This is a genomic window from Pseudomonas sp. HS-18, assembly GCF_020401845.1.
GTDB classification, from domain to species: Bacteria; Pseudomonadota; Gammaproteobacteria; order Pseudomonadales; family Pseudomonadaceae; genus Pseudomonas; species Pseudomonas nitroreducens.
Genome location: NZ_CP084413.1, coordinates 4,414,093 through 4,527,680, shown reverse-complemented (window position 1 = coordinate 4,527,680; position 113,588 = coordinate 4,414,093). Strand labels below are relative to the sequence as shown.

The 113,588-nt window shown below is 64.7% G+C and carries 99 protein-coding genes and 8 tRNA genes (2 of these 107 only partly in view); 72 read left to right on the top strand and 35 right to left on the bottom strand.

The features are described 5' to 3' along the window. Both arcD and LDJ84_RS21000 read right to left on the bottom strand, forming a co-directional pair. Positions 1 to 260, bottom strand: partial view of an arginine-ornithine antiporter gene (gene arcD / locus LDJ84_RS21005; protein ID WP_226045371.1) — the 5' end (the start) only. 1,171 nt of this gene lie to the left of the window's left edge; only the first 260 of its 1,431 coding nucleotides appear in the window; the start codon lies at positions 258 to 260; its stop codon lies beyond the left edge, outside the window. Between the two features lie 189 nt (positions 261 to 449). Then, positions 450 to 1,004 carry a hypothetical protein gene (locus LDJ84_RS21000; RefSeq protein ID WP_054907316.1) on the bottom strand — a complete coding sequence of 185 codons (555 nt, stop codon included), beginning with the start codon at positions 1,002 to 1,004 and terminating at the stop codon, positions 450 to 452. A gap of 219 nt (positions 1,005 to 1,223) precedes the next feature. Between LDJ84_RS21000 and def the strand changes: the two genes are divergently transcribed. Beyond that, positions 1,224 to 1,763, top strand: coding sequence for a peptide deformylase (gene def / locus LDJ84_RS20995; protein ID WP_084357597.1), 540 nt, complete (start codon positions 1,224 to 1,226; stop codon positions 1,761 to 1,763). A 109-nt stretch (positions 1,764 to 1,872) separates the two neighbouring features. Here the strand turns inward: def and LDJ84_RS20990 are convergent, their stop codons facing one another. Continuing rightward, the gene (locus LDJ84_RS20990; protein ID WP_024765963.1) at positions 1,873 to 2,730 is read right to left on the bottom strand and encodes a MurR/RpiR family transcriptional regulator; all 858 of its coding nucleotides are present in this window, start codon (positions 2,728 to 2,730) and stop codon (positions 1,873 to 1,875) included. A gap of 186 nt (positions 2,731 to 2,916) precedes the next feature. Here LDJ84_RS20990 and zwf point away from each other — a divergent pair, with 186 nt between their 5' ends. The 3 genes from zwf to LDJ84_RS20975 are packed head-to-tail and all read left to right on the top strand — an operon-like array spanning position 2,917 to position 5,754. Further along, a complete protein-coding gene (zwf, locus tag LDJ84_RS20985) occupies positions 2,917 to 4,386 on the top strand; it encodes a glucose-6-phosphate dehydrogenase (protein WP_024765964.1) in 1,470 nt (489 codons plus the stop codon). Then, entirely contained in the window at positions 4,373 to 5,089 is a 717-nt protein-coding gene (pgl, locus tag LDJ84_RS20980) for a 6-phosphogluconolactonase (RefSeq protein WP_196912114.1), read from the top strand. Before zwf ends, pgl begins: the two co-directional genes overlap by 14 nt. Before the next feature lie 17 nt (positions 5,090 to 5,106). After that, the gene (locus tag LDJ84_RS20975) at positions 5,107 to 5,754 is read left to right on the top strand and encodes a bifunctional 4-hydroxy-2-oxoglutarate aldolase/2-dehydro-3-deoxy-phosphogluconate aldolase (protein ID WP_084357430.1); all 648 of its coding nucleotides are present in this window, start codon (positions 5,107 to 5,109) and stop codon (positions 5,752 to 5,754) included. Between the two features lie 213 nt (positions 5,755 to 5,967). Here the strand turns inward: LDJ84_RS20975 and LDJ84_RS20970 are convergent, their stop codons facing one another. From LDJ84_RS20970 to LDJ84_RS20955, 4 genes are all read right to left on the bottom strand, one after another. After that, a complete protein-coding gene (locus tag LDJ84_RS20970) occupies positions 5,968 to 7,800 on the bottom strand; it encodes an ABC transporter ATP-binding protein (protein WP_084357429.1) in 1,833 nt (610 codons plus the stop codon). A gap of 75 nt (positions 7,801 to 7,875) precedes the next feature. Next, on the bottom strand, positions 7,876 to 8,436 hold the full coding sequence (locus LDJ84_RS20965; RefSeq protein ID WP_024765968.1) for a peptidylprolyl isomerase: 561 nt from the start codon (positions 8,434 to 8,436) through the stop codon (positions 7,876 to 7,878). Positions 8,437 to 8,464: 28 nt separating this feature from the next. Further along, positions 8,465 to 9,256: an alpha/beta fold hydrolase gene (locus tag LDJ84_RS20960; RefSeq protein ID WP_024765969.1), complete on the bottom strand. Its 792-nt coding sequence runs from the start codon at positions 9,254 to 9,256 to the stop codon at positions 8,465 to 8,467. A 31-nt stretch (positions 9,257 to 9,287) separates the two neighbouring features. Next, positions 9,288 to 10,214 (bottom strand): LysR family transcriptional regulator, encoded by a 927-nt coding sequence (locus LDJ84_RS20955; protein WP_024765970.1) that lies wholly within the window; start codon positions 10,212 to 10,214, stop codon positions 9,288 to 9,290. 55 nt (positions 10,215 to 10,269) lie between these two features. On the opposite strand from LDJ84_RS20955, the gene LDJ84_RS20950 reads away from it, so the two are divergent. From LDJ84_RS20950 to LDJ84_RS20910, 9 genes are all read left to right on the top strand, one after another. Further along, positions 10,270 to 10,584 carry a hypothetical protein gene (locus LDJ84_RS20950; RefSeq protein ID WP_024765971.1) on the top strand — a complete coding sequence of 105 codons (315 nt, stop codon included), beginning with the start codon at positions 10,270 to 10,272 and terminating at the stop codon, positions 10,582 to 10,584. Positions 10,585 to 10,731: 147 nt separating this feature from the next. Then, positions 10,732 to 11,331: an FMN-dependent NADH-azoreductase gene (locus LDJ84_RS20945; protein WP_037013416.1), complete on the top strand. Its 600-nt coding sequence runs from the start codon at positions 10,732 to 10,734 to the stop codon at positions 11,329 to 11,331. A gap of 197 nt (positions 11,332 to 11,528) precedes the next feature. Further along, complete coding sequence (ihfB, locus tag LDJ84_RS20940) at positions 11,529 to 11,813, top strand: integration host factor subunit beta (protein ID WP_003091441.1); 285 nt, start codon at positions 11,529 to 11,531, stop codon at positions 11,811 to 11,813. Positions 11,814 to 11,846: 33 nt separating this feature from the next. After that, complete coding sequence (locus tag LDJ84_RS20935; protein ID WP_024765972.1) at positions 11,847 to 12,152, top strand: lipopolysaccharide assembly protein LapA domain-containing protein; 306 nt, start codon at positions 11,847 to 11,849, stop codon at positions 12,150 to 12,152. 118 nt (positions 12,153 to 12,270) lie between these two features. Next, positions 12,271 to 13,296, top strand: a complete 1,026-nt coding sequence (locus LDJ84_RS20930; protein ID WP_226045370.1) for a tetratricopeptide repeat protein — start codon at positions 12,271 to 12,273, stop codon at positions 13,294 to 13,296. 55 nt (positions 13,297 to 13,351) lie between these two features. Next, positions 13,352 to 14,314: a UDP-glucose 4-epimerase family protein gene (locus tag LDJ84_RS20925; RefSeq protein WP_226045369.1), complete on the top strand. Its 963-nt coding sequence runs from the start codon at positions 13,352 to 13,354 to the stop codon at positions 14,312 to 14,314. Further along, on the top strand, positions 14,311 to 15,336 hold the full coding sequence (locus LDJ84_RS20920) for an MraY family glycosyltransferase (RefSeq protein WP_065086059.1): 1,026 nt from the start codon (positions 14,311 to 14,313) through the stop codon (positions 15,334 to 15,336). The genes LDJ84_RS20925 and LDJ84_RS20920 overlap by 4 nt, the downstream gene beginning before the upstream one ends. Positions 15,337 to 15,406: 70 nt before the next feature. Further along, the gene (locus LDJ84_RS20915) at positions 15,407 to 17,395 is read left to right on the top strand and encodes a polysaccharide biosynthesis protein (protein ID WP_170858335.1); all 1,989 of its coding nucleotides are present in this window, start codon (positions 15,407 to 15,409) and stop codon (positions 17,393 to 17,395) included. Positions 17,396 to 17,591: 196 nt separating this feature from the next. Beyond that, a complete protein-coding gene (locus tag LDJ84_RS20910; protein WP_024765976.1) occupies positions 17,592 to 17,939 on the top strand; it encodes a ComEA family DNA-binding protein in 348 nt (115 codons plus the stop codon). Positions 17,940 to 18,188: 249 nt separating this feature from the next. Here the strand turns inward: LDJ84_RS20910 and LDJ84_RS20905 are convergent. Both LDJ84_RS20905 and LDJ84_RS20900 read right to left on the bottom strand, forming a co-directional pair. Continuing rightward, a tRNA-Asn gene (locus LDJ84_RS20905) sits at positions 18,189 to 18,264 on the bottom strand. Positions 18,265 to 18,333: 69 nt separating this feature from the next. Beyond that, complete coding sequence (locus LDJ84_RS20900) at positions 18,334 to 19,530, bottom strand: amino acid aminotransferase (protein WP_024767348.1); 1,197 nt, start codon at positions 19,528 to 19,530, stop codon at positions 18,334 to 18,336. 184 nt (positions 19,531 to 19,714) lie between these two features. Between LDJ84_RS20900 and uvrB the strand changes: the two genes are divergently transcribed. Next, positions 19,715 to 21,730: an excinuclease ABC subunit UvrB gene (gene uvrB / locus LDJ84_RS20895; RefSeq protein WP_084357425.1), complete on the top strand. Its 2,016-nt coding sequence runs from the start codon at positions 19,715 to 19,717 to the stop codon at positions 21,728 to 21,730. Between the two features lie 112 nt (positions 21,731 to 21,842). Here uvrB and LDJ84_RS20890 read toward each other — a convergent pair whose 3' ends face one another. Together LDJ84_RS20890 and LDJ84_RS20885 are read right to left on the bottom strand one after the other, a co-directional pair. After that, complete coding sequence (locus LDJ84_RS20890; RefSeq protein ID WP_089285740.1) at positions 21,843 to 23,342, bottom strand: MDR family MFS transporter; 1,500 nt, start codon at positions 23,340 to 23,342, stop codon at positions 21,843 to 21,845. Positions 23,343 to 23,391: 49 nt separating this feature from the next. Next, positions 23,392 to 24,426: an HlyD family secretion protein gene (locus LDJ84_RS20885; protein ID WP_024767346.1), complete on the bottom strand. Its 1,035-nt coding sequence runs from the start codon at positions 24,424 to 24,426 to the stop codon at positions 23,392 to 23,394. 108 nt (positions 24,427 to 24,534) lie between these two features. Here LDJ84_RS20885 and LDJ84_RS20880 point away from each other — a divergent pair, with 108 nt between their 5' ends. The 11 genes from LDJ84_RS20880 to LDJ84_RS20830 all read left to right on the top strand — a co-directional run bounded on the left by LDJ84_RS20880 (position 24,535) and on the right by LDJ84_RS20830 (position 31,622). Next, positions 24,535 to 25,455 (top strand): LysR family transcriptional regulator, encoded by a 921-nt coding sequence (locus tag LDJ84_RS20880; protein ID WP_024767345.1) that lies wholly within the window; start codon positions 24,535 to 24,537, stop codon positions 25,453 to 25,455. A 61-nt stretch (positions 25,456 to 25,516) separates the two neighbouring features. Further along, positions 25,517 to 27,001, top strand: coding sequence for a glutamate--tRNA ligase (gltX, locus tag LDJ84_RS20875; RefSeq protein ID WP_024767344.1), 1,485 nt, complete (start codon positions 25,517 to 25,519; stop codon positions 26,999 to 27,001). A 281-nt stretch (positions 27,002 to 27,282) separates the two neighbouring features. Next, positions 27,283 to 27,358, top strand: a tRNA-Ala gene (locus LDJ84_RS20870). A gap of 67 nt (positions 27,359 to 27,425) precedes the next feature. Then, positions 27,426 to 27,501 (top strand) — tRNA-Glu (locus LDJ84_RS20865). Between the two features lie 44 nt (positions 27,502 to 27,545). Next, positions 27,546 to 27,621: transfer RNA gene (locus LDJ84_RS20860), tRNA-Ala, on the top strand. A 58-nt stretch (positions 27,622 to 27,679) separates the two neighbouring features. After that, positions 27,680 to 27,755: transfer RNA gene (locus LDJ84_RS20855), tRNA-Glu, on the top strand. Positions 27,756 to 27,921: 166 nt separating this feature from the next. Further along, entirely contained in the window at positions 27,922 to 28,461 is a 540-nt protein-coding gene (locus LDJ84_RS20850) for a TetR/AcrR family transcriptional regulator (protein ID WP_024766899.1), read from the top strand. 14 nt (positions 28,462 to 28,475) lie between these two features. Further along, on the top strand, positions 28,476 to 29,315 hold the full coding sequence (locus LDJ84_RS20845; protein ID WP_084357424.1) for an alpha/beta fold hydrolase: 840 nt from the start codon (positions 28,476 to 28,478) through the stop codon (positions 29,313 to 29,315). 168 nt (positions 29,316 to 29,483) lie between these two features. Next, entirely contained in the window at positions 29,484 to 30,134 is a 651-nt protein-coding gene (locus LDJ84_RS20840) for a bifunctional 4-hydroxy-2-oxoglutarate aldolase/2-dehydro-3-deoxy-phosphogluconate aldolase (RefSeq protein ID WP_084357423.1), read from the top strand. Beyond that, complete coding sequence (locus LDJ84_RS20835; RefSeq protein WP_024766902.1) at positions 30,131 to 30,586, top strand: acyl-CoA thioesterase; 456 nt, start codon at positions 30,131 to 30,133, stop codon at positions 30,584 to 30,586. Before LDJ84_RS20840 ends, LDJ84_RS20835 begins: the two co-directional genes overlap by 4 nt. Before the next feature lie 76 nt (positions 30,587 to 30,662). Continuing rightward, a complete protein-coding gene (locus tag LDJ84_RS20830) occupies positions 30,663 to 31,622 on the top strand; it encodes a tRNA dihydrouridine synthase (RefSeq protein ID WP_084357422.1) in 960 nt (319 codons plus the stop codon). A gap of 39 nt (positions 31,623 to 31,661) precedes the next feature. On the opposite strand, the gene LDJ84_RS20825 is transcribed toward LDJ84_RS20830, so the two are convergent. Further along, a complete protein-coding gene (locus LDJ84_RS20825; RefSeq protein ID WP_084357421.1) occupies positions 31,662 to 32,408 on the bottom strand; it encodes an SDR family oxidoreductase in 747 nt (248 codons plus the stop codon). A gap of 147 nt (positions 32,409 to 32,555) precedes the next feature. Between LDJ84_RS20825 and LDJ84_RS20820 the strand changes: the two genes are divergently transcribed. Next, positions 32,556 to 33,002, top strand: a complete 447-nt coding sequence (locus LDJ84_RS20820) for an Hsp20 family protein (RefSeq protein WP_024766905.1) — start codon at positions 32,556 to 32,558, stop codon at positions 33,000 to 33,002. A gap of 84 nt (positions 33,003 to 33,086) precedes the next feature. Here the strand turns inward: LDJ84_RS20820 and LDJ84_RS20815 are convergent, their stop codons facing one another. Genes LDJ84_RS20815 through LDJ84_RS20805 form a run of 3 tightly spaced genes read right to left on the bottom strand, consistent with a single transcriptional unit; the run spans position 33,087 to position 35,715 of the window. Further along, positions 33,087 to 34,148 (bottom strand): membrane protein, encoded by a 1,062-nt coding sequence (locus LDJ84_RS20815; RefSeq protein WP_024766906.1) that lies wholly within the window; start codon positions 34,146 to 34,148, stop codon positions 33,087 to 33,089. Between the two features lie 59 nt (positions 34,149 to 34,207). After that, the gene (locus LDJ84_RS20810) at positions 34,208 to 34,582 is read right to left on the bottom strand and encodes a RidA family protein (protein WP_024766907.1); all 375 of its coding nucleotides are present in this window, start codon (positions 34,580 to 34,582) and stop codon (positions 34,208 to 34,210) included. 20 nt (positions 34,583 to 34,602) lie between these two features. Next, entirely contained in the window at positions 34,603 to 35,715 is a 1,113-nt protein-coding gene (locus LDJ84_RS20805; protein ID WP_084357420.1) for an NAD(P)/FAD-dependent oxidoreductase, read from the bottom strand. A gap of 111 nt (positions 35,716 to 35,826) precedes the next feature. On the opposite strand from LDJ84_RS20805, the gene LDJ84_RS20800 reads away from it, so the two are divergent. Further along, positions 35,827 to 36,450, top strand: a complete 624-nt coding sequence (locus LDJ84_RS20800; protein ID WP_037014620.1) for a helix-turn-helix domain-containing protein — start codon at positions 35,827 to 35,829, stop codon at positions 36,448 to 36,450. Between the two features lie 6 nt (positions 36,451 to 36,456). Here LDJ84_RS20800 and LDJ84_RS20795 read toward each other — a convergent pair whose 3' ends face one another. Together LDJ84_RS20795 and LDJ84_RS20790 are read right to left on the bottom strand one after the other, a co-directional pair. Beyond that, positions 36,457 to 39,330: an EAL domain-containing protein gene (locus LDJ84_RS20795; protein ID WP_226045368.1), complete on the bottom strand. Its 2,874-nt coding sequence runs from the start codon at positions 39,328 to 39,330 to the stop codon at positions 36,457 to 36,459. 112 nt (positions 39,331 to 39,442) lie between these two features. Beyond that, positions 39,443 to 40,336 carry a LysR family transcriptional regulator gene (locus tag LDJ84_RS20790; protein WP_024766911.1) on the bottom strand — a complete coding sequence of 298 codons (894 nt, stop codon included), beginning with the start codon at positions 40,334 to 40,336 and terminating at the stop codon, positions 39,443 to 39,445. Between the two features lie 166 nt (positions 40,337 to 40,502). Here LDJ84_RS20790 and leuC point away from each other — a divergent pair, with 166 nt between their 5' ends. The 20 genes from leuC (at position 40,503) to LDJ84_RS20690 (ending at position 60,755) form a co-directional block, all read left to right on the top strand. Then, positions 40,503 to 41,930 carry a 3-isopropylmalate dehydratase large subunit gene (leuC, locus tag LDJ84_RS20785; RefSeq protein ID WP_024766912.1) on the top strand — a complete coding sequence of 476 codons (1,428 nt, stop codon included), beginning with the start codon at positions 40,503 to 40,505 and terminating at the stop codon, positions 41,928 to 41,930. Positions 41,931 to 41,941: 11 nt separating this feature from the next. Next, entirely contained in the window at positions 41,942 to 42,586 is a 645-nt protein-coding gene (gene leuD, locus LDJ84_RS20780; protein WP_024766913.1) for a 3-isopropylmalate dehydratase small subunit, read from the top strand. Between the two features lie 35 nt (positions 42,587 to 42,621). Continuing rightward, positions 42,622 to 43,386 (top strand): class I SAM-dependent methyltransferase, encoded by a 765-nt coding sequence (locus LDJ84_RS20775; RefSeq protein ID WP_226045367.1) that lies wholly within the window; start codon positions 42,622 to 42,624, stop codon positions 43,384 to 43,386. A gap of 87 nt (positions 43,387 to 43,473) precedes the next feature. Continuing rightward, a complete protein-coding gene (gene leuB / locus LDJ84_RS20770; RefSeq protein ID WP_024766915.1) occupies positions 43,474 to 44,556 on the top strand; it encodes a 3-isopropylmalate dehydrogenase in 1,083 nt (360 codons plus the stop codon). An 80-nt stretch (positions 44,557 to 44,636) separates the two neighbouring features. Next, positions 44,637 to 45,749, top strand: a complete 1,113-nt coding sequence (asd, locus tag LDJ84_RS20765) for an aspartate-semialdehyde dehydrogenase (RefSeq protein WP_084357418.1) — start codon at positions 44,637 to 44,639, stop codon at positions 45,747 to 45,749. A gap of 275 nt (positions 45,750 to 46,024) precedes the next feature. After that, complete coding sequence (locus LDJ84_RS20760; RefSeq protein WP_226045366.1) at positions 46,025 to 47,170, top strand: FimV family protein; 1,146 nt, start codon at positions 46,025 to 46,027, stop codon at positions 47,168 to 47,170. A gap of 94 nt (positions 47,171 to 47,264) precedes the next feature. Further along, on the top strand, positions 47,265 to 48,275 hold the full coding sequence (locus LDJ84_RS20755) for an aspartate-semialdehyde dehydrogenase (RefSeq protein WP_084357417.1): 1,011 nt from the start codon (positions 47,265 to 47,267) through the stop codon (positions 48,273 to 48,275). 167 nt (positions 48,276 to 48,442) lie between these two features. Further along, entirely contained in the window at positions 48,443 to 51,328 is a 2,886-nt protein-coding gene (locus LDJ84_RS20750) for a FimV/HubP family polar landmark protein (protein WP_226045365.1), read from the top strand. Between the two features lie 19 nt (positions 51,329 to 51,347). Then, positions 51,348 to 52,205, top strand: a complete 858-nt coding sequence (gene truA / locus LDJ84_RS20745) for a tRNA pseudouridine(38-40) synthase TruA (RefSeq protein WP_065084953.1) — start codon at positions 51,348 to 51,350, stop codon at positions 52,203 to 52,205. A gap of 57 nt (positions 52,206 to 52,262) precedes the next feature. Beyond that, positions 52,263 to 52,886: a phosphoribosylanthranilate isomerase gene (locus tag LDJ84_RS20740; protein ID WP_065084952.1), complete on the top strand. Its 624-nt coding sequence runs from the start codon at positions 52,263 to 52,265 to the stop codon at positions 52,884 to 52,886. 238 nt (positions 52,887 to 53,124) lie between these two features. After that, positions 53,125 to 54,000, top strand: a complete 876-nt coding sequence (gene accD / locus LDJ84_RS20735; protein ID WP_038803623.1) for an acetyl-CoA carboxylase, carboxyltransferase subunit beta — start codon at positions 53,125 to 53,127, stop codon at positions 53,998 to 54,000. After that, positions 53,997 to 55,277, top strand: coding sequence for a bifunctional tetrahydrofolate synthase/dihydrofolate synthase (folC, locus tag LDJ84_RS20730; protein WP_084357415.1), 1,281 nt, complete (start codon positions 53,997 to 53,999; stop codon positions 55,275 to 55,277). Before accD ends, folC begins: the two co-directional genes overlap by 4 nt. A gap of 24 nt (positions 55,278 to 55,301) precedes the next feature. Further along, positions 55,302 to 55,970, top strand: a complete 669-nt coding sequence (locus LDJ84_RS20725) for an SPOR domain-containing protein (RefSeq protein ID WP_024767273.1) — start codon at positions 55,302 to 55,304, stop codon at positions 55,968 to 55,970. Between the two features lie 104 nt (positions 55,971 to 56,074). After that, positions 56,075 to 56,617 (top strand): CvpA family protein, encoded by a 543-nt coding sequence (locus LDJ84_RS20720; RefSeq protein ID WP_024767274.1) that lies wholly within the window; start codon positions 56,075 to 56,077, stop codon positions 56,615 to 56,617. Between the two features lie 106 nt (positions 56,618 to 56,723). Next, the gene (purF, locus tag LDJ84_RS20715) at positions 56,724 to 58,229 is read left to right on the top strand and encodes an amidophosphoribosyltransferase (protein WP_037015408.1); all 1,506 of its coding nucleotides are present in this window, start codon (positions 56,724 to 56,726) and stop codon (positions 58,227 to 58,229) included. Positions 58,230 to 58,240: 11 nt separating this feature from the next. Continuing rightward, positions 58,241 to 59,452, top strand: a complete 1,212-nt coding sequence (locus tag LDJ84_RS20710; RefSeq protein ID WP_084357414.1) for an O-succinylhomoserine sulfhydrylase — start codon at positions 58,241 to 58,243, stop codon at positions 59,450 to 59,452. Between the two features lie 2 nt (positions 59,453 to 59,454). Beyond that, positions 59,455 to 60,216: an SDR family oxidoreductase gene (locus LDJ84_RS20705; protein ID WP_084357413.1), complete on the top strand. Its 762-nt coding sequence runs from the start codon at positions 59,455 to 59,457 to the stop codon at positions 60,214 to 60,216. A 198-nt stretch (positions 60,217 to 60,414) separates the two neighbouring features. Then, positions 60,415 to 60,490: transfer RNA gene (locus tag LDJ84_RS20700), tRNA-Val, on the top strand. 15 nt (positions 60,491 to 60,505) lie between these two features. Continuing rightward, positions 60,506 to 60,582, top strand: a tRNA-Asp gene (locus LDJ84_RS20695). Positions 60,583 to 60,678: 96 nt separating this feature from the next. Further along, positions 60,679 to 60,755, top strand: a tRNA-Asp gene (locus LDJ84_RS20690). A gap of 252 nt (positions 60,756 to 61,007) precedes the next feature. On the opposite strand, the gene LDJ84_RS20685 is transcribed toward LDJ84_RS20690, so the two are convergent. Further along, positions 61,008 to 62,045, bottom strand: coding sequence for an AraC family transcriptional regulator (locus LDJ84_RS20685; RefSeq protein ID WP_164488278.1), 1,038 nt, complete (start codon positions 62,043 to 62,045; stop codon positions 61,008 to 61,010). Then, complete coding sequence (locus LDJ84_RS20680; RefSeq protein ID WP_226045364.1) at positions 62,042 to 63,160, bottom strand: carbon-nitrogen hydrolase family protein; 1,119 nt, start codon at positions 63,158 to 63,160, stop codon at positions 62,042 to 62,044. The genes LDJ84_RS20685 and LDJ84_RS20680 overlap by 4 nt, the downstream gene beginning before the upstream one ends. A gap of 210 nt (positions 63,161 to 63,370) precedes the next feature. Between LDJ84_RS20680 and LDJ84_RS20675 the strand changes: the two genes are divergently transcribed. The 3 genes from LDJ84_RS20675 to LDJ84_RS20665 all read left to right on the top strand — a co-directional run bounded on the left by LDJ84_RS20675 (position 63,371) and on the right by LDJ84_RS20665 (position 68,106). Continuing rightward, positions 63,371 to 65,404, top strand: coding sequence for an NADPH-dependent 2,4-dienoyl-CoA reductase (locus LDJ84_RS20675; protein WP_226045363.1), 2,034 nt, complete (start codon positions 63,371 to 63,373; stop codon positions 65,402 to 65,404). Positions 65,405 to 65,690: 286 nt separating this feature from the next. Then, positions 65,691 to 67,151: a chromosome partitioning protein ParA gene (locus LDJ84_RS20670; protein ID WP_226045362.1), complete on the top strand. Its 1,461-nt coding sequence runs from the start codon at positions 65,691 to 65,693 to the stop codon at positions 67,149 to 67,151. A gap of 10 nt (positions 67,152 to 67,161) precedes the next feature. Beyond that, on the top strand, positions 67,162 to 68,106 hold the full coding sequence (locus tag LDJ84_RS20665) for a 1-aminocyclopropane-1-carboxylate deaminase/D-cysteine desulfhydrase (protein WP_226045361.1): 945 nt from the start codon (positions 67,162 to 67,164) through the stop codon (positions 68,104 to 68,106). On the opposite strand, the gene LDJ84_RS20660 is transcribed toward LDJ84_RS20665, so the two are convergent. Continuing rightward, positions 68,094 to 69,032, bottom strand: a complete 939-nt coding sequence (locus LDJ84_RS20660; RefSeq protein WP_226045360.1) for a DUF1853 family protein — start codon at positions 69,030 to 69,032, stop codon at positions 68,094 to 68,096. The genes LDJ84_RS20665 and LDJ84_RS20660 overlap by 13 nt on opposite strands. A gap of 102 nt (positions 69,033 to 69,134) precedes the next feature. On the opposite strand from LDJ84_RS20660, the gene LDJ84_RS20655 reads away from it, so the two are divergent. The 10 genes from LDJ84_RS20655 to LDJ84_RS20610 all read left to right on the top strand — a co-directional run bounded on the left by LDJ84_RS20655 (position 69,135) and on the right by LDJ84_RS20610 (position 83,570). Further along, positions 69,135 to 70,022, top strand: coding sequence for an NAD(+) kinase (locus tag LDJ84_RS20655; RefSeq protein ID WP_017519352.1), 888 nt, complete (start codon positions 69,135 to 69,137; stop codon positions 70,020 to 70,022). Continuing rightward, positions 70,022 to 71,002, top strand: a complete 981-nt coding sequence (locus LDJ84_RS20650) for a metallophosphoesterase (RefSeq protein WP_054909183.1) — start codon at positions 70,022 to 70,024, stop codon at positions 71,000 to 71,002. Before LDJ84_RS20655 ends, LDJ84_RS20650 begins: the two co-directional genes overlap by 1 nt. A 14-nt stretch (positions 71,003 to 71,016) precedes the next feature. Beyond that, entirely contained in the window at positions 71,017 to 71,871 is an 855-nt protein-coding gene (locus LDJ84_RS20645; protein WP_413247466.1) for a rhomboid family intramembrane serine protease, read from the top strand. 165 nt (positions 71,872 to 72,036) lie between these two features. After that, the gene (locus tag LDJ84_RS20640; protein ID WP_024765109.1) at positions 72,037 to 72,297 is read left to right on the top strand and encodes a YeaC family protein; all 261 of its coding nucleotides are present in this window, start codon (positions 72,037 to 72,039) and stop codon (positions 72,295 to 72,297) included. Continuing rightward, the gene (locus tag LDJ84_RS20635) at positions 72,297 to 73,124 is read left to right on the top strand and encodes a DUF2797 domain-containing protein (RefSeq protein ID WP_024765108.1); all 828 of its coding nucleotides are present in this window, start codon (positions 72,297 to 72,299) and stop codon (positions 73,122 to 73,124) included. Before LDJ84_RS20640 ends, LDJ84_RS20635 begins: the two co-directional genes overlap by 1 nt. Positions 73,125 to 73,272: 148 nt before the next feature. After that, on the top strand, positions 73,273 to 75,945 hold the full coding sequence (pepN, locus tag LDJ84_RS20630) for an aminopeptidase N (protein ID WP_226045358.1): 2,673 nt from the start codon (positions 73,273 to 73,275) through the stop codon (positions 75,943 to 75,945). A 484-nt stretch (positions 75,946 to 76,429) separates the two neighbouring features. Beyond that, complete coding sequence (locus tag LDJ84_RS20625; protein ID WP_138525881.1) at positions 76,430 to 78,397, top strand: DUF1302 domain-containing protein; 1,968 nt, start codon at positions 76,430 to 76,432, stop codon at positions 78,395 to 78,397. A 56-nt stretch (positions 78,398 to 78,453) separates the two neighbouring features. After that, positions 78,454 to 79,821 carry a DUF1329 domain-containing protein gene (locus tag LDJ84_RS20620; RefSeq protein ID WP_024765105.1) on the top strand — a complete coding sequence of 456 codons (1,368 nt, stop codon included), beginning with the start codon at positions 78,454 to 78,456 and terminating at the stop codon, positions 79,819 to 79,821. Positions 79,822 to 80,091: 270 nt separating this feature from the next. Next, positions 80,092 to 81,174 (top strand): WD40/YVTN/BNR-like repeat-containing protein, encoded by a 1,083-nt coding sequence (locus tag LDJ84_RS20615; RefSeq protein ID WP_037012043.1) that lies wholly within the window; start codon positions 80,092 to 80,094, stop codon positions 81,172 to 81,174. A 14-nt stretch (positions 81,175 to 81,188) separates the two neighbouring features. After that, positions 81,189 to 83,570, top strand: a complete 2,382-nt coding sequence (locus tag LDJ84_RS20610; protein WP_038803711.1) for an efflux RND transporter permease subunit — start codon at positions 81,189 to 81,191, stop codon at positions 83,568 to 83,570. A 69-nt stretch (positions 83,571 to 83,639) separates the two neighbouring features. On the opposite strand, the gene LDJ84_RS20605 is transcribed toward LDJ84_RS20610, so the two are convergent. Beyond that, positions 83,640 to 84,446: a cyclase family protein gene (locus LDJ84_RS20605; protein WP_169889669.1), complete on the bottom strand. Its 807-nt coding sequence runs from the start codon at positions 84,444 to 84,446 to the stop codon at positions 83,640 to 83,642. Between the two features lie 112 nt (positions 84,447 to 84,558). Between LDJ84_RS20605 and LDJ84_RS20600 the strand changes: the two genes are divergently transcribed. Next, a complete protein-coding gene (locus LDJ84_RS20600; RefSeq protein ID WP_084357408.1) occupies positions 84,559 to 84,975 on the top strand; it encodes a carboxymuconolactone decarboxylase family protein in 417 nt (138 codons plus the stop codon). A gap of 91 nt (positions 84,976 to 85,066) precedes the next feature. Here LDJ84_RS20600 and LDJ84_RS20595 read toward each other — a convergent pair whose 3' ends face one another. The 8 genes from LDJ84_RS20595 to LDJ84_RS20560 all read right to left on the bottom strand — a co-directional run bounded on the left by LDJ84_RS20595 (position 85,067) and on the right by LDJ84_RS20560 (position 93,965). Further along, on the bottom strand, positions 85,067 to 86,167 hold the full coding sequence (locus LDJ84_RS20595) for a chlorophyllase/cutinase-like alpha/beta fold protein (RefSeq protein WP_084357407.1): 1,101 nt from the start codon (positions 86,165 to 86,167) through the stop codon (positions 85,067 to 85,069). Positions 86,168 to 86,204: 37 nt separating this feature from the next. Further along, positions 86,205 to 87,851, bottom strand: coding sequence for a BatD family protein (locus LDJ84_RS20590; protein WP_084357406.1), 1,647 nt, complete (start codon positions 87,849 to 87,851; stop codon positions 86,205 to 86,207). Next, positions 87,848 to 89,608, bottom strand: coding sequence for a vWA domain-containing protein (locus tag LDJ84_RS20585; protein ID WP_226045357.1), 1,761 nt, complete (start codon positions 89,606 to 89,608; stop codon positions 87,848 to 87,850). The genes LDJ84_RS20590 and LDJ84_RS20585 overlap by 4 nt, the downstream gene beginning before the upstream one ends. Next, entirely contained in the window at positions 89,605 to 90,639 is a 1,035-nt protein-coding gene (locus tag LDJ84_RS20580; protein ID WP_226045356.1) for a vWA domain-containing protein, read from the bottom strand. Before LDJ84_RS20580 ends, LDJ84_RS20585 begins: the two co-directional genes overlap by 4 nt. Further along, positions 90,632 to 91,129, bottom strand: a complete 498-nt coding sequence (locus tag LDJ84_RS20575; protein ID WP_024765097.1) for a DUF4381 domain-containing protein — start codon at positions 91,127 to 91,129, stop codon at positions 90,632 to 90,634. The genes LDJ84_RS20580 and LDJ84_RS20575 overlap by 8 nt, the downstream gene beginning before the upstream one ends. Further along, entirely contained in the window at positions 91,126 to 92,070 is a 945-nt protein-coding gene (locus tag LDJ84_RS20570) for a DUF58 domain-containing protein (protein ID WP_226045355.1), read from the bottom strand. The genes LDJ84_RS20575 and LDJ84_RS20570 overlap by 4 nt, the downstream gene beginning before the upstream one ends. 1 nt (position 92,071) lies before the next feature. Continuing rightward, a complete protein-coding gene (locus LDJ84_RS20565) occupies positions 92,072 to 93,031 on the bottom strand; it encodes an AAA family ATPase (protein ID WP_038803712.1) in 960 nt (319 codons plus the stop codon). A gap of 61 nt (positions 93,032 to 93,092) precedes the next feature. After that, positions 93,093 to 93,965 carry a DUF1353 domain-containing protein gene (locus LDJ84_RS20560; RefSeq protein ID WP_226045354.1) on the bottom strand — a complete coding sequence of 291 codons (873 nt, stop codon included), beginning with the start codon at positions 93,963 to 93,965 and terminating at the stop codon, positions 93,093 to 93,095. A 304-nt stretch (positions 93,966 to 94,269) separates the two neighbouring features. Here LDJ84_RS20560 and LDJ84_RS20555 point away from each other — a divergent pair, with 304 nt between their 5' ends. After that, positions 94,270 to 99,132, top strand: a complete 4,863-nt coding sequence (locus tag LDJ84_RS20555; RefSeq protein WP_226045353.1) for an NAD-glutamate dehydrogenase — start codon at positions 94,270 to 94,272, stop codon at positions 99,130 to 99,132. Positions 99,133 to 99,602: 470 nt separating this feature from the next. Here LDJ84_RS20555 and LDJ84_RS20550 read toward each other — a convergent pair whose 3' ends face one another. Further along, a complete protein-coding gene (locus LDJ84_RS20550; protein ID WP_037012057.1) occupies positions 99,603 to 99,818 on the bottom strand; it encodes a hypothetical protein in 216 nt (71 codons plus the stop codon). Between the two features lie 199 nt (positions 99,819 to 100,017). Between LDJ84_RS20550 and LDJ84_RS20545 the strand changes: the two genes are divergently transcribed. After that, a complete protein-coding gene (locus tag LDJ84_RS20545) occupies positions 100,018 to 100,548 on the top strand; it encodes a hypothetical protein (RefSeq protein WP_065084934.1) in 531 nt (176 codons plus the stop codon). Here LDJ84_RS20545 and LDJ84_RS20540 read toward each other — a convergent pair. Beyond that, positions 100,539 to 100,751 carry a hypothetical protein gene (locus LDJ84_RS20540; protein ID WP_024765092.1) on the bottom strand — a complete coding sequence of 71 codons (213 nt, stop codon included), beginning with the start codon at positions 100,749 to 100,751 and terminating at the stop codon, positions 100,539 to 100,541. The two genes, LDJ84_RS20545 and LDJ84_RS20540, sit on opposite strands and share 10 nt — an antisense overlap. Positions 100,752 to 100,872: 121 nt before the next feature. Here LDJ84_RS20540 and LDJ84_RS20535 point away from each other — a divergent pair, with 121 nt between their 5' ends. After that, positions 100,873 to 101,286: a helix-turn-helix domain-containing protein gene (locus LDJ84_RS20535; RefSeq protein WP_226045352.1), complete on the top strand. Its 414-nt coding sequence runs from the start codon at positions 100,873 to 100,875 to the stop codon at positions 101,284 to 101,286. Between the two features lie 9 nt (positions 101,287 to 101,295). On the opposite strand, the gene LDJ84_RS20530 is transcribed toward LDJ84_RS20535, so the two are convergent. Continuing rightward, a complete protein-coding gene (locus tag LDJ84_RS20530; RefSeq protein WP_226045351.1) occupies positions 101,296 to 102,177 on the bottom strand; it encodes a DUF6685 family protein in 882 nt (293 codons plus the stop codon). A 149-nt stretch (positions 102,178 to 102,326) separates the two neighbouring features. Between LDJ84_RS20530 and LDJ84_RS20525 the strand changes: the two genes are divergently transcribed. Further along, on the top strand, positions 102,327 to 102,548 hold the full coding sequence (locus LDJ84_RS20525; RefSeq protein ID WP_226045350.1) for a DUF2835 domain-containing protein: 222 nt from the start codon (positions 102,327 to 102,329) through the stop codon (positions 102,546 to 102,548). A 53-nt stretch (positions 102,549 to 102,601) separates the two neighbouring features. Next, the gene (locus tag LDJ84_RS20520; protein ID WP_226045349.1) at positions 102,602 to 103,627 is read left to right on the top strand and encodes a quinone-dependent dihydroorotate dehydrogenase; all 1,026 of its coding nucleotides are present in this window, start codon (positions 102,602 to 102,604) and stop codon (positions 103,625 to 103,627) included. A gap of 103 nt (positions 103,628 to 103,730) precedes the next feature. On the opposite strand, the gene rmf is transcribed toward LDJ84_RS20520, so the two are convergent. After that, positions 103,731 to 103,949, bottom strand: a complete 219-nt coding sequence (gene rmf / locus LDJ84_RS20515) for a ribosome modulation factor (RefSeq protein ID WP_081519407.1) — start codon at positions 103,947 to 103,949, stop codon at positions 103,731 to 103,733. A 473-nt stretch (positions 103,950 to 104,422) separates the two neighbouring features. On the opposite strand from rmf, the gene rlmKL reads away from it, so the two are divergent. The 3 genes from rlmKL (at position 104,423) to LDJ84_RS20500 (ending at position 109,119) form a co-directional block, all read left to right on the top strand. Next, on the top strand, positions 104,423 to 106,606 hold the full coding sequence (rlmKL, locus tag LDJ84_RS20510) for a bifunctional 23S rRNA (guanine(2069)-N(7))-methyltransferase RlmK/23S rRNA (guanine(2445)-N(2))-methyltransferase RlmL (RefSeq protein WP_226045348.1): 2,184 nt from the start codon (positions 104,423 to 104,425) through the stop codon (positions 106,604 to 106,606). A 101-nt stretch (positions 106,607 to 106,707) separates the two neighbouring features. Beyond that, entirely contained in the window at positions 106,708 to 106,893 is a 186-nt protein-coding gene (locus tag LDJ84_RS20505) for a hypothetical protein (protein WP_226045347.1), read from the top strand. 3 nt (positions 106,894 to 106,896) lie between these two features. Beyond that, complete coding sequence (locus LDJ84_RS20500) at positions 106,897 to 109,119, top strand: diguanylate cyclase (RefSeq protein WP_318784725.1); 2,223 nt, start codon at positions 106,897 to 106,899, stop codon at positions 109,117 to 109,119. Positions 109,120 to 109,158: 39 nt separating this feature from the next. On the opposite strand, the gene dacB is transcribed toward LDJ84_RS20500, so the two are convergent. Then, a complete protein-coding gene (gene dacB / locus LDJ84_RS20495) occupies positions 109,159 to 110,595 on the bottom strand; it encodes a D-alanyl-D-alanine carboxypeptidase/D-alanyl-D-alanine-endopeptidase (RefSeq protein WP_024765085.1) in 1,437 nt (478 codons plus the stop codon). 254 nt (positions 110,596 to 110,849) lie between these two features. On the opposite strand from dacB, the gene LDJ84_RS20490 reads away from it, so the two are divergent. Beyond that, a complete protein-coding gene (locus tag LDJ84_RS20490) occupies positions 110,850 to 111,197 on the top strand; it encodes a YggL family protein (RefSeq protein ID WP_024765084.1) in 348 nt (115 codons plus the stop codon). Here LDJ84_RS20490 and LDJ84_RS20485 read toward each other — a convergent pair. Further along, a complete protein-coding gene (locus LDJ84_RS20485) occupies positions 111,178 to 111,594 on the bottom strand; it encodes a response regulator (protein WP_024765083.1) in 417 nt (138 codons plus the stop codon). The two genes, LDJ84_RS20490 and LDJ84_RS20485, sit on opposite strands and share 20 nt — an antisense overlap. An 829-nt stretch (positions 111,595 to 112,423) precedes the next feature. Here LDJ84_RS20485 and LDJ84_RS20480 point away from each other — a divergent pair. Beyond that, positions 112,424 to 113,050: a response regulator transcription factor gene (locus LDJ84_RS20480; protein WP_024765082.1), complete on the top strand. Its 627-nt coding sequence runs from the start codon at positions 112,424 to 112,426 to the stop codon at positions 113,048 to 113,050. 92 nt (positions 113,051 to 113,142) lie between these two features. After that, a protein-coding gene (locus tag LDJ84_RS20475; RefSeq protein ID WP_226045346.1) for a transporter substrate-binding domain-containing protein crosses the window boundary here: on the top strand, positions 113,143 to 113,588 show its beginning. 3,115 nt of this gene lie beyond the right edge of the window; only the first 446 of its 3,561 coding nucleotides appear in the window; its start codon is at positions 113,143 to 113,145; its stop codon lies beyond the right edge, outside the window.

The window sequence follows — 113,588 nt, the reverse complement described above, 5'->3', positions numbered from 1 at the left end:
ATGTAGTCGCCAAAGCCGGCCTTGGCGTAGGCGTAGACGCCGGCATCGAGTTCCGGCTTGCGGTTGGACAGGCTCTGGAAGACGAAGGCGAGCATCAGCATGCCGATACCGCTGATGGCCCAGCCGATGAGAACAGCGCCGGGGCTGGCGCTTTTCGCGACGTTCTGCGGCAGCGAGAAGATGCCGCCACCGATCATGGAGCCGACCACCAGGGCGGTGAGTGCAGCCAGGCCGAGTTTCTGGTTGGGCGATGTGGGCATTTCCCAGCCTCCTGAATGTGAATGGATTCGCATATTTTCGAATCCGCTCGGAGGCACTCGGCTGATGTATATCAATAGCAGGCTAACGGTTTCTGAACCGACCCTGAACGAGTTCTGTTGCGGTTCAACAGCGCGCAGGGCTAAGGCCGCGGGTCACCAGAGCCGCGGAGAAGAGGCTGGCGCTTGCCGCTACATCATGTGGCGGAAGCGATTCCAGGCCTGCTCGACGGAGAGCCACCAGGCCGGCATGGCGCTGCCGAAGCCGGCGATCTCCAGGCGCGGGTGGTGGCGCACCACCATGTCCAGCACCGGTTCCTGCTCGGGCTTCACGTCGACGAAGAACACGTGGCGGCCTTGCTGCAGGTTGCCTTGGAAGCGGCGCACGTCGCCACTGGGGCGTTGCAGGCCGAAGAAGCTGCTTTCCCACAGGCTGAAGCCCAGCAGCACCGCGGCGAGAAAGACCACGGGGATCCAGCCTGCCGCCGTCTGCGTCCAGCCACTCAGGTAGCCGACCACCAGTACCAGCACGGCCAGTGCGGCACCGATCACCAGGCCGATCTTGCCCCAGTGCACCACGTCTTTCTTCATCACCGACGGCACTTCATGCAGGCGGTGCTCTTCCAGTTCCGCGTCGCTGTCGCTGAGCACATGCATCTGCTCGATGCCGATGCCGCTTTCGGAAAGCTCCTGCTCGACCTGTTCCAGGTCGTCCAGGTTGTCGCTGATGTAGTAATGCCTGTTCATGACGAACCTCGCGCCCCTCGGAAATAAAAGATCCCCCCAGGGTTTCGTCCGTGATCTGCCGCGTTTCCCGGCAAATCTCCGGCGTTCGAAGAATGTCGTCATGCACCAGTCTAACACCGGGGGGCGTGGCTCGCGGGGCGCTGCCGGGCGGTCGCGGGCTTGCCATGCGGCGTGGGAGGGCAGAGGATGCCGGTCTCACTCCCTGGCGACGAGGCCAAGATGATCCGCGAGATTCTCAGGATGGGCGACGAGCGCCTGCTGCGCATCGCCCCGCCAGTGCCCGAGTCGATGATCGGTAGCGCCGAGCTGCAGCAACTGATCGACGACATGTTCGAGACCATGCATCACGTTGGTGGAGTTGGCCTGGCCGCGCCGCAGATCGGCGTGGACCTGCAGCTGGTGATCTTCGGTTTCGAGCGCAGCGAGCGCTACCCGGATGCACCGGCAGTGCCGCCGACCATCCTGCTCAATCCGCTGATCACGCCTGTCGGCGACGAGTTGGAGGAGGGGTGGGAAGGCTGCCTGTCGGTGCCGGGCCTGCGTGGCGCAGTGGACCGTTACCGGAGCATCCGCTACCAGGGCGTCGATCCCCAGGGCCAGCCCATCGACCGCACGGTGGAAGGCTTCCATGCGCGGGTGGTGCAGCACGAGTGCGACCACCTGATCGGCCGGCTGTATCCGTCGCGCATCACCGATTTCAGCAAGTTCGGCTTTACCGAGGTGCTGTTCCCGGGGCTCGATCCGAGCGCGGATGACTGACACCAGCTCGAGCTGTTCTCCGTAGCAGCGAACTTGCTGCTACAGCAGGTGATGGTTCTGCGCGCGTTTGCAGGAGCGGGCTTTTCCAGAGCCGAGGGCGGCGCCGCCCTCAACTTTCCTCGTCGAGCTGGTAACGGGTCGGCACCAGGCTCTCCTTGATCTTGCGCAGGTGCGGCTGGAAATCCACGCCACGGCGCAGGGTCACGCCGGTGGCGAGCACGTCGAGCACGGTGAGCTGGATGATCCTTGAGGTCATCGGCATATAGATGTCGGTGTCCTCGGGCAGCGGGATGTCCAGGCTCAAGGTGCTGGCGCGGGCCAGCGGCGAGTCCGCGGCGGTCAGGCCGAGCACCGAGGCGCCGTTCTGTCGCGCCAGGTGGGCCACGTCCACCAGCTCGCGGGTGCGCCCGGTGTAGGAAATCACCACGAACAGGTCGCCGGTGTGTGCTACCGAGGCGATCATCCGCTGCATCAGCACATCGCTCTGCGCTGACACCGCCAGGTTGAAGCGAAAGAACTTGTGCTGCGCGTCGAGGGCCACCGAGCTGGACGCGCCAAGGCCGAAGAAGTGGATCTGCCGGGCCTGGATCAACAGGTCCACGGCGCGGTCGATCACCTTCGGGTCGAGCAGTTTGTGGGCGCTGTCCAGCGAGGCGATGGTGCTGCTGAAGATCTTGCGCGTGTAGGCCTCGGGGCCGTCGTCGGCCGCCACGGCCTGGGTCACGAAGGCTGCGCCGCTGGCCAGGCTCTGCGCCAGTTGGATCTTCAGCTCCGGATAGCCGCTCATGCCGAAGGAGCGGCAGAAGCGATTCACCGTCGGCTCGCTGACACTCGATGCCTGGGCCAGCGCGGCGATGCTGAAGCGCGTGGCCTGCTGCGGGTCGTGCAGGATCACCTGGGCGACCTTGCGCTCGGCCTTGTTCAGCTCTTCCAGACGGCTCTGGATCTGCTCCAGCAGGTTTTTCATCCGTGCTCCTTGGGCAATCGACGGTTGACCGGGTAGGTGCGGCCAGCGGCGCTATCCTAACGTCAGGCTGGCAAGCGACCAACAACGGCGCGAAACGGCAGAAATATGTTGTTTAATTACTACATATTTGTCTTAATGCCGGCGTAGAAGGCTAACTATCGTTCAAAATTTGGTTGGTAACAACAAATGCCTGAAGTCCGCGTTCTGCCCTGCACCCTTGCGCTGTTCGGCGCCCTGGGGGATCTCGCCCTGCGCAAACTGCTGCCGGCGCTCTACCAGCTCGACCGCGAAGACCTGCTGCACCGCGATACCCGCATTCTTGCCCTGGCCCGCGATGACGGCGCCACGGAAGCGCCATTGGCAACCATCGAACGCCGTCTGCGCCAGTATGTCCCGGCGAAAGAGTGGGATGAGCAGGTCTGGGCCCGCTTCCAGGCGCGCCTGCATCACCTGAGCATGGACTTCCTCGACGCCGGCTCCTACCAGGCGTTGGCCGAGCTGGTGGGCGACGAGAAGACCCTGGTCGCCTACTTCGCCACCGCCGCCTCGGTGTTCGGCGGCATCTGCGAGAACCTTGCCGCTGCCGGCCTCGCCGAACGCACCCGGGTGGTGCTGGAGAAGCCCATCGGCCACGACCTGGAATCGTCCCGCGCGGTGAATGACGCCGTGGCACGTTTCTTCCCGGAAAACCGCATCTACCGGATCGATCACTACCTGGGCAAGGAGACGGTGCAGAACCTCATCGCGCTGCGCTTCGCCAACAGCCTGTTCGAGACCCAGTGGAACCAGAACCACATCTCCCACGTGGAGATCACCGTGGCCGAGAAGGTCGGCATCGAGGGCCGCTGGGGCTACTTCGACAAGGCTGGCCAGCTGCGCGACATGGTGCAGAACCACCTGCTGCAACTGCTCTGCCTGATCGCCATGGACCCGCCGGCCAACCTCACCGCCGACAGCATTCGCGACGAGAAGGTGAAGGTGCTGCGCGCGCTGGAGCCCATCGCTCCCGAGCAACTGGCGACCCGCGTGGTGCGCGGCCAGTACACCGCCGGCTACATCGACGGCAAGCCCGTGCCGGGCTATCTCGCCGAGGAAAATGCCAACCCCAACAGCGACGCCGAGACCTTCGTCGCCCTGCGGGTGGATATCCGCAACTGGCGCTGGTCCGGCGTGCCGTTCTACCTGCGTACCGGCAAGCGCATGCCGCAGAAGCACTCGCAGATCGTCATCCACTTCAAGGAACCGCCGCACTACATTTTCGCCCCGGAGCAGCGCTCGTTGATCAGCAACCGGCTGATCATCCGCCTGCAACCGGACGAGGGCATTTCCCTGCAGGTGATGACCAAGGACCAAGGCCTGGGCAAGGGCATGCAACTGCGTACCGGCCCGCTGCAACTGAATTTCTCCGAAACCTTCCAGACCGCCCGTACGCCGGATGCCTATGAGCGACTGTTGCTGGAAGTCACCCAGGGCAACCAGAACCTGTTTGTCCGCAAGGACGAGATCGAGGCCGCCTGGACATGGTGCGATGGCCTGATCGACGGCTGGGGCCGCCTGGGCGAGGAGCCCAAGCCTTACCCGGCCGGAAGCTGGGGACCGCAGGCGTCGGTTGCCCTGATCGCTCGCGACGGGAGGGACTGGTATGGCGATCTTTGAACCGACACTGAAAGAAGGCATGGCCTGGAAGACCTGGAACAACGCCGCCGAGCAGGCCCGCGGCCTCGCCGAAGCGGTAGCCGACGCGCTGCGCGAGGCGCTGATCGAGCGCGGCCGCGCATTGCTGGTGGTGTCCGGCGGGCGCAGTCCGGTGGCTTTCCTCGAGGCCCTGAGCGGCGCGGTACTGGACTGGTCGAAAGTCGCCGTCAGCCTCGCCGACGAGCGCTGGGTGCCCGAGTCGCACCCTGACAGCAATGCAGGCCTGCTGCGCCGCCATCTGCTCAAGGGCGAGGCGGGCAAGGCGCAGTTCATCGGCCTGTATCAGCCGGTGAGCAGCCTTGAGGAGGCGGCCGACAAGACCGATCGCTTCCTCCACGAGCTGACGCTGCCCATCGATGTGCTGGTGCTGGGCATGGGCGACGATGGCCACACGGCTTCGCTGTTCCCTGGCAGCACCAACCTGGTCGAGGCGCTCGACCCGGCCGGCACACGCCGATGCCTGCCGATGTGGGCGCCGACCGTGCCGCACCAGCGCCTGACCCTCACCCGAGCCGTATTGCAGGGCGCGCGGGTGCAGATCCTGGCCATCCAGGGCGAGTCCAAGCTGGCCACGCTGAGTCAGGCGCTCAGCGATAACGACGACCAGCGCATGCCGGTCAATGCGTTCCTGCGTTCACCTCTTTCGATCCACTGGTGCCCCTGAAGCACGGAGTTACCGCTATGCCTGAACAACACATCCAGCAGATCGATGCCCTGGTGCAGCGTGCGCGCATCCTGCCGGTGATCACCATCGACCGCGAGGCAGACATCCTGCCCATGGCGGATGCTCTGGCAGCCGGCGGCATCACCGTTCTGGAAGTGACCTTGCGGACGGCGCTGGGTCTCACCGCGATCCGCCAGTTGAGCGAGCAACGCCCGGAGCTGATCGTCGGCGCCGGCACCGTGCTCGACCCGGAAACTTTCGCCCAGGCGGAAGAGGCGGGGGCGAAGTTCATCGTCACGCCCGGCTGCACCGAGGAGTTGCTGCAGTACGCGGGGACTCGCCCTGTGCCGTTGCTGCCGGGCGTTGCCACCGCGTCGGAAATCATGGCCGCTTATCGCCATGGCCTGCGCCGCTTCAAGCTGTTCCCGGCGAAGGTCGCCGGCGGCGTGGAAGCGCTCAAGGCTTTCGGCGGTCCGTTCCCGGACATCCGTTTCTGCCCTACCGGCGGCGTCGGCCCGGACAACCTGAATGACTATTACCGCCTGGCCAACGTGATGTGCGTGGGCGGCAGCTGGATGCTGCCCAAGGCCGCCGTCGACGGCGGCGACTGGTCGACGGTCGAACGCCTGAGTCGTGAGGCGCTGGCGCTACTGGACACACACTGAGCTGTCCTGGATTTGGACGTGCCCGGCCTTGTGCCGGGCTTTTTTATGGGGGCTTCTGCGGCTGAGCAGAGTTGCCGTGCGGGTTCGCGAGCAAGCTCGCTCCTACAGAAAAACGCGCCCGGTGCAGGACTGCTCCCAGCAGGAGCGAGCTTGCTCGCGAACAAACCCCGACGCGGGGCTGTTCGCGAAAGGGTCGCGCGTGACCCTCGGGCTTCAATCCACCCCGACGAACCCGCCCGTCTGGTGCCGCCACAGCCGCGCGTAGAGCCCGCCATGGGCAAGCAACTCGGCATGGCTGCCGCTCTCGACCACGCGGCCGTGCTCCAGCACTACCAGCCGGTCCATGCGCGCGATGGTGGAAAGCCGGTGGGCGATGGCGATTACCGTCTTGCCCTGCATGAGGGTTTCCAGGCTTTCCTGGATCGCCGCTTCCACCTCGGAGTCCAGCGCCGAGGTGGCCTCGTCGAGGATCAGGATCGGCGCGTCCTTGAGTAGCACGCGGGTGATCGCGATGCGCTGGCGTTGGCCGCCGGAGAGCTTCACGCCGCGCTCGCCGACGTGGGCGTCAAGGCCGAAGCGACCCTCGGCGTCGCTCAGTTGCGGAATGAACTCCGAGGCGCGCGCTTTCTGGATGGCGTCCTGCAAATCCGCCTCGCTGGCGTCCGGGCGACCATAGAGCAGGTTGTCGCGGATCGAACGGTGCAGCAGCGAAGTGTCCTGGGTGACCATGCCGATCTGCGCGCGCAGGCTTTCCTGGGTCACGTGGGCGATGTCCTGGCCGTCGATCAGGATGCGCCCGCCCTCGAGGTCGTACAGGCGCAGCAGCAGGTTCACCAGGGTGGATTTGCCGGCGCCGGACGGCCCGACCAGGCCGATCTTCTCGCCGGGGCGTACGGTCAGGTCCAGCCCACTGATCAGGCCGCCGCCCTTGCCGTAGCTGAAGTCCACCTGGTCGAAGCGTACTTCGCCATGGCTCACCACCAACGGCTTGGCGCCGGGCTGGTCGTTCACCTGGCGGGGCAGGGCGATGGTCTGCATGCCGTCCTGCACCTGGCCGACGTTCTCGAAGATGCCGCCGACCACCCACATGATCCAGCCGGACATGTTGTTGATGCGGATGACCAGGCCGGTGGCCAGGGCGATTGCGCCGACCGAGATCAACGACTGGGTCCACAGCCACAGGGCCAGGCCGGTGGTACCGGCGATCAACAGGCCGTTGAAGACGGTGATGGTGACGTCCATCGAGGTCACCACGCGTCCGGCCTGCTGGGCCTTGCGGGTCTGGTCGTCGATGGCTTCGCGGGCGTAGTCCTCTTCCTGGCGCGTGTGGGCGAACAGCTTGAGGGTGGTGATGTTGGTGTAGCCGTCGACGATCCGGCCCATCAGCTTGGAGCGCGAGTCCGAGGCGACCACCGAGCGATGCTTCACCTGGGGAATGAAGTAGCCCAGCGCGCCGACGTAGCCGACGACCCACAGCAGCAGCGGGATCATCAGGCGCCAATCGGCCTCGGCAAACAGCACCAGGGCGCTGACGGTGTAGATCACCACGTGCCAGATGGCATCCACCACCTGCACGGCAGAATCGCGCAGGGAGTTGCCGGTCTGCATGATGCGCTGGGCGATGCGCCCGGCGAAGTCGTTCTGGAAGAAGCCCAGGCTCTGCTTGAGCACGTAGCGATGGTTCTGCCAGCGGATCAGGTTGGTCATGCTGGGGTTGATGCTCTGGTGCACCAGCATGTCGTGCAGGCCGTTGAACACCGGGCGCAGGATGAGCGCGACGACGGCCATCCAGATCAGCTCGCGGCCGTGCAGGGTGAAGAAGTCCGCGGGCACGGTGCCTTGCGCGAGGTCGACGATGCGCCCCAGGTAGCTGAATAGCGCGACTTCGATCAGGGCGACGATCAGGCCGACGAAGAGCAGGGCGAGGAAGACCGGCCAGACCTGGCGCAGGTAATAGACGTAGAAGCGGATGACATCGGACGGCGGCATGCGCTCGGGGACGTCGCGGAAGGGATCGATCAGACGCTCGAAACGACGGTAAAGCATGATAGCTCTCGGGTTGTCGGCGGGGCCGTCCTGGCCCCGCCTTGAATGGCCTCCGTCAGCCGTGATTGCGCAGAATCACAGACGCTTGGCGGAGAGGATGACCACCGGGGTGGTCGGTACGTCCTGGAACATGCCGCGGTTGCCGGTCTTGACCCCGGCGATCTGGTCGACCACGCCCATGCCGCGTACGACCTTGCCAAATACGGCGTAGCCGAAGTCGCGGGCGCCGTGGTTGAGGAAGTCGTTGCCGGTCAGGTTGATGAAGAACTGGCTGGTGGCGGAGTTCACGTCGCTGGTGCGTGCCATGGCCAGGGTGCCGCGTTCGTTGAGCAGGCCGTTGTCGGCCTCGTTCTTGATCGGCGCCTGGGTGTCCTTCTCCTTCATGGCCTCGGTGAAACCGCCGCCCTGGATCATGAAGTTGGGGATGACGCGGTGAAAGATGGTTCCGTTGTAGAAGCCGCTGTCGACGTAGGACAGGTAGTTCTTCACAGAAATCGGCGCCTTGTCGGCGTACAGCTCGATTTCGATTTCGCCCGAAGTGGTGGACAACAGCACATGCGGGTTCTTGCTGTCGGCGGCGAACACCGAGCCGGCCAGGACCAGGGAGCAGGCAGCGAGCAGGAAGCGTTTGAACAGGGTCATTTGGTGGATGTTTCCTGAGGTTCTAGGGATGGTCGACCTGATCGATGAAGTCGAGCAGGGTGGTGTTGAAGCGTTCGGGCTGGTCCAGCGGCGTCGCGTGGCGCGAATCCTCGATTACTACCAGGCGTGCGTTGGGCATCTGCCCGACATAGGCCTGCTTGAGCGAAACCGGGGTGTAGTCGCGGTCGGCGCTGATCACCAGGGTTGGACAGGTTATGCGCGCCAGGCGTTCCTGCACACCCCAGCCGATGATGGCATGCAGGCTGGACAGATAGGCGCGCTTGTCGTTCTGCGGCCAGCGCTGCTGGATCTTGCGGCGCAGGTCGCCCTGTTCTGGCTTGGGGAAGAGCATCTTGCCCAGTGCCTTGCCCACGGTATCCAGGCCCAGCACATGGGCGAGGAACAGCCGGCGCGCCACTTCCAGGTACTCGCGAGGGCTGCGTGGCTTTACCTCCGGCGCGCTGTTGACGATGGTCAGGCTGTTCAGCCGCTCCGGCCAGCGGGTGGCCAGTTCGAAGCCGATCATGCCACCCATGCTGATGCCCACCAGGTGCACGCGGCCCAGGCGCAAGTGGTCGAGCAGGGCGATCACATCCTCGGCGAAGGCGCCGATGCTGTAGCGCTGGCGCGGCTTGTCCGACTGGCCATGGCCGCGTACATCGAGGGCGATCACCCGGTGGCGCTTTTCCAGTTCCGGCACCTGAAACTCCCAGTCGCGGGTGCTGGAGCCGAGCCCGTGCACCAGCAGGACCGGCGTGCCGAAACCACTTTCCTCATAGTGCAGGCGGTGGCCGGCGTGGTCGAAGAACGGCATGACGGGCTCCTTTTTCGTGCGGCCTATATGCTCAGACCGGGCTTTCGGGGGCGGCGAAATGGGCGTCGAGTGGCACATTGGCAAAGGTGGTCAGCAGTTCCACGAGGATCTGCGTGGCCGGGCCCAGGGGCTTTTCCTTGTTCGGGTAAAGATAGAACCGGCTCTCGCGCACGCCGCCCTGTTTCATCGGCAGTGGCTTGACCTGGCCGTCGCGCAGCTCGCGCTCGATCATGTGCCGCGGCAGCCAGGCGAAGCCCAGGCCGTTGCTGACAAAGGTGGCGGCGGTGGCCAGGCTGCCCACCGTCCAGCGCTGCTCGGCGCCGAGCCAGCCGACGTCGCGCGGCTGCAGGCGACCGGAATCGCGGATCACCACCTGCATCTGGGTTTCCAGGTCCTGGTGGGTGACTTCGCGTTGCAGTCGGTGCAGCGGGTGATCGGGATGGGCAACGGCGACGAAGTCGACGATGGAGAGGTCGGCGCCCAGGTGGCCGGGGATGTTCAGGCCGCTGATGGCGAGGTCGGCGTGCCCTTGCACCAGCGCTTCTTCCACGCCGGACAACACTTCCTCGCGCAACAGCACGCGGCAGCCGCGGCTCTGCGGCATAAAGGCGGAGAGGGCGCGCACCAGGCGCACGGTGGGGTAGGCGGCGTCGACCACCAGGCGTACTTCCGGCTCCCAGCCCTGCTCCATGTGATGGGCAAGCTCTTCCAGCTGGCCGGCGGATTTCACCAGCTGCCGGGAGCGACGCAGCAGCACTTCACCGGCCTCGGTGAGCACCGCCTTGCGCCCGTCGATGCGCAACAACGGTACGCCGAGTTGCTCCTGCATGCGCGCCACGGTATAGCTGATCGACGACTGTGAGCGATGCAGGGCTTCCGCCGCCTGGGCGAAGCCGCCGTGATCGACCACGGCCTGTAGGGTTCTCCACTGATCCAGGGTAACGCGGGGCGCTTTCATCCTCGCTTCCTCTTGTCTAATCTGGCGGTCCGCAGAAGACCAACAAGAGACCGCCATGAAAAAATTCTGTTGTGCCGTTCTGGCACTGTTGCCGCTGACCGCCCTGGCCTATCCCATTGAAGTGGAGAAATCCCTCAAGGGCACCCAGGTGGACTATGACACCCAGGACATAGGCGACCAGATGGGTGCCATCATCCTGCGCAACAATGGTCAGGAACAGGCGACCTGCACCGCAGTCTTCGTCAATGGCCCGGAAACTCCGCATGTCCGCAAGGCTTCCATCGCGCCGGGCAAGGAAGCGAACCTGACTTCCAGCTTCAGTCGCGCAGTGATCAAGCTGCGCATCAAGCTCACCTGCGTGCCGGGTTGAGTACTCTGCCGGACAAGACTAGAAGCAGTTTTGCGAGAAATCAATTTATTCGATAATTAGAAGCGATTATTTGCGCTTTTTTATCGATTTATTCATCTCTAGGATGGCCTCCATCGACACATTCAATGACCGATGGAGGTCCAGTCCATGTCCCGCGTTCTCGTCATCGAAAGCAGTGCCCGCCAGGAAGGTTCCGTTTCCCGCCAGTTGACCCGCGATTTCATCGCGCAGTGGCAGGCGGCGCACCCGGCGGACGAGATCCAGGTTCGCGACCTGGCCATCGAGCAGGTGCCGCACCTGGATGCCAACCTGCTGGGTGGCTGGATGAAGCCGGCCCAGGAGCACAGCGAGATCGAGCGCATCGCGCTGGAGCGCTCCAACCAGCTGACGGCCGAACTGCAAGCCGCCGATGTGCTGGTGCTGGCCGCGCCGATGTACAACTTCGCGATCCCCAGCACGCTGAAGTCCTGGCTCGACCATGTGCTGCGCGCCGGCGTCACCTTCAAATACACCGAGACCGGCCCGCAGGGCCTGCTCACCGGCAAGCGCGCCTTCGTTCTGACCAGCCGTGGCGGCGTGTACGCCGGCGGCGCGCTGGATCACCAGGAACCCTACCTGCGCCAGGCGCTGGGCTTCGTCGGCATCCATGACGTGACCTTCATCCACGCCGAAGGCCTGAACATGGGCGGTGAATTCGCCGAGAAAGGCCTGGCCAAGGCCAAGGCGCAGCTCGCCGCCATCGCCTGATCCGCTTCCCCCTTGCGCATCCTACCGCTCCTGGACGCGACCGTGGCCGATTCCCTGCCTGGGAGTCGGCCATTTTTTATTCGCCGGCTACTTGACCGGCAGAAAACACATCCTTTCCGTTCGGGCTGTTCAAAGCATGATCAGCATGCTAAAAGAACCTAGAGCTGATCTAGCCGCTTGAAAAAGAAGGGAAAACCATGACCAAGTCGGAGTTGATCGAGAGAATCGTCACCCATCAGGGGCAGCTTTCCGCAAAGGATGTGGAGCTGGCGATCAAGACCATGCTTGAGCAAATGTCCCAGGCTCTGGCGACGGGGGATCGCATCGAAATCCGGGGGTTCGGCAGCTTCTCTCTGCACTACCGCGCACCGCGCGTGGGGCGTAATCCGAAAACCGGCGAGTCCGTGCGCCTGGACGGCAAGTTCGTCCCGCACTTCAAGCCCGGCAAGGAGCTGCGCGACCGCGTCAACGAACCCGAGTGACCCCGGGGTATCCGTCTTCAAGAAGGAGTGTCCATGCTTCGGGCAAAACGTTTCCTGCTGATTCTGGCGTTGGTCGTCCTGGCCGCCATCGTTGTGGTTTTCGTCCTGGAGAACCTGCAGTCCGCACAGCTGACCTTCCTCGGCTGGCAATCGCCGCAGTGGCCGCTGGTGGTCTTCATTTCCCTTGCCTTCATCGTCGGTGGCGTGATCGGCCTGCTGCTGAGCATTCCCTTCCGAGCAAAGGCGCATGCCCGCATGAGCGGCCTGCGCTCCGAAGTCACTCGTTTCCGCAAGGAGAATGACGCGCTGCGTGAAAAGTCGCTGACGGACCATGCCTAGCGTCATCGCCACGCTGTTCTTCTTCTGCGCCCTGGCCATCGGCTGGTGGATGGGGCGTCGTTCTCTTTCCCGACCCCGGGAAGCCTCCGAAACCCACCTTCGGAGCCGTGTCCACAGCATGCACAATCTGCTGGAGCGACACTCCGACGATGCGCTGGAAAGCTTGTCCCAAGGCTTGGTCGTCAGCCCGGAGACTCTCGAAAGCCACCTGCACGTCGGCAACCTGTTTCGCCGTCGCGGCGATATCGAGAAAGCCATCCACATTCACCAGGAACTGCTGGGCCGCGCCGGCGAAGATGGTTCGCTGGTGGCACAGGTGCGCCTGGAACTGGCGCGCGATTACATCGCTGGCGGCCTGTTGGGTAGCGCCGAGGAACTGCTGGACGAGCTGACGCAGCAACGCGATGAACCCATCTCCCTGGAAGCGCTGGATGAACAACGGCTGATCTGCGAACGCGAGAAGAACTGGTCGCGCGCCATCGAGTTGGCCTCGCGCCTGGTCGCAAGTCGCCCCGAACTGAGCGCGGCGTTGGCCAACTACTACTGCGAACTCGCCCAGGAGAAGGGCAGGACCGGCGATCGCAGTGCCATGCAGGAGCTGCTGCGTGAGGCTCGCCGTGTGGACAAGCGCTGCGTGCGCGCTCTGCTGATGCGGCTGGACTGCGAGTTGTGGCGCAAGGATCAGGTCGCTGCCGTGGCTACCGTCGGCGAGTTGGCGAGCGATGCCAAGGCCTTCCTGGGCGAGATCGTGCCGCTGTTGCGTCGCCATGATGGCCTTGCCCGGCCCGAGTTGCTGGCGTGCCTGCGGGGTTTGGCCACTGGCGAGGAAGTGCCGCCGGCAATCCTCGCCCTACTGGCGCAAAACGAGCTGCCAGCGGGAGCGTCCGGTTGGCGCGAGAGCCTGCTGGAGCGGGTGGAGCGTCATCCTTCCTGGCAAGGAGTCGGCGAGTACCTTGAAGTAGTCGGAAACGATGGCGAAAAAGACTCGGCAGCCGGAAAAATCGCTCCAATAATCATCGGTTTGTATAAGACAATGCCGCGCTATCGATGCGGCAAGTGTGGTTTCGCCGGCCGCGAACTGCACTGGCAATGTCCCAGCTGTCACGCTTGGAATGCGCTGCGACCGGTCATCTCGCCGCTCTGACGCGTTCGCTCAAACATGGAAGGCGCCGCTGGCGTCAGGTTCTGCAGGTGCTGGATTGAAGGTTCTACTCACGGGCGCGAGCGGTTTTGTCGGCCGAGGCGTGCTGGCTCGCTTGTGCCAGGAAGATGATGTGCAGATTCGCGTCGCCCAGCGTGGCGCCATTGTGCAGTTTCCGGAAGGTGTCGAGGTGGCGCTCATCGACGGGTTGAGCGTGGCGCAATCCTGGACGCCGGCCCTGCAAGGGATCGATGCCGTGATTCATTGCGCTGCCCGGGTTCACGTCATGGACGAGCGGGCTGCCGATCCACTCGCCGAGTTTCGCGCGGTGAATGTCGAGGCGACCCGGCATCTGGCGCAGCAGGCTGCGGCGGCGGGCGTGAGGCGTTTTGTCTTTGTCAGTTCGATCAAGGTCAATGGCGAGGAAACCACGCCTGGTCGGCCGTTCACGGCCGATGCCGAGCCGCAGCCGCAGGACCCTTACGGTCAATCCAAGCTCGAGGCCGAGCGAGCCTTGTTCGAGATTGCCCGGCAGACGGGACTGGAGGTCGTGGTGGTGCGCCCGCCACTGGTCTATGGTCCCGGGGTCAAGGCCAACTTCGCCAGTCTGATGCGCGCCTTGCAGCGCCGTCTGCCGCTGCCCTTCGGCTCCATCGACAATCGCCGTAGCCTGGTGGCCCGGGATAATCTGGTCGACCTGTTGGTGCTGTGCGCGCGCCACCCCGCAGCGGCGGGGCAGGTGTTCCTGGTCAGTGATGGAGAAGACCTGTCCACGGCCCAGTTGTGTCGCGGCCTGAGCAGGGCCATGGGCTTGCAGCCTCGACTTCTGCCGGTTCCCGCGGGGTTGTTGCGCCTGCTGGGGCTGCTGGCCGGGCGAGGCCAACAGATCCAGCGCCTGCTGGGATGCCTGCAGGTGGATATTTCCGCAACCCGCAGCCGGCTGGGTTGGGCTCCCCCCGTGAGCGTCGAACAGGCCCTGCTGGAAACAGTGCAGGGATACGGTCAGGAGCAGAGAAGATGAGTGCGGCATTGCTGCTTCTGGCAGTGTTCATTGCGTCCTGGGCCATGACGGCGGGTGTTCGTCGCTACGCGCTGGCGCGCAGCATCATGGATATTCCGAACGCCCGCAGTTCGCACCGGATTCCCACGCCGCGCGGTGGTGGTGTTGCGATTGTACTGGGTTTTCTCGGCGGCTTGCCCTTGGCGGCCGTGCTCGGGATGGTCGGCGGAGCCAGCCTGGTGGCCCTGCTGCCGGCCGGCGCTCTGGTTGCGGCCATTGGCTTCCTCGACGATCACCGCCATATTCCGGCACGCTGGCGGCTTCTGGGGCATTTTGTCGCGGCGCTCTGGCTGCTCTGCTGGCTGGGTGGCGTGCCCGTGTTGCCGTTGCCCTGGGGCGCGCTGGACCTGGGCCTGGCAGGTGACCTCCTGGGGCTGGTGTTCCTGGTTTGGCTGCTCAACCTGTACAACTTCATGGACGGCATCGACGGTATTGCCGGCCTGGAGGCCATCAGCGTCTGTTTGGGTGGAGCCCTCTGCGGCTGGGCGTTCGGGGCGGTGGAGCAGGTCTGGCTGCCGTTGCTGCTGGGCCTGGCGGCGACGGGCTTCCTGGTCTGGAATTTCCCTCCCGCGCGAATTTTCATGGGCGATGCGGGCAGTGGTTTCCTCGGGTTGATCCTCGGCGGTCTGGCGCTGCAGGCCTCCTCGGTGGCCCCGCCGCTGATCTGGAGCTGGTTGATTCTCCTGGGCGTTTTCATCGTCGACGCGACGTTCACCCTGATTCATCGGCTGATGCGCGGCGAACGCGTCTACGAAGCGCATCGCAGCCATGCCTACCAACGCGCTTCGCGACGCTACGGCAGTCATCTGCGGGTATCGCTGGCGGTAAGTGCGATCAACGTGTTCTGGCTCCTGCCGCTGGCGCTGCTGGTCGCGCTGGGGCATGTTTCAGGTTTGCTGGCGCTGATTGTCGCCTATGCTCCATTGGTGCTTGTCGTAGCTCATCTGGGTGCAGGTCGTCCGGATGAACAGGATGTGAGCTGAACTCCGCCGGATTGGGTGGTCAATGTAGCGGGTGGAAAACTTCCTCTGCTCGGGATAAGGACAAGCGCTGATGCTTCGAGAACGCCTGCTGAGGCTTCCGAGACGAAACAAACGGTTACTGCAGGTCACCACCGATATTTGCCTGGTGTGGTTTGCGCTGTGGCTGGCGTTCATCGTGCGACTGGGTACGGACGATCTGGAGTACCCGTTCCGCGTGCACGGCTGGTTGTTCTTTGCTGCCCCGGCGGTGGCGATTCCGCTGTTCATCCGTTTCGGCATGTACCGCGCGGTCATGCGCTACCTCGGCAACGACGCGCTGATCGCGATCTGGAAGGCGGTGACCATCTCGGCGCTGCTGTTGTCGCTGGTGGTTTACTGGAACCGCTCGGTAATCGAGGCGGTTCCGCGTTCGCTGGTCCTGAACTACTGGTGGCTGAGCCTGCTGATGATCGGCGGACTACGCCTGGCTATGCGCCAGTATTTCATGGGGGACTGGTACAGCACCGTGCAGGCGGTCCCGTTCCTCAAACAACAGGACGGCTTGCCGAAGGTTGCCGTCTATGGCGCGGGCTCTGCCGGCAACCAATTAGTTGCCGCCTTGCGTCTCGGTCGCGCGATGCGTCCGGTCGCTTTCATCGATGACGATGACGAGATAGCCAACCGTATCATTGCTGGCCTGCGCGTCTACAAGCCCAAGCATATTCAGCAGATGATCGACGAAACCGGCGTGCAGGAAGTGCTGTTGGCGATTCCCTCTGCGACGCGCGCCCGCCGCCGCGAAATTCTCGGCTTGCTCGAGCCCTACCCGGTCCACGTGCGAAGCGTGCCTGGATTCATCGAGCTGGCGAACGGCCGGGTGCGGGTAGACGACATCCAGGAAGTGGATATCGCCGACCTGCTCGGGCGTGACCCGGTCGAGCCGCGCAAGGAGCTGTTCGAACACTGTCTTCGCGGCGAAGTGGTGATGGTCACTGGCGCAGGCGGCTCCATCGGCTCCGAACTTTGCCGACAGATCCTGGGCTCGTCGCCTACCGTGCTGGTGCTGTTCGAACACAGCGAATACAACCTCTACCGGGTGCACCAGGAGCTGGAGAACCGCGTCAAGCGCGAGTCCCTCGCGGTGCAGCTGGTGCCGATCCTCGGCTCCGTGCGCAGTGCTGAGCGCCTGCTCGATGTCATGCGCACCTGGAAGGTCGCGACGGTCTATCACGCCGCGGCCTACAAGCATGTGCCCATCGTCGAGCACAATATCTCCGAAGGCGTCCTGAACAATGTGATGGGCACCTTGCATACCGCCCAGGTGGCGGTGCAGGCCGGCGTCGAGCACTTCGTGCTGATTTCCACCGACAAGGCAGTGCGCCCGACCAATGTGATGGGCAGCACCAAGCGCCTGGCGGAGATGATTCTGCAGGCATTGAGCCAGGAGTCCGCGCCGGTGCTGTTCGGCGACAAGTCCGGCGTGCACCAGGTCAACAAGACCCGGTTCACCATGGTTCGCTTCGGCAATGTGCTGGGCTCCTCCGGTTCGGTCATTCCGCTGTTCCGCGAGCAGATCAAGCGCGGTGGTCCGGTTACCGTGACCCATCCGGGCATCACCCGCTACTTCATGACCATCCCGGAAGCGGCCCAGTTGGTGATCCAGGCGGGCTCCATGGGGCGCGGCGGCGACGTTTTCGTGCTGGACATGGGGCAGCCAGTGAAGATTCTCGAGCTGGCCGAGCGGATGATCCACCTGTCCGGCCTGAGCGTCCGCTCCGAGCGCAATCCCCAGGGCGACATTTCCATCGAGTTCAGCGGCCTGCGGCCTGGCGAAAAGCTCTACGAGGAGTTGCTGATCGGCGACAACGTCTGCGCCACCGAGCATCCCATGATCATGAAGGCCAACGAGGAGCTGATGCACTGGGAGGGCTTCAAGCTCGTCCTGGCTGATCTGCTCAAGGCGGTAGAGCAGGGCAATTACGCACGTGTGCGGCAACTACTGCGGGAAACCGTCAGCGGCTATTGCCCCGAGGGCGAGATCGTCGACCTGATCCATCAGCAGCGGCGAATGGAGCCCTGAGTCGGTGGGCTACCTAGCAGGCAGCGCCGCTGCTGCGTCTGCGAGTCATGTCAGTCCTTTCTTGGTGAACTGTCGGCGGCGCCGGAATCTGCCGCCGACTCTCTAAACCGGCGTTTTCACCGGTGTTCCTGGCGATATGTTTTCCAGGCAGCGCAATCGTGCCTGCCTCGAAACCTGTTGCATCAAGGAACGATCCATGAAGAAGAGTCTGCTTTCCGTTACAAGTCTGATTCTGTTGGCGGGCCTCTCGTTCGGTGGAGCCGCTCTGGCAGCCACCAATGGGGCTCCGGCCGTAAAACCCTCAGCCGAAACCACAGTTTCGGCCGAGAAGGCGCCTATTGCCCAGGTGGCGGCCGTGAATATCAACACTGCATCGGCTGAAGAGTTGCAGCATTCCCTGAAAGGCATCGGCAAGGTGAAAGCACAGGCCATCGTTGACTACCGCACAACCAACGGTCCGTTCACCACGGTCGATCAATTGCTGGAAGTAAAGGGCATCGGCAAGGGTACGCTGGACAAGAATCGCGACAAGATTTCGCTCTGAGCTTTGCCAGTTGGAATGAAAAGGCCGGTCGTCGACCGGCTTTTTCATTGAAGACTTTTTCGAGTCCAAAGAAAAAGCCACGACATGTGCCGAGGGCTGCGAATTTGGGCTCCGCGACCTGGACTCGACGGCGTCAGCCGAACGCGCCTCAGCGCGGCTCCGAAGGGGGCACCACCTGGGACTCAGTGCCTGGAGAGAGTCCGGAGGCCCAATAAAAAAGCCCCCGGCATGTGCCGAGGGCTTCGAATTTGGCTCCGCGACCTGGACTCGAACCAGGGACCCAATGATTAACAGTCATTTGCTCTACCGACTGAGCTATCGCGGAACAACGGTGCGTATCTTACTGATTAAGAAGGGGAAGTCAACAATCAGGCGATGACTTCCCCTTAATTTTTTACAGCACCTGGACGATGGCGCGGGTGACGGTGTCCAGGTTGCCGTTGTTCAGCGCGGCCACGCAGATGCGGCCGGTGCCGACGGCGTAGATGCCGAATTCGTTCTTCAGGCGTTCAACCTGCTCGGCGGTCAGGCCGGAGTAGGAGAACATGCCGCGCTGCTGGGCAACGAAGCCGAAGTCGCGCTTGGCGCCCTGGGCTGCCAGTTGGGCGACCATGGCTTCGCGCATGGCACGAATGCGGGTGCGCATCTCGCCCAGTTCTTCTTCCCATACCGCACGCAGCTCCGGGCTATTCAGGACGGAAGCGACGACGCTGGCGCCGTGGGTCGGCGGGTTGGAGTAGTTGGTGCGGATCACGCGCTTGACCTGGGACAGGACGCGGGCGGATTCCTCACGACTATCGGTCACGACCGACAGGGCACCAACGCGCTCACCGTACAGCGAAAACGACTTGGAGAAGGAACTGGAGACGAAGAAGTTCAGGCCCGACTGGGCGAACAGGCGCACAGCGGCGGCGTCTTCGTCGATGCCGTCACCGAAGCCCTGGTAGGCGATGTCGAGGAACGGCACGTGGCCCTTGGCCTTGAGCACGTCCAGCACCTGCTTCCAGTCGTCCAGGGTCAGGTCGACGCCGGTCGGGTTGTGGCAGCAGGCGTGCAGAACGACAATGGATTGCGAGGGCAGGGCGTTGAGGTCTTCCAGCAGGCCGGCACGGTTCACGCCGTGGGTGGCGGCGTCGTAGTAACGGTAGTTCTGCACCGGGAAGCCGGCGGCTTCGAAGAGGGCGCGGTGGTTTTCCCAGCTCGGGTCGCTGATGGCGACCGTGGCGTTGGGCAGCAGGCGCTTGAGGAAGTCGGCGCCGGTTTTCAGCGCGCCGGTGCCGCCGACGGCCTGGGTGGTGACCACGCGGCCTTCGGCCAGCAGCTCGGAATCAGCGCCGAACAGCAGCTTCTGCACGCCCGAATCGTAGGCGGCGATGCCTTCGATCGGCAGGTAGCCGCGCGGAGCGTGGGCTTCGATGCGGGCCTTCTCCGCGGCCTGGACGGCGCGCAGCAACGGGAGGCGACCTTCCTCGTTGTAATACACGCCCACGCCCAGGTTGATCTTGCCCGGACGGGTATCGGCGTTGAAAGCTTCGTTCAGGCCCAGGATCGGGTCGCGGGGGGCCATTTCGACAGCGGAGAACAGACTCATTTTGGCAGCAGCTCTAAGGCGGGAGTGAAGTGCAATTGCAACCCACCCGCTCACGGCGCTGGGGGTTGCGTCGACGGGCCGGTATTATATAGGCCTCTATGGCAGGCGGCGAGTTGTCGCGCATGCTTTTCGACTGGTATGACGCTTTGGCGACCGAAGCGTCACACGTCAAAGCGAGGTTCCCATGTCGTTATTCCAGCTGGATTCGCGCTTCAAGCCCGCTGGCGATCAGCCAGAAGCCATCCGACAGATGGTTGAGGGGCTGGAAGCGGGCCTGTCGCACCAGACGCTGTTGGGGGTGACCGGCTCCGGCAAGACCTTCAGCATCGCCAACGTCATTTCCCAGGTACAGCGCCCGACCATGGTGCTGGCGCCGAACAAGACCCTGGCCGCGCAGTTGTACGGCGAGTTCAAGACCTTCTTCCCGAACAACGCGGTGGAGTACTTCGTCTCCTACTACGACTATTACCAGCCCGAGGCCTATGTGCCGTCCTCGGACACCTACATCGAGAAGGATTCCTCGATCAACGACCACATCGAGCAGATGCGGCTGTCGGCGACCAAGGCGCTGCTGGAGCGCGAGGACGCGATCATCGTCTGCACCGTGTCGTCGATCTATGGCCTGGGCGACCCGGCGTCCTACCTGAAGATGGTCCTGCACCTGGATCGCGGCGACAAGATGGATCAGCGCGAGCTGTTGCGCCGCCTGACCAGCCTGCAGTACACCCGCAACGACATGGATTTCGCCCGCGCGACCTTCCGCGTGCGCGGCGACGTGATCGATATCTTCCCGGCGGAGTCGGACCTGGAGGCCATCCGCGTCGAGCTGTTCGACGACGAAGTGGAGAACATCGCCGCCTTCGACCCATTGACCGGCGAAGTGCTCACCAAGCTGCCGCGCTTCACCTTCTACCCCAAGAGCCACTACGTGACCCCGCGGGAGACGCTGCTGGAGGCGGTGGAGCAGATCAAGGCCGAGCTGAAGGTGCGCCTGGACTACCTGCGCACCAACAACAAGCTGGTGGAAGCCCAGCGACTGGAGCAGCGCACGCGCTTTGACCTGGAGATGATCCTCGAACTGGGCTACTGCAACGGTATCGAGAACTACTCGCGCTACCTCTCCGGGCGTGGTCCTGGCGAGCCGCCGCCGACTCTTTATGACTATCTGCCTGATAACGCCCTGCTGGTGATCGACGAGTCCCACGTCAGCGTTCCCCAGGTCGGCGCCATGTACAAGGGCGACCGCTCGCGCAAGGAAACCCTGGTGGAATACGGCTTCCGCCTGCCATCGGCGCTGGACAACCGGCCGCTGCGCTTCGAGGAGTGGGAGGCGATCAGCCCGCAGACCATCTTCGTTTCGGCGACGCCCGGCCCGTATGAAGAGCAACACGCTGGTCGTGTGATCGAGCAGGTGGTGCGCCCCACCGGCCTGGTCGATCCGGAGGTGGAAATCCGCCCGGCGACCACCCAGGTGGACGACCTGCTCTCTGAGATCGGCAAGCGTGTGGCACTGGATCAGCGCGTACTGGTCACCACCCTGACCAAGCGCATGGCCGAGGATCTGACCGACTACCTGGGCGACCACGACGTGCGCGTGCGCTACCTGCACTCGGACATCGACACCGTGGAGCGGGTGGAAATCATCCGCGACCTGCGCCTGGGCAAGTTCGACGTACTGGTGGGCATCAACCTGCTGCGTGAGGGGCTGGACATGCCGGAAGTGGCGTTGGTGGCCATCCTCGATGCGGACAAGGAGGGCTTCCTGCGTTCCGAGCGCTCGCTGATCCAGACCATCGGCCGCGCCGCGCGGAACCTGCACGGCAAGGCGATCCTCTACGCCGACAACATCACCGGCTCGATGCAGCGGGCGATCAACGAGACCGAGCGCCGCCGCACCAAGCAGGTGGCCTTCAACGAAGCGCACGGCATCGTGCCCAAGGGCGTCACCAAGGATATCAAGGACATCCTCGAAGGTGCCGTGGTGCCGGGCGCCAAGGGCAAGCGCCGCAGCCTGGCGAAAGTCGCGGAGGAGAGCGGCCGCTACGACAACGAGCCGCGTACGCCGGAAGAGATCGGCAAACGCATCAAGCAGCTGGAAGAGCGCATGTACCAGTTGGCCCGCGACCTGGAGTTCGAGGCCGCCGCTGGCGTGCGTGACGAGATCGGCAAGTTGCGCGACCGCATCGTGTCGATGGGCTGATCGACTCTTTGTAGGAGCGAGCTTGCTCGCGAACTGCCTGATGCCGGTGTGGCCGGCTGATTGAGCTTTCGCGAGCAAGCTCGCTCCTACAGAATTTTGCGAGGCTTGGGACTCAGTGCGCCCCGGCCGCAGCTCCAGAACCCACGCCCGCCGGCAGCGGGCGCGTCAGCAACACTGCCACCATGCTGACTGCCAGCACAATGCCAATGGCATGGAAGGCATCGTTGTAGGCCATGATCGCCGCCTGCTGGTGGACGATCTCGCTGATCTTGCCCAGCGCCGCCTGCTGCGTTCCCAGTTGCGAGGTCAGCTGCGCCAGGCGCTCGTCCACTGCACCGTTCACCGGCACCACCGCTTCACGCAGGTAGTCGTAATAGACCTTGGCGCGGCTATCCAGCAGGGTTGCCAGCAGCGCGATGCCGATGGCGCCGCCGAGGTTGCGCAGGATGTTGAACAGGCTGGAGGCCGAACCGGCGTCCTGCGGTTGCAGATAGACGGTGGCGATCAGCGAGATGGTGACCATCACCATCGGCTGGCCAAGGGCGCGCAACAGCTGGATCTGATTGAACTGCGGGCCGGCGAAGTCCGGGTTGAGCACGCCGGAGAAGAAGCTCGCCATGCCGAACAGGCCGAAGCCCATGGCGCAGAGCAGGCGCGGCTCGATGATCTTCATCAGCTTGGGGATCAGCGGGATGAGGAACAGCTGCGGCACGCCCATCCACATGATCACCTCGCCGATCTGCATGGCGTTGTAGCCCTGGATCTGCGCGAGATACAGCGGTAGCACGTAGATCGATCCGTACAGCCCCATCCCCAGGCCGATGCTGGAAATACTCGACAGGCCGAAGTTGCGGTTGCGCAGGATGCCCAGGTTGATCAGCGGGTTGGGCCGCGAGGTCTGCAGAATCACGAACAGAATCAGGCTGACCAGGGCAATGCTGCCCAGGCTGACGATCAGGTTCGATTCCAGCCAGTCCTTGCGGTGGCCTTCTTCCAGGAACACCTGCAGGCAGCCCAGGCCGATGGCCATGGTGACGATGCCGGCGTAGTCGGTGCTTTTCAGCAGCTCCCAGTGCGGCGGCTTCTTCTCCAGGCCGTAGAGCAGGCCGGCGATCATCAACAGGCCCGGCGGGATGTTGATGTAGAAGATGTACTCCCAGCCGAAGTTCTCAGTCAGCCAGCCGCCCAGGGTTGGCCCGATGGAGGGCGCGAAGGTAGCGGTGATGGCGAACAGCGCCATGCCCTTGGGACGGTGGTGTTCCGGCAGCTTGATCAGCGCCAGGGTAAAGGCCAGCGGGATCAGCGCGCCGCCGGTGAAGCCCTGCATGGCGCGGAACACGATCATGCTCTCCAGGTTCCAGGCGAACGAGCAGAGCAGCGAGGAGAACAGGAAGCCGACCGAGATCATCCACGCCAGCCGGCGCGCCGAGAGCAACTGCACCAGCCAGGCAGTGAGCGGGATCATGATGATTTCCGCCACCAGGTAGGAGGTGGAAATCCACGAGCCTTCTTCCAGGGTGGCGGCCAGCGCTCCCTGGATATCCTTCAGCGAGGAGTTGGTGATCTGGATGTCGAGGACCGCCATGAACGCGCCGAGCATGGCGCTGAACACGGCGATCCAGTCGCGGCGGGTCGGCTCCCCGACTGGCCGCACCAGGGCATCAGCGGACACGCAGCTCGACCTCGGCCTCGACGGACATGCCTGGGCGGATCAGGCCCTTCAGCGGGTTGTCGTCGGCGAAGGTGATCTTGACCGGAATGCGCTGCACCACCTTGGTGAAGTTGCCGGTGGCGTTGTCCGGCGGCAGCAGGCTGAACTGCGCGCCGGAGGCGGCGAACAGGCTCTGTACCTGGCCTTCGATGGGCTGGTCGGGGAAGGAGTCGAACACCAGCCTGGCGGTCTGGCCGGGGCGCATCTTGCCGATCTGGGTTTCCTTGAAGTTGGCCTGGACCCAGATGCCGTCGTCCGGCACCAGCGACAGCAACTGGCTGCCAACCTGCACGTACTGGCCGACACGGGCGCCGCGCTGGCCGACCAGGCCGCTGACCGGCGCGTGGATTTCGGTGCGGGCGAGGTTGATCTCGGCTTGGGTGATGTCGGCGCGGGCGCTTTCGATCTGCGCCTGCAGGCGCTGGACATCGGTGCCCAGGGTTTCGCGCTGTACGCGCTGGGCCTGCAGGTCGGCCTGGGCCTTGGCCACCTGGGAGCGGGCGACGTTGGAGTCGGCGGCCAGGGTGGTGACGCGTTCTTCCGACACGTAGCCGGGCTTGCGCAGCGCCTGGGCGCGGCCGAGATCGACTTCGGTGCGGCCGAGGGTGGCCTGGCTGGCATTCACGTCGGCCGCGCTGGCGGCGATCATGCTGGTCTGGCCCTTGAGCTTGCTGCGCGCCTGCTCCAGCTCTGCCTCGCGGGTGGCCAGGGTGGCCTTGGCGCGGTCCAGGGCGAGCTGGAAATCAGCAGCTTCCAGCTTCACCAGCAACTGACCTTTCTCCACGTGCTGGTTGTCCTGCACCAGTACCTCGTCGACGCGGGCGCCGAGCTGGCTGGCAATGCGGGTGATCTCGCCCTGCACGTAGGCGTTGTCGGTGGTCTCGACGAAGCGGCCGATGAAGTACCAGCGCGCCAGGAAGGCGAGGGCGACCACGGCGAGGATGACGAAGAACACGGTCAGGCGGCGTTGTAATTGTGCGGGCATAGGTAAACGAGCGTTTGGTTGGCCAAAAATGTTTGCCAATGTAACAGTGTTCCGTGGCAGCACGTAGCCGCTACACTTCGGAAACTTTGTTGCTTATAGGGAACAATCATGGGGCTGGATGATGCGCTGATCTTCACCCGCGTCGTGGAGCTGCACAGTTTCACCCAGGCCGCGCACAGCCTGGGCATGCAGAAGTCGACGGTGAGCCGGCGTATCGCGCTGCTGGAGGAGCGCCTGGGCGTGCGCCTGATCAACCGCACCACCCGCAAGCTGCGCCTGACCGAGGTGGGCCAGGCCTACTACGACCGCTGCCGGCAGATCATGCACGACTTCGCCGAGGCGGAGCAGGCGGTGATGCAGTTGCAGCAGGCGCCTTCGGGATTGTTGCGAATCACCGCGCCCATCGAGTTCGGCCAGATGTACCTGGCCAAGGTGCTGGGCGATTTCATGAACCTTTATCCACAGATCACCGCCGAGGTCGAGCTGACCTCGCGCAACGTCGATCCGCTGGAGGAGGGCGTGGACATCGTCATCATGGTCGGCCAGCCGGAAGACTCGACGCTGATCGCCCGGCGCATGCTCACCACCAACCGCTGCCTGTGCGCCAGCCCGGATTACCTGGAGCTGCACGGCCGTCCCGAGACCGTCGAGGAGCTCGCCGGCCACCGCGCCGTGCTGTTGCAGGCCGACTCCCAGCGCTACTGGCCGCTGCGCGGAGAAACCGTGCCGTGCCACCGGGTGCTGTCCTGCAACAACATCACCTTCGCCCGCGAAACCGTGCTGGCGGGGGCGGGAATCGCCTCGCTGCCGGAACTCATCGTCGACGAGGAGCTGGCCAGCGGGCGTCTGGTCCGGGTGTTACCGCAGATCCAGCTGCCGGTGGGCGAGTTGTACGCGGTGTACCCGTCGCGGCGCTTCCAGGCGATGAAGGTGAAGGCCTTCCTCGACTTCCTGATCAACAACCTGCCCATCGATCCCGGTCGCTGGCTGGAGCCGAAGGCGGCCCGCCTGATACCATCGCACCCATGAGCGCGTGCGCCGTCGCGCGCTGTCCGCTTCACACGAAGAATTGCTGCACACGAGAGCCTTCATGACCACAGTCCGCACCCGTATCGCGCCGTCTCCCACCGGTGACCCGCACGTCGGCACCGCGTATATCGCGCTGTTCAACCTCTGCTTCGCCCGCCAGCACGGCGGTCAGTTCATCCTGCGTATCGAGGACACCGACCAGGTGCGTTCGACCCGCGAGTCGGAACAGCAGATCTTCGACGCACTGCGCTGGCTGGGTATCGAGTGGGATGAGGGCCCGGACGTCGGCGGCCCGCACGGCCCGTATCGGCAGAGCGAGCGCGGCGCCATCTATAAGCAGTACAGCGACGAGCTGGTCGACAAGGGCCACGCCTTCCCCTGCTTCTGCTCCTCCGAGCGCCTCGACGCGCTGCGTGCCGAGCAGCAGGCGCGCAAGGAAACCCCGCGCTACGACGGCCATTGCATGCACATCCCGAAAGAGGAATCGGCCAAGCGCATCGCCGCCGGTGAGTCCCACGTGGTGCGCATGAAGGTGCCGACCGAGGGCGTCTGTGTGGTGCCGGACATGCTCCGTGGCGACGTGGAAATCCCGTGGGACCGCATGGACATGCAGGTGCTGATGAAGGCCGACGGCCTGCCCACGTACTTCCTCGCCAACGTGGTCGACGACCACCTGATGGGCATCACCCACGTCCTGCGCGGCGAAGAGTGGCTGCCTTCGGCGCCCAAGCTGATCAAGCTGTACGAGTACTTCGGCTGGGAGCAGCCGGTGCTGTGCTACATGCCGCTGCTGCGCAACCCGGACAAGAGCAAGCTGTCCAAGCGCAAGAATCCCACTTCCATCACCTTCTACGAGCGCATGGGCCTGCTGCCCCAGGCGCTGCTGAACTACCTCGGCCGCATGGGCTGGTCCATGCCTGACGAGCGCGAGAAGTTCAGCCTGGCGGAGATGATCGAGCATTTCGACCTGTCCCGCGTGTCGCTGGGCGGGCCGATATTCGATATCGAGAAGCTCTCCTGGCTGAACGGCCAGTGGATCCGCGAGCTGTCCGTCGAGGACTTCGCGAAGGAAGTGCAGAAGTGGGCGCTCAACCCCGAGTACCTGATGAAGATCGCCCCGCACGTGCAGGGCCGCGTGGAGAACTTCAGCCAGATCGCTCCGCTGGCCGGTTTCTTCTTCAGCGGCGGCGTGCCGCTGGACGCCAAGCTGTTCGAGCACAAGAAACTCGATGCCACCCAGGTTCGCCAGGTGCTGCAACTGGTCCTGTGGAAGCTCGAAGCGCTGCGCCAATGGGAAAAGGATCGCATCACCGCGACCATCCAGGCGGTGGCCGAACACCTGGGTCTCAAGCTGCGTGACGTGATGCCGCTGATGTTCCCGGCCATCACCGGTCAGGCCAGTTCGGTGTCGGTGCTCGACGCCATGGAAATCCTTGGCGCCGACCTGTCGCGCTATCGCCTGCGCCAGGCCCTGGAACTGCTGGGTGGTGCGTCGAAGAAAGAAGCCAAGGAGTGGGAAAAGATTCGCGACGCCATCGGCTCCTGAGTTCTTTCCTCCACTGAAAAAGGCCGGACGCTGCAAAGCTCCGGCCTTTTTTCACACCGGCGTCGTTGATTGCGGACGTACCGGGGCAGGGCAGGCGAGCCGCGGATTTCGCCGGCCGGAAACCGCGGTGGTCACTTAAGTGATTGTTCTGTGGGAGAAAAAAATAAGAAATCTGAAAAAATGTTGTTGACAGGGGTTCGCCTCGCCCCTAAGATGCGCCCCGTTCCAGCGACGAACTGAACTGACAGAGCGAAGCGGAACGGTAGATCCAGCGGTACTTTGGGGCTATAGCTCAGCTGGGAGAGCGCTTGCATGGCATGCAAGAGGTCGACGGTTCGATCCCGTCTAGCTCCACCAATTTTTTATGGACAGGAAGTCCAGTAAGCTTCGTTTGTCCGAGCGAAGCTGAAATCGAAGGTTTTGCGTCCCCTTCGTCTAGTGGCCTAGGACACCGCCCTTTCACGGCGGTAACAGGGGTTCGAGTCCCCTAGGGGACGCCACTATTCCAGCGACGATGCGTTCGCGTCGTCAGCCAGAGTCATCTGGGGCTATAGCTCAGCTGGGAGAGCGCTTGCATGGCATGCAAGAGGTCGACGGTTCGATCCCGTCTAGCTCCACCAAATTCCCATACGGGATGAAGCCAGAATCCACCGCCTGGTGGGTTTCTTCGAAGGATATGTCCCCTTCGTCTAGTGGCCTAGGACACCGCCCTTTCACGGCGGTAACAGGGGTTCGAGTCCCCTAGGGGACGCCATTTTTATCGCTCTGCGATGCCTATAGGGCCACTGAGACTTTCAGTGGCCCTTTTGTTTTTATCCCTCTCCGAAAGATTTCTCCCGACCGGCGGTCGCAACTTCTGCTTGCCGATTTTTATTATGCGAATAATATTCTATCCATAATATTTCAGCCGGAGGCCTGCCATGAGCGACAAGAAAGCCCAGACCCGCGAACGCATCCTCTCTGCCGCCACCAGCGCGCTGCTGCAGCGTGGCCCGGTCGGCCCGAGCGTGGGCGAGGTGATGTCGGCGGCGGGGCTGACGGTGGGCGGTTTCTATTCGCACTTCGAGAGCAAGGATGCGCTGATGCTGGAAGCCTTCCGCGAACTGCTTGCCAAGCGTCGCGAAGGGCTCAAGCGCTTCGATCCGAAGTTGAGCTTCGCAGAGCGCCGCGCGCTGACGGCGCAGTTCTACCTGTCGCGCAAGCATCGCGATACCGAGGAGGAGGGTTGCCCGATTCCCAGTTCGCTCAACGAGGTGGCCAACCTCCCGGAAGCTTTCCGCCAGACCCTGGAAGAGCACGTGGAATTGATGGTCGCGGCTTTGGCCGGGCGTCCTGAAGAGATCGACACGGTGCTCAGCGACATGGCCCTGATGATTGGTGGCTTGGCGCTGGCACGGGCCCTGGGCGACGGCGACCTGTCCGATCGCGTCCTGCGTGCCGCGAAGAAAGCGGTGGTCTGAGGAGGTGCGAAAAAATGAATAGCCTGAGCTGGGTTCGAGGCATCAATGCCACCCTGGGGCGCGTGGCGCCGCAATGGGCGGCGGGGCGCATGCGTGAGCTGTTCGTGACGCCTAATGAACATGCGCCGCGTGACTGGGAGCTGCCGCTGCTGGCCAGCTCGGAGCGCGTGACCCTGCGCTTTGGTTTGTCCGCGTTGCGCTGGGGAGAAGGGCCGGCTGTGTTGCTGATGCACGGTTGGGAAGGGCGGCCGACCCAGTTCGCCACGCTGATCGAGAATCTGGTGGGGGCCGGTTATGGCGTGATCGCCCTGGACGGACCGGCGCATGGGCGCTCGCCCGGTCGGGAAGCGGATATCGTGCTGTTCGCCCGTGCGCTCCTTGAGGCGGCTGGCGAGCTGCCTCCGCTGCGCGCCGTGATCGGCCATTCCATGGGCGGCGCCAGCGCCTTGCTGGCCACCCAGATGGGCTTGCGTACCGAAACGCTGGTCACCATCGGTGCACCCAGCAATGTGCTCGGCGTCCTGCGGGGTTTCTCCAGCGTCGTCGGCTTGCCGCCGGTAGCGCGCTCGCGCTTCATCCGGATGATCGAAAGCCGCGCGGGGATTGCCGCCAGACAACTGGATGTGGCGCGCTATCAGCTGGACTTTCCTGGCCTGGTGGTTCACGCCGAGGATGACCGCTACGTGCGCGTGAGCGAGGCGGTGGCCATCCATGAAGCCTGGCCGCAAAGCCGGCTGCTGCGCCTGCCCGCTGGCGGACATCACCGGGTGATGGCGGACGCAGCCGTCATCGACGCGATCCTCGAGTTGCTGGAAGCGGTCGAGGAGCCGCTGCCCCTGGCCCTGGTTTCCTGAGTCATTCACCCTGGTGATGACGGCGGCTACAGGCCGCCGTTTTCGTTTCGTGATGGCCCCTTGCGGGTCGTCAGGCCCGGCGCGCTGGCGTAGACTTTCGGGCATTTCCGGCCGCCCCGGCCTGGGCGCGAGGTCTTGCGCACGCGGGTGGTCGATTGGGGGGAATGCATGAATCTGTCGCTGGATTGGGTACTGCAGAAGGCACGCCCTGTCATGCCGGTGCTGGTGATCGACGATGTGGCGCTGGCCGCCGACCTGGCCCGTGCACTGTATGAGGGGGGTGTACGGGTGCTGGAAGTGACCCTGCGCACGCCGCAGGCGCTGGATGCGGTCGCGGAGATCCGCCGCGAGCTGCCGGAGATGATCGTCGGTGCCGGTACCCTGATCCACACCGAGCAATTCCAGGAAGCCCGCGATGCCGGCGCCCAGTTCGCCGTCAGCCCCGGTTGCACGCCGCGCCTGGTAGCCGCCGCCGACGATGCGAAGCTGCCGTTCCTGCCGGGCGTGATGACGCCCTCCGAGGTGCTGGTGGCGCTGGAGTACGGATATCGCTCGCTGAAGCTCTTCCCCGCCGACGGCAATGCCGCGATCAAGATGCTCAAGAGCCTCAAGGCACCCTTCGCCGGCATCCGCTTCTGCCCGACCGGCGGGATTACCCAGGAAAACCTGCTCAACGTGTTGCGCCTGCCCAATGTCGCCTGCGTCGGAGGCACCTGGATCGCACCGCCCAGCCTGGTACGCGCCCGCGCCTGGGATCAGATCACCCAATTGGCCAGCGAGGCGCGCGCGCTGGCTGCAAGCCTGGAGCATGCTTCATGAGTTGGCGGTTACCCGATCCGTTCGTCATCGATATCGAGGTCAAGTCCGAGGACATCGACGGTCTCGGTCACGCCAATAACGCGGTGTACGTCAGCTGGCTGGAGCGCTGCGCCTGGCGGCATTCGCAGAAACTCGGGCTGGACCTGGCCGAGTATCGCCGGCTGGACCGCGCCATGGCCGTGGTCCGCCACGAAGTGGACTACCTGGCCGCCGCCTACGAAGGTGATCAGTTGCAGTTGGCGACCTGGATCGTCGAGTCAGACCAGCGCCTGAAGATGACCCGCTACTTCCAGTTGGTGCGCCCGGCGGACGCCCTGACCCTCCTGCGCGCGCAGACCACCTTCGTCTGCATCGAGTTATCCACCGGCAAACCCAAGCGCATGCCAGCGGAGTTCATCGAAGGTTACGGCCGCGCTCTGCTCTCCCCGGACACCCTGGCCGCTGGCGCGTGATCCGTCGCGCCGCGCTTTTCCCGGCGCGGCGCATTCCCTACAATCCGCGGCCTTCGCCATAGCCCGAGATTCCCCCGTGCAGATCGCCCTGGCCCCGATGGAGGGGCTGGTAGATGACATCCTCCGCGATGTGCTGACCCGCGTCGGCGGCATCGACTGGTGCGTCACCGAATTCATCCGCATCAATGACCGACTGCTGCCGCCGTCGTCCTTCCTGGCGCTCGCCCCGGAACTGGTGCACGGCAGCAAGACGCGCGCCGGCGTGCCGATGCGTGTGCAACTGCTCGGCTCCGACCCGCAACTGCTGGCGGAGAACGCCGTGCAGGCCTGCGAACTGGGTGCGCCGGTGATCGACCTGAATTTCGGCTGCCCGGCCAAGACAGTGAACCGCTCCCGTGGCGGCGCGGTGCTGCTCAAGGAGCCCGAGCTGATGTTCAGCATCATCGAGGCCGTGCGCCGTGCGGTGCCTGCGCACATTCCGGTGACCTCGAAGATGCGCCTGGGCTACGACAGCCCGGACGGCGCCATCGATTGCGCCCGCGCCCTGGCCGACGCCGGTTCCGCCCATGTGGTGGTACACGCCCGGACCAAGGCCGATGGTTACAAGCCGCCCGCGCATTGGGAGTGGGTGGCGAAAGTAGCGGATGCGGTGAAGGTTCCGGTGTTCGCCAATGGCGAAGTCTGGACGCTCGAGGATTACCATCGCTGCCGTTCCATCAGCGGCGTGGCGGACATCATGCTCGGCCGTGGGCTGGTTTCGCGCCCCGATCTGGCCCGGCAGATCGCCGCGTGGCGTGACGGCCGCGAGGTGGTGCCGATGCCCTGGTCGGAAGTGCGCGTGCTGCTCGACGACTTCTGGCGCCAGGCCCGGCGCAAGCTGGCACCGCGCTATGCGCCCGGGCGCCTGAAGCAGTGGCTGGGGATGCTTACCCGCAGTTATCCCGAGGCCGTGGAGCTATTCGCCCAGGTACGCCGCGAGCACGATTGCGACGTGCTGGATCGGATGCTGCAGGTCGAGATCGAAGCGGCCGCCTGATCTGCTCTTCGCAGGAGCGAGCGCCACGATTACACCGAATCAGCGGCCGCCGCTGACGTCGACGAAACTGCCGGTGGAATAACTGGACTCGTCCGAGGCGAGGAACAGGATCGCCCGCGCCACTTCCTCAGCCTCACCGCCACGCCCCAGCGGAATCGCCGCTTGCAGGCGCTCCACACGCCCGGGTTCGCCGCCACTGGCATGGATTTCGGTCTTGATCAGCCCAGGCCGCACGGCATTCACGCGGATGCCTTCTGCCGCCACTTCCTTGGCCAGGCCGATGGTCAGGCTGTCCACGGCGCCCTTGGCGGCGGCGTAGTCGATGTACTCGTTGGGCGAGCCCAGGCGCGAGGCCATGGACGATACGTTGACGATGCTGCCACCGTTGCCGCCGTGCTTGCGCGCCATGCGTTTGATCGCCTCGCGGCAGCAGAGGAAAGTGCCGGTGACATTCACCGCGAATACCCGCTGCAGGCGCGCCACGTCCATGTCTTCCAGGCGCATCTGGCGCTCGAGGATGCCGGCGTTGTTCACCAGCACGTCGAGGCGGCCGAAGGCTTCGTCCACTTCTCGGAACAGCTGCAGCACATCGCTCTCGTTCGCCACGTCGGCGGCGAAGGCGCGTGCCTTGCCGCCAGCCCCTGTGATTTGTGTCACCAACTCATCGGCGGCCTCGCGTTCGCGACGATAATTGATCGCCACGGCGTAGCCGCGCTCCGCGGCGAGCAGGGCGGTGGCGGCGCCGATGCCGCGACTGGCGCCGGTGATCAGCATGACCTTGAGCATGGAAAATCGTCCTGTGGCGAAGGGGGCTTGAAATGGATTCGAGCAGCCCAATCTATGTTCCTGCGGGAGGCCGAAGTCGGGTCCCGCAACGGAGTTCTGAAGACAGGCTCCCGATCATACCTTGCTGAAATTTTCAGGAGATTCGCAATGAGCAACGTCCTTTCCCTCGCCCCGCTGTTCCGCCAGTCCGTCGGCTTCGATCGTTTCAACGATCTGTTCGAATCCGCCCTGCGCAGTGAAAGCGGCAGTTCCTACCCGCCCTACAACGTCGAGAAGCATGGTGACGACCAGTACCGCATCGTCATCGCCGCTGCCGGCCTGCAGGAGGAAGACCTGGAGCTGCAAGTGGAGCGCGGCGTGCTGACCGTCAACGGCGGCAAGCGCGAAAAGGCTTCCGAGAGCGTCACCTACCTGCACCAGGGCATTGCCCAGCGCGCCTTCAAGCTGTCGTTCCGCCTCGCCGACCATATCGAGGTCCAGGGCGCGTCGCTGAAGAACGGCCTGCTCAGCGTCGAGCTGGTGCGTATCGTTCCGGAAGAAGCCAAGCCCAAGCGGATTGCCATCAACGGCCAGCGCCCGGCCATCGAAGGCTGAGCAACGCCCCGGCGCTAGCCGGTTCGTAGCCGCAAAGCAAAACGCCCGTCTCGACAGAGACGGGCGTTTTCGTTCGTGCCTCGATCAGGCATTTTGCTCCAGCGGCGCCGAGCGATTGCGCCACCAGGCGATGACGATGGCTGCCATCAGCACGAAGCCCAGGTAACCCATGGCCGGGTAGACCAGCCCCACCAACCTGACGAAGCCGACCTGGCTGGCGATGAAGGCGAGCACCACCGCGACCACGGTCGCCACGCGGAAGGGCACGCCGTAGGCAGCGCAGCGCGCGGCCAGGGTGTAGGCGAAACCGCTGGTGGTGCAATACAGCTTCACCAGCAGCAGGGCGAGCATCACGTCGCCGAACCAGGGGGCGATGTTGTTGCTCAGCAGCAGGGTGGGAATGGCGCTGCCACCGATCACGTCGATCTGCACCAGCATGACCAGCGCCATGGCGAGGATCAGCACGCCGACGCCGATACCACCGAACACGCCGCCCAGCGCGGCAGTGCGCAGGTTCGCCACGCTGCCCCCCATCACCACCACGGCGGCCGCGGTGGCGGCGACGTTGTAGGAGACGTAGAGCAACGCGCCGAGCAGCCAGTTGGGCGCCGGGTGCGGCACGGCGAGGGCGATCTGCTCCAGCTCCGCCAGCGGCTTCTGGATGTGTGTCAGCGCGTAGATGGCGATGATTGCGACGATGATCATCAGTACCGGGGTGATCAGGCTCATCAGGGTGATCACCCGCTTCAGGCCCATGCACACGGTGATGATGGTCAGCACGCCGAGGACGATCCCGCCGATGGAATGACCGATGCCCAGTTGCTGCTCGAAGGACGAGTTCGCCCCGGCGAACATGACCACCATGGTGCCGAACAGGAAGAAGGTCAGCATCAGGTCGACGACACGGCCCAGCGGCTTGCCACAGATGAACTCCATGGCTTCCTTGTGCGACTGGGTCTGCAGGCGGCTGCCGATCTGGTAGAGGTTCATCAGCAGGAAGGCGAACAGCGCCAGCGCCACCAGGCCGCCGGCCAGGCCCATGATGCCGAAGCCGCCGAAGAACTGGAGGATCTCCTGGCCCGAGGCGAAGCCGACGCCCACCACCAGGCCGATGTACGCACCGCCGAGCTTGAGACTGGTTTTCATGATCGAGACTCTGTTGTTGTTATGGGGCGGCCCGGCTCAGCGCCGGACCTCAAAAGGGCTTACGCCTGGCCGACGTAGGCCTGGATTTCCACCTCGACGTCCACGCCCAGTGCCAGGGCGGACGCCACGCAGGAACGCACCGGCAGGCCCTGGTCGAAGTAGCGCTTGTAGACTTCGTTGAATCCGGCGAAGTGGGACATGTCCGACAGCCACACGGTGGCCTTCACCACCTGGGAGAAGTTCGCGCCGCAGGCTTCCAGGCTCTCGGCGATGCGGGTCATCACTGCCTCGGTCTGGGTCTGGATGTCGCCTTTCACCACCTGACCGTCTGCGGTCATCGGCACCTGTCCGGAGAGGAACAGGAAGCCGCCGGCTTTCACCGCGCGGGAGAAGGGGAAGGGCAGGCTGCTGGGGTAACGCTGGATATCGCTCATGGGTAAGTCTCCGGGGGAATTCAACGCAGGCGCGCCGGGTCCAGGCGCTGGGGATCGACGCCTTCCTGGCGCAGGGATTCGGGGAGCGGCTGGCCGAGCAGCAGCGATTGGGCCAGGCGCGAAACGCCGTCGGCGGACTGGATGCCGTAGCCGCCCTGGGCGGCCAGCCAGAAGAACGCCGGGTTCTGTGCATCCGCACCAATCACCAGATCGCCGTCGGAGACGAAGGAGCGCAGGCCGGCCCAGCTATGGTTCGGCCGACGGATCGCCAGGGTGGTGTGCTCCTCGATGTGGTACACGCCCAGGGCGATATCGAGTTCCTCGGGCTGCACGTCCTGCGCTTCCACCGGGTCGGCGTTGGCGGGGGAGCCGAGCAATTGGCCGGCATCGGGCTTGAAGTAGAAGCTTTCGTCGATGCCGATCACCGTCGGCCACTGGCTGATGTCCGCGCCGTCGGGCGCCGGGAAGGTGAAGGCGGTACGGCGGCAGGGTTGCAGGCCGATTGGGCGGATGCCTGAGCGCTCGGCCACATGGTCGGCCCACGCGCCGGCGGCATTGACCAGTTGCGTGGCGTGGACGGTTTCGGCCTGGCTGAGTTCGAGCGTCCACGCGCCATCCGCATAGTCAGCCGACAGCAGCTCACGGTTGCAGCGCAGCTCGCCACCGCGCTGGCGCAGCGCGCGCAGATAGCCCTGGTGCAGGGCGTGTACGTCGAGATCGCGGGCGTCGGGCTCGTAGAGCGCACCGATGATCGCGTCCGCGCGAAGGCAGGGAAGGCGCTCCAGGGCTTCTTCGGTGCTGATGCGCTCCACGCCGGGCGTAGCTTCGGCCTGGTTCAGCAACTCGATGTGCTCGGGGCCGCCGATGTACAGACAGCCGCGCGGGGTGAGGATCGGGTGCTCGCTGAAACCGGCCGGCGGATGCTCGTAGAAGGCGCGGCTGGCACGGGTCAGCGCCTGGATCTGCGGCGTGCCGTAGGCCTCCATGAACATGGCGGCCGAACGCCCGGTGGCGTGGTAGCCGGGCTGTTCTTCGCGTTCCAGTACCAGCACCTTGTGCGTCTCGCTCAGGCGGTAGGCGAGGGAGGCTCCGGCAATGCCGGCGCCGATGATGACGAAATCGAAATGGCTCACTGCAAGGGCCTTCTGAGTGATTTCTCTTATGTGAGAAATCTAAGATATGAGAATTTTTGCGACAAAGGCAAGGCCCGGTAAACTTTCGTCGGCCCCCTCACGAGAAGTCCCATGAGCGAAACCGCCCAAGCACTACCCAAGCCCCAGCAGCTGGATCGAGACGAAGTCGGAGCGCGTCTGCGGGCAGTTCGCAAGCAACAGAAGCTGACCCTGAAACAGCTCTCCGACCTGTCTGGCGTAGCGGTTTCCACCTTGTCGAAGATGGAGCTGGCGCAGGTCGCGGTGAGCTACGACAAGCTGGCTGCCGCCGCCCGCGCGCTGCAGGTGGATATCGCTCAGTTGTTCCGCCCGCTGCCGGCCGTCGGCGTCCTGGCGGGTCTTAAGACTTTCGTGAAGACTCGCGTCGACGATGCTGCCGGCTACGACACTGGGGGGTATGAGTACTACCCGATTGCCGGCGATTTCCCACAGCGCAATATGACGCCGCTGTACGCGCGCATCTTTGCCCGCGAGGTCGGCGAATTCGACGACTACGTTCGCCACCCCGGTCAGGAGTTCGCCATGGTGGTGGCCGGCCGCGTGCGGATCCAGTTCGAGACGGGCGAGTCGGTGAGCATCGGCCTGCGCGAGACGGCCTATTTCGACAGCAGCGTCGGCCATCTTTATCTCAACGATGGCGAGGCCGACGAGGCGCAGGTGATGGTCGTGATGTCGGAGTCGCGGCCCGCCGAGTAGCGGGCTTCAGGTCGCCTGTTGCTCGCGGCTGGGCAGCAGCGCGATGAACTCCTCCAGCGGTACCGGGCGGCTGAACAGGTAGCCCTGGTACAGGTGGCAACCCTGCTCGGCCAGCAGCGCCAGCTGCTCCGGGGTTTCCACCCCTTCGGCCACCAGTTCCAGTCCGAGGCTGTGGCCCATGGCGATGATGGCGCGGACGATTTCCGCATCGTTGCTGTCGTTGGGCGCGTCGCGCACGAAGCTCTGGTCGATCTTCAGGCTGTCCACCGGCAGGCGCTTGAGGTAGGTGAGCGATGAGTAGCCGGTGCCGAAGTCATCCATGGCGAAACGCACGCCGGCCTCGCGCAGGCGCTGCATGCGCGCGATGGTGTCGTCCAGTTGCTGGATCACGATGCCCTCGGTGATCTCCAGCTTGAGCAGGCTGGGCGGCAGCCTGGTCTTGTGCAGCAGCGCCAGCAGGCGCTCGACGAAATCGCTCTGGCGGAACTGCCGCGGGCTGATGTTCACGCTCAGGCTGAAATTCTCGATGTCGATGCGGCCTTCGGCGAGCAGCTGCGCGCCGGTACGGCAGGCTTCCTCGATGACCCACTGGCCGACTTCGACGATCAGCCCGCTGTCCTCCAGTACGCGGATGAAACTGGCCGGCGATTGCGGGCCGAGAGTCGGGTGGCGCCAGCGCAGCAATGCTTCGGCGCCGACGATGCGTGAATCGCGGGTGTCCACCTGCGGCTGGTAGTGCAGGCTGAATTCACGCCGGGCGAGGGCCATGCGCAGGCCGTTCTCCAGGCGCAGGCGCTCGCTGGCGGCCTGCTGCATGGATTCGTGGAACAGCTGCACGGTGTTCCGCCCGGCGTCCTTGGCGCGGTACATGGCGATGTCGGCGCGCTTGAGCAGGTCGTCCGGGGTGGCGCCGTCGTCGGGGATCAGCGCGATGCCGATGCTCGGGGTGATCTGCAGGCGATGGCCGTCCAGCAGCATCGGTTCGGCCAGCAGGTCGCGCAGTTTTTCCGCCAGTTGGCGCACCTGCTGGGCGGTTTCCAGGCGGCTGCCTTCGATACCGGTGATCAGCACCACGAACTCGTCGCCGCCCAGGCGGGCCACGGTGTCTTCCTGGCGCACGCTGGCCTCCAGGCGCGCGGTGACCATCTGCAGGATGGAGTCGCCGACGGAGTGGCCGAGGGAGTCGTTGATGTGCTTGAAGTGGTCGAGGTCGAGGAACAGCAGCGCACCGCGCAGGCTGTGGCGCTGCAGCAGGGCGATCTGCTGCTTGAGGCGATCCATCAGCAGGGCGCGATTGGGCAGGTCAGTCAGGGCGTCATGGTAGGCGAGGTGCTGGATGCGTGCCTCGGCCTCGCGCAGCTCGCTGGTGTCGCGGGCGGTGAGCAGCAGGCAATTCACGCCGCCCAGTTCGATCGGTTCCACCGACACGTCGACCGTCTTGATCGTGCCGTCACGGTGGCGGCCGCGCATTTCCAGATGGTGGACGAAGCCGTCGCGGTTGAGCGCGGCGATCATGTTCAGGCGCTCGTCCGGGTCGGCCCAGATATTGATGCCCAGTGCCGTCTGCCCGATAACCTCCTCGGTGCGGTAGCCGGTGAGGCGGTGGAAGCCTTCGTTGACCTCGATGTAGCGCCCGGTGTCGCGCTCGGTGATGGTGATGGCGTCGGGGCTGGAGTGGAATGCCTTGGCGAACTTCTCCTGGCTGGCCTTGAGCGCGGCCTCGGCCTGCAGGCGCCGGGTGACGTCACGGAAGCTGGAGAGGATGCACAACTGGCGGTCGACCCAGATCAGCCGGCTGGCGACCATGCAGGTGATGGTCTGGCCTTCGCGGGTGAGGAACTGTACTTCGACATTCTGCAGCGCGTGGTCGCGCATCAGTTGCTCGAACAGGCGCGAGCGCTGGTGATGATCGGCCCAGAAGGTGACCTGGTGGGACGAGCGGCCGATGATGTCCTCGGCGAGCCAGCCGAAAGTGCTGCAGAAGCTCGGGTTCACTTCCACGAACTCGCCGTCGCGCACTCGTGAGACGCAGATCGGGTCCGGGCTGCCCTGGAACAGACTGGCGAACTTCTCCTCCGAGGCTTGCAGGCTGCGCTCGCGGAGCACGCGCTCGGTGATGTCGAGCAGGGTGCCGGCCATGCGCAGCGGCTTGCCGCTGGTATTGCGGTAGAGGCGGGCGCGGCTCTCCAGGTAGCGGACTTCGCCGGAGTCGAGCTGGGCGCGGTAGGTGAACTGGTAGTCGTTCTCCGGGCCGCGGGCGAGGCGGGCGTAGGCCTGGCGCATGCGCGCGCGGTCGGTCTTGTCGACGCAGGCGAAGAATTCGCCGAATGGCCCGTGGAAATCCCGGTCAGGCAATTCGTGCAGAACGGCGGCGCGCGCAGAGCCGTAGAGCAGGCCGCTGGGAATATGCCAGTCCCAGATGCCCAGTTGTGCGGAGTCCAGCGCCAGGTCGAGGCGCTCCTGGCTGTCGCGCAGGGCCTGTTCCTGGGCGCGCACACGGGTGATGTCGCGTACGGTCAGGACCAGGCAGGGATGGTCGTCCAGTTCGATCTGGCAGCCGTAGACGCGGGCACTGCGGACTTCGCCGGTACGGGTCAGCAGGGTGACTTCGAAGCCGTCGAGCTGTTGCTCGGCGGCGATCCTGTCGAGCATCCGCTGGCGCTCGTCGAGGCTGCGCCACAGGCCGAGCTGCACCGAGGTGCGGCCGAGCGCTTCCTCGCGGCTCCAGCCGAAGTGGTCGACAAAACTGGCGTTGAGTTCGAGGAATTTTCCGCTGTCCCGGTCGGTGATGACCATGGCGTCGGGCGCGGTGTGAAAGGCTTTGGCGAACTGGTCCTGGCCGTCGGTAGCGAACGGGGGCGTGCGCGGAACGCGGCTCATGCGGCGCTTCCCCGGCAGCTGGCGGCACCGGCCAAGTGGGGCCGGCTAACGCATGGTGGCGTGCGGACGGGCATTCGGGCCCCTTCTTCTAATTCTGTCAGAACAATAGAGGTTAGGCCGCGACGGGTGCAAGCCCCGCCGCCTGGGCGTCGAGCAGGCGCATGAAGGCCCGCGCGGCGTTGGACAGGGTGCGCTCGGTATGCAGGATGTAGCCGAGCTGACGGCTGAGCTGGATGTCCTGCAGCGGCAGGCGTACGACGCTGTCATCCAGCATCGTACGCGGCAGTACGCTCCAGGCCAGGCCGATGGAGACCATCATCTTGATGGTCTCCATGTAGTTGGTGCTCATGCCGATGTTCGGCGTCAGGCCTTCGGCTTCGAACATGCGCCGCACGATGTGGTGGGTGAAGGTGTTGCCGCCGGGGAACACCGCCGGGTGCCGCGCCACGTCGGCGAGGAATACCGGGCCCTGTACCGACAGCGGGTGCTCGGGGGCGGCGACAAAGTCCAGCGGGTCATCCCAGACCGGCACGGCGCGCACCGGCTCGGCGGTTTCCGGTGCCAGGGTGATCACGGCCAGTTCGGCGCGGCCATGGAGAATCTCTTCGTAGGCTACTTCCGAGTCGCAGAACTGGATATCCAGCGCGACCTGCGGGTGGGCCTTGGTGAAGGCGCGCAGCAGCGGCGGCAGGCGGTGCAGGCCGATGTGGTGACTGGTGGCCAGGACCAGCCGGCCGCTCACCTCGCCGTTGAGGTTGGTCAGGGCGCGGCGGGTGTCGTCCAGCACATTGAGGATCTGGTAGGCACGGGGCAGCAGGGCGCGACCGGATTCGGTCAGGGTCACCTCGCGGCCTACGCGGTCGAACAGGCGCACTCCCAACTGGTTCTCCAGGGCGGCGATGCGCTTGCTGATCGCGGGCTGCGTCAGGTGCAGGCGCTCGCCGGCTTCGGAGAAGCTGCCGGACTCGGCGATGGCGAGGAAGGTGTTGAGGCTGGTCAGGTCCATGTCGACTCCCTGCGCTCTGGATACGGCGCCAGACTTTTATATCGCACCGTATTCCTCGTGGGAATCCTTTGGATAAAAAATATGAATTTGAGTTATTCGACGACAACCCATAGCATCATCCTCACAAGCCCTAGGGGCATAGAAAGACGCTGATGAGGACTCTCTGATGGCCGGCAAGACGCTCTACGACAAACTCTGGGAAATGCACGAGGTGAAGCGCCGTGACGATGGTTCGTCGCTCATCTACATCGACCGCCACATCCTTCACGAAGTGACTTCCCCGCAGGCCTTCGAAGGCCTGCGCCTGGCGGGTCGCAAGCCGTGGCGCATCGATGCGAACATCGCCACCCCGGACCACAACGTGCCGACCACCCAGGCCGAGCGCAAGGGCGGCCTCCAGGCCATCGCCGACGAAGTGTCGCGGATCCAGGTCCAGACCCTGGACGAGAACTGCGATGACTTCGGCATCCTCGAATTCAAGATGAACGACGTCCGCCAGGGCATCGTCCACGTAGTCGGCCCGGAGCAGGGCGCGACCCTGCCGGGCATGACCGTGGTCTGCGGCGACTCGCACACCTCGACCCACGGCGCCTTCGGTGCGCTGGCCCACGGCATCGGCACCTCCGAGGTGGAGCATGTGCTCGCCACCCAGTGCCTGGTCGCCAAGAAGATGAAGAACATGCAGGTTCGCGTAGAGGGCAAGTTGCCCTTCGGCGTGACAGCCAAGGACATCGTCCTCGCGGTGATCGGCAAGATCGGCACCGCGGGCGGCAACGGCCATGCCCTGGAATTCGCCGGCGGCGCCATCCGCGACCTGTCCATGGAAGGCCGCATGACCATCTGCAACATGTCCATCGAGGCGGGCGCCCGCGTCGGCATGGTGGCGTGCGACGAGAAGACCATCGAGTACGTGAAGGGCCGTCCGTTCTCGCCGCAAGGCAGCGACTGGGACAAGGCCGTGGAGGCCTGGAGCGACCTGGTTTCCGACGCCGATGCGCACTTCGACACCATCGTCGAGTTGCGTGCCGAGGACATCAAGCCGCAGGTCAGCTGGGGCACCTCGCCCGAGATGGTCCTGGCCGTCGACCAGAACGTGCCGGATCCGGCTGCCGAAGCCGATGCGGTCAAGCGCGACTCCATCACCCGCGCCCTCAAGTACATGGGCCTGAACGCCAACCAGGCGATCACCGATATCCAGCTGGACCGCGTGTTCATCGGCTCCTGCACCAACTCGCGCATCGAAGACCTGCGCGCCGCTGCCGCCGTGGCCAAGGGTCGCAAGGTTGCCGCCACCGTCAAGCAGGCGCTGGTCGTGCCGGGCTCGGGCCTGGTCAAGGCGCAGGCCGAACAGGAAGGCCTGGACAAGATCTTCATCGAGGCCGGCTTCGAATGGCGTGAACCGGGCTGCTCCATGTGCCTGGCGATGAACCCGGACCGCCTGGAAAGTGGCGAGCATTGCGCTTCCACCTCTAACCGCAACTTCGAAGGCCGCCAGGGGGCCGGCGGTCGTACTCACCTGGTGAGCCCGGCGATGGCCGCTGCGGCCGCGGTGACCGGTCGTTTCATTGACGTACGTGAATTGATGCAGGCCTGAGGAGACCGAACATGAAAGCCTTTACCCAGCACACCGGTCTCGTCGCGCCGCTCGATCGCGCCAACGTCGACACCGACCAGATCATTCCCAAGCAATTTCTCAAGTCGATCAAACGCACCGGCTTCGGCCCGAACCTGTTCGACGAGTGGCGCTACCTGGACGTCGGCCAGCCGAACCAGGACAACTCCAAGCGTCCGGTGAACAAGGACTTCGTCCTCAACTTCCCGCGCTTCCAGGGCGCCAGCGTGCTGCTGGCCCGTGAGAACTTCGGCTGCGGCTCCTCCCGCGAGCACGCGCCGTGGGCGCTGGACGAGTACGGCTTCCGCACCGTGATCGCGCCGAGCTTCGCTGACATCTTCTTCAACAACAGCTTCAAGAACGGCCTGCTGCCGATCATTCTGAAGGACGAAGAAGTGGACGAACTGTTCGCCCAGTGCGAAGCCACCGAGGGTTACCAGCTGACCGTCGACCTGGCCGCACAGACCGTGACCCGTCCGGATGGCAAGCAGTACCGCTTCGAAGTGGACGCGTTCCGCAAGCACTGCCTGCTCAACGGCCTGGACGACATCGGCCTGACCCTGCAGGACGCCGACGCCATCCGCAGTTTCGAAGGTGGCTATAAACAGCAGCAACCCTGGTTGTTCCGCGACGCCTGATGGCGCCGCAGCAACCGCAAGCCAAGGAGAAAGCCATGACCCAGAGTCGCCACGAGCAAGTGGTCCAGCGCCAGTTCGGCGCCCAGGCCAACGCTTACCTGACCAGTGCCGTCCACGCCCAGGGCGAAGAATTCGCCCAACTGCGTGAGCGACTGTCGGCGACCACTGGTGCGCGTGTGCTGGACCTGGGTTGCGGGGCAGGGCATGTAAGCTTCAACGTCGCGCCGCTGGCCGGCGAGGTGGTGGCTTACGACCTGTCCCAGCAGATGCTCGATGTGGTGGTTTCGGCCGCCGCCGAGCGCGGCCTGGGCAACATCTCCACGCGTTGTGGCGCCGCCGAGCAGCTGCCGTTCGAAGAGGGGGAGTTCGACTTCGTCTTCAGCCGCTATTCCGCGCACCACTGGCGGGATGTTGGCCAGGCGCTGCGCGAAGTGCGCCGGGTGCTCAAGCCGGGCGGCGTGGCCTGCTTCATCGATGTCGCGGCGCCGGGCTTGCCTCTGCTGGACACCTATCTGCAGACTGTCGAGGTCCTGCGCGACACCAGCCACGTGCGTGACTACTCGCCGTCGGAGTGGGCGCGCCTGGTTGGCGAGGCTGGGCTTGCGGTGACCGCTGCCAAGCGCCAGCGCCTGCGCCTGGCGTTCACGTCCTGGGTCGAGCGCATGCGTACGCCCGACGTGATGCGCCAGGCCATTCGTGCCCTGCAGCTTTCGATGGGCATTGAGGTGCGCGAGTATTTCGAGATCGACGCCGAGGGCTCTTTCAGCACTGACGTGCTGGTGCTCTGGGCCGAGCGCTGATTTCAGCTTTTTGACCGCTCCGGGTGGCGCGAGCCGCCCGGAGCGTTACGTTTTTTGCCAAGCGACTTTTATAAAGTGAGCAGAGAGATGAGCAAACAGATTCTGGTTCTCCCCGGCGACGGTATCGGCCCGGAAATCATGGCCGAAGCGGTCAAGGTGCTGGAGCTGGCCAACGACAAGTTCGCCCTGGGCTTCGAACTGACCGAAGACGTGATCGGCGGCGCCGCCATCGACAAGCACGGCGTACCGCTGGCCGACGAGACCCTGGAGCGTGCGCGCAACTCCGACGCCGTCCTGCTGGGCGCCGTGGGCGGCCCGAAATGGGACAAGATCGAGCGTGACATCCGCCCCGAGCGCGGCCTGCTGAAGATCCGTTCGCAACTGGGCCTGTTCGGCAATCTGCGCCCGGCCATCCTCTACCCGCAGCTGGCCGATGCCTCCAGCCTGAAGCCCGAAGTGGTCGCCGGCCTGGACATCCTCATCGTCCGCGAGCTGACCGGCGGCATCTACTTCGGCCAACCGCGCGAGCAGCGCGTACTGGAGAACGGCGAGCGCCAGGCGTACGACACCCTGCCGTACAGCGAAAGCGAAATCCGCCGCATCGCCCGCGTCGGTTTCGACATGGCCCGCGTGCGCAACAAGAAGCTGTGCTCGGTGGACAAGGCCAACGTCCTGGCGTCCAGCCAGCTGTGGCGCGAAGTGGTCGAGGAAGTCGCCAAGGACTACCCGGACATCGAGCTGTCGCACATGTACGTGGACAACGCTGCGATGCAGCTGGTCCGTGCGCCCAAGCAGTTCGACGTGATGGTGACCGACAACATGTTCGGCGACATCCTGTCGGATGAGGCTTCCATGCTCACCGGCTCCATCGGCATGCTGCCTTCTGCGTCGCTGGATTCGAACAACAAGGGCATGTACGAGCCTTGCCACGGTTCCGCGCCGGACATCGCCGGCAAGGGCATCGCCAACCCGCTGGCGACCATCCTCTCGGTCTCGATGATGCTGCGTTACACCTTCAACGAAGGCGCCGCCGCCGACGCCATCGAGAAGGCCGTGAGCCTGGTCCTCGACCAGGGCCTGCGCACCGGTGACATCTGGTCCGAAGGCTGCACCAAGGTCGGTACCCGCGAAATGGGCGATGCGGTAGTCGCGGCTCTGCGGAATCTGTAATCTGTCCGGCTCGCTCGTTCCCGCGCTCTTGTAGGAAAGCGGGAACGACGGCCCTCTAAATATTTGAAGGTGTAGTAGCGATGAAGCGTGTAGGTCTGATCGGTTGGCGTGGCATGGTGGGTTCGGTGCTCATGCAGCGGATGCTGGAAGAGCGGGACTTCGACCTGATCGAGCCGGTGTTCTTCACCACCTCCAACGTGGGTGGCGAAGGCCCGTCCATTGGCAAGGACATTGCCCCCCTCAAGGACGCCTACAGCATCGAGGAACTGAAAACCCTCGACGTCATCCTGACCTGCCAGGGCGGCGACTACACCAGCGAAGTCTTCCCCAAGCTGCGCGAAGCCGGCTGGCAGGGCTACTGGATCGACGCCGCCTCCAGCCTGCGCATGCAGGATGACGCGGTCATCGTCCTCGACCCGGTCAACCGCAAGGTCATCGACAACTCGCTGGACGCCGGCACCAGGAACTACATCGGCGGCAACTGCACCGTCAGCCTGATGCTGATGGCCCTGGGCGGCCTGTTCGAAGCTGGCCTGGTCGAGTGGATGTCCGCCATGACCTACCAGGCGGCCTCCGGCGCCGGCGCGCAGAACATGCGCGAGCTGATCAAGCAGATGGGCGCCATCAACGCCTCCGTTGCCGATGACCTGGCCAACCCGTCCAGCGCCATCCTCGACATCGATCGCAAGGTCGCCGAGGCCATCCGCAGCGACGCCATGCCGATCGAGAACTTCGGCGCACCGCTGGCCGGCAGCCTGATCCCGTGGATCGACAAGGAACTGCCCAACGGCCAGAGCCGCGAAGAGTGGAAAGGCCAGGCGGAAACCAACAAGATCCTTGGTCGCTTCAAGAACCCGATTCCGGTCGACGGCATCTGCGTGCGCATCGGCGCCATGCGCTGCCACAGCCAGGCGCTGACCATCAAGCTGAACAAGGATGTGCCCATCGCGGACATCGAAGGCATGATCAGCCAGCACAATCCCTGGGTGAAACTGATCCCCAACCAGCGCGAGATCAGCATGCGCGAACTGACTCCGGCGGCCGTTACCGGCACCCTGAGCGTTCCGGTGGGTCGTCTGCGCAAGCTCAACATGGGCTCGCAGTACATCGGTGCCTTCACCGTCGGCGACCAACTGCTGTGGGGCGCTGCCGAGCCGCTGCGCCGTATGCTGCGCATCCTGCTCGAGCGTTGATCCGCTCTGCGTCACCTCACAACGCCGGCCCAGTGCCGGCGTTGTGCTTTCTGGAACACGAGAAGTTCCCCTTGTGTAGGTGAACCGCCGCACAAAAACGCCAGCCTGTGTTGCTGCCGGCTCTTTGGCGCCAGTTTCTGTGACGCACCCGCAAAAGCCACCGGGAACCAGTCGCTATCCTCGCTGCCCGTCCATGGGGACAGGTTCTGGCGCGCCCTTTCGCGCCGGCCGACGGCAAGCAAGCAGCGGGGGAGAGGATGGCTCGGTTACACAGATTGTGGTTGGCAACGGCGGTGGCGGCGGCTTTCCTGCCGGGCATGGCGGGCGCCCTTGAGCTGGGCGACATTTCCTCGCGGGCGGCGCTGGGGCAGAACCTTTCGGCCAATATCGATCTGCGCGGTGCGGCTGACATGAGCTCCGAAGACGTCGTGGTGAGCCTGGCCTCGGCCGAGGACTTCGAGCGCCTCGGGGTGGACCGCAACGTGGTCACCAGCGGGCTGAAATTCACCCCTGATATCGGCAAGAACGGCCGTGGCGTCATTCATGTCAGCTCGAACAGGCCGATTCGCGAGCCGTACGTGAACTTTGTCCTGCAGGTCGTCTGGCCGCAGGGGCGCCTGGTTCGTGAGTTCACCCTGTTGCTGGATCCGCCGTCCTATGTAGCCAGCCCCGTGACGCCGCCGGCCATTGCGCCGGTTGCTGCCGTCCGCGCGCCGCAAGCGCAACCGTTGACGCCTTCTGTGGCCAATGCGCCGACTGACAGCTATCGCATCCAGCGCAACGACGCGCTGTGGGACATCGCCTCGCGCAATCGCCCATCCGGAAGCGTCTCGGTCATGCAGACCATGGCGGCGATGCAGCGGATGAACCCCGATGCCTTCGTCGACGGCAATATCAATCGCCTGAAGGTCGGCCAGGTACTGCGTCTGCCCAGCGAGCAACAGGTTCGCGAGCAGAGCCATGCCCAGGCAGTGGCCCACGTGGAAACCCAGAATTCGCAGTGGAAGGCCAAGCGCAATCCGCAACTGGCGCAGCAGGAGCGCCAACTGGACGCGACCCACAAGGCCGAGGCGGGCAGTGCGCCGGCGAAGGCCGAAGAGCGCGACAACCTGCGCCTGGTCTCCGGTCAGCCGGGTAAAGATAAAGGCAAGGTGGAGGCCGAGCAGTTGGCCGTTGCCCAGGAAGGCCTGGACAGCGCACGCCGCGAAGGCGAGGAGCTGCGCAGCCGGATTTCCGACCTGGAAAGCCAGACCCAGAAGTTGAACAAGCTGATCGAGCTGAAAGACTCGCAGATCGCCGGCCTGATCGCGCGACTGGCCGAGCAGGATCGCGCCAAGGCCCAGGCCGCCTCGCCAGCCGGCAATCCCCAGGCATCGGCAGGGTTGACCGCTCAGGCCGCCGGGGGCGAGCCGCGCCCCTGAGCTGCGGCGATAGGCGGCGGGGCGCTCGATTGCTTCGCCGCCGGTGGGGGCAGTAAAGTGCTGCGCTACTTTTCCCACCGATTGTGAGACCCCGATGCCTGAAACACTCGACATTGCCGTAGTTGGCGCCACAGGACTCGTTGGCGAGGCTTTGGTCGAACTGCTGGAAGAGCGCGACTTCCCCGTCGCCAACCTGTATCTGCTGGCCAGCGGCGAATCCGCCGGCAAGTCGATAGGCTTCCGTGGGCGCAACATCCGGGTCGGCAAGCTCGATGAGTTCGACTTCGCCAAGGTGCGCCTGGCTTTCCTCTCCGTGGGCGCCGAAGCTGCTGCCGACTGTGCCGCCCGCGCCGGCGAGGCAGGCTGCAGTGTGATCGACCTCAGTGGTGCCGCGCTGAACAATGCCGCCGCACTGTTGGCCCAGGCCTGCGTGAATGGCGATGCCATCGAAACCCTGCAGCTCCCCGCCCTGATTGCAGCACCGGCAGCGCCCGCCGCCGAGGTGGCCGAGGTGCTCGCCGCGCTGCGCGGCGTGCTGGAGCTTCGCCAGGTCAATGTGGCTGCCTGCCTGTCTGCCTCTGCGCTAGGGCGCGAGGGGGTACAGGAGCTGGCTCGGCAGACTGCCGAGCTGCTCAATGCGCGCCCGCTGGAGCCACGCCTGGTGGATCGCCAGTTCGCCTTCAACATGCTCGCGCAGTTGGGTGGCGTCGACGAACAGGGCCATTCCGCGGTAGAGCGTCGCATCGCGGCGGAGCTCGCAAGGCTGTTCCCCGAGCTGGAGCATGGCCTGAGCGTGACCTGCAGCGTGGCCCCGGTTTTCTTCGGTGATGCCCTGATGCTGACCATCAAGACTGTGACACCGGTTTCCCTGCCCGACGTCAGTGCAGCTCTTGAGGCGGCTGACGGCATTGAGCTGGTGGAAGATGATTACCCGACTGTCATCGGCGATGCACAGGGGCAGGATAGGGTTTACGTCGGTCGCCTACGGAACGGTCTGACAGATTCGTGCGAACTGAATTTGTGGATTGCGTCAGATAATGTGAGAAAAGGCGCAGCCCTAAATGCTGTGAACTTGGGCGAATTGTTGATAAAACACTATCTGTAAAAGATACTTACCGAATATTTGAAGAAGTATTCTAGCTTGGCAATACTGGCCGGGAACGTCGCTGACAGGGGAAGCACTGCCGTGAAAACGGCGGGTGTAGTGGGCAGCGGCGCCCGATAGACGTTGTTCTAATCCAGAAAAAAGCTATTAAAACAAGGGATTAATATATGGTCCGGCTTCGCAAACTGGTGCAGGCAATCGCAGCTGCTTCGGCACTGACCTCGGGCATGGCGCATGCGCTGGGGTTGGGAGACATCCACCTGCGTTCGGCGCTGAACCAGCCGCTGGATGCCGAAATCGAACTGGTTGAAGTGCGTGACCTGTCCGCGGCCGAGGTGATCCCGAAGCTGGCTTCGCCGGAAGACTTCAACAAGGCCGGCGTCGACCGTCAGTACTTCCTGACCGGGCTGAAGTTCACCCCCATCGTCAAGCCCAACGGCAAGAGCGTCATTCGCGTGACCTCCGACCGGCCGGTGCAGGAACCCTACCTGAACTTCCTCGTGGAAGTGCTCTGGCCCAATGGTCGACTGCTGCGCGAATACACCGTGCTGCTGGACCCGCCGCTGTATTCCCCGCAGACCGCCGCCGCCGTGCCGCGCGCGCCGATGGCCGTCCCCGCACCCGCCGTGCGCCCGTCCGCCACGGCTGCGCCCCGTCCTGCCGCCGCTCCCGCCCGCAGCGCCGCTCCGGCCCCGGCTGCCGCGTCGCGCCGCTTGGACGGCAACGAATACCGCACCGGCAAGAATGACACCCTCTGGGACATCGCCGCCCGTGCGCGCCCGGACGGCAGCGTATCCGTCCAGCAGACCATGCTGGCGATCCAGGATCTCAATCCCGACGCCTTCCTCGGTGGCAACATCAACCGCCTGAAGAGCGGCCAGGTGCTGCGCCTGCCCGATGCGGAGCAGATCAAGGCCCGCACCCAGCCGACCGCCGAGGCCGAAGTCAAACAGCAGTACACCGCCTGGCGCGAGGGCCGCAGCCTGCCGGCCGGCGGTACCCGTCAGCTGGACGCCACTCCCCGCGCCAACGCCGGTAACGCTCCGGCCCAGGCCGAGACCAAGGACAGCCTGCGCCTGCTCTCCGGCGAGAACGGCAAGGCCAAGGGTGGCGACAAGGGCAGCAAGGATGGTCAGGCCGTCGCCGACAAGCTGGCCGTCACCAAGGAGAGTCTCGACAGCACCCGTCGCGAGAATGACGAGCTGAGCAGTCGCATGACCGACCTGCAGAGCCAGATGGACAAGCTGCAGAAGCTGATTGCGCTGAAGGATGCGCAGCTGGCGAAGCTGCAGAACGAATTGGGCAACGACAAGGCTGCAGCCAACGGCGCCGCTGTCGTGCCGGCTCCGGTGCCGGGCGCCGAACCGGCTGCTCAGCCCGCAACTCCGCCGGCTCCGGCGGTCGCTGAACAACCGGTCGCCCCGGCTCCCGCTGGCGATGCGGGCACCCCGCCGGCACCGGCCGCCGAGGCGCAGCCGCAACCGGCACCGACGCCCGCTCCGGTCGCCCCTGCTCCCGCGCCCGAGGCGCAGAAGCCCAAGCCGGCGCCTGCTCCAGTGGCTGCACCGGTCGAGCAGGCCCAGACCAGCATCGTCGACGAGATCCTCGCCAACCCGATCTGGCTGGGTGCAATTGCCGGCAGCGCACTGCTGGCCCTGCTGGTCCTGCTGATGATCATTTCCCGTCGCCGCGCCGCCAAGGAGCAGGAAAGCCTCGCTGCCTACGCCGGCGACGACGAGCCGCACCTGGACGATGACCTGGCCCTCGCCGGCAGCGAGCTGGATACCCTCGACGTGCCGCAGGCCGCCGAAGTCGCCGCCCCGACACAAGCTGCGCCCGAGCGCGTTGCCGCGCAGACCAGCGATGCGCTGGGCGAGGCGGATATCTACATCGCCTACGGCCGCTTCAACCAGGCTGCCGAACTGCTGCAGGGCGCCATCTACGACGAGCCGCAGCGCGCCGACCTGCGCCTGAAGCTGATGGAGGTCTATGCCGAGATCGGTGATCGCGAAGGCTTCGCCCGCCAGGAAAACGAGCTGCGCGAGATCGGCGGCGCCGAACCGCAGGTGGAACAGCTGAAATCCCGCTATCCGGGCATGGTCACCCTGGCTGCAGTGGGTGGCGGCTTGGCCGCAGCGGCAGCGGCTTCCGACGATGAGCTCGACGGATTCAGCCTGGACGACTTCACCATCGATTCCCCGGCAGCCGCTGCGGAGCCCGCTGCGCAGCCCCATGGCGACCTGGACGATGCCTTTGACCTGGCGCTGGACGATCTTGATCTGGGCGAAGACAAGCCTGCCGCTCCGGCCACCCAGCAGAACGACGATCTGTCCTTCGGCAGTTTCGACCTGGATGACGACCTGAGCCTGGGCGGTTCGCCGGCCGAGGCGCCGAGCGCCAAGGCCGAGGACGACTTCGCCTTCGACCTCGACCTGCCGGAAGAGTCGGCTGCCAAGGTTGAGGCTCCGTCGCTGGCGGACGATCTGGGCGATTTCTCCCTGGACCTGGACAAGGATCTGGAGAAAGACACCCACGCTACCCTGGCATCGGCGGAAGACGACTTCCTGCTGGGCCTGGACGACGACACCGCTTCGCTGTCCGGAGTGAGTCCCGAAGAGTTCAGCCTGGATATCGACAGCAAGGCGCCGCAGGCCGACGACCTGCCGGACGACTTCGACCTGTCCCTGGCGGACGACGAGCCGGTGCCGGCCAAGGCCGCCGATAGTTTCGCCGCACAACTGGACGAGGTCAGCGCCGAGCTGGATCGCCTGTCGTCGCAGAATGACGAGGCGCAAGCTCCGGTTGCCGCGCCGTTGGCTGAAGACAGCTTCCTCGCGAGCGACCTTGCCCTGCCGGGCGAAGGGGCAGATGACGAAGACGATTTCGACTTCCTCTCCGGCGCCGATGAAGCGGCCACCAAGCTCGACCTGGCGCGTGCCTACATCGACATGGGTGACACCGAAGGCGCCCGCGACATCCTCGATGAAGTGCTCACCGAGGGTGACGACAACCAGCAGCAGGAAGCGCGTGAACTGCTCGGGCGTATCGCCTGAGCCGGAAGGCTCCAGATAGATGATTGAAGCAGTACTCTCAGCGGCGGCCGAATCGGCCGCCGTTGGCGTTTCCAGGATTGCCCTGGGCGTCGAATTCAAAGGCTCGCGTTATCGCGGCTGGCAGCGCCAGGAAGATGGTGTGCCGACCGTACAGGGGGCGTTGGAAAAAGCCCTGTCCCGGGTGGCCGATCATCCCGTCTCGTTGATGTGCGCGGGCCGTACCGACGCTCTGGTGCATGCGAGTGGGCAGGTGGTGCATTTCGACACCACGGTCGAGCGCCCGCTCAAGGCCTGGATCATGGGCACCAATGCCAACCTGCCGGGCGATATCAGCGTGACCTGGGCGAAGGTGATGCCGGCGCACTTCCATGCGCGCTTCAGTGCCCTGGCGCGGCGTTACCGCTACGTGATCTACAACGACCAGATCCGCCCGGCGCACCAGGCCGAAGAGGTGACCTGGAACCACCGTCCGCTGGACGCCTCGCGCATGCGCGAAGCGGCCCGGGCGCTGGTCGGCACCCATGACTTCACTTCGTTCCGCGCCGTGCAGTGCCAGGCCAAGTCGCCGGTGAAAACCGTGCATCACCTGGAGGTGATCGAGCACGGCCGCTTCATCGTGCTGGATATTCGCGCCAACGCCTTCCTGCACCACATGGTGCGCAACTTCGCCGGTGTGCTGATGACCATCGGCGCCGGTGAGCGGCCGTCGGAGTGGGCGGCCGAAGTGCTGGCGGCACGCGATCGCCGTGCCGGGGGCGTCACAGCGCACCCTTACGGGTTGTACCTGGTGCGCGTGGAGTACCCGGAGGAATTCGTGTTGCCCGAGCGCTACCTGGGGCCACATTTCCTTTCAAGTTTGCCGGATGTCGTTGGCTGACGTTGCCGGGGGCATTTGCTACCATCGATCGATCACTTGCCTGAAGGTTGCTGCATCTTGTCTGCCGTTCGCATCAAAATCTGCGGTATTACCCGAGTCGAGGATGCCCTGGCAGCCGCCGAGGCGGGCGCCGACGCCATCGGTCTGGTGTTCTACGCCAGGAGCCCGCGTGCGGTGAGCATCCAGCAGGCCAGGGCAATCGTTGCCGCGTTGCCGCCCTTTGTCAGCACCGTCGGCCTGTTCGTCGATGCCAGCCGTTGCGAATTGGGGGAGATCCTCGATGCGGTGCCGCTGGACGTCCTGCAGTTCCACGGCGACGAAACGCCCGAAGCCTGCTCCGGCTGGCACAAGCGTTACCTCAAGGCCCTGCGGGTAAAGCCGGGCGACGACGTGGCGGCGCAGATCGCGAACTACCCACAGGCCAGTGGTTTCCTTCTCGATACCTACGTGGAGGGCGTCCCTGGTGGAACCGGGCAGGCTTTCGATTGGTCCCTGGTGCCGAAGGATGTTCAGCGCCCCCTGATCCTGGCGGGTGGCCTGACGGTGGCCAACGTGGCCGAGGCCATCGCCCAGGTGCGGCCATACGCCGTGGATGTGAGCGGCGGGGTGGAGGCGAGCAAGGGAATCAAGGATGCGCAGAAGATCCGCGATTTCATCGCCCAGTGCCGGTCGGTGGCTTGACGCGGAATCTTCATGTGACGACGAGCGGCCCGCCGCCGTCCACTACCCAATCGCTGCACGGCAGCGTTGGGACTCGCTGGCGGCTGCCGTCGGCGACCCAGTGGTGTATTCATGGCGACGCCTCGGCGGCGCCTTTGTTTGCGAGGGGTTCCGGCCTTGAGGTCGGTACCGCGACGATGAATTTGCTCAGGGGCAGGCGCCGTCCATCGCACCGCGCCCCTGCACTGGAGATGTAAGCATGAGCAACTGGCTGGTAGACAAGCTGATCCCTTCCATCATGCGTTCCGAGGCTAAGAAGAGCTCGGTGCCGGAAGGCCTGTGGCACAAGTGCCCGTCCTGCGAAGCGGTGCTGTACCGCCCCGAGCTGGAAAAGACCCTCGACGTCTGCCCCAAGTGCGATCACCACATGCGTATCGGCGCGCGTGCGCGCATCGACATCTTCCTCGATGAGGAAGGTCGCGAGGAGCTGGGCGCCGAGCTGGAGCCGGTGGACCGCCTGAAGTTCCGCGACAGCAAGAAGTACAAGGACCGCCTGACCGCTGCGCAGAAGGATACCGGCGAGAAGGACGCGCTGATCTCCATGAGCGGCAAGCTGATGGGCATGCCGGTGGTGGTCAGTGCCTTCGAGTTCTCCTTCATGGGCGGCTCCATGGGCTCCATCGTCGGCGAGCGCTTCGTGCGCGCCGCCAACTACGCCCTGGAAAACCGTTGCCCGATGATCTGCTTCTCCGCCTCGGGTGGCGCGCGCATGCAGGAAGCGCTGATCTCCCTGATGCAGATGGCCAAGACCTCCGCCGCGCTGGCCCGTCTGCGCGAAGAGGGCATCCCGTTCATCTCCGTGCTGACCGACCCGGTCTACGGCGGCGTCTCCGCCAGCCTGGCGATGCTCGGCGACGTGATCGTCGGCGAGCCGCGCGCCCTGATCGGCTTCGCCGGTCCGCGCGTGATCGAGCAGACCGTGCGAGAGAAGCTGCCCGAAGGCTTCCAGCGCAGCGAGTTCCTGCTGGAGCACGGCGCCATCGACATGATCGTTCACCGTGCCGAGCTGCGTCCGCGCCTGGCCAAGGTGCTCGCCAAGTTCACCCACACTCCAAGTACCGCGCTCGCAGGATGACCCAACGTACCCTTGCCGACTGGCTCAGCTACCTCGAACAACTCCACCCCACGGCGATCGACATGGGGCTGGACCGCTCCCGTGAAGTAGCCGGCCGGCTTGGCCTGGGACGCCCCGCGCCCCGCGTGGTGACCGTCACCGGCACCAACGGCAAGGGGTCCACCTGCGCCTTCCTCGCCGCCATGCTCGGCGAGCAGGGCCAGCGGGTCGGCGTGTACAGCTCGCCGCACCTGCTGCGTTACAACGAGCGCGTGCTCATCGATGGCGCCGAAGCCAGCGATGAAACGCTGTGCGAAGCCTTCGCCGCCGTCGAGGCGGCGCGCGGCGAAATCTCCCTGACCTACTTCGAGATGGGCACTCTCGCGGCCTTCTGGCTGTTCGAGCGCGCCAACCTCGATGCGGTGGTGCTGGAAGTCGGCCTGGGCGGCCGCCTGGATGCGGTCAACCTGATCGACTCCGATGTTGCCGTGGTCACCAGCATCGGCATCGACCATGCCGACTGGCTGGGCGATACCCGCGAAAGCGTGGCCTTCGAGAAGGCCGGTATCTTCCGCGCTGGCAAGCCTGCCGTGTGTGGCGACCTCGAGCCGCCAGCACCGCTCCTGGAGCAGGCTCGCCAACTGGGTTCGCCGCTGGTCCTTCGCGGCCGCGATTTCGACCTGGCAATGGGCGAGGGCGACTGGCACTGGCGTGGCCGCTCCGCTTCGGGTGAAGCGCTGAGCCTGCACAACCTGCCGCAGCTCGAACTACCGATGGAGAACGCGGCGCTGGCCCTGCAGGTCTATGCCTTGCTGGACCTGCCGTGGCAGCCTGATTCCCTGGCCGCCGCGCTGTTGCGTACCCGGGTTACCGGGCGCCTGGATCGGCGCACCGTGCAATGGCACGGCGAAGAGCGCCACTTGCTGCTCGACGTCGGGCATAATCCGCACGCCTCGCAATACCTGGCCAGTCGCCTGCGTGCGGCGCCGCCCAAGGGCGTGCGCCACGCGGTATTCGGCCTGCTGGCGGACAAGGATCTCGACGGCGTACTGGAACCTGTGCTCGGCTTGGTGCAGGATTGGGCCGTCGCACCGTTGCCCACCAGCCGCAGCCGTCCTGCTGGAGAGTTGCAGGCGGCATTGCAGGCTCGCGGGGCGCAGGTCAGTTGTCATGGCGATATCGCCGCGGCGCTGGTAGCGCAGTGCGATGCAGCAAGCACCGATGACGAGATTCTGGTGTTCGGTTCGTTCTACAGCGTGGCGGATGCCCTGGAGTGGCTCGCCAAGGCTGCTCAATAAGGTAGACCCAAGGGGAGTTGTTGCATGGCGTTGCTCGATAAGGGGCTCAAGCAGCGGGTAGTCGGAGCGCTGGTGCTGTTGGCACTGGCGGTCATCTTCCTGCCGATGCTGTTCTCCCGCGAGGATGATGTACGCCAGGTCGTGGTCGAGGCGCCGGTGATGCCCAAGCCGCCGGCCATGCCGACGGTCGAGGTGCAACCCACCGAGGTTCCCGAGCCACAGGCCGAAGACGCCGAAAACGGTGTGCCGCCTGCCGAGACGGCGGCCGCGCAGGCGCCTTCCGCACCGATCGCCAGCTCGCCAGCCCAGCAGTCCCAGTCCGCTCAGCCCAAGGCTCCGGCTCCGCAGCCAGTTGCGCCCAAGCCTGCTGCGCCCGCTCAACAGCCCGCCCAGGCCAGTGCCGCTCCGGCTGCGCCTGCGCAACAGCCGGCCCAGCGTCTGGACAGCAACAACCTGCCGGTGAGCTGGTCGGTGCAGCTGGCCAGCCTGTCCAACCGCGCCCGCGCCGATGAACTGCAGAAGTCACTGCGCAGCCAGGGCTACAACGCCTACGTTCGCAGCTTCGACGGCATGAACCGGGTGTTCGTCGGACCGGTGGTCGAGCGCGCCGAGGCAGACCGCCTGCGCGATCAGCTCGGCAAGCAGCAGAAGCTCAACGGTTTCGTGGTGCGGTTCCAGCCTGAACGTGGCTGAGTTGGTTCGTTAGCTTCTCTCAATCAGCCCCATGGCAAACTGGGGCTCTTCTAAATCGAAGGCCTCTGCTAAAATGCGGGGCCTTTCCGTTTCTGGGCCGCAACGTGGCATTTACCTGGGTCGATTGGACGATGATCGGCATCATCGTCATTTCCAGCCTGATCAGCTTGAGCCGTGGTTTCGTCAAGGAAGCCCTGTCGCTGGTCACCTGGATCGTAGCCGGTGCGGTCGCCTGGATGTTCGGCGGCGCGCTGGCCGAGCATCTCGCACCCTATATTCAGCTGCCCTCGGGGCGCGTCATCGCTGCTTGCGCTCTTCTTTTCGTCGTCACGCTGTTGCTGGGTGCACTCGTCAATTTCCTCATCAGCGAGCTGGTGCGGGTGACCGGCATGTCCGGCACCGACCGTGTGCTCGGCATGGTGTTCGGCGGCGCCCGTGGCGTGCTGCTGGTGGTTCTGCTGGTCGGCCTGCTGAGCCTGGCGCCGGTGCAACAGGATCCGTGGTGGCAGCAATCGGTGCTGCTGCCGCATTTCCTGCTGGTCGCCGACTGGTCGAAGAACTTCATCCTGACTTTCGCCGGGCAGTGGATGTCCGGCGTGACCATCACTCCGCCGTCCGGAGTGGGGTCTTTGCTGCCGGCCCAATGACGGGCGGGCAGAGGCGACGGGTAGCCGTCGCCGCCATGGCAGGTCCGGTGGATACTGCCGAATACGGAATTGTTTTAGCCTGAACACCAACTAGGGGTTGCGTCGCATGTGTGGCATCGTCGGTATCGTGGGCAAGTCGAACGTCAATCAGGCGCTGTATGACGCCCTCACCGTTCTCCAGCATCGTGGCCAGGACGCTGCGGGGATCGTCACCTGTCAGGACGACCGTCTGTACCTGCGCAAGGACAACGGCCTGGTCCGTGATGTCTTCCAGCAGCGCCACATGCAGCGCCTGGTCGGCAAGATCGGTATCGGCCACGTGCGCTACCCGACCGCGGGCAGCTCCAGCTCCGCCGAGGCCCAGCCGTTCTACGTCAACTCGCCGTACGGCATCACCCTGGCGCACAACGGCAACCTGACCAACGTCGAGCAGTTGGCCAAGGAAATCTACGAATCCGACCTGCGCCACGTGAACACCAACTCCGACTCGGAAGTGCTGCTCAACGTGTTCGCCCATGAGCTGGCGGTGCGCAACAAGCTGCAGCCCACCGAGGAAGACGTCTTCGCCGCCGTTGCCGGCGTGCATGCGCGTTGCGTCGGCGGCTACGCCGTGGTGGCGATGATCACCGGCCACGGCGTCGTCGGTTTCCGCGATCCGCACGCCATCCGCCCGATCGTCTTCGGCCAGCGCCACACCGAAAACGGCGTGGAATACATGATTGCGTCGGAAAGCGTGGCGCTGGACGTCCTCGGCTTCACCCTGATCCGCGACCTTGCGCCGGGCGAAGCGGTGTACATCACCGAGGAAGGCAAGCTCTACACCCGCCAGTGCGCGGCCAACCCGCAGTACTCGCCGTGCATCTTCGAGCACGTCTACCTGGCGCGCCCGGACTCCATCATCGATGGCATCTCGGTCTACAAGGCACGCCTGCGCATGGGCGAGAAGCTGGCCGACAAGATCCTTCGCGAGCGTCCGGACCACGACATCGACGTTGTCATCCCGATCCCGGATACCAGCCGCACCGCCGCGCTGGAGCTGGCCAACCGCCTGGGCGTGAAGTTCCGCGAAGGCTTCGTGAAGAACCGCTACATCGGCCGTACCTTCATCATGCCTGGCCAGGCCGCGCGCAAGAAATCGGTACGCCAGAAGCTCAACGCCATCGAACTGGAGTTCCGCGGCAAGAACGTGATGCTGGTGGACGACTCCATCGTGCGCGGCACCACCTGCAAGCAGATCATCCAGATGGCCCGAGAGGCCGGCGCGAAGAACGTCTACTTCTGCTCCGCCGCTCCCGCCGTACGCTATCCCAACGTCTACGGCATCGACATGCCGAGCGCCCACGAACTGATCGCGCACAACCGTAGCACCGAGGAAGTCGGCGAGCTGATCGGCGCCGATTGGCTGGTGTATCAGGACCTGCCGGACCTGATCGAATCCACCGAGGGCGGCAAGATCAAGATCGAGCACTTCGACTGTGCCGTGTTCAACGGTGAGTACGTTACCGGCGACGTCGACGAGGCCTATCTGAACAAGATCGAGCAGGCGCGCAACGACGCGACCAAGACCAAGGTCGCCGCCGTCAGCGCCATCATCGATCTGTATAACGACTAAGGAGAGCAGGCATGGCTCAGGATTGGGAAGCCGGCCGGCTGGACAGCGACCTCGAGGGTGTCGGTTTCGACACCCTGGCGGTGCGTGCCGGCCAGCGCCGCACCCCGGAAGGTGAGCACGGCGAGGGCCTGTTCACCACTTCCAGCTACGTGTTCCGCAGCGCGGCCGACGCGGCCGCGCGTTTCGCCGGCGAAGTGCCGGGCAACGTCTATTCGCGCTACACCAACCCCACGGTGCGCACCTTCGAGGAGCGCATCGCCGCGCTGGAAGGCGCCGAGCAGGCGGTGGCCACGTCCACCGGCATGTCGGCGATCCTTTCCCTGGTGATGAGCCTGTGCAGTGCCGGCGACCACGTGCTGGTCTCGCGCAGTGTGTTCGGCTCGACCATCAGCCTGTTCGAGAAGTACTTCAAGCGTTTCGGCATCGAGGTGGACTACCCGCCGCTGAGCGATCTGAAAGCCTGGGAAGCGGCCTGCAAGCCGAACACCAGGCTGTTCTTCGTCGAATCGCCGTCCAACCCGTTGGCCGAGCTGGTGGACATCGCCGCGCTGGCCGAGATCGCGCATGCCAAAGGCGCGCTGCTGGCGGTGGACAACTGCTTCTGCACCCCGGCGCTGCAGCAACCGCTGAAGCTGGGCGCGGATGTGGTGATCCACTCGGCGACCAAGTACATCGACGGGCAGGGCCGCACCATGGGTGGCGTGGTGGCTGGTCGCCGCGCGCAGATGGAGCCCGTCGTCGGTTTCCTGCGCACCGCCGGCCCGACCCTCAGCCCGTTCAACGCCTGGATCTTCATCAAGGGCCTGGAAACACTGCGTGTGCGCATGCAGGCCCACAGTGCCTCGGCCCAGCAAATCGCCGAATGGCTGGAGCAACAGCCGGGCGTCGAGCGCGTCTACTACTCCGGCCTGCCCAGTCATCCGCAGCATGAGCTGGCCAGGCGTCAGCAGAAGGGCTTCGGCGCGGTGGTGAGCTTCGAGGTGAAGGGTGGCAAGGACGCGGCGTGGCGCTGCATCGATGCTACCCGGATGATCTCCATCACCACCAACCTGGGTGACACCAAGACCACCATCGCCCACCCGGCTACCACCTCCCACGGCCGCCTTTCGCCGGCCGAGCGCGAGAACGCCGGCATCCGTGACAACCTGATCCGCGTTGCCGTTGGCCTGGAGGATGTCGACGACATCAAGGCCGATCTGGCGCGAGGCCTGGCGGCACTGTGAGCATGGCTGACATCCTCGGCAACGGGCGTGTCGTCCTGGTCACCGGGGCGGCGCATGGCATCGGCCTGGGCATCGCCGCCTGGCTGGTCGCCGAGGGCTGGCAGGTGGTGCTGGCGGATATTGATCGTGAGCGCGGGCCGAAAGTGGCCGCAGCGCTCGGCGAGCGCGCCAGCTTCATCGCCCTGGACGTGGCCAATGAAGCGCAGGTTGCAGCAGCGGTGGCCGAATTGATCGGCCAGTTCGGTCGTCTCGACGCGCTGGTGAGCAATGCCGCTATCGCGCGGCCACATAATACGGCGCTCGAAAGCCTGGGTCTGAACGAGTGGAACCGCACGCTGGCGGTGAACCTCACGGGGCCGATGCTGCTGGCCAAGCACTGTGCGCCCTATCTGCGTGCGCACAGCGGTGTCATCGTCAATATCGCTTCCACCCGCGCGCACCAGTCCGAGCCGAATTCCGAAGCCTATGCGGCGAGCAAGGGCGGGTTGCTGTCGCTGACCCACGCCCTGGCCAGCAGCCTGGGCCCGGAGATTCGCGTCAACGCGATTTCCCCCGGCTGGATCGACGCTCGCGACCTGCGCGAGCGCGAGGCTGAGCCGCTGACCGAACTGGACCACGACCAGCACCTGGTTGGCCGTGTGGGGACGGTGGAGGATATCGCCGCGGCGGTGTCCTGGCTGGTCAATGGCGATGCCGGTTTCGTCACCGGCCAGGAACTGGTGATCGACGGCGGCATGACGCGCAAGATGATCTATCTCGACTGAGTGTCGAGTGTGGAAGAGGAGGGCGGCCCGCGGTCGCCCTTTTTCTTTTGTGGCTTTCCGACTCTGAGCGCGAACATGAAGCCGCGCCGGGGGCGCTAACCGCACGCCGAACTTTTTTTGCGGAAAATGAAAAAAAGTTCAATCAGGGCATTGACTTAGGATTCGTCGGCTGTAGAATGCGCCCCACTTCGAGACGAAGGGTGATTAGCTCAGCCGGGAGAGCATCTGCCTTACAAGCAGAGGGTCGGCGGTTCGATCCCGTCATCACCCACCACTCTCGCAGTTACGCGCAGCGGTAGTTCAGTCGGTTAGAATACCGGCCTGTCACGCCGGGGGTCGCGGGTTCGAGTCCCGTCCGCTGCGCCATTTCCCCCTCCTTGGTTCCTACCCCGAACCGGCTTGTCGAGTGATTCACTCCAGGCGCAAGGAGGTTGCTGTACCGGACGAAAGTCCAACCGACACGCAGCGGTAGTTCAGTCGGTTAGAATACCGGCCTGTCACGCCGGGGGTCGCGGGTTCGAGTCCCGTCCGCTGCGCCATATTCGAAAGCCCTCAGGTAGCAATACCTGGGGGCTTTTTCGTTTCCGTCCGAAAAGTCCTGACGTTGTCCTGTAAGACGCTGTCACAGGTCGTTCACCTTTGGCGTCTAGATTTTTCCTCGTGGTCTTTGCTAAAACCGGATCGAACGGTCAGGAGAAAAGCCAATGGACGACTATCAGGAAGAACTGCTGGAGCTGCATGTCGTGGAACAGGATCTGCCGGAGCCGGCCGATGACGCCACCGAGATGTGATCAGGCGCTGTGGCGCTGGGCGCGGCGGAATTCCCCCGGCGTTTGCCCGCTCCAGCGCTTGAAGGCGCGCTGGAAGGCTTCCGCCGAGGCAAAGCCGAGCAGGTAGGCGATTTCGCCGAAGGCGAGGTCGGTGTCGCGGATGTAGATCATCGCCAGGTCGCGGCGTGTGTCGTTGAGGATGCTGCGGAACTGCGTGCCTTCCTCGGCCAGCTTGCGGCGCAGCGTCCAGGTCGGCAGCTTCAGGCGTGCGGCCACTTCCTCGAGGTCCGGCTCGCTGCCGTTGAGCATTGGTCCCAGCAGTTGGGCAACGCGCTCACGCAGGCTGCGCGTGCGGGTCAATTGCTCCAACTCCTTCTCGCAGATTTCCAGCAATTGCCGCCAGGTGCTCGGGCAGTGATCCGGGTTGGCGCGCGCCAGGGTGGTCTGGTCCAGGCGTAGTTGGTTGTGTTCGGCGCCGAACTCCACCGTGCAGCCCAGCGCTTCCTCGAAGCGCGACGCCCAGGCAGGCGCCGGGTATTCGATTTCAACCTTCTCCGGGCGCAGCGGCTGTGCGCCGATGCTGCCGAGCATGCTCACCCAGCCAGCCAGCACCGAATCCACCACGAAGCGGTTGTAGGCGTTGTACGGGCTGATGGAGTAGAAACGCAGCCAGGCACCGCCGGCGTCCTCGATGAAGCTGCTCTGGCCGCGGTAGTTCTGTGCGTAGAGCGGCTCGAAGCGGATCAGCGCACGGGCCGCCGCACGCAGGTTGGGCGCTTGCGCGGCGGTGACACCGGCCAGGCCGCTCTGGCTCGGTCGGCTCAGCTGGCCCATGCGCAGGCCGAGGGCGGGGTTGCCGCTCTGCTGGATGGCCGCATGGCCCAGGCGCATGTAGCGCGGGATCGACAGGCGAGCGCCCGGTTCGCCCAGGCGCGCGGCGTCCAGCCCGTACTGTTGAAGCAGTGGCTGCGGCGCGATACCGCTTTCCGCGAGGGCGTCGGCGAGGCTGTGGACGAAGCCCACCGACAGATCGCCCAGCCGCATGGTCGGGCGGCTCATAGCCAGAGGTTGATCAGGCGCGCGCCGGGCCCGTCGGGCGCCAGGGTGTGGCTGTCGCCGCTGACCACCAGGCTGCGGCCGTCGCTGCCCAGGTCCCACAAGTGGCCGCGCATGAACACGGTGATACCGGCATGGGCGCCGCTTTCGCCGAGGCGGCCGGCCAGGGCCAGGCGTTCCCAGGCTTGGCCCTCGGTCAGTTCGCCGGGCTTGAGCGTCACATCGCTCGGTGTCGGCGCGCCGTTGTAGCCCTTCCAGGGCTTGCTCCAGTTGCCGTTGCCGGTGAGGAAAGCAGGCACGGCAACGATATCGGGCTTGTTCGTCGCCAACGCCTCGTAGCTCGCCGGGAACCAGCTGTCGGCGCAGACCAGCACGCCCAGGCGTCCGGCCGGGGTCTGCAGGACCTGCAGGTCGTCGGGATTGCCGCCGCGGGTGAAGCCTTTCTCGTCGTCGATGGGGAAGAGTTTGCGCTGCGGCTTGCCCAGCGGCAGGCCGTCGCTACCGAAGACCTGGCTGACGTTGTAGAGGCGGCCGTTGCCGGTACGGATCTGCCCTTCGACGATGCGCGGGTTGGGCAGCACGATGGACCCGGCGACGATGGTCACGCCGAATTCCTTGGCCAGCCCGCCAAACAGTGTCTGGTAGTCATGTGCCATGTCTACCGCCTTCATGCGGAACAGGGCGTCCGCCATGCGGTCCTCGCCCTTGGCACCGAGCCAGCCGCGCGCGAGCTTGAGCGGGTTGCTGGCGGCCATCCATTCCATGGCCTCGGTCAGGTGCTCGGTCTGGTAGACCTCGGGCTTCTCGCCGGCGGCCACCAGCCAGGTGCCGATGTGCTCGGGGAACACCACGACGGTACGCGGGTTGATCAGCCCTTCGTCGCGGGCCTTGGCCAGGTAGGCGTGGAATTTCAGACGCAGGCGTTCGGCGCTCTGGTAGTCCTGGGTGAACAGTTCCGGCTGGACGCCCAGCAGGTTGCCGTGCTCGGACGGCTGGCCCTGGTTGAGCACCACCTGGCTGCGCAGGTCGGACAGGTAGTGGCCCACCGGGCGACGCTCCGCCCAGCCGGCATAACCGGCGAAGAGGATGACCAGAACGAGGAAGATCAGCTTGCGCATAAAGGATGGGTACTCATGGGGTGCCCCACAGGGTAGGGGCTGCGCCGGGTATTGCCAAGACAGCGTGTCATCTTTGGTCAGTAACTTGTCATTTTCGATCATTGAGCGGCGGGTGCGCGCTGCCTAAAGTCTGCCCCATACCGACCGCGCCCCATGCCTCGCCGTTCCGCAGGCTGAGGGCGCGGCATCATCGTGAATGCCGGAGGAACCATGACCGCCACTTATCCGCACCTGCTCGCGCCGCTGGACCTGGGTTTCACTACCCTGCGCAACCGCACCCTGATGGGCTCCATGCACACCGGCCTGGAAGAGAAGCCCCAGGGCTTCGAGCGCATGGCGGCCTACTTCGCCGAGCGCGCCCGCGGCGGCGTCGGCCTGATGGTCACCGGCGGCATCGGCCCGAACGAGGAAGGTGGCGTCTATTCCGGTGCAGCCAAGCTGAGCACGCCGGAAGAAGCCGAGAAGCACAAGATCGTCACCCAGGCCGTGCACGAGGCGGGCGGCAAGATCTGCATGCAGATTCTTCACGCCGGCCGCTACGCCTACAGCCCCAAGTCCGTCGCGCCCAGCGCCATCCAGGCGCCGATCAACCCGTTCAAGCCGCGCGAGCTGGATGAAGAGGGCATCGAGAAGCAGATCGCCGACTTCGTCAATTGCTCGAGCCTGGCCCAGGTGGCCGGCTATGACGGCGTCGAGATCATGGGTTCGGAAGGCTACTTCATCAACCAGTTCCTCGCCGCCCACACCAACCACCGCACCGACCGTTGGGGTGGCAGCTACGAGAACCGCATGCGCCTGCCGGTGGAAATCGTCCGCCGCGTGCGCGAGGCCGTCGGCCCGAACTTCATCATCATCTATCGCCTGTCGATGCTCGACCTGGTGGAAGGCGGCAGCACCTGGGACGAGATCGTCCTGCTGGCCAAGGCTATCGAGAAGGCTGGCGCGACCCTCATCAACACCGGCATCGGCTGGCACGAAGCACGTATCCCGACCATCGCCACCAAGGTGCCGCGCGCGGCCTTCACCAAGGTCACCGCCAAGCTGCGCGGCGAGATCGGTATCCCGCTGGTCACCACCAACCGCATCAACACCCCGGAAGTCGCCGAGCAGGTACTGGCCGAAGGCGATGCCGACATGGTCTCCATGGCCCGTCCGTTCCTCGCCGATCCGGACTTCGTCAACAAGGCCGCCGAAGGCCGTGCCGACGAAATCAATACCTGCATCGGCTGCAACCAGGCGTGCCTGGACCACACCTTCGGCGGCAAGCTGACCAGTTGCCTGGTCAACCCGCGTGCCTGCCACGAGACCGAGCTGAACTACATCCCGACCACCCACGTGAAGAAGATCGCCGTGGTCGGCGCTGGCCCGGCCGGGCTGTCCGCCGCTACCGTGGCGGCCGAGCGTGGCCATGAAGTGACCCTGTTCGACGCCGCCGGCGAGATCGGTGGCCAGTTCAACGTCGCCAAGCGCGTACCGGGCAAGGAAGAGTTCTACGAGACCCTGCGCTACTTCAAGCGCAAGGTGGAAACCACCGGCGTCGACCTGCGCCTGAATACCCGCGTCAGCGTCGACGACCTGGTCAAGGGCGGCTTCGACGAGATCATCCTGGCCACCGGCATCGTGCCGCGCACCCCGGCGATTCCGGGCATCGAGAATGCCAAGGTGATCAGCTACCTGGATGCCATCCTCGAACGCAAGCCGGTGGGCAGGACTGCCGCGGTGATCGGCGCCGGCGGCATCGGCTTCGACGTCTCCGAATACATCACCCATGCCGGCGAATCCACCAGCCTGGACCGCCACGCTTTCTGGCAGGAATGGGGTATCGACGAGAAGCTGGAGGCCCGTGGCGGCATCGCCGGTATCCAGGCGCACCCGCATGCGGCGGCGCGCCAGGTGTTCCTGCTGCAGCGCAAGAAGTCCAAGGTCGGTGACGGCCTGGGCAAGACCACCGGCTGGATCCACCGCACCGGGCTGAAGAACAAGCAGGTGCAGATGCTCAACAGCGTCGAGTACCTCAAGGTCGACAACGACGGCCTGCACATCAGCATCGCCGGCGGCGAGCCGCAGGTGCTGCCGGTGGACACCGTGGTCGTCTGCGCCGGCCAGGAGCCGCTGCGCGAGCTGCATGACGGCCTGGTCGCTGCCGGCCAGAGCGTGCACCTGATCGGCGGCGCCGACGTGGCTGCCGAGCTGGACGCCAAGCGCGCCATCAACCAGGGCTCGCGCCTCGCTGCCGAGATCTGAAGCGCCTGAGACCTGAGCCGGCTGAGATTCAGGTCTCAAAACCGGGCCCGGAAAAGTTCCCTTCCGGACCCGGATATCCTTCCGAAAATCCAACCGCGTCACAGAATTATCCAACCGGTTAACCGCCCGGCCAGACCGCCGGGGCCGGTGCCAACCGAGTCACATTGCCTGCGACATTAATTCCCCTAGACTTGCTCGGATGTCGGGATTTTCCCGCTGTCTGGGTGCTGCATTTCTGACAGACCCTTTTCCAGACTTCCTCCCGCACCAGCCCAGAGGTCAATCGATGAGCATGCAGAAGAAGCCTCAAATGGTGGAAGCCGTGGTCTTCTTCAATGACCGTGGCGTCTGCAGGGAAATGCTCTACCCCGAATTCGAGGCGCTGCTCGACAACGTCGTGCAGATGCCGGAGTACGCCGATCAGCAGATGCAGCTCGCCTATGTGCTGATCAACCCGCGCCTGCTGGTCAAGGCGGTGGTGTTCTTCTATCTGGACTTCGACGAGAAGGGCGAGGCGGACCGCGGCTGGAACCTGCCGCTGCGCAATCTCGCCGACCGTGCAGGCCGCGGCCCCGACATGGGGGCCGGTCCCATTCGCCTGGCCTGTCGCAGCCAGTGCCCGGTCTCCTGGCATCAGATGCATCTGTGGGACCCGACCCTGGACGCCAGCCAGAACCATCTGGTGCAACTGCGGGAATCGATCAAGCGCAACAACCTTGGCGTGCTGGTGGAGGAAGACCCGGCCGCCGTGGAGCTGGCGCGTCTGCAGATGGCCGACGAGCACCAGTGGTATGCACCCGCCGAAGAGTCCCGCGAGGAGGCCGAGAAGCTGGCCCGCGCGATGCTCGAGGAGCACCAGCAGAAGACCGCTGAGCTGCTCGGCCAGCATGAGGCCCGTCTTTCGCAGGTCAGCCAGCAGCACGAGCAGGAGCTCAGCCGCCTGAAGCTTGGTGCGCAGGAGCAGGTCAAGGTGCTGCAAGCTGAACTTGCCTCCCTGCGCGAAGGGCTCAAGCGCGAGGAAGAGATCAATGCCGGCCTGCGCCGCGAACTGGATGGCCAGGCCAACGGGTTCCAGCGCGGCCGCGAGGAACTGACAGCGCAACTGCGCCATATCGAACAGAGCGGCCGCGACGAGCTGGAGCAACTGCGCCAGCAGATCGAGGAAGAGTCCCGCACCCGCATGGCCAGCCTGGAGGCTCGCTACAAGGAGCAGATTTCCGTCCGCGATGTCGAGCTGGGCTACCGCAACGAGCTGGACCAGCAGCTACAGCAGGAGAATCATCAACTGCGCCGGGAAGCCGAGCAGCTGCGCGAGGAAACCGCCCAGCTGCGCCAGGTTGCCACGCAGCTGCAGCAGGGCGCCGAAGGCCTGCGTCAGGAGCTCGACGCACTGTCGGCCAGGGCGGCAGACGGCTCGGCGCTGGAGCGTCTGGCCGGCTTGGGGGTGATCTTCGTGGTGTACCATCCCGGCGCCGGTCATCTGACCCTGTCGCTTCAGGATGTCGCCCGTTACCAGGAAAACCCCATGGCTTACGCCGCTGCCAAGTGCTTCGTCGCCGAAGACCAGTACCGCAGCTGGCTCGCCCATTACCAGCAACCCGCCTGCGAAGGACGGCTGTCCAACGGCGAGCGCTGTGCCATGCCCATCGACCGCGTGGAAACCCCCGGCCGCTTCGTCGAAGGCGACAGCAACTGCTGTTCCCGGCACAAGACCGCCGGCCGCCTGCGCAGCGTCACCACCGGCTGAGCAGGGCGCCTTGCTGTTTCCCGACTGGCGCCCGGAAGCACCGCTGCAACGCATTCATCTGGGATGGCTGGATCGCGCCGGCGTCGAGCTGGCGTTGTTGCGCCTGGATCGGGTGGATACCCTCGTCTCCGGCAACAAATGGTTCAAGCTCGCGCCATACCTGAAGCAGGCCGCCGACCTGGGGCTGAGTGGCGTGATGACGTTGGGCGGCGCCCATTCCAATCACCTCCACGCGGTCGCGGCGGCCGGTGCACGATTCGGTTTCCAAACCGTGGGATTGCTGCGCGGCGAAGAGCAGGACAATCCGACGGTGGCCGACCTGCGTCAGCTCGGCATGCAGCTCCACTGGCTCGGCTACGGCGGTTATCGCCGGCGCCACGCAGCCGATTTCTGGAGGCCCTGGCGCGAGCGCTACCCCCAGTTGCTCGCGGTAGGCGAGGGCGGCGGCGGGCTCCCTGGCGCACAGGGCTGCTCACCCCTGATCGGAGTTATTCGCCAGCAGCTCGGCGACCTGGGCTGGAAGGACTATCAGCAGCTCTGGGTTGCCTGCGGTACCGGTACGACCCTGGCCGGCCTTGTGCTCGGCGAGCAGGGCGCGCATTGCGTGGTCGGTGCCCTGGCGGTGCCGCCGGGGCATGGCGTCGAAACGCAGGTGCCCGACTTGCTGGGCGAAGCGGGCGTCAGCGATAGCGGCTACAGCCTGATCGACGCCAGCCGTGGTGGTTTTGCGCGGATCGACGCGACGCTGGCGCGCTTCATTCTGGCGACCGACGCCGAGTGCGGCGTGCCGCTGGAACCGCTGTACACCGGCAAGCTGCTGCTGGCGCTGCACGATGAGATTGCAGCGGGGCGCATTGACCGTGGTGCTCGTATCGTCGCCGTCCACAGCGGTGGCTTGCAGGGGCGCCGAGCGCTGGACGATAAGCTGAAGGCGCTGGCCACTCAGCGCGAATAACCGCTATGCACCCGCGGCCAGCGGTCACCCACCAGGAACAGGCGCTCCTGCTCCCGCCAGCGCCCTTCGCGGAACTCCAAGCGCACCAGCATTTGCGGGAAGCCGTCTTCCGGCAACTCCTCCAGCCAGGCGGCGAAGCGCTCGGCGCTCCAGCATTCGTCCTCGGCGGCCGGGGAGAGCCAGCCCTTGCGCGACAATGCCTGCCAACCCTGCGGGTGCTGTGCCTGGTAGGCCGGCCAGGCGCGTCGGTGCAGCCAGCGACCACGCTGGTGGTTGTCACTGGCGCCGACAGGTGGCGGGCAGGGCGTGGGCCAGGAGTAGAACAGGTAGCCGCCCAGCCAGAGGCCGGGGGATGGCATGGCGTCGCTGTGCTCGCGGACCACGGCCAGCCCTTGCGCGGTGGCCGAGAGCGGCAATTGGTGCTGGTAGAAGTGCTCGATCTTGCGCAGCAGATGGTCCTCGGCCCCCGGCCCGAGCCAGGAGTCGGGGCCGTCGTCGCTGGGGCCGAGGTAGAGCTTGATGGCCAGCTCCAGGTGATGCAGCCCGGCGTCGTCTTCCACCAGCAGGTCGAGCTCGCCCAGGGTCTGGCCGTTGTCGCGCACCGGCAGGTTGGCGGCGAGCAGGCGCAGATCCGGCGCACGCTCCAGGGCGAACTGCCAGAGGCGTTCGTAGTAGCGTCCCAGACGCTGGTGCGGCGCGGCTTCGAGCTGGGCCAGCAGCTCGCCCGGCGAGTCTTCCTGGCTGCGCAGCCAGTCGGCCAGCAGCCGGGGCTGCGCGTGCCAGCGGCTGGCGCTGAGCGGATGGCGCAGGGCGGGGCTGCCAGGTTGCAGCAGGGGCGGGGAGAGCAGCGTCCAGGCGAGGTCGCGGACCTGCGGCTGGCGCAGGTCGATCAGCAGCTCGTCGAGCAGGGCGGTGAAATCGGTCATGCCCCAAGCCTAGCCGTTATGCCCGCGCTGCGGTTTGCCGCTGCCTGAGCCTTTCGCCCATAATTCCGAGATTCGAGTACCCGCAACGCCGTCCGGAGTCCCATGGAACCCTTTCGCAATATCGGCATCATCGGCCGCCTGGGCAGCACCCAGGTCCTGGAAACCATCCGTCGGCTGAAGAAGTTCCTCACCGAGCGACACCTGCATGTGATCCTCGAGGACACCATCGCCGAGGTCCTGCCGGGCCACGGCCTGCAGACCTGCTCGCGGAAGATCATGGGCGAGATCTGCGACCTGGTGATCGTGGTCGGCGGCGACGGCAGCATGCTCGGCGCCGCGCGCGCCCTGGCACGACACAAGGTGCCGGTGCTGGGAATCAACCGCGGGAGCCTGGGCTTCCTCACGGATATCCGCCCCGACGAGCTGGAGACCAAGGTCGCCGAAGTGCTTGGCGGCCAGTACATAGTCGAGAGCCGCTTCCTGCTCGATGCGCTGGTGCGCCGACATGGCGAGTCCATCGGCCAGGGCGATGCGCTGAACGACGTGGTGCTGCACCCCGGCAAGTCCACGCGGATGATCGAGTTCGAGCTGTACATCGATGGCCAGTTCGTCTGCAGCCAGAAGGCCGACGGCCTGATCGTCGCCACGCCGACCGGCTCCACCGCCTACGCGTTGTCCGCCGGCGGGCCGATCATGCATCCCAAGCTGGATGCCATCGTGGTCGTGCCGATGTACCCGCACATGCTCTCCAGCCGGCCCATCGTGGTGGACGGCAACAGCGAGCTGAAGATCGTCGTCTCGCCGAACATGCAGATCTACCCGCAGGTTTCCTGTGATGGGCAGAACCACTTCACCTGCGCGCCGGGCGACACCGTCACGGTGAGCAAGAAGCCGCAGAAGCTGCGCCTGATCCATCCCATCGACCACAACTACTACGAGGTCTGCCGGACCAAGCTGGGCTGGGGCAGCCGTCTGGGGAGCAGCGAGTGATGGAACTCGACCCGGCACGCGGCTACGACCTGATCGGCGATATCCACGGCTGCGCGCATACCCTCGATCACCTGCTGGAGCGCCTCGGCTATCGCGCGCAGGGCGGCGTCTGGCGACATGCACGGCGGCAGGCGCTGTTCCTCGGCGACATCATCGACCGTGGCCCGCGCATCCGCGAGGCCCTGCACCGGGTGCACGACATGGTCGCCGCCGGCGAGGCGCTGTGCATCATGGGCAATCACGAGTTCAATGCCCTGGGCTGGTCGACCCCCGCCGCGCCCGGCAGCGGTCGGCAGTACGTGCGCGAACACACGCCGCGCCATGCCCGGCTGATCAAGGAAACCCTGGAACAGTTCGAAGGCCACCCGGCGGACTGGCGCGACTTCCTCGGCTGGTTCCAGGAGATGCCGCTGTTCCTCGATGCCGGGCGCTTCCGCATGGTCCACGCCTGCTGGGATCACGACGTGATCGATACGCTGCGCCAGCAGTTCTCCAGCGGGCGCATCGACGAGGCCTTCCTCAAGGCCAGTGCCGAGCCCGGCAGCTTTGCCCAGCAAGCCTGTGACCGCCTGCTGCGCGGCACCGACATGCGCCTGCCCAACGGCATGACCCTGACCGGCAGCGACGGCTTCACCCGCTCGGCCTTCCGTACCAAGTTCTGGGAAGAGGACCGTGCGCCGGAGACCTACGGCGATATCGTGTTCCAGCCCGACGCGCTGCCCGACGAAGTGGCCAGCGAACGCCTCAGCGAGGAGCAGAAGTCGCGCCTGCTGACCTACGGCGCCGACGAGCCGCTGCTGTTCGTCGGCCACTACTGGCGGCGCGGCACGCCGGCGCCGATCCGCCCGAACCTCGCCTGCCTGGACTACAGCGCGGTGATGTACGGCAAGCTCGCGGCCTACCGGCTGGACGAGGAAACGCGGCTGGACCGCAACAAGTTCGTGTGGGTGGACGTCAAGCGTCCGGAGGGCGATGAGTGAGTGCCATTGAAGCGATGCGGTTGCCGGCGGCAGTCGATCTGGGGGAGTTCGTTGGCCTGCTGCGCCGACTGAACGTGCCGTTCCGGGTCAGCGAGGAGGCCGGTGAACAGGTGCTCTGGGTGCCCAATTCGCAGCTGGCCGAGCAGGTTCGCAGCCTCTACCAGCGCTACCCGCAGGGCGACCCGGAGTTCACCGTGCAGGCCGAACCCCAGCGCCGCGGGCCGGGGTTCGTGCAGCAACTGAAGATGAGTCGGATGACGGCGGCGGTGTTGCTGGTGACCTTCGTGGTTGCGGCCGTCACCCTGCTGGGTACCTCGCCGGAGACGCTGCGCTGGTTCACCTTCCAGAACTTCCAGCTGGTCGGCGAGGATCGCGCGCTGTTCTATCCGCTGTCCGACTCGCTGGCGCAGGGGCAATGGTGGCGCCTGTTCACGCCCATGCTGATCCACTTCGGCTGGCTGCACCTGGCGATGAACGCCATGTGGTACTGGGAGCTGGGGCGGCGCATCGAGTACCGCCAGGGGCCGTGGCTGTTGCTGGGGCTGAGCCTGGGCTTTGGCCTGATCTCCAACGTCGTGCAGTACGGCGTCAGTGGCCCGAGCCTGTTCGGCGGGCTGTCCGGCGTGCTCTACGGGTTACTCGGACACTGCTGGATCTTCCAGCGCATGGCGCCGACGCCGGCCTACAACCTGCCCAAGGGCGTGGTGGCGATGATGCTGATCTGGCTGCTGGTGTGTCTCTCGGGCGTGATCGACCTCCTCGGCTTCGGCTCCATCGCCAACGGCGCCCACGTCGGCGGCCTGGTGGCGGGTTGCCTGAGCGGCCTGGTCGGTGGGGTGCTAGCGCGGCGACACGCGCCCGCGCCGTAGCATGGCGTGGAGCGTAGCGATACCCGTCGATCAGTGCACCGACAGCATGGGTATCGCTTAGGCTCATCCTACGAACAGCTATCGCCCTAATTGACCAGCGTTCGTGCGCCCGGGCGCTCGGCCCGGTAGAATGCCCGCTTCGTTTTCCCCTGCAGGAGCCGGCCCATGTCGTCCTTCGCCGAAATGATCCAGAACATCACCCCCGAAATCTACGAGAGCCTCAAGCTGGCCGTGGAAATCGGCAAGTGGCCGGACGGCCGCAAACTGTCCCAGGAGCAGAAGGAGCTGTCGCTGCAGGCCATGATCGCCTGGGAGATGGACAACCTGCCCGAGGACCAGCGCACCGGCTACATGGGCCCGCAGGAATGCGCCTCCCACGCTGAGCCGATCCCGAACATGATCTTCTCCTCCAACTCCCTGCACTGATGCAAGAGATTGGACGCGGCGCCCTGGACAAGATGTCGGCGCGCCTGGAAAGCCCCGTGCAGTACGCCTTCCGCCTCGGCGAGGCACAGGTCCCGGTCAATCCGCTGATCGGCAAGACGGTGCGCCTGGAGTACCTGGGCGAAATCTTCTGCAGCCACTGCGGCCGCAAGACCAAGAAAAGCTTCGCCCAGGGCTACTGCTACCCGTGCTTCACCAAGTTGGCGCAATGCGACAGCTGCATCATGAGCCCGGAGAAGTGCCACTTCGAGGACGGCTCCTGCCGTGATCCGGAGTGGGGCGAGCGTTTCTGCATGACCGACCACGTGGTCTACCTGGCCAACTCCTCGGGCGTGAAGGTGGGCATCACCCGCGCCACCCAGGTGCCGACCCGCTGGATCGACCAGGGCGCGCGCCAGGCATTGCCGATCATGCGTGTAGCCACCCGCCAGCAGTCCGGCTTCGTCGAGGACCTGCTGCGCAGCCAGGTCACCGACCGCACCAACTGGCGCGCGCTGCTCAAGGGCGAGGCGGAACCACTGGACCTGGTGGCGATTCGCGAGCAGATATTCGACGCCTGTGCCGAGGGTATCGTCGGGCTGCAGCAGCGCTTCGGCCTGCAGGCGATCCAGCCGGTGATCGACATGGAGCCCATCGAGATCCGCTATCCGGTGGAGGCCTACCTGGCCAAGATCACCAGCTTCGATCTGGACAAGACGCCGGTGGTCGAGGGTACCCTGCAGGGTATCAAGGGCCAGTACCTGATCTTCGATACCGGCGTGATCAACGTGCGCAAGTTCACCGCGTACCAGCTGGCCATCAGCGCCTGATCGCACCGCATTGAATTTCCGGCTCGTGGCACGCATCTAGGGATAGATGCGCGCACGACTCGCCCGCTTCGCTCTAGCTCGCTAGAGTCAGTACCAGATTCCTCCGGCCGGCCCACCGCGCCGGCCGCCTGCCAAGGGGCCAAAAGCCATGCGTACCGAGCAACCGAAAGTCATCTACCTCAAGGATTATCAGGCGCCTGAGTACCTGATCGACGAGACCAACCTGACCTTCGAGCTGTATGAGGATCACACCCTGGTCCACGCTCAGCTGGTGATGCGCCGCAACCCGGATCGTGCGGCCGGCGCTCCGGACGACGGCCTGCCGCCCCTGGTGCTCGACGGCCAGCAACTGGAGCTGCTGTCGGTGGCGCTGGATGACCAGGCCCTTGAGGCCGGCCAGTACCAGCTCGACGAGAACCACCTGACCCTGCAGCCGACGGCGGCGACCTTCACCGTCGACAGCACCGTACGCATCCACCCGGAAAGCAACACCGCGCTGGAAGGCCTGTACAAGTCCGGCAAGATGTTCTGCACCCAGTGCGAGGCCGAAGGCTTCCGCAAGATCACCTACTACCTCGACCGCCCGGACGTGATGAGCAGCTTCACCACCACGCTGTCGGCCGAGCAACACCAGTACCCGGTGCTCCTCTCCAACGGCAACCCGATCGCCAGCGGCTCGGAAGAGGGCGGCCGCCACTGGGCGACCTGGCAGGACCCGTTCAAGAAGCCGGCCTACCTGTTCGCCCTGGTCGCCGGTGATCTCTGGTGCGTGGAAGACCAGTTCACCACCATGAGCGAGCGCGAAGTCACCCTGCGCATCTATGTCGAGCCGGAGAACATCGACAAGTGCCAGCACGCCATGGACAGCCTGAAGAACTCCATGCGCTGGGACGAGAAGGTCTACGGCCGCGAGTACGACCTGGACATCTTCATGATCGTTGCGGTCAACGACTTCAACATGGGCGCCATGGAGAACAAGGGCCTCAACATCTTCAACTCCAGTTGCGTGCTGGCCAAGGCCGAGACCGCCACCGACGCCGCGCACCAGCGCGTCGAAGGCGTGGTTGCCCACGAGTACTTCCACAACTGGTCGGGCAACCGCGTGACCTGCCGCGACTGGTTCCAGCTGTCGCTCAAGGAAGGCTTCACCGTGTTCCGCGACAGCGAGTTCTCCGCCGACATGAACTCGCGCACCGTCAAGCGCGTCGAGGACGTGGCCTTCCTGCGTACCAACCAGTTCGCCGAGGACGCCGGCCCGATGGCGCACCCGGTGCGCCCGGATTCCTTCATCGAGATTTCCAACTTCTACACCCTGACCGTCTACGAGAAGGGTTCGGAAGTGGTGCGCATGATCCACACCCTGCTGGGCGCCGATGGCTTCCGCAAGGGCACCGACCTGTACTTCGAGCGCCACGACGGCCAGGCCGTGACCTGCGACGATTTCGTCAAGGCGATGGAAGACGCCAACGGCGTCGACCTGACCCAGTTCAAGCGCTGGTACAGCCAGTCCGGTACTCCGCGCCTGGCGGTGGAGGAGAGCTATGATGCCGCCGCGCAGAGCTACACCCTGACCTTCCGCCAGAGCTGCCCGGCGACGCCGGGGCAGAGCGAGAAGCTGCCCTTCGTCATCCCGGTGCAGATGGGCCTGATCGACAAGCTGGGCAACGCCCTGTCGCTGCGCCTCAAGGGCGAAGAGCACGCCCATGGCAGCGACCGTGTGCTGCAGGTCACCGAGGCGGAGCAGTCCTTCACCTTCGTCGGCCTCGCCGAGAAGCCGCTGCCGTCGCTGCTGCGTGGTTTCTCCGCGCCGGTGAAGCTGAGCTTCCCCTACGACCGCGACCAGCTGATGTTCCTCATGCAGTTTGATGAGGACGGCTTCAATCGCTGGGAAGCCGGCCAGCAGCTGTCCGTGCAGGTCCTGCAGGAATTGATCGGCCAGCACCAGCGTGGCGAGAAGCTGGTGCTCGACCAGCGTCTGATCACCGCCTTCCGCACCTTGCTGCTGGACACCGGCCTGGACCAGGCCATGGTCGCCGAGATGCTTTCGCTGCCCAGCGAGGCCTATCTCACCGAGATCAGCGAAGTGGCTGATGTCGAGGCGATCCATGCGGCCCGTGAGTTCGCGCGCCAGCAGATCGGCGCGGCGCTGCACGAACAGCTGTGGGAGCGTTACCAGGCCAACCGCACGCAATCCCGCGAGACCGCCTACGTTGCCGAGGCCTCGCACATTGCCCGCCGCAGCCTGCAGAACATCGCGCTGTCCTACCTCATTCAGAGCGCCAAGCCCGAAGTGCTCGCCGCCTGCCAGGAGCAGTACAAGGATTGCGACAACATGACCGAGCGCCTGACCGCGCTCGCGGTGCTGGTCAACTCTTCCTTCGACAAGGAGAAGGCCGAGGCGCTGGCGATGTTCGCCGACTACTTCAAGGATGACCCGCTGGTGATGGATCAGTGGTTCAGCGTCCAGGCCGGCTCCACCCTGCCGGGCGGGCTGGAGCGCGTACAGGCGCTGATGAGCCATCCGGCGTTCACCCTGAAGAACCCGAACAAGATCCGCGCCCTGATCGGCGCCTTCGCCAACCAGAACGCGATCAACTTCCACCGAGCGGATGGCGCCGGCTACCGCTTCCTCGCGGACCAGATCATCACCCTCAACGCGCTCAACCCGCAGATCGCCTCGCGCCTGCTCACGCCGCTGACCCGCTGGCGCAAGTACGCGCCCGCGCGCCAGGCGCTGATGAAGGCCGAGCTGGAGCGCATCCTGGCGTCGGGCGAGCTGTCCAGCGATGTATACGAAGTGGTGAGCAAGAGCCTCGCTTAGCACACCCGCCGCGTCCTGTCCCGGGGGCGCAAGTAACTTTCAAAAAGGTGTTACCAGCTCTTGTTGGTAACACCTTTTTGTTACCTATCGAAATTAATCGATGTCTCGCTTATCGCTGCTCGCTATTGAGCGAAAAAGCCCGATGTGTCTGCGTCGCGCCTCCAGGGGCCGATTGCGCCATTTGCAGTGGTGAATGGCGCAATCGGCCACTTGATTTGATCAGTGAACGACCAGTCACAAAAAGTAGCGCACATATTCTTTATTTTTTGTAAGCAGAATCAGACGCATCTGAATTCTGGCATCGGGGTTGCACCGGCGGACGCTGCTTAGCCTTTACCCGTCCATTGGGACGGGAGGCGTGTCGAGCACCTTGGGGGAGTTTCCTTCAGATCGACGACAACAAGGCCGTGGAATAACGGCTGACAAGGCGTACCGCGCACTGGCGGCGCCGCTAAAGAATGATCAGTCCATGGAGTGAGTCCTAATGGAAATCCCAGTTCGCAAGCCTGTCTTGCGTTATGCGCCTGCTCGTGCCGGTTTTGCCCTGGCCGGCATCCTGCCCCTGCTGATGTCTGCCCAGGCAACGGCGGTCGAGTTCAGCTTCCTCGATAACGAAGTCACCGGCTCGCTGGACAGCACCGTGTCCTACGGCGCCCTGTGGCGCGTGCAAGGCCAGGACAAGACCAACAACGACATCAACGGCAACGACGGCAATCGCAACTTCGACACTGGCCTGGTTTCCGAGGTGTACAAGATCACTTCCGACCTGGAAGCGACCTACAAGAACTACGGCCTGTTCGTGCGTGGCTCGGCTTTCTATGACACCCAGATCATGGACAAGCGCAACGACTACTACGACAACAACCACCCGGCGCAGCCGAGCCAGACCTATCCGAACAGCGACCGCTTCACCAGCGAGACCCGCGACGCCGCCGGCAACCGCGCCGAGATCCTCGATGCCTATGTCTATGGCAACTGGGACGTGGCCGATCACCCGCTGACCGCGCGCCTGGGTCGTCAGGTATTCAACTGGGGCGAAGGCATCTTCTACCGCGGTGGCGTGAACACCACCAACCCGGTGGACGCCGCCAAGTTCCGCCTGCCGGGCTCGGAGCTGAAGGAAGTGCTGATGCCGGTGGAGGCCGCGAGCTTCAACATCGGCCTGACCGACAACCTGTCGATGGACGCTTTCTACCAGTGGAACTGGAAAGAGACCCGCATCGACCCGGTCGGCACCTTCTTCTCCGAGACCGACCTGTTCGCCGATGGCGGCAACACTGCCTACACCACCGTGGGCGCGCTCTCCAATCCGCTGTTCCAGAGCCTCTACCCGCAGCTGTCCGCAGCCCATGTGGGCGGCCTGCAGGGTACTCAGTACCTGGACTCCAACGGTGTGTTCAAGGTCGCCAATGTCGGCAAGGACATCAACGCCAAGAACGATGGTCAGTTCGGTGTGGCCTTCCACTACGTGGCTGAAGAACTGAACTCCACCGAGTTCGGCTTCTACTTCGTCAACTATCACTCCAAAGAGCCGACCATTTACGCCGACCTGAACAGCGACTATGCCGGCGTAGACCTCGACCAGCTCGCTGGCGTTGGCGGTTTCACCTCCTACGACCAGCTCGTCAGCGCTGCCGGTAGCGGCAACGCCCTGGCCGGCCAGGTGCTGAGCCTGGTGAATGGCGCGACCTCCGTGGACGTCGCCAACCAGGTCAACGCCCGCCGTGAATATGTGGAAAACATCCGCATGTACGGCTTCAGCTTCAACACCACCGTGGGCGACGCCTCGGTGTTCGGTGAGCTGGCCTACCGCCCGAACCTGCCGATCGGCATCGCCACCACCAACGACCTGCTCGGCGACCTGCTGGTTCAGGCCCCGGCGCTGGCCAGCGGCAAGACCGTGAACATCGGTGGCGGTGACGTCTCGATTCGCGACCAGATCCACAACTACGAGCGCGTCGAAGCCTTCAACACCTCGCTGGGCACCATCTACAACTTCGGCCCGTCGCTGTCCTTCGACTCGCTGATGGGCGTGGCGGAACTGGCCTCCGAACACCTGCGCGGCAGTGACCTGCAGTACACCGCGTACGACGGCAGCACCCGCTACTACTCCGGCCGTGGCAACGGCGCCTACATCTCCGGCTATGACCGCGACGATCAGGTGAACAAGAACGCCTACGGCTACACCCTGCTGCTGTCGGGTACCTGGAACGACGTCTTCGCCGGCGTGAACATCTCGCCCTACGCCGTCTACAAGGACGACTTCGAAGGCAACTCCTACCAGACCGGCAACTTCATCGAAGGCCGCAAGGCCTACACCCTGGGCGTCAAGGCTACCTACCTGAACGCCCTGGAAGCCGAACTGCAGTACACCGAGTTCTACGGCGCCGGGCAGAACAACGCCAGCCGCGACCGCGACAACGTCGGCTTCAACGTCAAGTACTCCTTCTAACGACAAGCTCGCGTCGGCCCACACGGGCCGGCGCGTGAACTTCACGGAGAATCACCATGCGCAACATGCGTACCCTGGTCGGCGCCGCAGTGGCCCTGGCCCTGTCCGCCGGCAGCGCCCTGGCGGCGGTTTCCCCGCAGGACGCGGCCAAGCTGCAGTCGAGCCTGACCCCGCTGGGCGCGGAAAAGGCCGGCAACGCCGCCGGCACCATCCCGGCCTGGACCGGTGGCATCACCCAGGCACCGGCCGGCTACAAGCCGGGCCAGCACCACATCGACCCGTTCGCCGCCGACAAGCCGCTGTATACCATCACCAAGGCGAACCTGGACCAGTACAAGGCCAACCTGACTCCCGGCACCCTGGCGCTGTTCGCCACCTACCCGGACACCTTCCAGATGCCGGTGTACCCGAGCCGCCGCAGCGGTTCGGCGCCGCAGTGGGTGTACGACAACACCCTGAAGAATGCCACCAGCGCCAAGCTGGCCGAAGGCGGCAACGGCTTCGTCGATGCTTTCGGCGGCATCCCGTTCCCGATTCCGCAGAACGGCGTGGAAGCGGTGTGGAACCACATCGCCCGCTACCGCGGCACCTACGTCGTGCGTCGCGCCTCCGAAGTGGCTGTGCAGCGCAACGGCGACTACTCGCTGGTGACCTCGCAGCAGGAAGCACTGTTCAAGTACTACATCCAGGGCAAGAGCTTCGCCGACCTGAACAACCTGCTGTTCTACTACCTGTCGTTCACCAAGAGCCCGGCTCGCCTGGCCGGTGGTGCCGCACTGGTCCACGAGACCCTCGACCAGGTGAAGGAACCGCGCCAGGCCTGGGGCTACAACGCCGGCCAGCGCCGCGTGCGCCGTGCGCCGAACCTGGCCTACGACACCCCGATCGCCGCCGCCGACGGCCTGCGTACCGCCGACGACACCGACATGTTCAACGGCTCGCCGGACCGCTACGACTGGAAGCTGATCGGCAAGAAGGAAATGTACATCCCGTACAACAACTACAAGGTTTCCAGCCCTGAGGTTAAGTACAAGGATCTGCTGACCCCCAACCACCTGAACCCGAAATACACCCGCTACGAACTGCACCGCGTGTGGATCGTGGAAGGCACCCTGAAGCCGGGCGCACGCCACATCTATTCCAAGCGCGTACTGTTCCTCGACGAGGACAGCTGGGGCGCCGCCGAAGTCGACCAGTACGACGGTCGCGGCGAACTGTGGCGCGTATCGCTGGCGTACCTGAAGAACTACTACGAGCTGCCCACCACCTGGACCGCTCTGGATACCTTCCACGACCTGCAGGCCCGTCGCTACCACGTACAGAACCTGGACAACGAAGAGCCGACCACCATCGACTTCAGCCAGGCCGTACCGGACGACTCCTACTTCAGCCCGTCCGCACTGCGTCGCCGCGGCACCCGCTGAGTTCGCTTCGTGCGTGAAAGAGCCCGCCCCATGGCGGGCTTTTTTATACCTGCGCGAAAGCGTGAGGGCGTGAAAGTGTTACCGCTCCACCCGCGGGAAGCCGCCACCCGCGCGCCTTTCGGGCGAGATGGCAAAATGCACTCATCCTTTCGAGTGAGGCGCCCGGGGCTTAACAAAAGATAACGTGCCGTTAATTGTCAGCCCCGGAAAAGGCTGGCTATATAGCTCCAAACTACATACCGCCTGCATAAGAAAAAGAGGTAAAGGCATATGCGTGAGCCCCTGTGGCGCACTTCGAGCGAGCAGCCCGTATCGGGAGTGCGAAGCTCCTTCCCGATGTCGCGCAAGTCGATTTCCCTGCTCGGCGCGTTTTCCTTCCTGATGATGTCCCTGGCTCCGCTGCATGCCGTCGCCGCAACGGACGCCGCCAGCGATGCCAACTCGATCATTTCCGCCAAGGCCTCCAGCAGCCTGCTGCTGAGCATCGCCCATGCCGGCAAGCGGCTGGTCGCGGTGGGAGACCACGGGCACATCCTCTATTCCGACGACGCAGGCAAGAGCTGGACCCAGGCCACCGTGCCGACCCGCCAGCTGCTGACCTCGGTGTTCTTCGTCAACGACAAGAAGGGCTGGGCCGTCGGTCACGACGCCCAGGTCCTGGCCACTACCGATGGCGGCACCACCTGGGTGCGCCAGTTCGAGGACCTCAAGCGCGAAGCGCCGCTGCTGGACATCTGGTTCCAGGACGAGAACCACGGTGTGGCCGTGGGCGCCTATGGCGCGCTGCTGGAAACCACCGATGGCGGCAAGAGCTGGGAAGACGTCAGCGATCGCCTGGACAACGAAGACCAGTACCACCTCAACGCCATCACGGCGGTGAAGGATTCCGGCCTGTTCGTGGTCGGCGAGGCGGGCAGCATGTTCCGCTCCAAGGACTGGGGCCAGACCTGGGAAAAACTCCAGGGCCCCTACGAGGGCTCGCTGTTCGGCGCCACCGGCACCACCCACGCCGGCACCGTCCTGGCCTACGGCCTGCGCGGCCACCTGTTCCGCTCGACCGATTTCGGCAGCACCTGGCAGCAGGTCAGCCTGCCCACCGCCAATGGCGGAGCGCTGGAGTTCGGCCTCTCCGAAGGCAGCCTGCTGGATGACGGCACCATCGTCGTCGTCGGCCACGGCGGCAGCGTACTGGAAAGCAAGGACGACGGCGTCAGCTTCAGCGTCGTCAACCGTCCGGACCGCCTCTCCCTCGCGGGCGTGAGCGCGGCCGGCGATGGCAACCTGGTGCTGGTCGGCCAGGGCGGTATCCACCTGGCTTCGGCGACCGGTGCCGAGCTGACAGAACAACAATAAGCCAGGGAGCCGCAATGAACGCTCTGAACAAGCACGAACAGGACAAGGCGACTTTCCTGGAACGCATCATCTTCACCCACCGGCCGTTCGTGATCATCGCGTGCCTGCTGGTGACCGTCTTCCTCGCCTGGTCGGCCACGCAAGTGCGCCCGTCCACCAGTTTCGAGAAGATGATCCCGCTGCAGCACCCGTTCATCCAGAACATGCTGGAGCACCGCAACGACCTGGCCAACCTCGGCAACACCGTGCGCATCTCGGTGGAAGCGGTGAACGGCGACATCTTCACCAAGGAATACATGGAGACGCTGCGGCAGATCCATGACGAGGTCTTCTACATTCCCGGCGTCGACCGCTCCGGCATGAAGTCGCTGTGGAGCCCGAGCGTACGCTGGACCGAAGTGACCGAGGAGGGCTTCGCCGGTGGCGAGGTTATCCCGCAGACCTACGACGGTTCCGCCAAGGCCCTGGACCTGCTGCGCAACAACGTGCTCAAGTCCGGCCAGATCGGCCGCCTGGTGGCCAACAACTTCAAGTCGAGCATCGTCGACGTGCCGCTGCTGGAGGTCTACCCGGACCCGAAAGACCAGGGCAAGCTGATGAAGCTGGACTACCGCCAGTTCTCCCATGAGCTGGAAGAGAAGATCCGCGACAAGTACCAGCTGCAGAACCCCAACGTGAAGATCCACATCACCGGCTTCGCCAAGAAGGTCGGTGACCTGATCGACGGCCTGCTGATGGTGGTCGGCTTCTTCGGCATCTGCTTCGTCATCACCCTGGTGCTGCTGCTGTGGTTCACCAAGTGCGTGCGCTCCACCATTGCCGTGCTGTCCACCACCCTGGTGGCGGTGATCTGGCAACTGGGCCTGCTGCACATCATCGGCTTCGGACTGGACCCGTACTCGATGCTGGTGCCGTTCCTGATCTTCGCCATCGGTATTTCCCACGGCGTGCAGAAGATCAACGGTATCGCCCTGCAGTCCAGTGATGCGGAAACCCCGCTGCTGGCCGCCCGCCGCACCTTCCGCCAGCTGTTCCTGCCGGGCATGATCGCCATTCTCGCGGACGCCGTCGGCTTCATCACCCTGCTGGTGATCGACATCGGCGTGATCCGCGAACTGGCCATCGGCGCGTCCATCGGCGTGGCGGTGATCGTGTTCACCAACCTGATCCTGCTGCCGGTCGCCATTTCCTACATCGGCATCAGCAAGAAGGCGGTGCAGCGCAGCAAGGAAGACGCCGTGCGCGACCATCCCTTCTGGCGCGCGCTGTCCAACTTCGCCAGCCCGTCCGTGGCGCCGATCTCCGTGGTCATCGCCCTGGCGATGTTCGCCGGCGGCATGTGGCAGGGCCATCACCTGAAGATCGGTGACCTCGACCAGGGCGCGCCGGAACTGCGTCCGGACTCGCGCTACAACCTGGACAACGACTTCATCATCCGCAACTACTCGACCAGCTCCGACGTGCTGGTGGTGATGGTGGCGTCCGAGGCCGAAGGCTGCTCCACCCACAAGACCCTGTCCGCCATCGACGAGCTGGCCTGGCGCCTGGAGAACACCCAGGGCGTGCAGTCGGCCATCTCCCTGGTCACCGTCTCCAAGCAGATGATCAAGGGCATGAACGAAGGCAACCTGAAGTGGGAGTCGCTGTCGCGCAACCAGGACGTGCTGAACAACTCCATCAGCCGCGCCGAAGGTCTGTTCAACAGCAACTGCTCGCTGGCACCCCTTCTGGTGTTCCTCAACGACCACAAGGCCGAGACCCTCGACCGCGCCGTGGCCGTCGTGCAGGACTTCGCCAAGGCCAACGAGAAGGATGACCTGAAGTTCAAGCTCGCCGCCGGTAACGCCGGTATCGAGGCCGCCACCAACGACGTGATCAAGCACTCGGAACTGACCATCCTGATCCTGGTGTACATCTGCGTGGCAGTGATGTGCCTGATCACCTTCCGTTCCTTCGCCGCGACCCTGTGCATCGTGCTGCCGCTGATCCTCACCTCGGTGCTGGGCAACGCGCTGATGGCCACCCTGGGCATCGGCGTGAAGGTGGCGACCCTGCCGGTGATCGCGCTGGGCGTGGGTATCGGCGTGGACTACGGCATCTACATCTATACCCGCCTGGAGTCCTTCCTGCGCCAGGGCCTGTCCCTGCAGGAGGCCTACTACGAGACGCTGAAGTCCACGGGTAAAGCCGTGCTGTTCACCGGCCTGTGCCTGGCCATCGGCGTGGCTACCTGGATCTTCTCGGCGATCAAGTTCCAGGCCGACATGGGTCTGATGCTGACCTTCATGCTCCTCTGGAACATGTTCGGCGCCCTCTGGCTGCTGCCGGCTCTGGCGCGCTTCCTGATCAACCCGGAGAAGGTGCGTCAGAAGAAGGCTTCGATCCTGGTTCACTGATCGACGCTCGAGCAATAAAAAACGCGGCCCTCGGGCCGCGTTTTTTTATGCTCCTACGCGCAGGGCGGATCACGGCAGGATGGCGAAGACCCGCGCCGGGAAGCCCGTGCCCTGGGCAATCTTCGGGAAGCTCACGACCGCCAGCGCGCCGGCCTCGGGCACCTTGTCGAGATTGGCGAGCAATTCGATCTGGTAGTGGTTGGTGCCCAGGATGTACGACTCCAGCGAATAGTCGTCCTTGCTGGTAGCGATGCCGGGATCGGTATCCGTGGTCTCGTGGCCGGAGGCAGTGATCTTGCGCGTCTCGTAGAGATACACCAGCGCCTCCTTGCTCCAGCCCGGATAGTGCGCCACACCCTTGGCGTCCTGGTTCTGCATCTTCGCCTGGTCCGGCCAGCGCTGGGACCAGTCGGTGCGCAGCGCCGCGAAGGAGCCTTCTGGTACCGGGCCATGCTTGGCTTCCCAGGCCTTCACATCGGCCAGGGTCAGCACGTAGTCGGGGTTCTTCGCCACCTGCTCATGGATATCGAACACCACCAGCGGCAGGAACTGCTCCTTCACGTCGAGTTGATCGACGCTGCGCAGGCCCTTGTGGAAGTGCACCGGCGGGTCGACGTGGGTGCCCCACTGTCCGACGTGGCTGTACAGCTCCACCTGGAAACCGTCCTTGTCCACGGTGTAGAGCGTCTTGCGGCCCATGGGCTCGAAGCCTTTCCAGTGCGGTGTATTGCTGTCGAACGCGTGGGTCAGGTCGACCCAGTCGTGCTGCCTGAGGCTGGCGTAGGTATCCCACAGACCCGGCTGGGCGGCGTGGGCCGACAGCGCGAGAAATGGCAGCAGGGTGGCGGCGAATAGCAGGGTGGGGCGGCGTTGCATGGGTCTGATTCCTTGACGGGGATGGGAGAGAACGCCTTATCTTTCTCCATCGCTTGTCCAATCATCCAATTCTGAATTCTGCTTTTCTTATTCATTTTCGTTAGGAGACCTCATGTCCTTCCAGCTCATCGAGTACGCCGAAGCCAGCCCAGAAGTCCGCGCTGTCTATGACGACATCATGGAGACACGCAAGATCGACTGGGTGAACAACTTCTGGAAAGCGTTGGCCAACCACCCGCAGACCCTCAGGCGCACCTGGGAAAGCCTCAAGGAGGTGATGGGGCCGGGTCAGCTCGATCCGCTGGTGAAGGAGTTGATCTACGTTGCCGTCAGCGTCACCAACAACTGCAACTACTGCATCGGCTCCCACGGCGCGGCGGCGCGCAAGGCCGGGATGGACGACGCGATGCTCGGCGAGCTGATGGCCGTGGTGGCCATGGCCAACGAGACCAACCGTCTTGCCATTGGCTACCAGGTGCCGCTGGACGATGTGTTCAAGGGGGCGGTGATGGAGCACAGCGGCAGTTGAGATTGTTCGCGAAGCTCGCTCCTACCAAAAGCGCTCCGGCGCGTGCCTGTAGGAGCGAGCTTGCTCGCGAACCCAGGCCTGCGATGGATGCTCAGGGTACTGGTGCCGACAACCGCTGCATCGCCTTCACCGGTGTGCCATCGCTCCAGCGCCCCATGGACAGCTGCGCCGGCCCCCCGCCCAGCGCGTAGTCGCGGTCCTGGCCGTAGAAGGCCGCATCGCACAACGCATCGAACAGCTTCCACGGCCCGAACCAGTCCATCGCATCGGTCGCCAGGGCGTTGTGGGCTGAGGGTTGCCCTTGTTTCAGACGCTGCTTCACGCGCTCCTGCACGCGGTTGAGCAACCAGCTGGAAGAGTCGCTGGGCGGGTAGCGCGGATCGAAGCGCGGTGCGGTCGGCGCCGCATGGTTGGCCAGCAGGGGCGGGCTGCCGTGGCGGTCGCTGCGCAGCAGCAGCAGGTCCTTGTTGCGCGGCGCGACCTGGGTGCTTTCCGAGTAGATGCGCTGAGCGTCATCGCAGGCAACGCGCTCGTCCTCATCACCACAAAGCGCCAGCAGCAAGGTGCCGGCGGGGATGTTGGCCAGCGGTTCCAGTGGCACTTGGCGCCAGCGTGGGCCACTGCTCTTGCCCGGCTCCACCGCCATCAGCGCACGCGGCTCCGGTATGCCCATCCGTTGCCAGGAGGCGGCGAGCCCGCTGGCGATCAGGCCACCCGCCGAATGGCCGACGTAGGCGACGTGCTCCAGCTCCGGCTTCACTCCCAGCTTGCCCGCCTGCAGATCGGCGATGGCGCGGCGCACGGAGTCGGCTGCGTTGGGCAGGAACTCCGCCGCTGGCGTCTTCAGCGTCGCCTGGTAGCGCGGGTAGATGAGGATGGCGCCACGCCGGACGATGTGCTCGATCCAGGCGCGATAGAGGTCCGGCTGCATGACGCTCCAGCCGTGGGTGAAGACCACCACAGGCGCGCTGGCGGGGGCGGGCCGCTCCGGAGTGAACACCCAGTATTCGTTGCCCTCGGCCGAGAAGTGCCACTGGTGCACGTCGGCATGGGCGTAGTTCGAACCGCCGGGGCCCTGCAACGGCTGGGTCGGTGGCAGGGCCTCGGCTGCCTGCAGCGGGCCGGCCACGAGGAGGTTGCAGATCAGCAGCAGGCCGGCGGCCAGCGCCGGAATCAGCCGGTGGGCGGGCATGGACGCATCTCTGGCGGGGATGCCACCAGCATAGCCGTCAGCGCGGATAGAGCGGCGGCAGGCTGCTGGCCTCCGGCGCCGGCGGTGCGTCCGGGTCGGCACCGGGCAGGGTGCGGATGGCGCGCCAAAGGTCTTCGCCCTGCCAGTTGCGTCCGCCTTCGCTGTCGCTGTAGAGCGCACCGTTGAGGCCATCCAGCGCATCGGACAACGGCACGAAGCGCGCTGCCATGTCGGCCAGGGTTTCCGGTTGTTGCCGGGCCCAGGCATCCAGCGCCTGGCGGGTGGCATGCGAGTCGTTGGCCTGGCAGGCGCGGCGCAATTCATCCAGCAGGGTGCGAGTACTCGGGCCGGCCTGCGCCACGCGAATGACCGCCGGCTGGCTGCGGGCGCGCCACCACAGGGCGAAACCGAGCAGGGTGGTCAGGCTGAGCAGTGCGCAGGCGAGCTGCCAGGGCCAGAGCAGCGTGTCGCTGACTGCCGCTTCGCTGAGGGCTGCGGTGGGCTCGATGTGTTCTTCCAGTTGTGCATTGGCGGCGACTTGCAGGGTGCGCGCCGGCAGGCTGGTGCGCTCGACCCGGCGCTCCTGGGTATTCCACCAGACCACTTCCACCGGCGGCAGCTCGACCGGGCCGGCCTTGTCGGCGATCAGCGCTTCGCGTTCCTCGCGGCTGCCGATCATGCCCTGGTCACTGCTTTCGTTGGCCAGCTGCGGCTGGTCCGGGTAATGGCGCAGGCCTTCGGGCAGGGTGACCGGCAGCGGCGGCAACTGGGCGCCGGACAGGCCATCCACGCGCAGCATGATGTTGCGGGTCAGCGATTCGCCGGCCTTGGCTTCCTCGGGCTGCGGGCTCCAGGTCTCGCTCAGGCTGAGCGAGCGGGCCGGCAGCCAGGGTGCGTCCTTCGGGTAGTCCGCGGGCTTGGGGTCGATCTGCAACGGGATGCTCGGCGAGGTGACCAGCACCTGCTTGCCCGGCTGCGGGCCGAACGGGTTGTAGTCATCGTCGTTGCGGCGCTGGGCAACCTGAGTGGCCTTGAAGGTCTGGCCGGGGATCTCCAGGGTGCCGCTCTTCTGCGGGAAGATCGCGTAGCGCACTTCGATCACGCCATGGCGAACGCCGTTGATGTCCTTCTCGTAGGTGCGTGGCTCGCCCAGTTGCTCGACGCGGGCGTCGTTCATGCGCAGCGGGCTGAGGCTGCTGTCGTCGTACAACGACACCGAGTGGTAGATGCGCAGGGTGAGGATGACCTGGGCCTGCACCCAGCTTTCCTCGTGGTCGACGCTGGCGTCGATGAACACCGGCGCGAGCTTCTGTCCCTCGGCGCTGTCCTCGGCCTTGAGCACATCGAGGCTGATCGGCTCGCTGGCGTTGCCGCCCAGGTGGATCGGCGGGATTTCCACCTTGCCTTCGCTGCGTGGCTGCAGGGTGATGATCCAGCGCGTGGTGGCCTGGGCCTTGCCGTTGAGTGTGGTGAGGCGGTTGACCTGGCGGGTGCCCAGGACCACGAAGTGCTCGTCCAGCGGTTTCAGGTCGGGCTTGCCGAACAGCGTCGGGTCATCGGACTCCAGCGTCAGCTCGACGCTCTCGCCCTGGTTCAGGCGCGCACGGTCGACGCTGGCGGTGAAGCTGGCCTCGGCGCGGAAGGCGGCGAGGCAGAGCAGGGTCAGGCAGATCAGCCTTTTCATGGGTTGGGTTCCTGGCGCTGCTGCTGTTGCTGGTACCAGAACTTGCGACGCAACAGTTCGGACGGATCGTCGGGAATCTGCCGCAGCCACTGTTCCAGGGCCTGACGGCGCTCGTCTCCCAGTGGACCGGCATCTTCCGGGTTGGTTTCCTGATCTTCGCGAACGTCGCCGTCGGGCTTGTCGGCCTGGCTGGTGGTGGGTTTGTCGGCTTCCTGCGATGGGGTCTTCGCCGCCGGTGCCGGTTGCGAGTCACGTTCGCCGGCGTTGTCCTCCTCGTGCTGCTGATCCTGAGGCTGGGCGGCCTGGGGATCGCTGCTCTGTCCGGCGTCGTGGTTTTCTTCGGGGGGCTGGTCGGTGCCGTCGCCGGGCGGATTGTCCTTGCGTTGGCGCAACAGGTCTTCGAGGAGGGCTTTGTTGCGCTTGGCGGCCTCCAGGTCGGGGTTGCGTTCAAGTGCCTGGTCGTAGGCGTCGATCGCGGCTTCCAGCTCGTTCTGTTTCGCCAGGGCGTTGCCGCGGTTGTAGTGGTCGGCGGCCTCGTCACCCTGGGCGAAGGCCTGGGCGGCGTCGACATAATCGCCGGCTCGATACAGGGCCAGCCCCTTCCAGCGGAAGTCAGCGAAGCGCTCGGCCGCCTCGGCCGGCTTGCCGGCGTCGAGCAGGCGCTGGCCCTGCTGGTCGGGGCGCAACCAGAGATCGTTTAACTCGAAGGCATTGGCGTCCTGCGGCGGCGCCCAGAGCAGCGGCAGCCACAGCGGCAGGCTGAACAGCCAGCCGCGCCGCCCGGCGCAGGCGGCGAGCAGGAGCAGGGGCAACAGCAGCCAGTAGCCCTGGTCGGCCCAGCGCTGCAGGCGCAGCAGTGCATCTTCCTCGCTGACCTGCAGGCCCTGGGTGTTATCCAGCAGGCCGAGGGAGCGCAGGTCGCCGCTGCTGGCGCGCAAACGCTGGAAGCGGCCGCCCATGTCGGTGGCGAAGACGCGCAGCCCATTCTCGTCCAGGCGTGGCACCAGGATGTTGCCCTGGTCGTCCTTGAGGAAGGTGCCGTCTTCCTGGGCGATGGGGGCGCCGCCGGGCGTGCCCACGGCGAGCAGCAGCAGGTCCTTGCCCTTGCCCTTGAGCGCCTGGCGAATGCCCTGGCGTTCGCGGGCGTCCAGCGCACTGGTGAGCAGCAGGATCCGGCCGTTGCCCTCGGCGCCGTTGTCGAGCAGGCGTCGCGCCTGGGCGACGGCAAGGTCGGCGCGCTGGCCGGGCTCGGGCATGATCGAGGGTTTGAGGGCGTCGAGCAGGTTGCGTGCGGTGCCCAGGTCATTGGACAGCGGCACCAGCGTGTGGGCGCTGCCGGCGTAGACGACGATGGCGGTCTGCGCGTCGCTGCGTGCCTGCAGGAGGTCGAGCAGCTTGCGCCGGGCCTGTTCCAGGCGCGTCGGCTTGAGGTCGGTGGCGAGCATCTGCGGTGTGAGTTCCAGCACCACCACCAGCGGGTCGCTGCGTTCCATGGTCGGTTGCTCCACCTGCTGCCAGCTCGGGCCGAGCAGGGCAAGCACCGCCAGCAGCCAGGCGATGCCCAGGTAGATCCACGGGCGGCGTTCATGACGGCCGTTGCCGCCGGCCAGCAGCCAGGGGTGGAAGGCCTGGGGCAGCAGCAGCTGCCAGCGGCCGGCGCGGCGCTCACGGTGCCAGAGCTTCCACAGCAGCCAGCCGAGCGGCAGCAGCAGGATCAGCCACAGCGGGTGCAGCAGGTGCGGCCAAAGGTTGCTCATGGCCGGCGCTCCTTCTGCAGGCGCGCCATCCAGGCCGGCCAGCGCCAGTCCTCGGGCGGCCACAGCGTGCCCACCACCAGCGCTGCGCTGATCAGCAGTGCCAGCAGCAGCGGCCAGCGGTACAGCGCGATGGCCGGGCGCGCCTGGGTCGGCTTCTGTTCCACCGGCTCGAGCCGGTCGAGGCTGTCGGAGATGCGCTGCAACTCTTCGCCATTGCGTGCGCGGAAGTACTCGCCGCCGGTGCTTTCGGCGATGGCCTTGAGCGCCGGCTCGTCCAGGTCCAACCCCGGGTTGAGGCCGAACAGTCCGGCGACGCCGCCCTGCTTGGGATCGGCGCCGATGCCGATGGTGTAGACCTTCACGTGCTCGTCGGCGGCCAGGCGTGCGGCGGTCTGCGGGGATATCTCGCCGGCGGTGTTGGCGCCATCGGTGATCAGCACCAGCACGCGGCTCTCGGCCGGGCGCTGGCGCAGGCGCTTGACCGCCAGGCCGATGGCGTCGCCCAGGGCGGTGTCCTTGCCGGCGATGCCGATCAGCGCTTCGTCCAGCCAGATGCGCACGGTGTGGCGGTCGAAGGTCAGCGGCGCCTGCAGGTAGGCGCGGGCGCCGAACAGGATCAGCCCGACGCGGTCACCCCGGCGACCTTCGATGAAATCACCGAACAGTTTCTGCACGGCGTGCAGGCGACTGACTTCCGCGCCGTCCCAGGTCATGTCGGCGTAGTCCATGGAGCCGGAGACATCCACCGCTAGCAGCAGGTCGCGGCCGGTGGCGGGGATCGGCAGTGGCTCGCCGACCCACTGCGGGCGTGCCGCGGCCAGCAGCAGGCAGAGCCAGAGCAGGGCGAAGGGCGCCTGTTGGCGCCAGGCCGGCAGGCGCGCACGGGCACGGCGGCCGGCGAGCCCTTCGAGTTCCTTGAGGAAGCTGACCTTGAGCGCCGCCTCGCCATTGTCGGCCGGCGGCAGGATGAAGCGCATCACCCAGGGCAGCGGGGCGAGCAGGAATATCCACGGCCAGGCGAATTCAAACATGCTTGCGCACCCAGGTTTCCACGGCGGCGGCGAGGCCGTCGATGGCCTTGTCGTCCAGCTTGCACTCGGCGCGGTAGCCGCCTTCCACCAGGATCATCCAGCGGGTCAGGCCGGCGGCCGGGCAACGGGTGTCGAGGAAGGCCAGCCAGGCACGGCCGCTCAGGGTATGGCTGTGGCTGTCCGGCCAGCGGGCGCGCGACAGTCGTTTGAGCAGGCCATTGAGCGATTGCAGCCAGGGGCCGGCCGGCGCGCGGTCATAGGGGCGCGGCAGGCGCTTGAGTTCTTCCAGGGCGGCTTCGCGCAGCGGGTCCAGCGGGGCTTCTGTGGCCACCTTGGCCTTGCGTCTGGGCAACCAGCGCTGGCGATTGCGCCACAGCAGCCAGAGCAGAAGCGGCAGCAGCGCGGCGAGCAGCCACCAGCCAGGCGCCGGGGGCCACCAGGGCACCGTCGCCGGTTCGATCAGCGGTTGCAGTTGGTCGAGGGGATTCATTTGGCATAACCCGGCTGATGCTGTTCCAGCAGGTTGCGCAGCTGCTCCACCAGTTCTTCCTGGGTGGTCAGCGGCAGCAGCGGCACGCCAAGGCGCAGTGCAAGGCGCTGCCAGCGCTCGCGGCGGGCCTCGCCGAGGGCGCGGTAGGCCAGGCGCTGCTCGTCGATGTGGGTGTCCAGTTCCAGCTGTGCCTGGCCCTCGGCAAACCTCAGCAATCCGGCGGCGGGCAGGGCGTGGTCGAGCGGGTCGGATACCGGCAGCATCACCAGGTCGGTGTGCCGCGCCAGCAGGGACAATTGCTGCTCGGCCACATCGCTGAGCGCGCGCTCGTCGCACATCACCATGATCAGGCTGCCGGGACGCAGCACCTCGCGGGCGCGGCGCAGGGCCATGCCGAAGCCGTCGCCGTTGTGGCTGAGGTTGGAGCCGGCGAGCAGGGCGTTGTTGGCGCGCACGATCAGGTTGAACAACTGCAGCAGGCTCTGTTTGCTGCGCCGTGGCTTGATCTCGTGGCATTCGCTGTCGGTGAACACCAGCCCGCCGATGCGGTCGTTGTGCGCCAGCGCGGCCCAGCCGACGAAGGCCGCGGCACGGGCGGCGAGCACGGACTTGAACGACTGCCCGGAGCCGAAGAACATCCGCGCGCTCTGTTCCACCAGGACGTAAACCGGGCGCTCGCGCTCTTCATGGAACAGCTTGGTGTGCGGCTCCTGGGTGCGCGCGGTGACGCGCCAGTCGATGGTGCGCACATCGTCGCCGGCCTGGTACACGCGCACCTGGTCGAAGTCCACGCCACGGCCGCGCAGGCGCGAGTGGTGCAGGCCGATCAACGGGCTGCGCCGCGAAGGCGTGGAAAACAGCTGGACTTCGTGCAGGCGGTGGCGGATCTCGATCAGCTCGCCAAGGGAAATCGCGACGCCAGGCGCCATGACGTTGTGCATGTCAGGCGACGGCGACTACGTCGAGGATGCGCTGGACCACGCGGTCCTGGTCGATCCCGGCAGCTTCCGCCTCGAAGGTGAGGATCAGGCGGTGGCGCAGCACATCGAAGAGCATCGCCTGGATGTCCTCGGGGCTGACGAAGTCGCGGCCGGCCAGCCAGGCGTGGGCACGCGCGCAACGGTCCAGCGCGATGGAGCCCCGCGGGCTGGCGCCGTAGGACAGCCATTCGGCCAGTTCGGCGTCGTACTTGGCCGGGGTGCGCGTGGCCATGATCAGCTGGACCAGGTATTCCTCCACGGCGTCGGCCATGTACAGGCCGAGGATTTCGTGGCGCGCGGCGAAGATGGCTTCCTGGGTGACCCGGCGCTCGGGCTTGGTTTCGCCATTCAGCGCTTCGCCGCGGGCCTGCTGGAGGATGCGGCGTTCAACGGAAGCTTCCGGATAACCGATCTTCACGTGCATCAGGAAGCGGTCGAGCTGGGCCTCGGGCAGCGGGTAGGTGCCTTCCTGCTCGATGGGGTTCTGCGTGGCCATCACCAGGAACAGCGGCGGCAGGTCGTAGGTGCTGCGGCCCACGCTGACCTGGCGCTCGGCCATGGCTTCGAGCAGCGCGGACTGCACCTTGGCCGGCGCGCGGTTGATTTCGTCGGCCAGCACCAGGTGGTGGAAGATCGGCCCCTGCTGGAACACGAAGCTGCCGTTCTCCGGGCGATAGATCTCGGTGCCGGTGATATCCGCCGGGAGCAGGTCGGGGGTGAACTGGATGCGGTGGAACTCGGCCTCCAGGCCTTCGGCCAGGTCCTTGATCGCCTTGGTCTTGGCCAGGCCCGGCGCGCCTTCCACCAGCAGGTGGCCGTCGGCGATCAGGGCGATGAGCAGCCGCTCGATGAGCTTTTCCTGGCCGAGGATCTGGCTGGAGAGATACTGGCGCAGTGCAAGGAGCGACTCACGATGTTCCATCGCGTGGATTTCCTGGACGAAGGGTGGGGCTGTCGGGCCGCCTACTTTACTGCATCGGCCGTCACTCTTGCAGCGCTGCGCTTCGAGCCTTGTGCGGCGCTAGTGGTTCCTGAGTTGCCCGGCCGCCAGGCAGCGGGGTCAGCAGGCGCAGGGAAGTATTGGGGTTGAGCTGGCGGCGCATGTCGCGTGCGCCGCCGTGGACCACTGCGAAGCGGTAGACCCAGGCCACCAGGCGCGGCATGCCGGCGTCCAGCAGCATGCGGTGGAACAGCTCGTCCGCCTCGGCCTTGGTCACCGGGGCGACATTGAGGAACTGGTACAGCGCGTCATGCACCAGGCTGGCGTGGTGCGCCACCGGCCAGAACATCTCGCGTTCCTGCTGCTGGCCGTGGCGCAGGCACTGCACGCTTTCCAGATGCTCCCACCAGTCCGGCGTGCCAAGCGTCGCCATCCAGAAGAACGGCATTTTCGGCGAGCAGCCGTCCCAGGCATAGGTGCGGGTGCAGCCGAAGTCGTAGCTCACGGTGCCGGCGCTCAGGTCGACATGGGCGGGGCCGGGGTTGATGACGATGCGCCCGTCATGCACCACCAGCCACTCGCTATAGAAGTAGCGGCCCTTGAACAACGGGTCTTCGCGGACCAGCGGGAAATCGATGTAGTTGATCCACGGGCCGTTGCGGTCGCGGCTGCAGAATCCCCACTCGTCCACCGAGCGTTCCCGCGCGGCCTGCACCCGGCGCAGACGTTCGCCCCGGCCGACGATGCGCGGCAGCAGCACGCCGAGATAGACCGGGACCGCGCCGATCAGCAGCGGCTGCACGGCTTCGTCGAGGAACAGCCAGGCCGCCACGAGCAGCGCCGCGCCCAGCAGGGTGACCAGCAGGTTGTCCAGGTGGCGCAGCAGCGGGCGGCGCAGGGGAGGCTGGCGTTGCATGGCGTCCGTTCCAGGCGAGGGACCGCCATGATAGCGCTTTGATATTTCCTCGGGCAGTTGCGGAACGATCGTGCCGCAAATTCTGTCGTTTCCCCAGAGCGTGGTGGCTGCATGCCGTTGAACGAATATGTCGCAGCCCCGTAAGCCAGCGGCGGCCCAGTCCCGATAAGCTCGGTGGGATCGGTGACCGCCCGGTCGGGGCTGTCAGTCGAGGGTCACACTGCCCGGCTATACCTGTGGCCCGACACAAGACGATATGCGTTCTACGCTCAATCCAATAATTCGAGCCCAGCGGAGTAACAACATGGCGTTCTTCACCGCAGCCAGCAAAGCCGACTTCCAGCAACAACTGAAAGCGGCCCTGGCGCAGCACGTCGACGACAAGGGTCTGCCACAAGTGGCCCTGTTCGCCGAGCAGTTCTTCGGCTTCATCTCCCTCGACGAATTGACCCAGCGCAGGCTGTCCGATCTGGTCGGCTGCACCTTGTCTTCCTGGCGCCTATTGGAACGCTTCAACCCCGCCCAGCCGATCGTCGCGGTGTACAACCCCGACTATGAAAAGCACGGCTGGCAGTCGACCCACACCGCCGTGCAGGTGCTGCACCCGGACCAGCCGTTCCTGGTCGACTCGGTGCGCATGGAGCTGAACCGCCGCGGCTACAGCATCCACACCCTGCAGACCAACGTGCTCAGCGTGCGCCGCAATGCCAAGGGCGAGTTGCTGGAGATCCTGCCCAAGAACAGCACCGGCAAGGACGTGCACCAGGAATCGCTGATGTACCTGGAGATCGACCGCGTCTCCCAGACCGGCGAACTGCGCACCCTGGAGAAGGCCCTGCTGGAAGTGCTCGGCGAAGTCCGCCTGGCCGTCGCCGACTTCCCGGCCATGCGCAGCAAGGCCGAGGAGCTGCTGGCCTGGCTGGGCAAGTCCAAGGTCAAGGCCCGCGCGGAAGAGACCGCCGAAGTGCGTGCCTTCCTCGAATGGCTGCTGGACAACCACTTCACCTTCCTCGGCTATGAAGAATTCACCGTGCAGGAGGAGGCCGATGGCGGCCACCTGGTGTACGACGACAAGGCTTTCCTCGGCCTGACCAAGCTGTTGCGCGCCGGCCTTAACAAGGAAGACCTGCACATCGAGGACTATGCGGTGGCCTACCTGCGCGAGCCGGTGCTGCTGTCCTTCGCCAAGGCCTCCCAGCCCAGCCGAGTGCACCGCCCGGCCTATCCGGACTACGTATCGATCCGCGAGATCGACGCCAAGGGCAAGGTCGTCCGCGAGTTCCGCTTCCTCGGCCTGTACACCTCGGCGGTCTACGCCGAGAGCGTGTTCGACATCCCGTTCATCCGCGGCAAGGTCGCCGCCGTCCTGAAGAACTCCGGCTTCGACAGCAAGGCGCACCTGGGCAAGGAACTGGCGCAGATTCTCGAAGTGCTGCCGCGCGACGACCTGTTCCAGACCCCGGTGGACGAGCTGTATGCCACCGCCATGTCCATCGTGCAGATCCAGGAACGCAACAAGATCCGCCTGTTCCTGCGCAAGGACCCCTACGGTCGCTTCGCCTACTGCCTGGCCTACGTGCCGCGCGACATCTACTCCACCGAAACGCGGATGAAGATCCAGCAGGTGCTGATGGAGCGCCTGAAGGCCAGCGACTGCGAGTTCTGGACCTTCTTCTCCGAATCCACCCTGGCCCGCGTGCAGTTCATCCTGCGCGTCGACCCGAAGAACCGCATCGACGTCGATGCTGCCCAGCTTGAACAGGAGGCGATCCAGGCCTGCCGCTCCTGGCAGGACGATTACGCCGCGCTGGTGCTGGAGAACTTCGGCGAAGGGCAGGGCAACAATCTGCTGGAAGACTTCCCCAAAGGCTTCCCGGCCGGCTATCGCGAGCGCTTCGCCCCGCACTTCGCCGTGGTGGACCTGCAGCACCTGTCCAGCCTGGGCGACAGCCGCCCGCTGGTGATGAGCTTCTACCAGCCGCTGGCCCAGGGTGAGCAGCAGCTGCACTGCAAGCTCTACCACGCCGACACGCCGCTGGCCCTGTCGGACGTCCTGCCGATCCTGGAGAACCTCGGCCTGCGCGTACTCGGCGAGTTCCCCTACCGCCTGCGCCACACCAATGGCCGCGAGTACTGGATCCACGACTTCGCCTTCACCTACGCCGAGGGCCTGGACGTCAACATCCAGGAACTCAACGAGACCCTGCAGGACGCCTTCGTCCACATCGTCAACGGCGATGCGGAGAACGACGCCTTCAACCGCCTGGTGCTGACCGCCGGCCTGCCGTGGCGCGACGTGGCCCTGCTGCGTGCCTACGCGCGCTATCTCAAGCAGATTCGCCTGGGCTTCGACCTGGGCTACATCGCCAGCGCGCTGAACGCCCACGTGGACATCGCCCGCGAACTGGTGCGCCTGTTCAAGACCCGTTTCTACCTGGCCCGCAAGCTCACCGCCGAGGACCTTGAAGACAAGCAGCAGAAGCTGGAACAGGCGATTCTCTCGGCCCTGGACAACGTCCAGGTGCTCAACGAGGACCGCATCCTGCGGCGCTACCTCGACCTGATCAAGGCGACCCTGCGTACCAACTTCTATCAGCCCGACGCCGCCGGGCAGAACAAGAGCTACTTCAGCTTCAAGTTCAACCCCAAGGCCATCCCGGAAATCCCGCGGCCCACGCCCAAGTTCGAAATCTTCGTCTACTGCCCGCGGGTGGAAGGCGTGCACCTGCGCTTCGGCGACGTGGCCCGTGGTGGCCTGCGCTGGTCCGACCGCGAGGAGGACTACCGCACCGAAGTGCTGGGCCTGGTGAAGGCGCAGCAGGTGAAGAACGCGGTGATCGTGCCCACCGGCGCCAAGGGCGGCTTCATCCCGCGCCGCCTGCCGCTGGGTGGTTCGCGCGATGAGATCCAGGCCGAGGCCATCGCCTGCTACCGCATCTTCATCTCCGGCCTGCTGGACATCACCGACAACCTCAAGGAAGGCAACGTCGTGCCGCCGGCCAACGTGGTCCGCCACGACCCGGACGACCCCTATCTGGTGGTGGCGGCGGACAAGGGCACCGCGACCTTCTCCGACATCGCCAACGGCATTTCCGCCGACTACAACTTCTGGCTCGGCGACGCCTTCGCTTCCGGTGGCTCCGCCGGCTACGACCACAAGGGCATGGGCATCACCGCCCGCGGCGGCTGGGTCTCGGTACAGCGCCACTTCCGCGAGCGCGGCATCGACGTGCAGAAGGACAGCGTCACGGTCATCGGCATCGGCGACATGGCTGGCGACGTGTTCGGCAATGGTTTGCTGATGTCCGACAAGCTGCAGATGGTCGCGGCCTTCAACCATATGCACATCTTCCTCGACCCCAATCCGGACCCGGCGGCGAGCTTCGCCGAGCGCCAGCGGCTGTTCAACCTGCCGCGCTCCAGCTGGGCCGACTACGACGCCTCGCTGATCTCCGCCGGCGGCGGCATCTTCCTGCGCAGCGCCAAGAGCATCACCCTGACCCCGGAAGTGCGCGCGCGCTTCGACATCGACGCCGAGCGCCTGACCCCGACCGAGCTGATCCACGCGCTGCTCAAGGCGCCGGTGGACCTGCTGTGGAACGGCGGCATCGGCACCTACGTGAAATCCAGCGATGAAACCCATGCCGACGTCGGCGACAAGGCCAACGATGGCCTGCGCGTGGACGGCTGCGACCTGCGGGTGAAAGTGGTGGGCGAGGGCGGCAACCTCGGCATGACGCAACTGGCGCGGGTCGAATTCGGCCTCAATGGCGGCGCGTGCAACACCGACTTCATCGACAACGCCGGTGGTGTGGATTGCTCCGACCACGAGGTGAACATCAAGATCCTGCTCAACGAGGTGGTGACCGCCGGGGACATGACCAGCAAGCAGCGCAACAAGCTGCTGGCGGAAATGACCGACCAGGTGTCCGACCTGGTGCTGGGCAACAACTACAAGCAGACCCAGGCGTTGTCCCTGGCCGAGCGCCGTGCCCGCGAGCGCATCGCCGAGTACAAGCGCCTGATGAGCGACCTGGAAGGCCGCGGCAAGCTGGACCGCGCGCTGGAATTCCTGCCTACCGACGAGGGGCTCGCCGAACGCATCGCCGCCGGGCAGGGCCTGACTCGCGCGGAACTGTCCGTGCTGATTTCCTACAGCAAGATCGATCTGAAGGAGCAGCTGCTGGGCTCGCTGGTGCCGGACGATGACTACCTGACCCGCGACATGGAAACGGCCTTCCCGCAGACCCTGGTCGACACCTTCGGCCCGGCCATGCGCAGGCACCGCCTGAAGCGCGAGATCGTCAGCACGCAGATCGCCAACGACCTGATCAACCACATGGGCATTACCTTCGTGCAGCGCCTGAAGGAGTCCACCGGCATGACGCCGGCGAATGTGGCAGGTGCCTACGTGATCGTGCGCGATGTCTTCCACCTGCCGCACTGGTTCCGCCAGATCGAGGCGCTGGACTACCAGGTGCCGGCGGAAGTGCAACTGACCCTGATGGACGAACTGATGCGCCTGGGCCGCCGCGCAACGCGCTGGTTCCTGCGCAGCCGCCGCAACGAGCAGGATGCCGCCCGTGACGTGGCGCATTTCGGTCCGCGCATCGCCGCCCTTGGCCTGAAGCTCAACGAACTGCTCGAAGGCCCGACCCGCGAGCTGTGGCAGGCGCGTTACCAGGCCTATGTCGACGCCGGTGTGCCGGAGCTGCTGGCACGCATGGTCGCCGGCACCAGCCATCTCTACACCCTGCTGCCGATCGTCGAAGCGGCCGACGTCACCGGCCGCGACCCGGCCGACGTGGCGCGCGCCTACTTCGCCCTGGGCAGCGAGCTGGAACTGACCTGGTACCTGCAGCAGCTCAGCTCCCTGCCGGTGGAGAACAACTGGCAGGCGCTGGCTCGCGAGGCCTTCCGCGACGACCTGGACTGGCAGCAGCGGGCAATCACCGTCTCCGTGCTGCAGATGCAGGACGGTCCGGCGGAAATCGATGCGCGCGTGGCACTCTGGCTGGAACAGCACGCCCCGATGGTCGCCCGCTGGCGCGCCATGCTCGTCGAGCTGCGTGCTTCCACCAGCACGGACTACGCCATGTACGCCGTGGCTAACCGCGAGCTGCTCGACCTGGCTCAGAGCAACCAGCAGGGTGTGTGCCCTGTGTGACGCGCGAGCCTGATTGACGTTTTGATGCTCCAGCCCCGCCAAGTGCGGGGCTTTTTTTGCCTGGATCTGCACGTCTGCCAGCGCGGGAACGGGGCGTATTCGCAGGCAAGCGCTTCTGCGAAGAGCGTTCCGCAGTTTGACTGGGCTGTAGGAGCGAGCCTGCTCGCGAACAGTTCTTAGGGCTTTGGCTCTGAAGGATTTCCAGGCAAATGTCCGGGCGGGCCGAAGTGTCCCTTGCAGGAGGCAGAAGGGCCCGGGTATTGCTCGCGAAGCGCAAAACGGGATGGAGGGGCGAGAAACCTGCCTAGCTTACGTCGCTTGGCCAGGCAGGGGACATGACACGGACGCTGCGCGCCTTTCAAAGGGGCGCAAAACCCCCATCAGAAGCAAGAGCATCGCGGAGAGGCAGAGCGACAGCACTGGCCCGTCGGGGGCGTCCAGCGGTAGTCAGGAACACGAAGAACGCGAAATCAGCTCCCGCTCCGCCCATCCTCGCGGGGCTCGGTCAGAGCCCGGCGGTACTTGGCGTACAGCTCATCGGACATGTTGCTGGTTCCCAGCATCTTCAGCGCGAAGGACTTCACCTGTTCGTTGCTGTAGGGCTCCTGCTGCGGAGCGGGCTGACTGGCGCACCCCACCAGCCACAGGGGCAGGGTCAGGGAGAGAAGGGCGAGGGCACGGTTCATGGATTCACACGCAGGCTGGTTCGGGATGGTTGTCAGGCTATCAACCGCTCGAGGTGAGCAGAAATCATCCCGTTCGATAGTGGGTATCGTTTCTGGCAACTTCGGACGCTTTTGTCTGACGGAAAGTTCCCTGCCTGCGGTGTTTTACGGCGAATGCAGATATGCTTTCCGGCTGTTCATCTCTCTTCAGGACTCCCTCATGAAAGCGCAACTCGTCGAACTCCTCACGCTGATCAGCTCCGGCTGCCTGGCGGAGGAAGAGATCCAGCAGATCGCCGACGATGCCTCGCAGGCCTATGCCGATCCGGCCGCCTTCCTCGCGGCCAATGCAGACATCAACTACGACGACAGCTTCCCCATTCCCCTGGGCGAATGGGTCGTGGTCGGCAGCCTGCCGGAAATCGTGCTGTTCATGGGCGACAGCTACGAGGAGCTGTTCGGCGAGATCCGCGCCTCCTTCGACCCCAGCGTCAATTTCGTGCTGCAGGCCAAGCAACTGCGCAAGGCGGATCCGCTCACCGCGCTGAATCGCATCCAGACCCAGCTCGGCGCGCTGTATCCGGAAAAGGGCGGGTACGTGCTGGTGGATTTCAGCGAGCCGCTAGATACCGAACTGCAATGCGTGCTGGTGTATCGAAACGACCTTGAGCGCTTCATGGCACTTTGCGTGGAAATCGGCATTCCTGCCAAGCCAGCGTTGCAGGCCGCCCAGGAAGCGGATCAGGACTGATCCGCCTGGGTCATCAGGAGCAGGGCGGCCAGGTCCACCAGGGTCTGGCCACCGATGCAGCGCGAGGGAAGGTCTCCCTGCTCGATCCAGCGTTGCACAATGGCTTGGCGATCACCCAGGCCGATCAGCTGTGCAAAGCGCTGCGGCGTCACGTAATAGCCACCCGCGAGCAAGTCCGGGGTGAATCCTCTTCCCTGCCTCATCTCGTGTCCCGCACCATCATGCCCCTTGATCCACGGGCTTGCGCCTCGGTCTGGATAGCCAATTTATCCTAGTAGTTGGGGTGTTTTTCGGGGCCTTCGCAGTCTCGGAGATGGACGACACATGATAAAGAAACGTTTCCTGTTCACCGCAGGAGAGAGACTACGGGCGCTGCGCTCGCTGACGGGGTTGTCGCGCCGCGCCTTCGCCGAGACGGTCGGCATGAAGGCCAAGGATGTGGAGAACATCGAGTATGGCAACCAGCGCATGCGGGACCTGGATTTCCAGAAGGTCTGCAGTGTGTATCCGGATTTCAGCCGCTGGATCACCTATGAAGGGCCGATCGATCCGGCCGAGGTGAGCTGGAAGGTGGAAGATTCCGCTCAGCGGGCAGCGGTCTACCTGGTGAAGCGCAATCCGCAGCTGTTGGCGACGGCGGGACTCAGTCTCGAGGAGTGGCAGGCCAGGCATCATACGATGCTGGAAAGCCTGGACGAGGAAGAGCGTCAGCTCCACGAGGATGCGCCTGAGGTGTGACGCCGCGGGTCAGTTTTTGCTGCCGACATCGCGCAGGTAAGTGATCACATCCTGTGCTCCGGCCTCTTGCAGTCCTTGGCCGAAGGCATCCGACGCTGGATTGTCCCTGGGCAACAGGAGGCTCTCCGGAGTTTCCGAGTTGAACAGGCCGAAGCGCGCATAGGGCATGCCGGTTTCCAGCAGCAACTCCATGAAAGCGGCGTCGCTCCAGGCTCTGGACGGCATGGCCAGCATGTGGAAGTCGCGCTGCAGTTCATCCAGGACAGAAGCCTGCAACGCGAAGCGCTGGATTCGCGCGGGCAGGACGATCTCCAGCCCGCGGCGGCGGGCATAGACCACCGCGTTGGCCAGTTCGCAGGGGTGATTATCGTCGTCCCAGAACAAGCGCTCACCGTGCCAGCCGGCGCTGCGTAACTGCAGTTGCGTCTTGCGTTCGAAGCCGGGCAGGGCCACGCCCAGGACCTTGGTGAAATCGTTGTAACTGATGATGCGCACCTTGCGACACTGCTCGCAGTTGGAAAGCTCCTCCAGCCCTGCAAGCGAGCTGTCGATGAGGCCGCGGCAGCACAAGCCGTCGATGCTGCGCATGTCGACTGCGGGATGTTCCTCTTGGCGGCTGCTTACCAGGCGCTTGAGTACGGCGTGGATGCGCGCCTTGTCCTCCTGCACGGGGCCGGAGAGCGCTCCGCGCGGCAGGTCAATCAGTCGGTACAGCGGCGGCCCGGACTGCCAGCCGAGGCCGGCGGGCCAGTCGGGTAGCGGTTCGAAGGGCAGGGACAGGCTCCGGCTGCGTTCGACGATGTTCCGTCCATCGGCGCTGCCGATGCCCAGGCGTTGGGCAAGGGCAGCCAGCCGACTGGTCACGCTGCGGGGGCGAGGTGGTTGACTCATGGACGACGCAAGACTCCCGATGGCCGACTGGTCAGTGCAGGAAGCGCCGGGCCGGATGCGCGGCGTATTGCCCTAAGCATAGAAAACCCTGGCGCCGTTGGGCGCATGCGTTGTGGCAAAATTCTTTCCTTCACTTCCGGGAGGCCTCCATGGCTTGCGTTGTGCTGGATATTTCTCTGTCGGCGGATCGGCTGCAGGCGCTCTATCGCGGGCATGCCAACCGGGTTCAGGTGAGCAGTCGCGATGGTCGGCAGGTCAATCTGCCGGCGCATTATCTGCGTCCATTCGTCACCTACTCCGGAGTTCACGGCAGCTTCGAGCTGGAATTCGACGATTCCGGGCGGCTGCTGGCGCTGCGTCGCCTCGCCTGAGCGAGGGCGGGCTGGCTATAATAGCGCCCCATTTTGCCGACCGATGCCCGACCATGTACAGCCTGGCCCGCGAGCTCCTGTTCAAGCTCTCCCCGGAAACCTCCCATGAATTGTCCATCGACCTGATCGGCGCTGGTGGCCGACTTGGCCTCAACGGCCTGCTGACCCAGGCGCCGAAGAGCCTGCCGGTGACGGTGATGGGGCTGGAGTTTGCCAATCCCGTGGGCCTGGCCGCCGGTCTGGACAAGAACGGCGATGCCATCGACGGCTTTGCCCAGCTGGGCTTCGGTTTCGTCGAGATCGGCACCGTTACCCCGCGTCCGCAGCCGGGCAACCCAAAGCCGCGGATTTTCCGTCTGCCGCAAGCCACGGCGATCATCAACCGCATGGGCTTCAACAACCATGGCGTGGATCACCTGATCGAGCGGGTCAAGGCAGCCAAGTACAAGGGCGTGCTGGGCATCAACATCGGCAAGAACTTCGATACGCCGGTCGAGCGCGCGGTGGATGACTACCTGATTTGCCTGGACAAGGTCTATGCCCACGCCAGCTATGTCACGGTCAACGTCAGCTCGCCGAACACCCCCGGCCTGCGCAGCCTGCAGTTCGGCGATTCGCTCAAGCAACTGCTCGAAGCACTGCGCCAGCGCCAGGAAGACCTGGACGTGCAGCATGGCCGTCGTGTGCCGCTGGCGATCAAGATCGCCCCGGACATGAGCGACGAAGAGACCGCCATGGTTGCCGCTGCGCTGATCGAGTCGGGTATGGATGCGGTGATTGCCACCAATACCACCCTGGGGCGCGAAGGCGTCGAGCACCTGCCGTTCGGCAATGAAACGGGTGGCCTGTCGGGCGCTCCGGTGCGCGAGAAGAGCACGCACATCGTCAAGGTACTGGCTGGTGAGCTGGGCGGTCGTCTGCCGATCATTGCGGCGGGTGGTATCACCGAAGGTGCTCACGCAGCAGAGAAGATCGCCGCAGGCGCGAGCCTGGTGCAGATCTACTCGGGATTCATCTACAAGGGCCCGGCGTTGATTCGTGAGTCGGTGGACGCCATCGCGGCGGCCCGGCGGGCGTAGGTACGGACCCCAGAAATAAGTAGGGCTCCTTTCGGAGCCCTTGGGCTTGCGCCCTTTTCCGCCCGGATGGGGCGGCTTGGGGAAGTCGTGGGTGACCCTGGATTCAGCCTGTTGCGTGCTGCAATTGGTTCACTCGTTGAATACCGGCGGCGCCGGTCAAACCATCCCAGTTGTCGCCGCGGCCCTCACGCCAGCCGTTGAGCCAGGATTGCCGGGTAGTGGGATGGGTAAACGGACAGAGGTCGCGAGATTTTCCAGTAATGCCGTGCTGATAACCGCGCAAAAAGGCTCTTTCCAACGGATCACGCTTAAGTCTTCTCATAGGGTATTGCCCTCACTTGTTGACTGTTATGTCCCGTTGGCCCCCCAGGGAGGCCGGGCGGAATGTTCCGCCAAATGGGGCGCATTGCCGGCGTGACGCGCCCCGCCCGACACCATTGCGGTGAAGGATTACCCCGAGTTCTATCGAAAGGTTCCGGGGCTGTGAATGACCAATTTGTCATAAGGACGTAACTCTTATGGGTTCAAGCCATAAGGTTTGTCCGGTTTGCAAAATGCCAGTACGGCATAACCCGCCAGGGGCGGGAGCTTGCCGAGGATCAAGAGGAATGTGTGTCTAATTGAGACCATCTCTCGTTCCGACGAGCGGGATGACTTTCTGCGACGCGAAGCCGCAGGCCGATTGCCGGTCCATCCCTGAAAATGAATACACAAGGTCGTCTTGCTCGAACAAAAGGTGGCCGACAAGGCCGTAAGCGGCTTTGCTCAATGGGCTACGGCTCGGGAATTATTTGCATGTCGGATTTGCACGATCTCTTCCTTACTTGCCCGAAAGGGCTCGATGGCTTGCTGCTGGAAGAAGCCCAGGCGCTCGGGCTGACTGAGGCACGCGCCCAGGTTTCGGCCATTCGCGGCAAGGGCGACCTGGAGACGGCGTACCGCCTGTGCCTCTGGTCGCGCCTGGCCAACCGCGTGCTGCTGGTGCTCTCGCGCTTCCCGGTGAACAACGCCGAAGACCTCTACATGGGCGTCAATGCCGTGCCCTGGAGCGACCATCTGGAGGCTGACGGCAGCCTGGCGGTGGAGTTCAGCGGCAAAGGCTCGGGCATCGACAACACCCATTTCGGTGCGCTGAAGGTCAAGGACGCCATCGTCGACAACCTGCGGGTCGAGTTCGGCAAGCGGCCGAGCGTGGACAAGGTCAACCCGGATATCCGCGTGCACCTGCACCTGGATCGCGGTCAGGCCGTGCTGTCGCTGGACCTTTCCGGCCACAGCCTGCACCAGCGCGGCTACCGACTGCAGCAAGGCGCGGCGCCGCTGAAGGAAAACCTCGCTGCCGCGGTGCTGATCCGCGCCGGTTGGCCGAAGATCGCCGCTGAAGGCGGCGCACTGTCCGACCCAATGTGTGGTGTAGGCACCTTCCTCATCGAGGCCGGCCTGATCGCCGCCGATGTCGCACCGAACCTCAAGCGCGAGCGCTGGGGCTTCAGCAACTGGCTGGGCCATGTGCCGGCGATCTGGAAGAAACTGATCGACGAGGCTCAGCAGCGCGCCGAAATCGGCCTGGCGAAGACCCCGTTATGGATTCGCGGCTACGAGGCTGACCCGCGCCTGATCCAGCCTGCGCGCAACAACATCGAGCGCTCCGGTCTGGCCGAGTGGGTGAAAATTTACCAAGGCGAGCTGGCGACCTTCGAACCGCGCCCGGACAAGGGGCAGAAGGGCCTGATCATCTGCAACCCGCCCTACGGTGAGCGTTTGGGCGATGAAGCCAGCCTGCTGTACCTCTACCAGCACCTGGGCGAGCGCCTGCGCCAGAGTTGCATGGGCTGGAGCGCAGGGGTGTTCACGGGCGCGCCGGAACTGGGTAAGCGCATGGGCATCCGCAGCCACAAGCAGTACGCCTTCTTCAACGGCGCACTGCCTTGCAAGCTGATCATGCTCGACGTCGAGCCGCGCCAGTTCGTGACCGGTGACCGTGGCGAGCGCAGTGAATCCGCTCCGGCCCAGGGCGCCGCCGTCATCGAGCAGGCGCGTCTGAGCGAGGGCGGGCAGATGTTTGCCAACCGCCTGCAGAAGAACCTCAAGACGCTGGGCAAGTGGGCGCGCAAGGAAAAGATCGAGTGCTACCGCGTGTATGACGCCGACATGCCCGAGTACGCCCTGGCTGTTGATCTGTACCGCGACTGGGCTCACGTACAGGAGTACGCCGCGCCCAAGTCCATCGACCCGGAGAAGGCCCAGATTCGTCTGCTCGACGCCCTGGCAGCGCTGCCGCAAGCACTGGGCATTCCCACCGAGCGCATCGTGATCAAGCGCCGCGAACGCCAGACCGGCAAGAAGCAGTACGAGCGGCAGAACGCCGAAGGCCGCTTCATGGAGGTCGAAGAGGGCGGCGTGAAGCTGCTGGTCAACCTGACCGATTACCTCGACACCGGCCTGTTCCTCGACCATCGCCCCATGCGCCTGCGTATCCAGCGCGAGGCCGCCGGCAAGCGCTTCCTCAACCTGTTCTGCTACACCGCCACGGCCACCGTTCACGCAGCCAAGGGCGATGCGCGCAGCACCACCAGCGTCGACCTGTCCAAGACCTACCTGGACTGGGCGCGCCGCAACCTGTCGCTCAATGGTTTCTCCGACAAGCAGCGCCTGGTGCAGAGCGATGTGATGGAGTGGCTGCGCGAGGACCGCGGCGAATACGACCTGGTGTTCATCGACCCGCCGACCTTCTCCAACTCCAAGCGTATGGAAGGGGTGTTCGACGTGCAGCGCGACCACATCGAGTTGGTTGACCTGGCCATGGCGCGTCTGGCCAAGGGCGGCGTGCTGTACTTCTCCAACAACTTCCGCAAGTTCGAGCTGGATGAAGGCCTGGCCGCGCGCTACCAGGTCGAGGATATCAGCGCCCAGACGCTGGACCAGGATTTTGCCCGCAACAGCAAGATCCACCGCGCCTGGCGCATCACCGTCCGTTGAAGTCCCTGTGGCGCGCGGCAGGGGCCGTGCGTCGCGCGGGCGCTGGGCAAATGGCCATCGGCTGCTATAAAAACTGAGTAACCCTGAGATCGGGATTTCACATGACTCAGTTGCCGGCCTACGAGCAGTTGCCCGTTGCTCAGGGAGTCGTCAGCCAGAAGAAGGCTCTGCGCGCCGCCGGCCTGGTGCTGGCGGCAGGTCTGCTGCTGACCGCCCTGTTGGGCTGGAATGTCTGGCGTAACGCCCGTATAGCCCTCGAGCAGCAGTTCTCCCTGGCCGCCAATTAGCGGATCGACCGGGTCCGCGAGCGGTTCACGATACAGCAGAGTGAACTGGAGTCGATCCAGCGCTTCTTCGAGAATTCCAGGTCGGTCTCCAGAGAGGAGTTCGAGCATTTCGTCAGTCCCCTGCTGGGCGACACGCTGGGCTATGCCTGGCTGCCCCATGTGGCGCAGCACGACCGGGAGGCTTTCGAAGCCCGCGCTCATGCTGCCGGGATGCTCGACTACATGCTGTTCGAGCTCAACCTGCAGGGGCAGCCGATTCCCGCGCAGGTCCGGGACAACTACTTCCCTGTCCTTTATGGTGCCTCCGAGTATCTGGAGGAAATGCCGCTGGGGCTGGATCTCAACTCGACGTTGCCGGGGCGCGAGCTGACCCGGCGCGTAGTGAAGACGCGCGCTGTTGCGGCCTCTATCCCGGTAGTCCTGCCCGGCGCACCGCCGGCCGATTCCACCGGGGTACTGCTGGCGGCGCCCTTCTACCGGACCAGCGTGACGCCCAGCCCAACGGCGGAAACCCGCGTCGGGATCCAGGGCATCCTGCTGGCGGCCATCAGTTATCGGCTGCTCATCGAGCAGGGCGTGGAGGGACGCGAGGAGCAACTGGCCCTGACATTGCGCGATTCCGGCGACCTGCGCCCGGATGTCCCCCTGTATCGAAGCCCGGTGTCCCCCGACCAGACAGCAGGGTTGGTGGCCGAGCGCCACCTGGCATTCGCTGGTCGCGACTATCTGGTGCGCGTCGAGCCGTCCAGCGACTTTCTGCGGCGCAACCAGGGGCATCCTCAGCTGTGGGTGATCTTCGCGGGCGGGCTGACCTCCCTGTTGCTCGCTGGTTATGTCCTGATCCTGCTGGGCCAGCGTCAGCGGGCGCTGCAACTGGTGGGAGAGCGCACGGCCGAACTGCGCGCCAACCAATTGGAGCTGCAGGAGAACCAGGCGCGCCTGCATTTCGCCATGGACAGTGCCGGTCATGGCGTATGGGACTGGAGCCTGGATAGCGGCAGCGTCTTCTACTCCCACGCCTGGAAAGCGATGCTTGGCTACCGCGACAGCGAGGTGGGCACCACGACCGACGAAAGCCTGAGTCGCGTCCATCCAGACGACAAGGTCGCACGTTGCGAAGCGTTGCGCCGGCATCTGCGTGGCGAGACTTCGCTCTACCAGAGCGAACATCGGTTGCGCTGCAAGAGTGGGCGCTGGCTCTGGGTACTCGATCGCGGGCAGGTGGTGGAGCGCGACAACGACGGCGCGGCGCGGCGCATGATCGGTACCCAGACCGACATCAGTTCGCGCAAGGCCGCCGAACTGGAGCTGGGCGAGGTGAATAGCCGTCTGCACGGCCTGCTCGATGCGGCGACCCAGGTTGCCATCGTGTCGACCGACCTGCGCGGGTTCGTGCGCAGCTTCAATGTGGGGGCCGAACGCATGTTCGGCTACAGCGCCCAGGAGGTGATCGGGAGGCCGGTGCCGGAGAACGTCTTCGTCAAGGACGAAATCCGCCGTCGTGCGCAGGATCTGTCGAGCATCCTCGGCCGTGAGATTCGCGGCTTCGAAGTGGTCGGAGCATTGGTCGGCGAGGGTCACGAGGAGCACGAATGGACCTGCGTACGTCGAGATGGCCGGCAACTGAAGATCAATCTGATCATCACCGGCGTGCGCGATTCGTCTGGCAGCACCACCGGTTACCTGGGCATCGCCACCGACATCACCCGGCGCAAGGAAGCGGAGCTGGAGCTGCGGCGCCTTTCGGTCACCGATGCGCTCACCGGCATCCACAACCGCCGTTATTTCAAGGAGCAACTGGACCAGGCCATGGCACGCTGCTCGCGCAGCGGCGAGCCGCTGTCGCTGGTGATGTTCGACATCGACCACTTCAAGAATATCAACGACCGCTTTGGCCACGAGGCGGGGGATATCGTGCTGGTGACCTTGTGCCAGCGCATTTCCCAGCGCCTGCGCAAGGTGGATGTGTTCTGTCGCCTGGGAGGCGAGGAGCTGGTGGTGCTCTGCCCGGGCAGTACCACGGAGCAGGCCTGGCAGTTGGCCGAGGCGCTGTGGCAGGCATTGCGTGGTCAGCCGATGGAGGGAGTGGGCGTGGTCACGGCGAGCTTCGGAGTCGCCTCCTGGTCCCCTGGGGAAAGCGCCGATGATCTGATGCGCAAGGTGGACCGAGCGGTCTATCGCGCCAAGCGCCTGGGGCGCGACCGTTTGGAAAAGGTCGAAGCCTGATGCGAAAACCCCGGCCTGTTGGCCGGGGCTCGCGTTGGATCAGTGCTTGGTGCTGCTGTAGAGATCCAGCAGTACCTGGTCGAGGATCGACGAGGCACCCCAGGGGCGGTTGCTGTTGAGAATTGCCACCACGACCCAGGTGCGGCCGTTGGCGTCACGGCTGAAGCCGGCAAGTGCGCGTACGGTGTTCAGGGTGCCGGTCTTCACGTGGGCTTCGCCGGCCATGGGCGTGCCGCGCAGGCGTTTGCGCATGGTGCCGTCCTTCGCCACGATCGGCAGCGAGGAAATGTACTCGGCAGCATAGGGGCTGTGCCACGCGGCTTGCAGCATGGCAGCCATCTCGCGAGCGCTGACGCGCTCGTCGCGGGACAGGCCGGAACCGTTCTCCATCACCAGGTGGCTGGCGGTAATGCCCTTGCGCGCCAGCCACTGGCGGATCACCCGCTGCGCGGCCTGGGCGTCGTCTGCGTCGGCGCCGTTGCGGTACTGGCGGCCGACCGAGAGGAACAGCTGGCGGGCCATGGTGTTGTTACTGAACTTGTTGATGTCGCGGATGATTTCCACGACGTCCGGCGACATGGCGCGGGCCACCAGGGTGGCGTTCTTCGGTACGGCGCCTTCACGGTCCTTGCCGAGGATGCTGCCGCCCAGTTCCTGCCAGATGCCGCGCACGGCACCCGCGGTGTAGGCGGGGTGTTCGAGAAGGGACATGTAGGTCTGTGCGCTACAGCCTTGCGGAATCTGCCCGGTGGCGACCAGCGAGGTACCGTCGAACTGGGTCACGGGGTTGAAACGCAGCTTCGGCCAGGCCGGGCAGGCGGCGGCCTTGCTCACCTGGATCTGGTTGTCGATGCGCACGTTCGCCAGCGGCGGGTCCATCAGGACAGTGGCTTTGCTGCCCTCGGTGCGGATTACCAGACGCACGCTCTTCAGGTTGACCATCAGCGAGTCGGGGCCGACCAGGAACGGCTTGTTGTCGTCGCCGCCGTCGTCATTGAACACCGGCAACTGCGGAATATTGAAGTAGCTGCGGTCCAGCACCAAGTCGCCGGTGACCTTGAGCACGCCATTGGCGCGCAGGTCGCGCATCATCAACCAGAGTTTCTCCAGGTTCAGCTTCGGATCGCCGCCGCCCTTCAGATACAGGTTGCCGTTCAGGACGCCGTCCTTGAGCTGGCCGTCGGTGTAGAACTCGGTCTGCCACTGATAGGTCGGGCCGAGCATCTCCAGGGCGGCATAGGTGGTGAACAGCTTCATGGTCGACGCCGGGTTCACCGAGACGTCGGAGTTGAAATAAGTGGCGTTACCGGGGCCTTCGAGCGGAATCATCACCAGCGAGAGAGCGTCATCGGTGAGCTTGCTGGCTCTCAGCGCCTTCTGTACGCGCTCGGGCAGGGTGGTGTTGATCTGGGCAACGGCGGGTAAGGCAAAGGGCAGTAATGTGGCGAGAGCGAGGACGCGCAGAGACTTGAACATAGAAAAGATGACATCCCAGTGGTCGGGCATTGACTTGAAAAAATGAAAAGATGAAGCGCAACACTACAGTTGAAGTACTCCCTGTTGGACTGGGAGACGCGGCACATTATGCCGCAAGCCGTTCCAGTATGCGCAGGCCTTCGAGAGCCGGTCGTCTCGACGAGATACTGCGTGACTGTGCTGGCGCAAGTTGTGTATTTGGCTCGGGCACACTTGTTCGTCGAGTGGCGAAGCCCTCATGAGGAGAGATTCAGATGGCCACCCATCGTTCCCGTCGTTTACGCAAGAAGTTGTGTGTCGATGAGTTCCAGGAGCTCGGTTTCGAGTTGAGCTTCAAGTACCGCGAGGGTAAGGACGAAGACTCCATCGGCAATTTCTTGAAGCGCTTCGCCGCTGATGCTGTCGAGCCCAATGACCTTGTCTACAGTGGGTGCGATGAGTACGGCTTCATCTGCCTGGCCCGGCGTGGCTCGGTGAGCAACGAGCAGCGCGAGTTGGTCGAAGGCTGGTTGAGGCAGCAGCCCGAGCTGGCGGAGTTCACCGTCAGCCCGTTGATTGATGCCTGGTACCCGGACCAGCCGGTCAATCCGCCTGCTCGTTGAGCTTGAGGCTCTCCTCCGCTCTCAGGACCTGCATCAGTTTCCATGGGTCGAGAGGTTTCGGCAGGCAGGCCAGGATGGGCTGGCCTCGTGCTCTGAGCGTTTTTAGCTCGGCCTGCAACTCATCTTCTTCGCGGCCACTGAACAGGACTGCGTGGAGAACCCTGCCTGCGTCGGCCAGCTCGCAGGCCAATTCGATTCCATTGACGTCCGGCAGATTTATGTCGCAGAGAAGCAAGTCGAATGGTTCTCTGCGACGTGCGCACGCTTCGCGCGCTTCCGTGGCGTCCAGTGCAGGAGTCAGCCTGAAGAATCCCAAGCGGTTCAATTGCATTTGGGTGGCGATTAACTGGAAGGGATGATCTTCGACGACCAGGATGCTGAGTTTGTTGTCCTGCATGACGAGCTCCTTGAAAACTCCGGATGCAGCTGATGAACTTCGCTGATGCTTTTTCACAGGCAAGCACAGGTGTCTAATAATTTTATTTTGGAGGTTTTAGTGTGTGCCTTCATATGTGTGCTCAGGTTTTAAATATCTTCTTTGTATTTGTTCTGGGTACTATTGCGGATGAAAGGTTAGGTCGATTTCTCTGGAGCTATTTTGGCTTCTGTGTTGAGCGAAGCGTGATTGTTATCTGGTCTGGCTGATCTTCAATGGTCTCTGACTATTATCTATTGCACTGTGCCGGTTGGACTTCAACTCTCCTAGGAAATGTGAGTTTTTATTCAGTGTTCACCAGCTTTTCTGGCGAAAGTGATTATCATCAGGCTTTTCCGTGAATAACCCCACGATGGATAGAGTTTAAGTCTGGCATCTGCTGCCGCACAGGTCGCAGAATCGAACGCCTCTTCGTGTCCGGAATGGCCTAGGCAGAGGTCTTCGATTGATTTTTGGCATCCTACAGGTCGACATGGTGGAGAGGCGTATCCATTGTTGCCTGTAAACAAGAAGAAATGCATACCTGGAGCCAGCTAGATGAAGTATGCGGAGATAGTGCCGAGGTTTATCAGGGCTCCAAGTCAGATTTTCTCCTGTTTGGAGTCGGAATATTCTTGCGGAAGGGAGGCGAGTGGTGGAGCTGAGAGAGATTATTGTAGGAATTATTTAGATGTTACGTAGGAAAACCCTCTAATGATAAATAATGAGGGTGGGTAATCTCGACAGAACAAGCTTGGCATATATCTTACGGACAAATATTAATTTCGATGGGTCTGTGGGAGGAAGCTTGATGAGCAAAGTTCTTATTGTCGATGACCATCCGGTCATTCGTATGGCAATGCGCGTTCTGCTGGAAAAGGAAGGCCACGTTATCGTCGGGGAGACTGACAACGGCGTGGATGCGCTTTCGCTTGTCAAGGATCTGATCCCCGACCTCGTCGTTCTGGATATCGGTATTCCTCGGCTCGATGGCCTGGAGGTCATCAGCCGGATCTCCGCTTTCGAGCTTCCGCTCAAGGTCCTGGTGCTGACCGGACAGAGCGCCTCGTTGTTCGCCATGCGCTGCATGCAGGCCGGAGCTTCGGGCTTCGTCTGCAAGCAGGGTGGGCTGGCGGAGCTGATCAGTGCGGTCAACGCCGTGGTTGCCGGTTACAACTACTTCCCCAGTACTGCCGTTCGCCAGACCCGCCGCAACAGCGGGCAGATGGATGACCAGGAACTCATTCAGCGTCTTTCCGACCGTGAGATGGCCGTCCTCCAGTACCTGGCCAACGGGTATTCGAACAAGGAAATCTCCGAACAGATGTTCATCAGCAACAAGACGGTCAGCACCTACAAGACCCGACTGCTGCTGAAGCTCAACGCCCATTCCTTGGTCGATCTGATCGAGTTTGCCAAGCGGAACGCGCTGGTCTGAGGTGTGTGATGTACCGCTTCCGCTTGCTCGTCAGTGTGTTGTTATTCCTCTGTTGTGGATGGGGAGTCGCGGAGCAGCACGATTGGACCGCAATGAACCTGCTGGCTCGTTCGACGGACGAGCCGGTCAAGGTGAAATTGAACGATTCAGACTGGCAATGGCTCAGGGACAAGCGCACGCTGCGTCTCGGTGTGACCGCGCCGGACTATGCACCCTTCGACATCATGGCCAGTGGCACGGATCTCGAAGGCATCACGGCAGATTTCGCAGGCGTCATTGCTGACGCGCTCAATGTCCACATCGAAGTGCGCCGTTATGCGAATCGCACCACCGCCCTGAAGGCATTGGAACAGGGCGATATCGACATGCTCAGTCGTTCCACCCGTTACGAGGCAATGCGGCCCGAAGTCACCCTGACTCAACCCTATTTTTCCAATCAGCCTGTGGTTATTGGCCCGGAGGGCGTACGCCTGGAGAGTGCTGCGCAACTGGTGGGAAAGCGCATTGCCGTGGTCAGCGACTATTTCTCCGTGGATGA

Coding starts and splice junctions, on each gene's coding strand:
- LDJ84_RS20585 (WP_226045357.1), bottom strand. CDS start 89,608: ATGAGCAACCTTTGGCCGCACCTGCTGCACCCGCTGTGGCTGATCCTG.
- LDJ84_RS20620 (WP_024765105.1), top strand. CDS start 78,454: ATGCGCAACATGCGTACCCTGGTCGGCGCCGCAGTGGCCCTGGCCCTG.
- LDJ84_RS20775 (WP_226045367.1), top strand. CDS start 42,622: ATGACCCAGAGTCGCCACGAGCAAGTGGTCCAGCGCCAGTTCGGCGCC.
- LDJ84_RS20955 (WP_024765970.1), bottom strand. CDS start 10,214: ATGAAAGCGCCCCGCGTTACCCTGGATCAGTGGAGAACCCTACAGGCC.
- def (WP_084357597.1), top strand. CDS start 1,224: ATGATCCGCGAGATTCTCAGGATGGGCGACGAGCGCCTGCTGCGCATC.
- LDJ84_RS20580 (WP_226045356.1), bottom strand. CDS start 90,639: ATGTTTGAATTCGCCTGGCCGTGGATATTCCTGCTCGCCCCGCTGCCC.
- rmf (WP_081519407.1), bottom strand. CDS start 103,949: ATGAGAAGACTTAAGCGTGATCCGTTGGAAAGAGCCTTTTTGCGCGGT.
- LDJ84_RS20950 (WP_024765971.1), top strand. CDS start 10,270: ATGAAAAAATTCTGTTGTGCCGTTCTGGCACTGTTGCCGCTGACCGCC.
- LDJ84_RS20880 (WP_024767345.1), top strand. CDS start 24,535: ATGGGGCTGGATGATGCGCTGATCTTCACCCGCGTCGTGGAGCTGCAC.
- LDJ84_RS20750 (WP_226045365.1), top strand. CDS start 48,443: ATGGTCCGGCTTCGCAAACTGGTGCAGGCAATCGCAGCTGCTTCGGCA.
- LDJ84_RS20675 (WP_226045363.1), top strand. CDS start 63,371: ATGACCGCCACTTATCCGCACCTGCTCGCGCCGCTGGACCTGGGTTTC.
- LDJ84_RS20685 (WP_164488278.1), bottom strand. CDS start 62,045: ATGAGCCGCCCGACCATGCGGCTGGGCGATCTGTCGGTGGGCTTCGTC.
- LDJ84_RS20930 (WP_226045370.1), top strand. CDS start 12,271: ATGCACAATCTGCTGGAGCGACACTCCGACGATGCGCTGGAAAGCTTG.
- LDJ84_RS20660 (WP_226045360.1), bottom strand. CDS start 69,032: ATGACCGATTTCACCGCCCTGCTCGACGAGCTGCTGATCGACCTGCGC.
- LDJ84_RS20910 (WP_024765976.1), top strand. CDS start 17,592: ATGAAGAAGAGTCTGCTTTCCGTTACAAGTCTGATTCTGTTGGCGGGC.
- LDJ84_RS20755 (WP_084357417.1), top strand. CDS start 47,265: ATGCCTGAAACACTCGACATTGCCGTAGTTGGCGCCACAGGACTCGTT.
- LDJ84_RS20570 (WP_226045355.1), bottom strand. CDS start 92,070: ATGCACAACGTCATGGCGCCTGGCGTCGCGATTTCCCTTGGCGAGCTG.
- asd (WP_084357418.1), top strand. CDS start 44,637: ATGAAGCGTGTAGGTCTGATCGGTTGGCGTGGCATGGTGGGTTCGGTG.
- LDJ84_RS20645 (WP_413247466.1), top strand. CDS start 71,017: ATGCGGTTGCCGGCGGCAGTCGATCTGGGGGAGTTCGTTGGCCTGCTG.
- LDJ84_RS20935 (WP_024765972.1), top strand. CDS start 11,847: ATGCTTCGGGCAAAACGTTTCCTGCTGATTCTGGCGTTGGTCGTCCTG.
- LDJ84_RS20485 (WP_024765083.1), bottom strand. CDS start 111,594: ATGCAGGACAACAAACTCAGCATCCTGGTCGTCGAAGATCATCCCTTC.
- LDJ84_RS20555 (WP_226045353.1), top strand. CDS start 94,270: ATGGCGTTCTTCACCGCAGCCAGCAAAGCCGACTTCCAGCAACAACTG.
- LDJ84_RS20545 (WP_065084934.1), top strand. CDS start 100,018: ATGAAAGCGCAACTCGTCGAACTCCTCACGCTGATCAGCTCCGGCTGC.
- LDJ84_RS20790 (WP_024766911.1), bottom strand. CDS start 40,336: ATGGACCTGACCAGCCTCAACACCTTCCTCGCCATCGCCGAGTCCGGC.
- LDJ84_RS21000 (WP_054907316.1), bottom strand. CDS start 1,004: ATGAACAGGCATTACTACATCAGCGACAACCTGGACGACCTGGAACAG.
- LDJ84_RS20615 (WP_037012043.1), top strand. CDS start 80,092: ATGCGTGAGCCCCTGTGGCGCACTTCGAGCGAGCAGCCCGTATCGGGA.
- leuC (WP_024766912.1), top strand. CDS start 40,503: ATGGCCGGCAAGACGCTCTACGACAAACTCTGGGAAATGCACGAGGTG.
- LDJ84_RS20960 (WP_024765969.1), bottom strand. CDS start 9,256: ATGCCGTTCTTCGACCACGCCGGCCACCGCCTGCACTATGAGGAAAGT.
- LDJ84_RS20490 (WP_024765084.1), top strand. CDS start 110,850: ATGGCCACCCATCGTTCCCGTCGTTTACGCAAGAAGTTGTGTGTCGAT.
- LDJ84_RS20590 (WP_084357406.1), bottom strand. CDS start 87,851: ATGAAAAGGCTGATCTGCCTGACCCTGCTCTGCCTCGCCGCCTTCCGC.
- dacB (WP_024765085.1), bottom strand. CDS start 110,595: ATGTTCAAGTCTCTGCGCGTCCTCGCTCTCGCCACATTACTGCCCTTT.
- LDJ84_RS20820 (WP_024766905.1), top strand. CDS start 32,556: ATGAGCAACGTCCTTTCCCTCGCCCCGCTGTTCCGCCAGTCCGTCGGC.
- LDJ84_RS20815 (WP_024766906.1), bottom strand. CDS start 34,148: ATGAAAACCAGTCTCAAGCTCGGCGGTGCGTACATCGGCCTGGTGGTG.
- LDJ84_RS20990 (WP_024765963.1), bottom strand. CDS start 2,730: ATGAAAAACCTGCTGGAGCAGATCCAGAGCCGTCTGGAAGAGCTGAAC.
- LDJ84_RS20540 (WP_024765092.1), bottom strand. CDS start 100,751: ATGAGGCAGGGAAGAGGATTCACCCCGGACTTGCTCGCGGGTGGCTAT.
- LDJ84_RS20945 (WP_037013416.1), top strand. CDS start 10,732: ATGTCCCGCGTTCTCGTCATCGAAAGCAGTGCCCGCCAGGAAGGTTCC.
- LDJ84_RS20850 (WP_024766899.1), top strand. CDS start 27,922: ATGAGCGACAAGAAAGCCCAGACCCGCGAACGCATCCTCTCTGCCGCC.
- LDJ84_RS20800 (WP_037014620.1), top strand. CDS start 35,827: ATGAGCGAAACCGCCCAAGCACTACCCAAGCCCCAGCAGCTGGATCGA.
- LDJ84_RS20550 (WP_037012057.1), bottom strand. CDS start 99,818: ATGAACCGTGCCCTCGCCCTTCTCTCCCTGACCCTGCCCCTGTGGCTG.
- LDJ84_RS20575 (WP_024765097.1), bottom strand. CDS start 91,129: ATGAATCCCCTCGACCAACTGCAACCGCTGATCGAACCGGCGACGGTG.
- LDJ84_RS20535 (WP_226045352.1), top strand. CDS start 100,873: ATGATAAAGAAACGTTTCCTGTTCACCGCAGGAGAGAGACTACGGGCG.
- LDJ84_RS20725 (WP_024767273.1), top strand. CDS start 55,302: ATGGCGTTGCTCGATAAGGGGCTCAAGCAGCGGGTAGTCGGAGCGCTG.
- pgl (WP_196912114.1), top strand. CDS start 4,373: ATGGCGATCTTTGAACCGACACTGAAAGAAGGCATGGCCTGGAAGACC.
- LDJ84_RS20840 (WP_084357423.1), top strand. CDS start 29,484: ATGAATCTGTCGCTGGATTGGGTACTGCAGAAGGCACGCCCTGTCATG.
- LDJ84_RS20710 (WP_084357414.1), top strand. CDS start 58,241: ATGGCTCAGGATTGGGAAGCCGGCCGGCTGGACAGCGACCTCGAGGGT.
- LDJ84_RS20915 (WP_170858335.1), top strand. CDS start 15,407: ATGCTTCGAGAACGCCTGCTGAGGCTTCCGAGACGAAACAAACGGTTA.
- LDJ84_RS20565 (WP_038803712.1), bottom strand. CDS start 93,031: ATGGAACATCGTGAGTCGCTCCTTGCACTGCGCCAGTATCTCTCCAGC.
- LDJ84_RS20635 (WP_024765108.1), top strand. CDS start 72,297: ATGCAAGAGATTGGACGCGGCGCCCTGGACAAGATGTCGGCGCGCCTG.
- LDJ84_RS20900 (WP_024767348.1), bottom strand. CDS start 19,530: ATGAGTCTGTTCTCCGCTGTCGAAATGGCCCCCCGCGACCCGATCCTG.
- LDJ84_RS20970 (WP_084357429.1), bottom strand. CDS start 7,800: ATGCTTTACCGTCGTTTCGAGCGTCTGATCGATCCCTTCCGCGACGTC.
- leuB (WP_024766915.1), top strand. CDS start 43,474: ATGAGCAAACAGATTCTGGTTCTCCCCGGCGACGGTATCGGCCCGGAA.
- LDJ84_RS20705 (WP_084357413.1), top strand. CDS start 59,455: ATGGCTGACATCCTCGGCAACGGGCGTGTCGTCCTGGTCACCGGGGCG.
- LDJ84_RS20650 (WP_054909183.1), top strand. CDS start 70,022: ATGGAACTCGACCCGGCACGCGGCTACGACCTGATCGGCGATATCCAC.
- LDJ84_RS20600 (WP_084357408.1), top strand. CDS start 84,559: ATGTCCTTCCAGCTCATCGAGTACGCCGAAGCCAGCCCAGAAGTCCGC.
- LDJ84_RS20480 (WP_024765082.1), top strand. CDS start 112,424: ATGAGCAAAGTTCTTATTGTCGATGACCATCCGGTCATTCGTATGGCA.
- LDJ84_RS20640 (WP_024765109.1), top strand. CDS start 72,037: ATGTCGTCCTTCGCCGAAATGATCCAGAACATCACCCCCGAAATCTAC.
- purF (WP_037015408.1), top strand. CDS start 56,724: ATGTGTGGCATCGTCGGTATCGTGGGCAAGTCGAACGTCAATCAGGCG.
- LDJ84_RS20525 (WP_226045350.1), top strand. CDS start 102,327: ATGGCTTGCGTTGTGCTGGATATTTCTCTGTCGGCGGATCGGCTGCAG.
- LDJ84_RS20920 (WP_065086059.1), top strand. CDS start 14,311: ATGAGTGCGGCATTGCTGCTTCTGGCAGTGTTCATTGCGTCCTGGGCC.
- LDJ84_RS20810 (WP_024766907.1), bottom strand. CDS start 34,582: ATGAGCGATATCCAGCGTTACCCCAGCAGCCTGCCCTTCCCCTTCTCC.
- LDJ84_RS20505 (WP_226045347.1), top strand. CDS start 106,708: ATGACTCAGTTGCCGGCCTACGAGCAGTTGCCCGTTGCTCAGGGAGTC.
- LDJ84_RS20835 (WP_024766902.1), top strand. CDS start 30,131: ATGAGTTGGCGGTTACCCGATCCGTTCGTCATCGATATCGAGGTCAAG.
- LDJ84_RS20825 (WP_084357421.1), bottom strand. CDS start 32,408: ATGCTCAAGGTCATGCTGATCACCGGCGCCAGTCGCGGCATCGGCGCC.
- LDJ84_RS20595 (WP_084357407.1), bottom strand. CDS start 86,167: ATGCCCGCCCACCGGCTGATTCCGGCGCTGGCCGCCGGCCTGCTGCTG.
- LDJ84_RS20670 (WP_226045362.1), top strand. CDS start 65,691: ATGAGCATGCAGAAGAAGCCTCAAATGGTGGAAGCCGTGGTCTTCTTC.
- LDJ84_RS20530 (WP_226045351.1), bottom strand. CDS start 102,177: ATGAGTCAACCACCTCGCCCCCGCAGCGTGACCAGTCGGCTGGCTGCC.
- LDJ84_RS20560 (WP_226045354.1), bottom strand. CDS start 93,965: ATGCAACGCCAGCCTCCCCTGCGCCGCCCGCTGCTGCGCCACCTGGAC.
- accD (WP_038803623.1), top strand. CDS start 53,125: ATGAGCAACTGGCTGGTAGACAAGCTGATCCCTTCCATCATGCGTTCC.
- LDJ84_RS20975 (WP_084357430.1), top strand. CDS start 5,107: ATGCCTGAACAACACATCCAGCAGATCGATGCCCTGGTGCAGCGTGCG.
- LDJ84_RS20655 (WP_017519352.1), top strand. CDS start 69,135: ATGGAACCCTTTCGCAATATCGGCATCATCGGCCGCCTGGGCAGCACC.
- folC (WP_084357415.1), top strand. CDS start 53,997: ATGACCCAACGTACCCTTGCCGACTGGCTCAGCTACCTCGAACAACTC.
- leuD (WP_024766913.1), top strand. CDS start 41,942: ATGAAAGCCTTTACCCAGCACACCGGTCTCGTCGCGCCGCTCGATCGC.
- LDJ84_RS20845 (WP_084357424.1), top strand. CDS start 28,476: ATGAATAGCCTGAGCTGGGTTCGAGGCATCAATGCCACCCTGGGGCGC.
- ihfB (WP_003091441.1), top strand. CDS start 11,529: ATGACCAAGTCGGAGTTGATCGAGAGAATCGTCACCCATCAGGGGCAG.
- LDJ84_RS20885 (WP_024767346.1), bottom strand. CDS start 24,426: ATGCCCGCACAATTACAACGCCGCCTGACCGTGTTCTTCGTCATCCTC.
- LDJ84_RS20625 (WP_138525881.1), top strand. CDS start 76,430: ATGGAAATCCCAGTTCGCAAGCCTGTCTTGCGTTATGCGCCTGCTCGT.
- LDJ84_RS20520 (WP_226045349.1), top strand. CDS start 102,602: ATGTACAGCCTGGCCCGCGAGCTCCTGTTCAAGCTCTCCCCGGAAACC.
- rlmKL (WP_226045348.1), top strand. CDS start 104,423: ATGTCGGATTTGCACGATCTCTTCCTTACTTGCCCGAAAGGGCTCGAT.
- gltX (WP_024767344.1), top strand. CDS start 25,517: ATGACCACAGTCCGCACCCGTATCGCGCCGTCTCCCACCGGTGACCCG.
- LDJ84_RS20680 (WP_226045364.1), bottom strand. CDS start 63,160: ATGCGCAAGCTGATCTTCCTCGTTCTGGTCATCCTCTTCGCCGGTTAT.
- uvrB (WP_084357425.1), top strand. CDS start 19,715: ATGTCGTTATTCCAGCTGGATTCGCGCTTCAAGCCCGCTGGCGATCAG.
- LDJ84_RS20795 (WP_226045368.1), bottom strand. CDS start 39,330: ATGAGCCGCGTTCCGCGCACGCCCCCGTTCGCTACCGACGGCCAGGAC.
- LDJ84_RS20605 (WP_169889669.1), bottom strand. CDS start 84,446: ATGCAACGCCGCCCCACCCTGCTATTCGCCGCCACCCTGCTGCCATTT.
- pepN (WP_226045358.1), top strand. CDS start 73,273: ATGCGTACCGAGCAACCGAAAGTCATCTACCTCAAGGATTATCAGGCG.
- zwf (WP_024765964.1), top strand. CDS start 2,917: ATGCCTGAAGTCCGCGTTCTGCCCTGCACCCTTGCGCTGTTCGGCGCC.
- truA (WP_065084953.1), top strand. CDS start 51,348: ATGATTGAAGCAGTACTCTCAGCGGCGGCCGAATCGGCCGCCGTTGGC.
- LDJ84_RS20610 (WP_038803711.1), top strand. CDS start 81,189: ATGAACGCTCTGAACAAGCACGAACAGGACAAGGCGACTTTCCTGGAA.